The organism is Pseudescherichia vulneris NBRC 102420, assembly GCF_000759795.1.
GTDB lineage: Bacteria > Pseudomonadota > Gammaproteobacteria > Enterobacterales > Enterobacteriaceae > Pseudescherichia > Pseudescherichia vulneris.
Genome location: NZ_BBMZ01000002.1, coordinates 228,819 through 342,107, shown reverse-complemented (window position 1 = coordinate 342,107; position 113,289 = coordinate 228,819). Strand labels below are relative to the sequence as shown.

Annotated in this window: 110 protein-coding genes, 1 tRNA gene, 1 other RNA gene and 1 pseudogene (1 of these 113 cut by a window edge); 69 read left to right on the top strand and 44 right to left on the bottom strand. The window is 57.5% G+C overall.

Going from position 1 to position 113,289, the window contains the following annotated elements:
• The first annotated feature begins 5 nt into the window (after positions 1-5).
• Complete coding sequence (djlA, locus tag EV102420_RS01745; RefSeq protein WP_042388137.1) at positions 6-824, top strand: co-chaperone DjlA; 819 nt, start codon at positions 6-8, stop codon at positions 822-824.
• 49 nt (positions 825-873) lie between these two features.
• Here djlA and hemW read toward each other — a convergent pair whose 3' ends face one another.
• Genes hemW through EV102420_RS01725 form a run of 4 tightly spaced genes read right to left on the bottom strand, consistent with a single transcriptional unit; the run spans position 874 to position 3,925 of the window.
• Positions 874-2,010, bottom strand: a complete 1,137-nt coding sequence (gene hemW, locus EV102420_RS01740; protein ID WP_042388135.1) for a radical SAM family heme chaperone HemW — start codon at positions 2,008-2,010, stop codon at positions 874-876.
• Entirely contained in the window at positions 2,003-2,596 is a 594-nt protein-coding gene (locus EV102420_RS01735) for an XTP/dITP diphosphatase (RefSeq protein ID WP_042388133.1), read from the bottom strand. The genes hemW and EV102420_RS01735 overlap by 8 nt, the downstream gene beginning before the upstream one ends.
• A 39-nt stretch (positions 2,597-2,635) precedes the next feature.
• Positions 2,636-3,202 (bottom strand): YggT family protein, encoded by a 567-nt coding sequence (locus EV102420_RS01730; protein ID WP_042388131.1) that lies wholly within the window; start codon positions 3,200-3,202, stop codon positions 2,636-2,638.
• A gap of 18 nt (positions 3,203-3,220) precedes the next feature.
• Positions 3,221-3,925, bottom strand: a complete 705-nt coding sequence (locus EV102420_RS01725; RefSeq protein ID WP_042388605.1) for a YggS family pyridoxal phosphate-dependent enzyme — start codon at positions 3,923-3,925, stop codon at positions 3,221-3,223.
• A 19-nt stretch (positions 3,926-3,944) separates the two neighbouring features.
• On the opposite strand from EV102420_RS01725, the gene EV102420_RS01720 reads away from it, so the two are divergent.
• Positions 3,945-4,937, top strand: coding sequence for a type IV pilus twitching motility protein PilT (locus EV102420_RS01720; RefSeq protein ID WP_042388129.1), 993 nt, complete (start codon positions 3,945-3,947; stop codon positions 4,935-4,937).
• Between the two features lie 2 nt (positions 4,938-4,939).
• Here the strand turns inward: EV102420_RS01720 and ruvX are convergent, their stop codons facing one another.
• The 8 genes from ruvX to hprR all read right to left on the bottom strand — a co-directional run bounded on the left by ruvX (position 4,940) and on the right by hprR (position 11,210).
• Positions 4,940-5,356, bottom strand: a complete 417-nt coding sequence (gene ruvX / locus EV102420_RS01715; protein WP_042388127.1) for a Holliday junction resolvase RuvX — start codon at positions 5,354-5,356, stop codon at positions 4,940-4,942.
• Entirely contained in the window at positions 5,356-5,919 is a 564-nt protein-coding gene (locus EV102420_RS01710; protein WP_042388125.1) for a YqgE/AlgH family protein, read from the bottom strand. Before EV102420_RS01710 ends, ruvX begins: the two co-directional genes overlap by 1 nt.
• 131 nt (positions 5,920-6,050) lie before the next feature.
• The gene (gene gshB, locus EV102420_RS01705) at positions 6,051-6,998 is read right to left on the bottom strand and encodes a glutathione synthase (RefSeq protein ID WP_042388122.1); all 948 of its coding nucleotides are present in this window, start codon (positions 6,996-6,998) and stop codon (positions 6,051-6,053) included.
• A 31-nt stretch (positions 6,999-7,029) separates the two neighbouring features.
• Entirely contained in the window at positions 7,030-7,761 is a 732-nt protein-coding gene (gene rsmE, locus EV102420_RS01700) for a 16S rRNA (uracil(1498)-N(3))-methyltransferase (protein WP_042388120.1), read from the bottom strand.
• A 78-nt stretch (positions 7,762-7,839) separates the two neighbouring features.
• Entirely contained in the window at positions 7,840-8,538 is a 699-nt protein-coding gene (gene endA / locus EV102420_RS01695) for a deoxyribonuclease I (RefSeq protein WP_042388117.1), read from the bottom strand.
• 86 nt (positions 8,539-8,624) lie between these two features.
• On the bottom strand, positions 8,625-9,134 hold the full coding sequence (locus tag EV102420_RS01690) for a SprT family zinc-dependent metalloprotease (protein ID WP_042388115.1): 510 nt from the start codon (positions 9,132-9,134) through the stop codon (positions 8,625-8,627).
• Between the two features lie 50 nt (positions 9,135-9,184).
• Positions 9,185-10,522 (bottom strand): heavy metal sensor histidine kinase, encoded by a 1,338-nt coding sequence (locus tag EV102420_RS01685; RefSeq protein WP_042388112.1) that lies wholly within the window; start codon positions 10,520-10,522, stop codon positions 9,185-9,187.
• A 7-nt stretch (positions 10,523-10,529) separates the two neighbouring features.
• The gene (gene hprR, locus EV102420_RS01680; RefSeq protein ID WP_042388110.1) at positions 10,530-11,210 is read right to left on the bottom strand and encodes a response regulator transcription factor HprR; all 681 of its coding nucleotides are present in this window, start codon (positions 11,208-11,210) and stop codon (positions 10,530-10,532) included.
• A 133-nt stretch (positions 11,211-11,343) separates the two neighbouring features.
• Between hprR and hiuH the strand changes: the two genes are divergently transcribed.
• On the top strand, positions 11,344-11,754 hold the full coding sequence (hiuH, locus tag EV102420_RS01675; RefSeq protein ID WP_042388107.1) for a hydroxyisourate hydrolase: 411 nt from the start codon (positions 11,344-11,346) through the stop codon (positions 11,752-11,754).
• A 54-nt stretch (positions 11,755-11,808) separates the two neighbouring features.
• Here hiuH and galP read toward each other — a convergent pair whose 3' ends face one another.
• On the bottom strand, positions 11,809-13,203 hold the full coding sequence (galP, locus tag EV102420_RS01670) for a galactose/proton symporter (protein ID WP_042388105.1): 1,395 nt from the start codon (positions 13,201-13,203) through the stop codon (positions 11,809-11,811).
• A gap of 341 nt (positions 13,204-13,544) precedes the next feature.
• Positions 13,545-14,699: a methionine adenosyltransferase gene (gene metK, locus EV102420_RS01665; RefSeq protein WP_042388103.1), complete on the bottom strand. Its 1,155-nt coding sequence runs from the start codon at positions 14,697-14,699 to the stop codon at positions 13,545-13,547.
• A gap of 344 nt (positions 14,700-15,043) precedes the next feature.
• Between metK and yqgG the strand changes: the two genes are divergently transcribed.
• The 5 genes from yqgG (at position 15,044) to EV102420_RS01650 (ending at position 18,442) form a co-directional block, all read left to right on the top strand.
• Positions 15,044-15,187, top strand: coding sequence for a small protein YqgG (yqgG, locus tag EV102420_RS22955; protein WP_419721304.1), 144 nt, complete (start codon positions 15,044-15,046; stop codon positions 15,185-15,187).
• Between the two features lie 93 nt (positions 15,188-15,280).
• A complete protein-coding gene (yqgB, locus tag EV102420_RS21005; protein WP_131405990.1) occupies positions 15,281-15,412 on the top strand; it encodes an acid stress response protein YqgB in 132 nt (43 codons plus the stop codon).
• A gap of 8 nt (positions 15,413-15,420) precedes the next feature.
• Positions 15,421-17,397: a biosynthetic arginine decarboxylase gene (gene speA, locus EV102420_RS01660; RefSeq protein WP_072015168.1), complete on the top strand. Its 1,977-nt coding sequence runs from the start codon at positions 15,421-15,423 to the stop codon at positions 17,395-17,397.
• 218 nt (positions 17,398-17,615) lie between these two features.
• Complete coding sequence (locus EV102420_RS01655) at positions 17,616-17,960, top strand: type II toxin-antitoxin system PrlF family antitoxin (protein WP_042388100.1); 345 nt, start codon at positions 17,616-17,618, stop codon at positions 17,958-17,960.
• An 8-nt stretch (positions 17,961-17,968) separates the two neighbouring features.
• Complete coding sequence (locus tag EV102420_RS01650) at positions 17,969-18,442, top strand: type II toxin-antitoxin system YhaV family toxin (RefSeq protein WP_042388098.1); 474 nt, start codon at positions 17,969-17,971, stop codon at positions 18,440-18,442.
• Positions 18,443-18,672: 230 nt separating this feature from the next.
• On the opposite strand, the gene EV102420_RS01645 is transcribed toward EV102420_RS01650, so the two are convergent.
• Entirely contained in the window at positions 18,673-20,250 is a 1,578-nt protein-coding gene (locus tag EV102420_RS01645; RefSeq protein ID WP_131405986.1) for a hypothetical protein, read from the bottom strand.
• Between the two features lie 141 nt (positions 20,251-20,391).
• Between EV102420_RS01645 and EV102420_RS01640 the strand changes: the two genes are divergently transcribed.
• The 4 genes from EV102420_RS01640 (at position 20,392) to speB (ending at position 24,831) form a co-directional block, all read left to right on the top strand.
• A complete protein-coding gene (locus EV102420_RS01640) occupies positions 20,392-21,570 on the top strand; it encodes an oligogalacturonate lyase family protein (protein ID WP_042388094.1) in 1,179 nt (392 codons plus the stop codon).
• A 14-nt stretch (positions 21,571-21,584) separates the two neighbouring features.
• Positions 21,585-22,868: an ABC transporter substrate-binding protein gene (locus EV102420_RS01635; protein ID WP_042388092.1), complete on the top strand. Its 1,284-nt coding sequence runs from the start codon at positions 21,585-21,587 to the stop codon at positions 22,866-22,868.
• Positions 22,869-22,918: 50 nt separating this feature from the next.
• Positions 22,919-23,734, top strand: a complete 816-nt coding sequence (locus EV102420_RS01630) for a sugar phosphate isomerase/epimerase family protein (protein ID WP_042388090.1) — start codon at positions 22,919-22,921, stop codon at positions 23,732-23,734.
• Between the two features lie 176 nt (positions 23,735-23,910).
• Positions 23,911-24,831, top strand: a complete 921-nt coding sequence (gene speB / locus EV102420_RS01625) for an agmatinase (protein WP_042388088.1) — start codon at positions 23,911-23,913, stop codon at positions 24,829-24,831.
• A 47-nt stretch (positions 24,832-24,878) separates the two neighbouring features.
• Here the strand turns inward: speB and loiP are convergent, their stop codons facing one another.
• Complete coding sequence (gene loiP / locus EV102420_RS01620) at positions 24,879-25,637, bottom strand: metalloprotease LoiP (RefSeq protein ID WP_042388086.1); 759 nt, start codon at positions 25,635-25,637, stop codon at positions 24,879-24,881.
• Positions 25,638-25,916: 279 nt separating this feature from the next.
• On the opposite strand from loiP, the gene tkt reads away from it, so the two are divergent.
• Entirely contained in the window at positions 25,917-27,908 is a 1,992-nt protein-coding gene (gene tkt, locus EV102420_RS01615) for a transketolase (protein ID WP_042388084.1), read from the top strand.
• A gap of 45 nt (positions 27,909-27,953) precedes the next feature.
• Here the strand turns inward: tkt and EV102420_RS01610 are convergent, their stop codons facing one another.
• The 5 genes from EV102420_RS01610 to EV102420_RS01590 are packed head-to-tail and all read right to left on the bottom strand — an operon-like array spanning position 27,954 to position 31,011.
• Positions 27,954-28,619 carry an energy-coupling factor ABC transporter ATP-binding protein gene (locus EV102420_RS01610; protein WP_042388082.1) on the bottom strand — a complete coding sequence of 222 codons (666 nt, stop codon included), beginning with the start codon at positions 28,617-28,619 and terminating at the stop codon, positions 27,954-27,956.
• On the bottom strand, positions 28,613-29,290 hold the full coding sequence (locus EV102420_RS01605) for an ABC transporter ATP-binding protein (protein WP_042388080.1): 678 nt from the start codon (positions 29,288-29,290) through the stop codon (positions 28,613-28,615). The genes EV102420_RS01610 and EV102420_RS01605 overlap by 7 nt, the downstream gene beginning before the upstream one ends.
• Positions 29,278-29,985: an energy-coupling factor transporter transmembrane component T gene (locus EV102420_RS01600; protein ID WP_042388077.1), complete on the bottom strand. Its 708-nt coding sequence runs from the start codon at positions 29,983-29,985 to the stop codon at positions 29,278-29,280. Before EV102420_RS01600 ends, EV102420_RS01605 begins: the two co-directional genes overlap by 13 nt.
• Positions 29,986-30,564: an ECF transporter S component gene (locus EV102420_RS01595; RefSeq protein WP_042388076.1), complete on the bottom strand. Its 579-nt coding sequence runs from the start codon at positions 30,562-30,564 to the stop codon at positions 29,986-29,988.
• A gap of 24 nt (positions 30,565-30,588) precedes the next feature.
• Entirely contained in the window at positions 30,589-31,011 is a 423-nt protein-coding gene (locus tag EV102420_RS01590) for a PPC domain-containing DNA-binding protein (RefSeq protein ID WP_370678334.1), read from the bottom strand.
• 371 nt (positions 31,012-31,382) lie between these two features.
• Between EV102420_RS01590 and epd the strand changes: the two genes are divergently transcribed.
• The 6 genes from epd to EV102420_RS01560 all read left to right on the top strand — a co-directional run bounded on the left by epd (position 31,383) and on the right by EV102420_RS01560 (position 37,489).
• Complete coding sequence (gene epd / locus EV102420_RS01585) at positions 31,383-32,402, top strand: erythrose-4-phosphate dehydrogenase (RefSeq protein ID WP_042388073.1); 1,020 nt, start codon at positions 31,383-31,385, stop codon at positions 32,400-32,402.
• A 49-nt stretch (positions 32,403-32,451) separates the two neighbouring features.
• Complete coding sequence (gene pgk, locus EV102420_RS01580) at positions 32,452-33,615, top strand: phosphoglycerate kinase (protein WP_042388072.1); 1,164 nt, start codon at positions 32,452-32,454, stop codon at positions 33,613-33,615.
• A gap of 66 nt (positions 33,616-33,681) precedes the next feature.
• Positions 33,682-34,758 carry a class II fructose-bisphosphate aldolase gene (fbaA, locus tag EV102420_RS01575; RefSeq protein WP_042388071.1) on the top strand — a complete coding sequence of 359 codons (1,077 nt, stop codon included), beginning with the start codon at positions 33,682-33,684 and terminating at the stop codon, positions 34,756-34,758.
• Between the two features lie 217 nt (positions 34,759-34,975).
• A complete protein-coding gene (locus EV102420_RS01570) occupies positions 34,976-35,845 on the top strand; it encodes a small-conductance mechanosensitive channel MscS (protein ID WP_042388069.1) in 870 nt (289 codons plus the stop codon).
• A 132-nt stretch (positions 35,846-35,977) separates the two neighbouring features.
• Positions 35,978-36,607, top strand: a complete 630-nt coding sequence (gene argO, locus EV102420_RS01565; RefSeq protein WP_042388067.1) for an arginine exporter ArgO — start codon at positions 35,978-35,980, stop codon at positions 36,605-36,607.
• Positions 36,608-36,712: 105 nt separating this feature from the next.
• Entirely contained in the window at positions 36,713-37,489 is a 777-nt protein-coding gene (locus tag EV102420_RS01560) for an oxidative stress defense protein (RefSeq protein ID WP_042388066.1), read from the top strand.
• Positions 37,490-37,537: 48 nt separating this feature from the next.
• On the opposite strand, the gene argP is transcribed toward EV102420_RS01560, so the two are convergent.
• Positions 37,538-38,431 carry a DNA-binding transcriptional regulator ArgP gene (argP, locus tag EV102420_RS01555; RefSeq protein ID WP_042388065.1) on the bottom strand — a complete coding sequence of 298 codons (894 nt, stop codon included), beginning with the start codon at positions 38,429-38,431 and terminating at the stop codon, positions 37,538-37,540.
• A 175-nt stretch (positions 38,432-38,606) separates the two neighbouring features.
• Here argP and rpiA point away from each other — a divergent pair, with 175 nt between their 5' ends.
• Entirely contained in the window at positions 38,607-39,266 is a 660-nt protein-coding gene (gene rpiA, locus EV102420_RS01550; RefSeq protein WP_042388063.1) for a ribose-5-phosphate isomerase RpiA, read from the top strand.
• Positions 39,267-39,520: 254 nt separating this feature from the next.
• Positions 39,521-40,753 carry a phosphoglycerate dehydrogenase gene (serA, locus tag EV102420_RS01545; protein WP_042388061.1) on the top strand — a complete coding sequence of 411 codons (1,233 nt, stop codon included), beginning with the start codon at positions 39,521-39,523 and terminating at the stop codon, positions 40,751-40,753.
• Positions 40,754-40,781: 28 nt separating this feature from the next.
• Here serA and EV102420_RS01540 read toward each other — a convergent pair whose 3' ends face one another.
• The 3 genes from EV102420_RS01540 to zapA all read right to left on the bottom strand — a co-directional run bounded on the left by EV102420_RS01540 (position 40,782) and on the right by zapA (position 41,952).
• Positions 40,782-41,378 (bottom strand): 5-formyltetrahydrofolate cyclo-ligase, encoded by a 597-nt coding sequence (locus EV102420_RS01540; protein WP_042388059.1) that lies wholly within the window; start codon positions 41,376-41,378, stop codon positions 40,782-40,784.
• Positions 41,379-41,397: 19 nt separating this feature from the next.
• Positions 41,398-41,581, bottom strand: a non-coding RNA gene (ssrS, locus tag EV102420_RS20995) — 6S RNA.
• 41 nt (positions 41,582-41,622) lie between these two features.
• Positions 41,623-41,952, bottom strand: a complete 330-nt coding sequence (gene zapA / locus EV102420_RS01535; protein WP_042388057.1) for a cell division protein ZapA — start codon at positions 41,950-41,952, stop codon at positions 41,623-41,625.
• A 262-nt stretch (positions 41,953-42,214) separates the two neighbouring features.
• Between zapA and EV102420_RS01530 the strand changes: the two genes are divergently transcribed.
• The 8 genes from EV102420_RS01530 (at position 42,215) to EV102420_RS01495 (ending at position 52,252) form a co-directional block, all read left to right on the top strand.
• Complete coding sequence (locus tag EV102420_RS01530) at positions 42,215-42,793, top strand: YecA/YgfB family protein (protein WP_131405985.1); 579 nt, start codon at positions 42,215-42,217, stop codon at positions 42,791-42,793.
• Between the two features lie 31 nt (positions 42,794-42,824).
• Positions 42,825-44,141 (top strand): Xaa-Pro aminopeptidase, encoded by a 1,317-nt coding sequence (pepP, locus tag EV102420_RS01525; RefSeq protein WP_042388053.1) that lies wholly within the window; start codon positions 42,825-42,827, stop codon positions 44,139-44,141.
• Positions 44,138-45,316 carry a 2-octaprenyl-6-methoxyphenyl hydroxylase gene (ubiH, locus tag EV102420_RS01520; RefSeq protein ID WP_042388051.1) on the top strand — a complete coding sequence of 393 codons (1,179 nt, stop codon included), beginning with the start codon at positions 44,138-44,140 and terminating at the stop codon, positions 45,314-45,316. The genes pepP and ubiH overlap by 4 nt, the downstream gene beginning before the upstream one ends.
• 40 nt (positions 45,317-45,356) lie before the next feature.
• Positions 45,357-46,559: an FAD-dependent 2-octaprenylphenol hydroxylase gene (gene ubiI, locus EV102420_RS01515; protein ID WP_042388049.1), complete on the top strand. Its 1,203-nt coding sequence runs from the start codon at positions 45,357-45,359 to the stop codon at positions 46,557-46,559.
• 408 nt (positions 46,560-46,967) lie between these two features.
• Positions 46,968-48,062 (top strand): glycine cleavage system aminomethyltransferase GcvT, encoded by a 1,095-nt coding sequence (gcvT, locus tag EV102420_RS01510; protein ID WP_042388047.1) that lies wholly within the window; start codon positions 46,968-46,970, stop codon positions 48,060-48,062.
• 25 nt (positions 48,063-48,087) lie between these two features.
• Positions 48,088-48,477: a glycine cleavage system protein GcvH gene (gene gcvH / locus EV102420_RS01505; RefSeq protein ID WP_042388045.1), complete on the top strand. Its 390-nt coding sequence runs from the start codon at positions 48,088-48,090 to the stop codon at positions 48,475-48,477.
• Positions 48,478-48,564: 87 nt separating this feature from the next.
• A complete protein-coding gene (gene gcvP / locus EV102420_RS01500) occupies positions 48,565-51,438 on the top strand; it encodes an aminomethyl-transferring glycine dehydrogenase (RefSeq protein ID WP_042388043.1) in 2,874 nt (957 codons plus the stop codon).
• Positions 51,439-51,508: 70 nt separating this feature from the next.
• Positions 51,509-52,252, top strand: coding sequence for an SDR family oxidoreductase (locus EV102420_RS01495; protein WP_042388041.1), 744 nt, complete (start codon positions 51,509-51,511; stop codon positions 52,250-52,252).
• Positions 52,253-52,309: 57 nt separating this feature from the next.
• Here EV102420_RS01495 and EV102420_RS01490 read toward each other — a convergent pair whose 3' ends face one another.
• Both EV102420_RS01490 and EV102420_RS01485 read right to left on the bottom strand, forming a co-directional pair.
• Positions 52,310-53,743 (bottom strand): 6-phospho-beta-glucosidase, encoded by a 1,434-nt coding sequence (locus EV102420_RS01490; RefSeq protein ID WP_042388039.1) that lies wholly within the window; start codon positions 53,741-53,743, stop codon positions 52,310-52,312.
• A gap of 128 nt (positions 53,744-53,871) precedes the next feature.
• Positions 53,872-54,600: a MurR/RpiR family transcriptional regulator gene (locus EV102420_RS01485; RefSeq protein WP_042388603.1), complete on the bottom strand. Its 729-nt coding sequence runs from the start codon at positions 54,598-54,600 to the stop codon at positions 53,872-53,874.
• A gap of 289 nt (positions 54,601-54,889) precedes the next feature.
• Here EV102420_RS01485 and trhA point away from each other — a divergent pair, with 289 nt between their 5' ends.
• The gene (gene trhA / locus EV102420_RS01480; protein ID WP_042388037.1) at positions 54,890-55,543 is read left to right on the top strand and encodes a PAQR family membrane homeostasis protein TrhA; all 654 of its coding nucleotides are present in this window, start codon (positions 54,890-54,892) and stop codon (positions 55,541-55,543) included.
• An 87-nt stretch (positions 55,544-55,630) separates the two neighbouring features.
• Here the strand turns inward: trhA and ygfZ are convergent, their stop codons facing one another.
• Positions 55,631-56,611, bottom strand: coding sequence for a tRNA-modifying protein YgfZ (gene ygfZ / locus EV102420_RS01475; protein WP_042388035.1), 981 nt, complete (start codon positions 56,609-56,611; stop codon positions 55,631-55,633).
• A gap of 262 nt (positions 56,612-56,873) precedes the next feature.
• On the opposite strand from ygfZ, the gene sdhE reads away from it, so the two are divergent.
• Both sdhE and EV102420_RS01465 read left to right on the top strand, forming a co-directional pair.
• A complete protein-coding gene (sdhE, locus tag EV102420_RS01470) occupies positions 56,874-57,140 on the top strand; it encodes an FAD assembly factor SdhE (RefSeq protein WP_042388033.1) in 267 nt (88 codons plus the stop codon).
• Positions 57,121-57,537 carry a protein YgfX gene (locus EV102420_RS01465; RefSeq protein WP_042388031.1) on the top strand — a complete coding sequence of 139 codons (417 nt, stop codon included), beginning with the start codon at positions 57,121-57,123 and terminating at the stop codon, positions 57,535-57,537. The genes sdhE and EV102420_RS01465 overlap by 20 nt, the downstream gene beginning before the upstream one ends.
• A 6-nt stretch (positions 57,538-57,543) precedes the next feature.
• Here the strand turns inward: EV102420_RS01465 and fldB are convergent, their stop codons facing one another.
• Positions 57,544-58,065, bottom strand: coding sequence for a flavodoxin FldB (gene fldB / locus EV102420_RS01460; RefSeq protein ID WP_042388029.1), 522 nt, complete (start codon positions 58,063-58,065; stop codon positions 57,544-57,546).
• 100 nt (positions 58,066-58,165) lie between these two features.
• On the opposite strand from fldB, the gene xerD reads away from it, so the two are divergent.
• From xerD to EV102420_RS01415, 11 genes are all read left to right on the top strand, one after another.
• Positions 58,166-59,062, top strand: coding sequence for a site-specific tyrosine recombinase XerD (gene xerD / locus EV102420_RS01455; protein WP_042388027.1), 897 nt, complete (start codon positions 58,166-58,168; stop codon positions 59,060-59,062).
• A 22-nt stretch (positions 59,063-59,084) separates the two neighbouring features.
• Complete coding sequence (dsbC, locus tag EV102420_RS01450) at positions 59,085-59,795, top strand: bifunctional protein-disulfide isomerase/oxidoreductase DsbC (protein ID WP_042388024.1); 711 nt, start codon at positions 59,085-59,087, stop codon at positions 59,793-59,795.
• 5 nt (positions 59,796-59,800) lie between these two features.
• Positions 59,801-61,534 (top strand): single-stranded-DNA-specific exonuclease RecJ, encoded by a 1,734-nt coding sequence (recJ, locus tag EV102420_RS01445; protein ID WP_042388022.1) that lies wholly within the window; start codon positions 59,801-59,803, stop codon positions 61,532-61,534.
• An 88-nt stretch (positions 61,535-61,622) separates the two neighbouring features.
• Positions 61,623-62,721 (top strand): peptide chain release factor 2 gene (gene prfB / locus EV102420_RS01440; RefSeq protein ID WP_106403885.1). Its coding sequence is split into 2 segments (ribosomal slippage): positions 61,623-61,697 and positions 61,699-62,721, totalling 1,098 coding nucleotides; the frame shifts between segments, so codons are not numbered across the junction.
• Positions 62,722-62,730: 9 nt separating this feature from the next.
• Complete coding sequence (gene lysS / locus EV102420_RS01435) at positions 62,731-64,248, top strand: lysine--tRNA ligase (protein WP_042388019.1); 1,518 nt, start codon at positions 62,731-62,733, stop codon at positions 64,246-64,248.
• A 189-nt stretch (positions 64,249-64,437) separates the two neighbouring features.
• Positions 64,438-65,139: an amidase activator ActS gene (gene actS, locus EV102420_RS01430; RefSeq protein ID WP_042388017.1), complete on the top strand. Its 702-nt coding sequence runs from the start codon at positions 64,438-64,440 to the stop codon at positions 65,137-65,139.
• Between the two features lie 80 nt (positions 65,140-65,219).
• A tRNA-Gly gene (locus EV102420_RS01425) sits at positions 65,220-65,293 on the top strand.
• Positions 65,294-65,455: 162 nt separating this feature from the next.
• Positions 65,456-65,563, top strand: a complete 108-nt coding sequence (locus tag EV102420_RS23000) for an STM2901 family protein (RefSeq protein WP_502685194.1) — start codon at positions 65,456-65,458, stop codon at positions 65,561-65,563.
• On the top strand, positions 65,560-65,880 hold the full coding sequence (locus tag EV102420_RS20990) for a DUF1493 family protein (protein WP_077776476.1): 321 nt from the start codon (positions 65,560-65,562) through the stop codon (positions 65,878-65,880). Before EV102420_RS23000 ends, EV102420_RS20990 begins: the two co-directional genes overlap by 4 nt.
• Before the next feature lie 115 nt (positions 65,881-65,995).
• Entirely contained in the window at positions 65,996-66,433 is a 438-nt protein-coding gene (locus tag EV102420_RS01420; protein WP_042388016.1) for a hypothetical protein, read from the top strand.
• A 44-nt stretch (positions 66,434-66,477) separates the two neighbouring features.
• Positions 66,478-66,858: a putative T6SS immunity periplasmic lipoprotein gene (locus tag EV102420_RS01415; RefSeq protein WP_042388014.1), complete on the top strand. Its 381-nt coding sequence runs from the start codon at positions 66,478-66,480 to the stop codon at positions 66,856-66,858.
• A gap of 71 nt (positions 66,859-66,929) precedes the next feature.
• Here EV102420_RS01415 and EV102420_RS01410 read toward each other — a convergent pair whose 3' ends face one another.
• Together EV102420_RS01410 and EV102420_RS01405 are read right to left on the bottom strand one after the other, a co-directional pair.
• On the bottom strand, positions 66,930-68,966 hold the full coding sequence (locus tag EV102420_RS01410) for a glycoside hydrolase family 31 protein (RefSeq protein ID WP_042388011.1): 2,037 nt from the start codon (positions 68,964-68,966) through the stop codon (positions 66,930-66,932).
• Between the two features lie 7 nt (positions 68,967-68,973).
• Complete coding sequence (locus EV102420_RS01405) at positions 68,974-70,317, bottom strand: glycoside-pentoside-hexuronide (GPH):cation symporter (protein ID WP_042388009.1); 1,344 nt, start codon at positions 70,315-70,317, stop codon at positions 68,974-68,976.
• A gap of 320 nt (positions 70,318-70,637) precedes the next feature.
• On the opposite strand from EV102420_RS01405, the gene EV102420_RS01400 reads away from it, so the two are divergent.
• Positions 70,638-71,177: a hypothetical protein gene (locus EV102420_RS01400; protein ID WP_052512309.1), complete on the top strand. Its 540-nt coding sequence runs from the start codon at positions 70,638-70,640 to the stop codon at positions 71,175-71,177.
• Positions 71,178-71,192: 15 nt separating this feature from the next.
• Here the strand turns inward: EV102420_RS01400 and EV102420_RS01395 are convergent, their stop codons facing one another.
• Complete coding sequence (locus tag EV102420_RS01395; protein WP_042388007.1) at positions 71,193-72,548, bottom strand: aminotransferase-like domain-containing protein; 1,356 nt, start codon at positions 72,546-72,548, stop codon at positions 71,193-71,195.
• Between the two features lie 92 nt (positions 72,549-72,640).
• Here EV102420_RS01395 and EV102420_RS01390 point away from each other — a divergent pair, with 92 nt between their 5' ends.
• The 13 genes from EV102420_RS01390 (at position 72,641) to crtB (ending at position 87,971) form a co-directional block, all read left to right on the top strand.
• Positions 72,641-73,519: a DMT family transporter gene (locus tag EV102420_RS01390; RefSeq protein ID WP_042388005.1), complete on the top strand. Its 879-nt coding sequence runs from the start codon at positions 72,641-72,643 to the stop codon at positions 73,517-73,519.
• 29 nt (positions 73,520-73,548) lie between these two features.
• The gene (locus EV102420_RS01385) at positions 73,549-74,070 is read left to right on the top strand and encodes a GNAT family N-acetyltransferase (RefSeq protein ID WP_042388003.1); all 522 of its coding nucleotides are present in this window, start codon (positions 73,549-73,551) and stop codon (positions 74,068-74,070) included.
• A gap of 168 nt (positions 74,071-74,238) precedes the next feature.
• Positions 74,239-76,632: a membrane-bound PQQ-dependent dehydrogenase, glucose/quinate/shikimate family gene (locus EV102420_RS01380; RefSeq protein ID WP_042388001.1), complete on the top strand. Its 2,394-nt coding sequence runs from the start codon at positions 74,239-74,241 to the stop codon at positions 76,630-76,632.
• A gap of 680 nt (positions 76,633-77,312) precedes the next feature.
• A complete protein-coding gene (locus EV102420_RS01375) occupies positions 77,313-78,266 on the top strand; it encodes an aldo/keto reductase (protein ID WP_042388000.1) in 954 nt (317 codons plus the stop codon).
• A 156-nt stretch (positions 78,267-78,422) separates the two neighbouring features.
• Positions 78,423-79,397: a fatty acid desaturase gene (locus EV102420_RS01370; protein ID WP_042387997.1), complete on the top strand. Its 975-nt coding sequence runs from the start codon at positions 78,423-78,425 to the stop codon at positions 79,395-79,397.
• On the top strand, positions 79,387-80,157 hold the full coding sequence (locus EV102420_RS01365) for a phosphate/phosphite/phosphonate ABC transporter substrate-binding protein (RefSeq protein WP_042387995.1): 771 nt from the start codon (positions 79,387-79,389) through the stop codon (positions 80,155-80,157). The genes EV102420_RS01370 and EV102420_RS01365 overlap by 11 nt, the downstream gene beginning before the upstream one ends.
• A gap of 123 nt (positions 80,158-80,280) precedes the next feature.
• Positions 80,281-81,030, top strand: a complete 750-nt coding sequence (locus EV102420_RS01360; protein ID WP_042387992.1) for a glucose 1-dehydrogenase — start codon at positions 80,281-80,283, stop codon at positions 81,028-81,030.
• A gap of 166 nt (positions 81,031-81,196) precedes the next feature.
• On the top strand, positions 81,197-82,069 hold the full coding sequence (locus tag EV102420_RS01355) for a polyprenyl synthetase family protein (protein ID WP_303621027.1): 873 nt from the start codon (positions 81,197-81,199) through the stop codon (positions 82,067-82,069).
• A gap of 62 nt (positions 82,070-82,131) precedes the next feature.
• Positions 82,132-83,175 carry a type 2 isopentenyl-diphosphate Delta-isomerase gene (gene fni, locus EV102420_RS01350; protein ID WP_042387989.1) on the top strand — a complete coding sequence of 348 codons (1,044 nt, stop codon included), beginning with the start codon at positions 82,132-82,134 and terminating at the stop codon, positions 83,173-83,175.
• Complete coding sequence (locus EV102420_RS01345) at positions 83,172-84,413, top strand: glycosyltransferase (protein ID WP_042387987.1); 1,242 nt, start codon at positions 83,172-83,174, stop codon at positions 84,411-84,413. Before fni ends, EV102420_RS01345 begins: the two co-directional genes overlap by 4 nt.
• Positions 84,410-85,570: a lycopene beta-cyclase CrtY gene (gene crtY / locus EV102420_RS01340; RefSeq protein WP_042387986.1), complete on the top strand. Its 1,161-nt coding sequence runs from the start codon at positions 84,410-84,412 to the stop codon at positions 85,568-85,570. The genes EV102420_RS01345 and crtY overlap by 4 nt, the downstream gene beginning before the upstream one ends.
• Positions 85,567-87,045, top strand: coding sequence for a phytoene desaturase (locus EV102420_RS01335; RefSeq protein ID WP_042387984.1), 1,479 nt, complete (start codon positions 85,567-85,569; stop codon positions 87,043-87,045). Before crtY ends, EV102420_RS01335 begins: the two co-directional genes overlap by 4 nt.
• Positions 87,042-87,971 carry a 15-cis-phytoene synthase CrtB gene (crtB, locus tag EV102420_RS01330; protein ID WP_042387982.1) on the top strand — a complete coding sequence of 310 codons (930 nt, stop codon included), beginning with the start codon at positions 87,042-87,044 and terminating at the stop codon, positions 87,969-87,971. The genes EV102420_RS01335 and crtB overlap by 4 nt, the downstream gene beginning before the upstream one ends.
• Here the strand turns inward: crtB and EV102420_RS01325 are convergent.
• From EV102420_RS01325 to EV102420_RS20985, 3 genes and pseudogenes are all read right to left on the bottom strand, one after another.
• Positions 87,907-88,437, bottom strand: coding sequence for a sterol desaturase family protein (locus EV102420_RS01325; RefSeq protein ID WP_042387980.1), 531 nt, complete (start codon positions 88,435-88,437; stop codon positions 87,907-87,909). The two genes, crtB and EV102420_RS01325, sit on opposite strands and share 65 nt — an antisense overlap.
• A gap of 89 nt (positions 88,438-88,526) precedes the next feature.
• On the bottom strand, positions 88,527-89,660 hold the full coding sequence (locus EV102420_RS01320; RefSeq protein WP_042388598.1) for a trans-sulfuration enzyme family protein: 1,134 nt from the start codon (positions 89,658-89,660) through the stop codon (positions 88,527-88,529).
• Positions 89,649-90,665 (bottom strand): annotated as a pseudogene (locus EV102420_RS20985) (PLP-dependent cysteine synthase family protein); the annotation flags it as partial. The pseudogene EV102420_RS20985 and the gene EV102420_RS01320, both read right to left, overlap by 12 nt.
• Positions 90,666-91,075: 410 nt before the next feature.
• Here EV102420_RS20985 and EV102420_RS01315 point away from each other — a divergent pair.
• From EV102420_RS01315 to EV102420_RS01300, 4 genes are all read left to right on the top strand, one after another.
• Complete coding sequence (locus EV102420_RS01315) at positions 91,076-92,098, top strand: methionine ABC transporter ATP-binding protein (RefSeq protein ID WP_042387972.1); 1,023 nt, start codon at positions 91,076-91,078, stop codon at positions 92,096-92,098.
• Positions 92,091-92,759: a methionine ABC transporter permease gene (locus EV102420_RS01310; protein ID WP_042387970.1), complete on the top strand. Its 669-nt coding sequence runs from the start codon at positions 92,091-92,093 to the stop codon at positions 92,757-92,759. Before EV102420_RS01315 ends, EV102420_RS01310 begins: the two co-directional genes overlap by 8 nt.
• A gap of 28 nt (positions 92,760-92,787) precedes the next feature.
• Positions 92,788-93,600, top strand: coding sequence for a MetQ/NlpA family ABC transporter substrate-binding protein (locus EV102420_RS01305; protein WP_042387968.1), 813 nt, complete (start codon positions 92,788-92,790; stop codon positions 93,598-93,600).
• Positions 93,601-93,974: 374 nt separating this feature from the next.
• The gene (locus EV102420_RS01300; protein WP_042387967.1) at positions 93,975-94,655 is read left to right on the top strand and encodes an oligogalacturonate-specific porin KdgM family protein; all 681 of its coding nucleotides are present in this window, start codon (positions 93,975-93,977) and stop codon (positions 94,653-94,655) included.
• Between the two features lie 154 nt (positions 94,656-94,809).
• Here the strand turns inward: EV102420_RS01300 and EV102420_RS01295 are convergent, their stop codons facing one another.
• Positions 94,810-95,985 (bottom strand): oligogalacturonate lyase family protein, encoded by a 1,176-nt coding sequence (locus tag EV102420_RS01295; RefSeq protein WP_042387965.1) that lies wholly within the window; start codon positions 95,983-95,985, stop codon positions 94,810-94,812.
• A 491-nt stretch (positions 95,986-96,476) separates the two neighbouring features.
• Between EV102420_RS01295 and kduI the strand changes: the two genes are divergently transcribed.
• The 3 genes from kduI (at position 96,477) to araE (ending at position 99,897) form a co-directional block, all read left to right on the top strand.
• Entirely contained in the window at positions 96,477-97,313 is an 837-nt protein-coding gene (gene kduI, locus EV102420_RS01290) for a 5-dehydro-4-deoxy-D-glucuronate isomerase (protein ID WP_042387963.1), read from the top strand.
• A 61-nt stretch (positions 97,314-97,374) separates the two neighbouring features.
• Positions 97,375-98,136 (top strand): 2-dehydro-3-deoxy-D-gluconate 5-dehydrogenase KduD, encoded by a 762-nt coding sequence (kduD, locus tag EV102420_RS01285; RefSeq protein WP_042387961.1) that lies wholly within the window; start codon positions 97,375-97,377, stop codon positions 98,134-98,136.
• Between the two features lie 342 nt (positions 98,137-98,478).
• Entirely contained in the window at positions 98,479-99,897 is a 1,419-nt protein-coding gene (gene araE, locus EV102420_RS01280) for an arabinose-proton symporter AraE (protein ID WP_042387960.1), read from the top strand.
• A gap of 47 nt (positions 99,898-99,944) precedes the next feature.
• On the opposite strand, the gene EV102420_RS01275 is transcribed toward araE, so the two are convergent.
• The 5 genes from EV102420_RS01275 to EV102420_RS01255 form a co-directional block, all read right to left on the bottom strand.
• Positions 99,945-101,234, bottom strand: coding sequence for an ABC transporter substrate-binding protein (locus EV102420_RS01275; protein WP_042387959.1), 1,290 nt, complete (start codon positions 101,232-101,234; stop codon positions 99,945-99,947).
• 13 nt (positions 101,235-101,247) lie between these two features.
• Positions 101,248-102,375: an ABC transporter ATP-binding protein gene (locus EV102420_RS01270; RefSeq protein WP_042387958.1), complete on the bottom strand. Its 1,128-nt coding sequence runs from the start codon at positions 102,373-102,375 to the stop codon at positions 101,248-101,250.
• A 12-nt stretch (positions 102,376-102,387) separates the two neighbouring features.
• Positions 102,388-103,290 (bottom strand): carbohydrate ABC transporter permease, encoded by a 903-nt coding sequence (locus EV102420_RS01265; protein ID WP_042387957.1) that lies wholly within the window; start codon positions 103,288-103,290, stop codon positions 102,388-102,390.
• Complete coding sequence (locus tag EV102420_RS01260) at positions 103,283-104,173, bottom strand: carbohydrate ABC transporter permease (RefSeq protein WP_042387955.1); 891 nt, start codon at positions 104,171-104,173, stop codon at positions 103,283-103,285. The genes EV102420_RS01265 and EV102420_RS01260 overlap by 8 nt, the downstream gene beginning before the upstream one ends.
• A gap of 257 nt (positions 104,174-104,430) precedes the next feature.
• Complete coding sequence (locus EV102420_RS01255) at positions 104,431-104,757, bottom strand: cupin domain-containing protein (RefSeq protein WP_042387953.1); 327 nt, start codon at positions 104,755-104,757, stop codon at positions 104,431-104,433.
• 149 nt (positions 104,758-104,906) lie between these two features.
• Between EV102420_RS01255 and EV102420_RS01250 the strand changes: the two genes are divergently transcribed.
• Complete coding sequence (locus EV102420_RS01250; RefSeq protein ID WP_042387951.1) at positions 104,907-105,599, top strand: aspartate/glutamate racemase; 693 nt, start codon at positions 104,907-104,909, stop codon at positions 105,597-105,599.
• Here EV102420_RS01250 and EV102420_RS01245 read toward each other — a convergent pair.
• Positions 105,596-106,522: a LysR family transcriptional regulator gene (locus tag EV102420_RS01245; protein WP_042387949.1), complete on the bottom strand. Its 927-nt coding sequence runs from the start codon at positions 106,520-106,522 to the stop codon at positions 105,596-105,598. The two genes, EV102420_RS01250 and EV102420_RS01245, sit on opposite strands and share 4 nt — an antisense overlap.
• A gap of 113 nt (positions 106,523-106,635) precedes the next feature.
• Here EV102420_RS01245 and lysA point away from each other — a divergent pair, with 113 nt between their 5' ends.
• Positions 106,636-107,898 (top strand): diaminopimelate decarboxylase, encoded by a 1,263-nt coding sequence (gene lysA, locus EV102420_RS01240; protein ID WP_042387947.1) that lies wholly within the window; start codon positions 106,636-106,638, stop codon positions 107,896-107,898.
• A gap of 10 nt (positions 107,899-107,908) precedes the next feature.
• Complete coding sequence (locus EV102420_RS01235; protein WP_042388595.1) at positions 107,909-108,358, top strand: GNAT family N-acetyltransferase; 450 nt, start codon at positions 107,909-107,911, stop codon at positions 108,356-108,358.
• On the opposite strand, the gene galR is transcribed toward EV102420_RS01235, so the two are convergent.
• Entirely contained in the window at positions 108,355-109,362 is a 1,008-nt protein-coding gene (gene galR / locus EV102420_RS01230) for an HTH-type transcriptional regulator GalR (protein WP_042387945.1), read from the bottom strand. The genes EV102420_RS01235 and galR overlap by 4 nt on opposite strands.
• 418 nt (positions 109,363-109,780) lie before the next feature.
• Here galR and aas point away from each other — a divergent pair, with 418 nt between their 5' ends.
• Both aas and lplT read left to right on the top strand, forming a co-directional pair.
• The gene (aas, locus tag EV102420_RS01225) at positions 109,781-111,940 is read left to right on the top strand and encodes a bifunctional acyl-ACP--phospholipid O-acyltransferase/long-chain-fatty-acid--ACP ligase (RefSeq protein WP_042387943.1); all 2,160 of its coding nucleotides are present in this window, start codon (positions 109,781-109,783) and stop codon (positions 111,938-111,940) included.
• Positions 111,933-113,126: a lysophospholipid transporter LplT gene (gene lplT, locus EV102420_RS01220; protein WP_042387941.1), complete on the top strand. Its 1,194-nt coding sequence runs from the start codon at positions 111,933-111,935 to the stop codon at positions 113,124-113,126. Before aas ends, lplT begins: the two co-directional genes overlap by 8 nt.
• A gap of 125 nt (positions 113,127-113,251) precedes the next feature.
• Here the strand turns inward: lplT and EV102420_RS01215 are convergent, their stop codons facing one another.
• Positions 113,252-113,289, bottom strand: the 3' portion of a protein-coding gene (locus EV102420_RS01215) for an NADP(H)-dependent aldo-keto reductase (protein ID WP_042387939.1). The gene runs 1,003 nt beyond the window's last position; 38 of the gene's 1,041 nt are visible here — the last part of the coding sequence; its start codon lies off the right edge, out of view; its stop codon occupies positions 113,252-113,254.

The window sequence follows — 113,289 nt, the reverse complement described above, 5'->3', positions numbered from 1 at the left end:
AGTATATGCAGTATTGGGGAAAAGTGATTGGCGTCGCCATCGCATTAATGATGGGCGGCGGTTTCTGGGGCGTGGTCCTCGGCTTACTCATTGGGCACATGTTTGACAAGGCGCGCGGCCGCAAAATGGCGTTTTTTGCCAACCAGCGCGAGCGTCAGACGCTCTTTTTTGCCACCACCTTTGAGGTGATGGGGCATCTAACCAAATCCAAGGGGCGCGTTACCGAGGCGGATATTCAGGTGGCGAGCCTGTTTATGGACCGGCTCAACCTGCATGGCGATTCACGTGCGTTAGCCCAGCAGGCGTTTCGCGTCGGCAAAACCGATAACTATCCGCTGCGGGAAAAGATGCGTCAGTTCCGCAGCGTCTGTTTTGGCCGCTTCGATCTGATTAGGATGTTTCTGGAAATTCAGATCCAGGCGGCGTTTGCCGACGGTTCACTGCATCCGAACGAACGTACGGTGCTGTACGTCATTGCCGAGGAGCTGGGGATCTCCCGCGTCCAGTTCGACCAGTTCCTGCGCATGATGCAGGGTGGGGCGCAGTTTGGCGGCGGCTTTAACGGGCAGCAGCAGTCAAACGGCGGCTGGCAGCAGGCTCAACGCGGGCCGACCCTGGAGGATGCCTGCAACGTGCTGGGCGTGAAGCCCACCGATGACGCTACCACCATCAAGCGCGCCTACCGCAAGCTGATGAGCGAGCACCATCCGGATAAGCTGGTGGCAAAAGGGCTGCCGCCGGAGATGATGGAAATGGCGAAGCAGAAAGCGCAGGATATTCAAAAAGCGTACGAGCTGATTAAAGAGCAGAAGGGATTTAAGTAATCGGGCTCGCCGGTGAGCTCGTGCTGATGTCAGTACGAGCTCACACAGGCTATTCAGCGAGAAACAGCTCCAGCAGCGAGTTCAAAAACAGCTTGCCGTGCTCCGTTATCTGCCATGCCTCAGCGGACTCGGTGACATAGTTCAGCGCCAGGGCGCGCGCGATCTGCGGACGGATCGCCGACTCATCCAGCCCGGTGTAGCGGGTAAACTCCCCACGTGGCGCAGGCTCCAGCAGGCGAAAGCGGTTCATAAAGAACTCAAACGGCTTGTCGGCGGTGTCCACATCATGCTGCCGGTCGCGGTAGGTTCCCTGCATATAGCCCCGCGGATGGCGCGTTTTAGCGGTACGCAGAATGCGCCCATCCGCGAAGGTCACCTTGCCATGCGCGCCGCAGCCAATACCGAGATAGTCACCGAAGCGCCAGTAGTTCAGGTTATGCTGGCACTGGTAGCCCGGCTTCGCATAGGCCGAGGTCTCATACTGCTGATAGCCTGCCGCCGTCAGCAGCTGGTGCCCTTGCTCGAAGATCTCCCACAGCGAATCGTCATCCGGTAGCACCGGGGGACGTGAGCCGAACAGCGTGCCCGGCTCAATGGTCAGCTGATACCAGGAGAGATGCGGTGGGTTGAGCTCGATGGCCTGACGCAGATCGTCCAGCGCCTCTTCCAGCGTCTGATCCGGCAGGCCGTGCATCAGATCGAGGTTAAAACTGCGCAGCCCCAGACCCGTTGCCAGCCGGGCAGCGCGCTTCGCCTCCTCCGGACCGTGGATACGCCCCAACCGCGTCAGCTTGGCTTCGTTAAAGCTCTGCACGCCAATGGAGATACGGTTAACACCCGCCCGCTGGTAGTCGACAAAGCGGTCGGCCTCCACCGTGCCGGGGTTAGCTTCCATGGTGATTTCCGCGTCAGCGGCCAGATTAAGACGCGCCCGTACGCCGTCGAGCAGGGTCTGCATCGCCGGGCCTGAGAGCAGGCTCGGCGTTCCGCCGCCGATAAAGATCGTCTGCACCTCTCGCCCCTGTGCCCAGGGTGCATCAGCGTCGAGATCGCTCAGCAGATGCTGAACGTAGTCGTCATGGGGGACTTCGCCCTTTAGCGCGTGCGAGTTGAAGTCGCAGTAGGGACACTTCTGCACGCACCAGGGGATATGGATGTAAAGGCTCAGAGGTGGCAAATCAGCCATTACGCAGGGCTTCCAGTAACAGTTTCAGCGCCTGTCCCCGATGGGAGACGGCGCGTTTCTCGTCAGCGCTCAGTTCGGCAGCGGTTTTGCCTGCCTCCGGCACAACGAAGATAGGATCGTAGCCAAAACCGCCGTTGCCCGCAGGCGCACGGGCGATGGTACCCTGCCAGCTGCCGTGGCACACCAGCGGAGTTGGATCGTCAGCGTGGCGCATATAGACCAGCACGCAGTGGAACTGGGCCTGGCGCTCGCTGTCCGGCACGTCCTGCAGCTCCACCAGCAGCTTCTCCAGGTTCTGCTGGTCACTGGCGTCTGCCCCGGCAAAGCGTGCGGAGTAGATCCCCGGCGCGCCGCCGAGGGCGTCAACCGCCAGCCCGGAGTCGTCGGCAATCGCCGGCAGGCCGGTAACCTGCGCAGCGTGACGCGCTTTGATGATCGCGTTCTCGATAAAGGTCAGGCCGGTTTCATCGGCGGACTCCACGCCCAGCTCGGTTTGCGCCACCACGTCGAGACCAAAATCGTTAAGCAGCGAGGCCAGCTCGCGCACTTTACCGGCGTTGCCGGTGGCAAGAACAACTTTTTGCATAGTTAAATCCTGATTCATATAAACCGCGACCGATGGCGCTTACAGCGCCATCCACAGCCCCGGTAGCAGCATATTCCCCGTGCCCTGCAGCAGCTCGGCAATGCCCATATTGATTACATAGAGCAGCAGCACCAGGATCATCGGCGAGAAGTCGATCCCGCCCATCGACGGCAGCAGTCGGCGGATAGGGCGCAGCAGCGGCTCGGCGAGCTGCATCAGCACAAACTCAACTGGGCTGCGGCCCTGGCTGACCCAGCTCATGATGGCCATCAGCAGCAGCACCCAGAAGATCAGCTGGCCGATGGTCTTCAGCAGGATCAGCACGGCGGCAATCCAGATAATCGGCTGGAAGGTCACCACCATAAACAGCACGATAGCCTTAAGCACGCACAGCACAAAAGCCAGCAGCAACGAGGCGCTGTCGAGGGGGCCCATCGCCGGGATAATGCGGCGCAGCGGCCCCACCACCGGCTGGGTGATCTTCACGATAAACTGTGAGAACGGGTTATAAAAATCTACGCGGGCCCACTGCATCCAGACCCGTAACAGCAGCACCATCGTGTAAAGCTCAATTACCGTTGAGAGCAGGAAAGACAACGTCTTCATGGCGTTCCTCAGTTTTCCTTAATTTTTTGTATAGTCACGGGCACCAAATATGGCGGTGCCGATGCGTACCAGGGTGCTGCCCGCCGCGATGGCGGCTTCCATATCGTCGCTCATCCCCAGAGAGAGCGTATCTACCGTTGGGTAGCGCAATTTAAGCGCGTCAAATGCTACAGCCATTTGCTGTGCCACCGCAAACTGCCTTTCATAATTTGACACGGGAGCGGGGATCGCCATCAGCCCGCGCAGGCAGACGCCAGGCAGCTCGGCAACCTGATCGGCGAGGGCATCCAGCTCGGCAAGAGGAATGCCGGACTTACTCTCCTCATCGCTAATATTGATTTGAATCAGGATGTTAAGCGGAGGCATGCCCGCTGGACGCTGGTCGCTCAGACGGCTGGCGATGCGCAGGCGATCGACGGTATGACACCAGTCAAAATGCTCTGCCACCAGGCGGCTTTTGTTGGACTGCAAGGGGCCAATAAAGTGCCATTGCAGCCCGGTGACGCCCTGCTCCTGGAAGTGGCGAATTTTATCCACCCCCTCCTGAACATAGTTTTCGCCAAAAGCGCGCTGTCCGGCGTCGATAGCCTCTGCGACGGCGCTCGCAGGTTTGGTTTTGCTGACTGCAAGCAGAGCAACATCTTCTGAAGCACGGCCGCAGCGCAGCGCAGCGGCTGAGATTTTGTCCCGGACCTGTGCCAGGTTATGCGCGATATCGTTCATCTTTTCCGGAGGCTTAATCATGGATATGGAAGACATAGTGGCCCTTAGTGTAAAGCATAACGTTTCGGATCTACACCTGTGCAGCGCCTGGCCGCCGCGCTGGCGCAGGCAGGGTAAGCTTGAAGACGCTCCGTTTCCGCCGCCGGATATCGAGGCGATCCTCCGCGACACGCTGACGGACGAGCAGCAGGGAGAGTGGTGGGCCAACCGGCAGGTAGACTTTGCCCTTGCGCTGGCGAGCCAGCAGCGGCTGCGGGCCAGCGCCTTTATGCACCATCACGGTATCTCGCTGGCGCTGCGCCTGCTGCCCGCTACGTGCCCAAAGCTCTACGCCCTGGATACGCCGCCTGCGCTGGAGCAGATCCTGGCCTGCGACAGCGGGCTGGTGCTGGTCACCGGCGCAACCGGCAGCGGTAAATCCACGACCCTTGCGGCAATGGTCGACTATCTCAACCACCGCCTGGCAGGGCACATTCTCACCCTGGAGGATCCGGTGGAGTTTGTTCATCAGGGCGCACAGTGCCTGATCGAGCAGCGGGAGATAGGCCAGCACTGCCCGTCGTTTGCCGACGGCCTGCGCGCCGCGCTGCGAGAGGATCCGGACGTCATTTTAATCGGCGAGCTGCGGGACAGTGAGACCATTCGTCTGGCGCTCACCGCCGCCGAGACCGGGCATCTGGTGCTGGCCACGCTGCACACCCGGGGGGCGGCGCAGGCGGTAGAGCGGCTAATCGATACCTTTCCGGCCGAGGAGAAAGTCTGGGTGCGCAGCCAGCTGGCGGGCAGCCTGCAGGCGGTGCTGGCACAAACGCTGGAAGCCGATAAGCAGGGCGGACGCGTGGCGCTGTTTGAACTACTGGTGAATACCCCGGCGGTGGCGAACCTGATCCGCGAGGGCAAAACCCACCAGCTTCCCGGCCTGATGCAGACCGGGCAGCATGCGGGGATGCAGACCTTCAGCCAGAGCCGTCAGCAGCGGGTCGCCGCCGGGCGGCTGGCAGAGAAGGGTTAAGATCAGACGTGCTGTTCGAAATAGCTTTCGAGAATGATCACCGCCGAGGCGGAGTCAACGCTGCCCTTGTTCAGCGCCCGGTAGCCGCCGTGGGCGAAGAGTCCTGAGCGCGCCTCAACGGTGCTCAGGCGCTCGTCGTGCAGGGCAACGCGGACCCCGAAGCGGCCGTGGATCTTATTGGCAAAGTTGCGCGCCCGGGCGGTCAGCAGCTGTTCGCTGCCGTCCATGTTTAGCGGCAGACCGACCACCACCTCATCCGGCTGCCACTCTTTAAGCAGACGCTCAATCAGGTTCCAGTCCGGGGTGCCGTTTTGCGCTTTCAGCGCCGTCAGCGGACGGGCGGTGCCGGTGATACGCTGGCCAATCGCCACGCCGATGCTTTTGGTGCCGAAATCAAAGGCTAACAGAGTGCCGCTCATCAGGCGTGTCCCGCCACACCGGGCATGGTGGAGATATCAATGCCGATCAGCTTTGCCGCATCGCGCCAGCGGTCGGCGATAGGCGTTTTGAACAAGATATTCTGGTCTGCCGGGGCGGTGAGCCAGGCGTTGTCGAGGATCTCCTGCTCAAGCTGGCCTTTTTCCCACGAGGCGTAGCCGAGAGCCACCAGCACATCGGCAGGCTGCTCGTCAGTGCCGAGCGTCTCCAGCACGTCCCGGGAGGTGGTGATCACCGTGTTATCCGAGATGCGAATGCTTGAGGAGAATTTTGCTGGCGGCGTATGCAGGATAAAGCCGCGATCTTCTGCCAGCGGGCCGCCAAGCAGTACCGGCTTATCCAGACGGATCGCCGGATTACGCCCTTCGGGCTTGATCTTGAGCTTGTCCAGTACCCCTTCGACCTTCAGGTTCTCCAGCGGCTTATTGATGATGATCCCCATCGCGCCATCTTCGTTATATTCGCAGATATAGACCACGGCACGGCGGAAGAAAGGATCCTGGAGAGCAGGCATGGCAATCAAAAAGTGATGCTGTAAATTCATTGTCAGGGTTCTGTTCCTGGTCAAAAAGCGACAAGTACCCAGTATGCGGTGAAAGCACCCGCTTTGCTATCCCTGCGGATCGCAAATCCGGGTCCTTCACCTGCAAACAGGCCGTTACGGGCGTGCTGAATTTAGTTGCCGAGACGCTTTTCAATCGCGTCCATCAGCATACCGGTAATGGAGACCGGGAACTCCGCTTCGATTTCACGAATGCAGGTCGGGCTGGTGACGTTAATCTCCGTCAGGCGATCGCCGATGATATCCAGACCCACAAAGATCAGCCCTTTGGCTTTCAGGGTAGGCGCGACGCGGCGGGCGATATCCCAGTCGCTGTCACTGAGCGGACGCGGTTCACCACGACCCCCTGCGGCCAGGTTGCCACGGGTTTCGCCGCCCTGCGGAATACGCGCCAGGCAGTAGGGAACGGGTTCGCCATCGACAACCAGCACGCGCTTGTCGCCGTCTTTGATCGCCGGCAGATAGTTCTGCGCCATGCAGTAACGGGTGCCGTGCTCGGTCAGCGTTTCCGTAATCACCCCGAGGTTTGGATCGCCCTCTTTCACGCGGAAGATCGACGCGCCGCCCATGCCGTCCAGCGGTTTCAGGATGATGTCGCTGTGCTTCTGCCAGAATGCCTTAAGCTGCGCTTTGTTGCGGGTCACCAGCGTTTCCGGGGTCAGCTCCGGGAACCAGGCGGTGAACAGCTTCTCGTTGCAGTCGCGCAGGCTCTGCGGCTTGTTGACGATCAGCGTGCCTTTCTCTTCCGCGCGCTCCAGAATATAGGTGGCGTAGACGAATTCGGTATCAAACGGCGGATCCTTACGCATCAGCACGACGTCAAGATCGGCCAGCTCGATATCCTGCTCGCCGTTGAACGTATACCACTGGTCATAGTTCTGCTCGACGCTCAGGGTACGCGTGCGGGCACGGGCCTGGCCGTTGATCAGATAGAGATCCGCCATCTCCATATAGTGCAGCTCATAGCCACGACGCTGGGCTTCCAGCAGCATGGCAAAGCTGGAGTCTTTTTTGATGTTAATGCTTGCGATGGGATCCATCACAATGCCGAGCTTAATCATTCGCTTTCTCCGTTTAAACCTGTAGCCAGTCTTACCCCAAATCACCGAAACGCACCTGGAGTGCGGTAATGGCGGTGAGCGCGGTGGTTTCAGTGCGCAAAACGCGTGGTCCTAACAGGATATCAGTAAACTGATAGTCTGCGGTCATGGCGATCTCGTTCGCCGTCAGGCCGCCTTCCGGGCCAATCAGCAGCCGCACGCGCTCAACCGGGAGCGGCAGCGTATTGATGCTGGCGCTGGCGCGCGGATGCAGGTTCAGCTTCAGCCCCTCATCAGGCTCGGCGCACCAGGCCTCCAGATCCATGGCCGGACGTATCTCCGGGATCCGGTTGCGGCCACACTGCTCGCAGGCAGCAATCGCAATTTTCTGCCACTGCTGGATCTTCTTATTCAGGCGTTCAGGATCCAGTTTAACCCCGCAGCGCTCAGAAAAAAGTGGCGTAATGAGGCTTACGCCCAGTTCGATCGATTTCTGGATGGTGAATTCCATCTTTTCGCCCCGGGACATCACCTGGCCAAGATGAATATGCAGCGGCGACTCCCGATCGTCGATTTCACCGGCGATCAGGTTCACCACCACGCTTTTCTTATCGGCACGCACGATCTCAGCCTCAAAAAGCTGGTTGCTGCCGTCGAAGAGCTGCAGGGGTTGGCCTGTGCCCATGCGCAGCACGCGACCGACGTGGTTGGCCGCATCGTCGCTTAGCGCAACCTGCTGGCCAACGGTGAGGAGTTCAGGGTGATAAATGCGGGGTTTACGCATGAAAACATCGTCCGGGATAGAGCGTGCGGCAAGGCTGCCGCACGGTTAACAAGATGGCGCTAGTGTAGGTTAGCTCTTTCACTCCTGACAAGCGCGCTGCACGTAGGGATTGGGGTTGCCTTGAACCTTATTGATACGCCTGTCGCGCTCGCACTCCCAGGGCGTGACGGGATAGATCTTGTTCCAGGCCTCAAACAGCTGCGTTTGCTGGCGGGAGAGCGACAGCGAATAGCGATCGCGCATATAGAAGTAGATGCGGGCGATGGCCCCGCGGGCACGGGCAGGTGGCTCGGCCAGCTTCTCTTTGAAGTCGACCTTCATGTCACACTGGCCGTACTGACCCTCGCCGCCGTTCCACTGGCTGTACATAAAGTTGCCGCGATCGCCGTTGACCTCGCCGACGGCGGGCTGCAGGTTGTGCATGTCGCTCTCCATCTGGCGATAGACCGGATCCTTCGCACAGTTTTTACGTCCGCCGTCCTGCCAGCACTGGCGCTGGTGGCCGAACTGCCAGGCGGGCACAACGTGCTCCCACTCGATACGGCTGGCGCGGTTGGCATTTTTACGCACCTTATAGCCGCAGGAGGCGAGATCGACGACGCCTTTCTTGCCCTGCCAGATAATGGTGCAGCCGCAGTAGAAATCCCCCGGCGCGTCGGCGTTGATCTTTACGCCTGCCGCCTTGGCCTGGGCGAAACTGTGAATACCCTCGGCCAGCGCAGAATGGGAGAGGCTCGCGGCCAATAGGGTAAGGGTAAGAAGGTAGGGGCGGGACATGACAAACTCCATTGCATAAGATCGTCGCACCCTAGCGAATGCGGTTCTCAGATGCAATCAGTCAGTTCAAAAAAGCGTTTGCTTGTTCAGGCCGATGCCGGTTCGGCAACCAGCGGCTCGCCGCAGTGGACGCAGCGGTAGACCGCTTCGCCGCGCAGGATGCGGTTATGGCGGCGCACGGTCAGCTGATGCTGCTGGCAGGCGCAGCGGTAGGGCCACGTGTTCTGCCGTACCGAAGCCAGCTCAAACTGGTGGGTGCGGCGGGCAGGGACGCCGAGCACGCTCTCCATCATCCACTTCCACTCTTTGCCGTGCGGCGCAACGCGGCCAAAATGCTTCCACACCAGCAGGTGCGCCAGCTCGTGCGGGACAACTTCGTCAATAAACGCCTGCTGGTTCTCCAGCAGCAGCACCGGATTCAAACGGATCTCATAGCTGGCCAGCCAGGCCGTACCCGCCGCCGCGCCGCGCTGCTGATAGACCAGCGTGGGTTCCGGATAGTGACGTTCAAGGTGGCGGTTGGCCTGGGCAAGCTTGTCCCGCAGGCTGCGCATAACGGCCTGCTGGAGGGCGATGGGGATACGGGGTGTTTTCATAACGCCAGAGAATAATCGCTAAAAAAAGCGGCTGCAACAGAACCCGTTGCTCAGGCAGGAAAACGCAGGGAGAAGATATGCTCCCCCTCGGCAAAGCGGTACTCTGCCGAGCCTCCGTGCAATTCCATAATCGCTTTCACCATGGATAACCCCAACCCATAGCCGGAGGAGTGGCGGGCATTATCGCCTCGCCAGAAACGGTTAAATAGCTTGTCCGGCGCATCCAGTTCGGGGCCGGGGTTAATCACTTCAACAACTGTTTCACTTTCTCTTGCCCACGTATTTATGCGGATCGCCGCATTTTCCGGCGAATAGCGCACCGCATTGCTGAGCAGATTTAACAGTACTCGCTGGAGCAGTATCCGATCGGCCTGAAGCGTGCCCTCGCATGCGGTGACGAAGGTGATATTTTTTTCGTCGGCCTCATACTCCAGGAAATCGATAAGATTACCTATCGCCTCAGCAGAAGAAACAGGCTCTTTTTTAAGCAGAATATTATTATGCTCGGCGCGGGCGAGGAAAAGAATATTTTCAGTTAAGCGGGAAAGCCCCTCAAGCTCTTCAATATTATTCGCCAGCGCCTGCTGATATTCATCAATGGTGCGCTCTTTATTGAGCACCACCTGGTTATGGCCAAGCAGAATATTGACCGGCGTACGTAATTCATGGGCCAGATCGTCAGCAAACTGATTAAGCCGGGTAAAATCGTTATCCAGTTTCTGACGCATAATATTCAACGCGCTACCCAAGGGCTTCAGTTCAATAGGCAGGGTCTTTTCATCCAGAGGCTGGCTAAGACCGCGACTGTCTATATTCGCCGTCAACCGGCTCAGAGCATGAATAGCTTTCAGGCCGTTTCTGATCAAAAGCGGGCTTAGCGCAGAGCAGAGCAGAATAGCGATAATGCAAATCATGATGCTGTTATCGCGATACTGTTCAAGCATATATTGTCGCTCTGACGCCAGCCTGGCGACGGTAATAGTCACAGGCTGGTCATAGCTGAGCGCGGCGATCCGCACCGCTGAAAGCTGTGTGCCTGCGATATCGCGTTTGGCGATCGTCTCTAAATCAGGCTTTTTCAGCGATGGCAGGGCATCCAGCAGGGAGGGATCCACGCCCGTATGATTGACGGAAATATTCCGCGCGTCGGGGGAGTGGATGAGCAGAATATCCTGACGGGTATCCATCATCCGGTTAAAATAGAGCGGAAGATTTTCTGCTTTGGCACCATCAAGTAACAGCTGCCTGATCTGCTCAGCGCGGTTAATCAGGGTGATATCATCCCGCCACGTTAATTCGTGGCTTAGCGCCCGGTATAACGTCCAGCTTACGCCGGTGCAGGCCAACGCCATCACCAGCACAAAGGATAGCGTCAGGCGTAACGTCATTGATAACTCAGGTTTCACTGTCTTCATCTGCCCCGAATCTGTAACCCATGCCTCTGACGGTGCCGATCAATTTAGTCGTAAAAGGATCGTCAACTTTTGCCCGCAGGCGGCGAATGGCAACATCAACCGTGTTGGTTTCACTGTCAAAATTAATTCCCCATACCTCGCTGGCAATCACCGCGCGGGGAATAATTTCGCCGACCCTGGAAACCAGCAGCCACAGCAGGAGAAACTCCTTGCGGGTTAGCACAATTGTTTTCCCATCACGGGAGACGCTTTGCTTAACGGAGTCCATCTCCAGCCCGTGAGATTTCAAATGCGTATGGGCAACGGGATTATTTCGCAGCTGGGTGCGTACCCTGGCTAATAGCTCAGCAAAGGAGAAGGGTTTAACCAGATAATCATTGGCCCCCAACTCCAGCCCTTTGACTCTGTCCTCGACCGCATCCCGCGCGGTAAGGCAAATAACCGGTGTTTGATGCGCCGTTCTTATTGCCTTCAGAACCTGCCAGCCATCCAGTCCCGGCAGCATAATATCTAAAATAATCAGCGAATAGGGCTCATGCAGCGCGAGGCGTAGTCCGTCTCTGCCGTCGCTTACCGTATCCACGACATAGCCCGCCTCGGTCAATCCCTGACTGACCCAGTCGCTGGTTTTTTGATTATCTTCAATCAGTAGAATCTTCATGGATTCACTATGTCATAAGCAGCAGGCGAGGGGTAAAAATATCATCAAAGATGACGAAATTGTAATCCTCCTGTCAGGTTAACAGCGCGCGGGTCATATACATTTCAGGTACCAACTTGAACTGGAGCAACACATGAAAAAGTACATCCTGAGCGCAGCGATGCTCGCTGTTATTTCCGCATCTCCTCTTGCGATGGCGGCGGCCAACAATATTCTGAGCGTGCATATTCTCGATCAGCAAAGCGGTAAACCTGCCTCCAACGTTGAGGTGGTGCTGGAGCAGAAAAACAACGATGGATGGCAAAAACTGAATAGCGGCTATACCGACAAAGATGGTCGAATTAAAGCGCTATGGCCGGAGCAGGAAGCGAAACCGGGTGATTACCGCGTGACGTTTAAAACCAAGCCCTGGTTTGACAGCAAAAAGCAGGAGAGTTTTTTCCCGGAGATCCCGGTTGAATTCCACATCAGCAAAACAGATGAGCACTATCACGTTCCGTTGCTGTTAAGCCCGTATGGCTACTCAACGTATCGGGGAAGTTAATCTCGGCGGGTGAGGTAAAAAAGCTTCCTCTCAGGCGAGAGGAAGCTCATTAGGTTAGTTGCTTGCGCCAATCTCGCGCAGCTTACGTCCTTTCATCAAGTTACGCTCGATGTGTTCCAGCGAGACATGCTTGGTTTCCGGTACCAGCCACAGGGTCAGGACAATGAACAGCACGTTCAGTCCACCGTATACCCAGAAGGTGTTGGCGTTGCCCAGCGAGTTGAGCATGGTCAGGAAGGTCGCGCCGACAATCATATTGGCGATCCAGTTGGTCGCGGTAGAGCAGGTGATACCGAAATCACGCCCTTTCAGCGGCTGGATCTCAGAGCACAGTACCCAGATCAGCGGACCGGCGCTCATAGCGAAACCAATGATAAACATCAGCAGCATCGCGACAGCAAAGTACTGCGCCGTTGGCGAGTGAATACCGATGTGCATCATGGTACCCAGAATACCCATACCGGCAGCCATCACCAGGAAGCCCAGCACCAGCGTTGGCTTACGGCCCCAGCGATCCACCAGTCCGATAGCGATAAAGGTCGCCAGCACGTTGGTCAGGCCAACAATAACCGTACCCCACATCTGCTCAGTGGTATTAGTGTAACCCGCCAGCTCAAAGATTTTCGGCGCGTAGTACATGATGACGTTCATCCCGGTGAACTGCTGCATCACCTGCAACAGCACGCCAAGGAATACCGCGCGGCGGAAGTTGCTGTTCTCTTTAAACAGCGCCCAGCCACTCTGTTTTACCTTTAAGCTTTCACGGATCTCATCCAGCTCGTGCTTGGCTTCGGCGCTGGTATCACGCAGGCGCAGCAGCACGCGCTCGGCATCGTGGAAGCGGCGTTTGGCGGCAAACCAGCGCGGGCTATCCGGCAGGAAGAAGACGCCAATCAGCAGCAGGATGGCCGGAATGATGATCACGCCAAGCATCCAGCGCCATGCGCCGCTGTAGCTAAAGGCGGTATCGGAGAGGTAGGCACCCAGAATACCGATGGTGATCATCAGCTGGTACATCGAAATCATACTGCCGCGGATCTTCTCCGGGGCGATCTCAGAGAGGTAGAGCGGAGCAGTGTAAGAGGCCACGCCGACCGCCAGCCCCAGCAGCACGCGGGAGAGGATCAGCACTTCAACGTTGGGCGCAGCCGCGGAGAAGAGCGAGCCGAGCACAAACAGGATCGCGCCAATCATCAGGCTCTTTTTACGGCCCAGCTTGAAGGAGAGCCAGCCGCTGCCGACGGCACCGACAGCGGCACCAAACATCATGGAGCTCACTACCCACTCTTGCATATGTGAACTAATCTGGAACTCGTCAGCGATAAAGGGCAGCGCGCCCGCAATAACGCCGATATCAAGGCCGAAAAGCAGTCCGGCCAGCGCGGCGAGAAAACAGACAAAGAACGTCATTGCCTTGTTCGAGCGCCCCGATTTTTTATTGTCAGGCATTCTGCCCTCCAGTTGGGTTATCAATTTTAACGGTATAAAGGTTAGGTTAGAGCTGCGTAAAAAGATGTGAACCTAATCACACCAGTGTAATCGGTTACACTAGGCTCAAAGATTGTCACTAGAAAGTAACAAGACAAATCATAGAGTTAATGAATAGTAGCGTAATCTTGTGTAAAGGGAGTCAGACTATACCGAAATATTATGTAACAAACCCGCCTCGAACAGCATTTTGCCTAATTTGGCCAAATGGGCCCGCGATGAGTGCGTGTAATCGTTATCAATAGAGCGGTATAAAAAAGGCCAGCACGAGGCTGGCCTGGGGGAGAGGAGGGACGTCTGGTTTATTTCAGGCCAGCGGCGTCACGCAGTACGGCAGCTTTGTCGGTTTTTTCCCACGGGAAGTGTTCGCGACCAAAGTGACCGTAAGCGGCAGTCTCTTTGTAGATCGGGTGCAGCAGATCCAGCATCTGGATCAGACCATACGGACGCAGGTCGAAGAACTCGCGCACCAGCAGAGTCAGCTGCTCAGAGGCGATCTTCTCGGTGCCGAAGGTTTCCACCATGATAGAGGTCGGCTCGGCCACGCCGATGGCGTAGGAGACCTGAATTTCACAGCGGTCCGCCAGGCCAGCAGCAACGATATTTTTCGCTACGTAGCGCGCCGCGTAGGCCGCAGAGCGGTCAACCTTGGAAGGATCTTTACCGGAGAACGCGCCGCCGCCGTGACGGGCCATGCCGCCGTAGGTATCCACGATGATTTTACGGCCGGTCAGGCCGCAGTCGCCCATCGGGCCACCGATAACAAAGCGGCCGGTCGGGTTGATAAAGAATTTGGTAGAGGTGTTCAGCCACTCTGCCGGCAGAATAGGCTTGATGATCTCTTCCATCACGCCTTCCTGCAGCGATTTCTGGTCGATATCTTCTGCATGCTGGGTAGAGAGCACTACCGCGTCGATGCCGACAATTTTGCCGTCATCGTACTGGAAGGTCACCTGGCTCTTTGCATCCGGGCGCAGCCACGGCAGAGTACCGTTTTTACGCACTTCAGCCTGACGCTGCACCAGACGGTGGGCGTAGGTGATCGGCGCTGGCATCAGCACGTCGGTTTCGTTAGTGGCATAGCCAAACATCAGGCCCTGGTCGCCTGCACCCTGCTCCAGCGGATCGGCACGGTCAACGCCCTGGTTGATATCCGGAGACTGCTTACCGATAGCGCTCAGTACCGCACAGGAGTTCGCGTCAAAGCCCATATCCGAATGGACATAGCCAATTTCACGCACGGTGTTACGGGTAATCTCTTCGATATCAACCCATGCGCTGGTGGTGATCTCACCGCCGACTAAAACCATGCCGGTTTTAACGTAGGTTTCACACGCCACGCGTGCTTTCGGATCCTGCTCAAGAATTGCATCCAGAACCGCGTCGGAAATCTGGTCAGCGATTTTGTCAGGATGCCCTTCGGAAACTGACTCGGACGTAAAAAGGTGTTTTGCCATGTTCTCTTCACCCTGGGGGAAATTTTGTTAGCTCAAACGCTATGCCTGTATGGGCCTTTATGAGGCGTGCAGGTTAGTGGCACAGGAAGTCTGAGAGTTAATCAGTATGGATGGATTAACATCTGGACGGCTATTTTAGGTTACTTCTTGACCCTGTTTCCAGCATTTTTTGATATTCATCGCACTATGGGTGAAATTGATGCTGTCACTTTCTCTACGCGCACGGCAAAACGGGCTTTTTTATTTTGCATTTTCACCCGGTTATCGGTATAAAACGCCGCACGCGGCTTGTATGCCTTGACCAGCCGCTAACCAGCTGGTTGGCGTGGAGGTGATACCCAATAATGAACCGTTGTTTACTGCTAAATCTGCCGCGCCGTTCTGGCCTGCACGCATTTCCCGCTACCCGCAAATCTACTCTGCAAACCTGCCGATGTTATACCCATTTCGGCGCTTCTCAGGACTCCAGGGCCGGTTACGCCTGGTGACACCGAACAAGGGCGCTCTTGTTAATTCAGGAGTTTTCTCGTGGTTTCGCCGAACCTTGTCATACAGAGTTCGGATACGTGTTTTACAATGATATGAACCAGAAACCGGTCGCACGGCCCACGCTTCAGCATAATACGCTGGATAACCGGGCTGTTTATGGGTTGTTATCGCCGTTCCTAATCGCGATAGTAGTCAACTGTTTTACACTTACTAATACAATTTGAGGTTCGCTATGTCTGACGACATTTCTTCGGTTTCGCCTTCGTCAGCGGGCGAACAGGGTGTACTACGTTCCATGCAGGAGGTAGCGATGAGCTCCCAGGAAGCCAGTAAAATGCTGCGCACATACAATATTGCCTGGTGGGGCAATAACTACTACGACGTCAACGAACTGGGCCACATCACCGTCTGCCCCGATCCTGACGTACCGGATGCGCGCGTTGACCTCGCTCAGCTGGTAAAAGCCCGTGAGGCCCAAGGGCAACGCCTGCCTGCGCTGTTCTGCTTTCCGCAGATCCTACAGCACCGTCTGCGCTCAATTAACGCCGCGTTCAAGCGTGCCCGTGAGTCCTACGGCTATAAGGGCGACTACTTTCTGGTCTACCCGATCAAGGTTAACCAGCACCGCCGCGTTATTGAATCCCTGATCCACTCCGGCGAGCCGCTGGGCCTTGAGGCCGGTTCGAAAGCGGAGCTGATGGCGGTTCTGGCGCACGCGGGCATGACCCGCAGCGTTATCGTCTGTAACGGCTATAAAGACCGGGAATACATTCGCCTGGCGCTGATCGGCGAGAAGATGGGCCATAAGGTCTATCTGGTCATCGAGAAGATGTCTGAAGTCGCCATCGTGCTGGAAGAGGCTGAGCGCCTGAACGTGGTGCCGCGCCTCGGCGTGCGTGCGCGTCTGGCATCGCAGGGCTCCGGCAAGTGGCAATCCTCCGGCGGCGAAAAATCCAAGTTCGGCCTCGCGGCTACGCAGGTGCTGCAGCTGGTAGAGATCCTTCGTGAGCGCGGACGCCTCGACAGCATCCAGCTTCTGCACTTCCACCTCGGTTCGCAGATGGCGAACATTCGCGATATCGCCACCGGCGTGCGTGAATCGGCCCGTTTCTACGTTGAGCTGCACAAGCTGGGCGTGAATATCGAATGCTTTGACGTGGGCGGCGGCCTGGGTGTGGACTATGAGGGCACCCGCTCCCAGTCTGACTGCTCGGTCAACTACGGCCTGAACGAGTATGCGAATAACATCATCTGGGCCATTGGCGACGCCTGTGAAGAGAACGGCCTGCCGCACCCGACGGTGATCACCGAGTCGGGCCGCGCCGTGACCGCGCACCATACCGTGCTGGTGTCGAACATCATCGGCGTGGAGCGCAACGAATATACCGAAGCGACGCCGCCTGCTGAGAATGCGCCACGCGCTCTGCAAAGCATGTGGGAGACCTGGCAGGAGATGCACGAGCCCGGTACCCGTCGCTCGCTGCGCGAGTGGCTGCACGACAGCCAGATGGATCTGCACGATATTCATATCGGCTACTCCTCCGGCGCATTCAGCCTGCAGGAGCGCGCCTGGGCAGAGCAGCTCTACCTGAACATGTGCCACGAGGTACAGAAGCAGCTGGATCCGAGCAACCGCGCGCACCGTCCGATTATCGATGAGTTACAGGAGCGGATGGCGGACAAAATGTACGTCAACTTCTCGCTGTTCCAGTCGATGCCGGATGCATGGGGTATCGATCAGCTCTTCCCGGTGATGCCGCTGGAAGGACTGGATAAGATCCCGGAACGTCGCGCGGTGCTGCTGGACATCACCTGCGACTCCGACGGCGCGATCGATCACTACGTGGACGGTGACGGGATCGCCACCACCATGCCGATGCCGGAGTACGATGCTGACAACCCGCCGCTGCTGGGCTTCTTTATGGTGGGCGCGTACCAGGAGATCCTCGGCAACATGCATAACCTGTTTGGCGATACCGAAGCGGTTGACGTATTTGTCTTCCCGGACGGCAGCGTCGAGGTGGAGCTCTCCGATGAAGGGGATACGGTGGCGGATATGCTGGAGTACGTGCAGCTCGATCCGAACACGCTGCTGACCCATTTCCGCGACCAGGTGAAGCAGACCGGGCTGGACGATGCGCTGCAACAGCAGTTCCTCGAAGAGTTCGAAGCTGGCCTTTACGGCTACACCTATCTCGAAGACGAGTAATCTCGTTTGCCCGGCGGCCAATGCGCTGCCGGGCATCTCCTGCCTGTTTTTCACTCCTGGTTAGCTTTCATCTTTGGTAATGCATATGCATTGCAATGCACTTGCATTGCTTTTGCCGGTGAGCTACTCTTTGCAACACGGGAAACCGTCAATGCTCGCTATCTTTTATTGTTGTAGTAGCTATGTAAACTTGACTCGTTAGAGCGGAGCAAACCCAAATGAACCTTTTAACTCAAGCCGGAGTGTCTCTGCGTGCGTCTTCAAAACTCACCACTCGCAGCCAGACGACTATCCCTGCTTCAGTTAGAGACGCGATGAAGTTAAAACCTGGGGAGGAGATAGAATATGCTGTGCTTCCCGATGGTCAGGTGCTTATGTGTCGCAAAAATTCTGCGGAAAATGAAGATCCAGTAATAGGCTCTTTCCTGCAATTTCTTGAGAACGATATGCAAGAAAATCCAGGCCGCATTAAACCGTTACGCGCTTCACTTCTGGCGCGCGCGGAGTCTTTAACTGCTGATATGGATATCGACCTCGACGCTCCGCTTACTGATGAAGAGTAAGTGGACAAATGAACGGAAAGACGACCGAAATTAATGGTTGGAAGTTGTATACCCACCCCTGCTTTGATTCACAACTTGAAGCGCTGGTGGCGCAGGTAGAAGAGCTTAAGCAAAAGAACCCAGATAACTATCAAAAGAAAGCCGCCACGAAATTGCTCGCCGCGATTTTGAAGGTTATCAACATGGAAATCTGCGGCAACCCAATGGACGCCAGGTTCAGGCAAGGAGATACGCTGGGGGAAGAGAATAAACACTGGTTTCGTGCCAAGTTCCTTGGCCAGTACCGGTTGTTTTTTCGATTCAGTGAGCAGCATAGAACCATTATTCTGGCGTGGGTAAACGATGAATCCACCAGGCGCGCCTACGATCACAAACGTGATGCATACAAGGTATTCAGCGCAATGTTATCCAGCGGCCACCCACCGAGCGACTGGGATCGGCTGTTAGCAGAGAGCAGCACCGAAAAGCGCGTCATAGAGTGAATATTGCGTACCTAAACTAAAGCCCGGCACTGCTGGGCTTTTTTGTTGAGTGGCAAAAATCTTTTCCCCGATCACAAAACCCTACAGCCAGAGTGTGAGCAGCATCACCTGAAATCTTCCCGGGTCGTGATGGCCTTCGCTTTTTCTCCCGTTATCCAGCTTCCGTGCGTTTTTCTACTCGCTCCGGCAATTTACTTCCCGCTGTGGTACCGCCATGCTTACACCATCGCTTAATCGTGTTGCAGGCTGGTAATCAGGGTAGCGATGCGCTGCGGATTGAGCAGCGTTTCGAAAGCAAGCGGATGCTGTGCGCCGTGCTGCTCAAACCACGCCGTAAGCTCCCGGTTGTGACGACTGAATTCGTGCAGGGCGGCACTGAGCTGGGAGCGGATCTCCGCCTGCTCACCATATTTACGCAGCCAGAGCTTGAGCGTGAGCGCCTGAGTAAACGCGCTGTAGAGGTGAGTGTACTTCAGCGCCCGGGCAACGCTGCCGCTGATGGCCTGCCGGGTTTCATCCGCCAGCGGGCAGTCGGGCAGAAGCTTAAGCGAGCGGCTGTACATGTAGTCGGCAAGAAAGCGACTGCGCTGGATCTCCAGCTCGATCAGCTGGCGCTGCTGATACCCCAGGTCAGGATCGTCGCTGGGCATCAGAGGTTGAAAGGACTGCGTCCAGTTGGCGCTGCGGGTATCGAGGTGAAGCAGATGCAGGGCATGGGCAAAATCCGTTGGAAGGCGGCTATGGCTCTGCAAGACGCGACCCAGCAGAGTCGGGGTCTTACAGCTCCACTCGTGGCTGGCAACGATAATATCGCCGATCGCGCTGAGATCGTGGGAAGAGACAGACGACGCAGCACGCTGCTGCAGCCAGTGGTTCACAATCTGGCGGGGAGGCACGTCCGGCTCATTAACCAGGCGGGACAGGCCGGACAGATTAAGCTCATTGAGCGAATCGGATAGCGCCAGATCGGGCAGCCACTCCCAGTCGACGCGTACGGTAATGGCCTCGGGCGCGCTGTCGGCGTGCTGGCCAAGCCAGGCGAGCCGCTGCTGGATCTCCTCCAGCAAATAGCAGGGCAGCAGGGTCCAGCCATACTCCAGGCCCCAGAGATCCAGCTCCAGCCATTTTCGGTTGTCGAGGATATTAAGCAGGTTAGGGTTATTGGCAAAGCCCGGGCGGTAATCAAGCTCGGTAGCCTTAACCGAGGCGCGGACATCATCAGGAAGCGCCTCCAGGGCGACGCGCAGCATTTGCCGGGGCCAGCTTTTGTCCTGGTAATCACGCAGGATCAGCTGACGTCCCAGCTGGCGGATGCCCTGGTACAAGGTTTTTAATGACGTTTTCCAGCGCTCACTGCTGACGTCAGGAGTCGATAGCGAGAGGCGCAGACCGCGTACGGCAGGCAGCGCGGCCAGGATCTGCGGAATGCTGTGCTGAAAGAAATAGTCAATAAACTCGCTCGCGCTATTTTCAGAGAGAAAGAACTCCGGGAACTTTGCCTTTAATTCATGGCTATCGGGCGTCGCTTCGCCCTGTAACCAAAACTGTAAGCCGCGGCGCTGCAAATATTCTCCGGCCCGTTGCAGATAAATAAGCGCATTTTCCTGAGCCAGTTTCAGGTTAATTAACTCGGTGCTATTACAGCGCGGTGACGGCGCGGCCAGGCGGGCTAATAACGACTGCTGATGAATAATGAGACCCTGAAAGCCGTAACGTAGCGCCATCTCTACGGTTTTTTCTAAACAGGACCAGCGCCATATTTCAGGGGAGTTAATTTCCATTAACAGATAAGGCTTCGTGGTTGTCATTACGCCCATCCCGCTAGCAACGTTGAGCGGGAATGCTAGAGGCGGCGCGGTGAAAGGTCAAACATCGCTGCGTGGGTAGACCAGAAAGTGTGAGCCTGCTCGAAGGCGGCCAGGCTGATTGGGTATCAATGAGAGGAAGGTATGGCTAAAGGTACAACGCTGCAACTGAACTATGAGCGCTATATTGATGAAGACACCGGTGCAAAGGTTACCCGTTTTACGCCAACGGATGTTATTTGCCACCGCAACTACTTTTATCAGAAGTGCTTTATTGACGGTGGAAAGAAACTTATTTTTGCCGGCGAGTTTGATACCCATCGTAATTATTATCTACTCGACCTGGCTACCGGCATTGCCACGCAAATAACCGAAGGGGCAGGGGATAATACCTTTGGCGGCTTTTTATCTCCCGATGAAAACTATCTCTATTACGTTAAAGGCGAGCGCAATCTAATGCGCGTCACCCTGGAGACGCTCCAGGAAGAAGCGGTATACCGCGTTCCCGATGAGTGGGTAGGGTACGGTACCTGGGTGGCGAACTCCGCTTGCGACAAGCTGGTTGGAGTAGAGATCCATCGCGACAGCTGGCGGCCCATCAGCGACTGGACTGTCTTTCAGGAGTTCTATGCTGAAGAGCCGCGCTGCCGGGTGATCCGCATCGATCTGCGCACCGGGGAGCGGGAGACGTTGCTGGAGGAGAACCAGTGGCTGGGGCACCCCATCTACCGGCCGTTCGATGATAACACCGTGGCCTTCTGCCACGAGGGGCCACTCGATCGCGTCGACGCCCGTATGTGGCTGATGAATGAAGATGGCAGCAACATCCGCAAGGCCCGGGAGCCCGCGCCGGGGGAGAGCTACACCCATGAGTTCTGGGTGCCGGATGGTTCGGCCCTGATGTATGTCACCTATGTCAAAAACAGCCCCGTACGCTATCTCTGCCGCATTGACGGTGAGACCGGTGAAGATGAGCGCCTGATGGCCATGCCGCCCTGCTCGCACGTCATGAGCAACGACAACGGTTCGCTGGCGGTAGGGGACGGTTCTGGCGTGCCCATTGATATCGCTGATAACGCGGGCTACGGCGATACCAGCGACCCCTGGCTTTGGCTGTTTGATTTAAAGAACAAGCAGGCCCACAAAATTGCCCGCCACGGCTCGTCATGGCAGGTGTTGGACGGCGATCGGCAGGTGACCCACCCGCATCCGTCGTTTACTCCCGATGAGAAAGCGGTTTTGTTCAGTACCGATAAAGACGGCAAGCCAGCGCTCTACCTGGCCGAAATCCCAGAAGACGTCTTACGCCAGATCCACGGTTAAACAAGGAGCCTCCCATGCATAAGCTTATCGCCCCCGTTGCCGCATCGTTTTTGCTGGCGTGCTCCTGTCTTACGGCTGCCCAGGCCGCGGAGATCCGTATCTCATGGTGGGGCGGTAACAGCCGCCACCAGGCCACGCTGGAGGCCATCAAACTGTTTGAAGAGAAGTATCCGGATATCAAGGTGAAGGCGGAATATGCGGGGTGGGAAGGCTACCTGTCGCGCCTGACGGTGCAGATAGCCGGAGGAAACGAGCCGGATGTGATCCAGACCAACTGGAACTGGCTACCGCTCTTCTCAAAGGACGGCAACGGTTTCTACGATCTCTATAGCCAAAAGGCGGTGATCGATCTCCAACAGTACGATCCGCAGTCGTTAAGCAGCACCACGGTCAACGGCAAGCTGAACGGTCTGCCGGTGGCGGTCACCGCCCGCAGCTTCTACTACAACAAAAAGCTGTGGGAAGAGATGGGCGTTAGCTATCCGCAGAGCTGGACGGAGCTGATGGCGGCCGGAAAAGCGTTCGCGGCAAAAGATAAAGAGAAATACCCGCTGGTTCTCGACTACATGGAGTCGCTGACGCTGGTGCAGTCCTGGATGGTGCAGAAGTACAACATCCCGGCCATCGACGAGAGCACGGGTAAATTCACCTACACCCCGCAGCAGTGGGAGGCTTTTTTCCAGATCTATAAGGATCTGGTGGATAGCCACGTTTTCCCCTCCATGCGGGTGCTGACCTCGTACGGCAAAACCAACACCTGGGAAATGAGGCCCTGGATCCAGGGCAAGTGGGGCGGTGTCTATATGTGGAACACCAACGCCGTGATGTATGAGAACAACCTGACCGCGCCTTACGACAAGCTGGAGCTGGGGCCCTTCTTTATGCTGCCGGGAGCCAAAGATGCCGGGCTGTTCTTTAAACCAACGATGATGTTCAGCATCGGCAAATCGACCAAGTATCCGGCGGAGGCCGCGAAGCTGATCGACTTCCTGATGAACGATCCGCAGGGCGTCAAGGCCATGGGGCTGGAGCGCGGCACGCCGCTGAGTAAAAAGGCCTACCAGCAGCTGAGCGAGGAGGGTGTTATTCAGGAGGACAATATCACCGTGGCCGGGATTAAATCCTCGCTGGCGCTGCCCCATGCCATTCCCACCTCGCCCTATTTTGATAACCCAAAATTCGTTGAGCTGTGGCGCAACACCATCGAGAACATCGATCATGGCAAGCTGACGGTGAAAGAGGCGGCGGAGCAGTTCCCGCGCAATGCCGGACGTATCTTAAGTAAAGCCGCTAAGTAATATGCCGGGCCGGAACCCCCACGTTCCGGTCACGCTATCGGGGTGGATAAATGATTAAATTTAGCGCGACGCTAACGTGCCGGTACGACACGCTCTTTTCGCCTTTTACCGCGAATGAGCTGGAGCAGGGCCTGGCATGGCTGGCGCAGAGCGGTTTCGACGCCGCCGAACTCTGTATTAATGATTACGAAGGGATGAACATCCCCAGGCTGAAACAGCGGCTGGATCATTACGGGCTGGGCTGTACCACCATCGCGACCGGTCAGGCCCGCAAGCGTGACGGTTTGTCGCTGCTCGCCAGCGGTAGGGCGATTATCGAGCGCACCCGGCAGCGCCTCTCTGAGCATATTGATGTCGCCGCCCAGCTGGGGAGCCATGTTACGATTGGCTCGCTGCGGGCAACGGACCGCACCTTGAGCAAAACGCAGTATATGCATGAGCTGGCCGAGGCGATGCAGCCCTGCGTTGAGCAGGCCAGGCGGTGTGGGGTGACGCTGATCGTTGAAGCGCTTAACCGGTACGAAATGGCGCACCTGCACAGCGCAGAGGAGATGATGACGTTTTTAACTCTGAGCGATGCGCCAGAAAACGTCGGCGTGCTGTGGGATATTTTCCACGCCAACATTGAGGATCGCGACTTTACGGAGGCGATTGCTACCCTGGGATCGCGTCTCAAACACGTCCACTTTGCCGACTCCAACCGCGCGTTTCCAGGGTATGGCCATCTCCCGGTGGACGATATCTACCGGGCGTTAAAACGCGCTGGCTATGACCACGCCGTCTCGCTGGAGTGCCTCTGCGTCCCATCGACGCAAACGTTGATTGAGGAGGCCGGGCCGCTCATTGCCCGTCTGCGTGAACTATAATCGTCGATAGAGACGTAAATGCAGGGGGCGTGGGCAGATTATTTTGGACTTACTTGAACCGGTACAGATTAACGGCGATAATCCGCCCCAGACAAGCAGTCCCCCCATTCAAACCCTTCCTCGTCGGGCTAACGACGCGGAGGGGTTTTTTTATCGACGAAAAAGAGGTCATAGCCATGAGCACCTTAGGTCATCAATACGATAACTCTCTGGTATCTAACGCATTTGGTTTTTTACGCCTGCCGCTGAATTTCCAGCCGTACGACAGCGATGCTGACTGGGTTATTACCGGTGTGCCGTTTGATATGGCGACGTCCGGACGCTCCGGTAGCCGTCAGGGCCCGGGCGCTATCCGTCAGATTTCTACCAACCTGGCGTGGGAGCACTGCCGCTTCCCGTGGGACTTCGATATGCGCGAGCGCCTGAACGTGGTTGACTGCGGTGACCTGGTCTACGCCTTTGGCGATGCCCGTGAGATGAGCGAGAAGTTGCAGGCTCACGCCGAGCGTCTGCTGGCGGCTGGCAAGCGTATGCTCTCTTTTGGCGGCGACCACTTTGTCACGCTGCCGCTGCTGCGCGCGCACGCCAAACACTTCGGCAAGATGGCGCTGGTGCACTTTGATGCGCACACCGACACCTACTCCAACGGCTGCGAGTTCGATCACGGCACTATGTTCTATACCGCGCCGAAAGAAGGCCTGATCGATCCGAACCACTCGGTGCAGATCGGGATCCGTACCGAGTTTGATAAGGACAACGGTTTTACCGTGCTCGACGCCTGCCAGGTCAACGATCGTTCCGTTGACGACATCATCGCTCAGGTGAAGCAGATCGTCGGCGACATGCCGGTCTATCTGACGTTTGATATCGACTGTCTGGATCCGGCCTTTGCGCCGGGTACCGGTACGCCGGTGATTGGTGGCTTGACCTCCGATCGCGCAATTAAGCTGGTACGCGGCCTGAAAGATCTGAATATCGTAGGGATGGATCTGGTGGAAGTCGCCCCGGCGTACGACCAGTCGGACATTACTGCCCTGGCCGCAGCGACCCTGGCATTAGAGATGCTCTACATCCAGGCTGCTAAGAAAGAAGCGTAAGTGATTCAGGCCGGGTAAGGCGAAGCTACTACCCGGCCTGCTGAGATTTACTTAATTCCGTCTGCTTCCATACGTTCGCGAATGTGCTGTGCACGGGCTTCGGAAGCCGGGTGATCGTCAAACATTGTGCTTTGACGGCCCGCTTCCTGCTGGGCCAGCTTCTCGAAGCTGGTGGCTAAGCCTGACGGATTGATGCCGCGTTTGCGCAGCAGATCGTAGGAGTAGTCATCCGCTTCTGCCTCCTGGCGCTGGGAGAACTGTGCGTTCACCAGCTTCTCGCCAAGATCGCCGAGCTGCGACTGGGAGAGGCTACCCACTACGCCACCCGCCGAGGCGGCGGCAACGCGTACGGCGTTGGTGCCCAAGGCAACCTGCATACCGCGCTTCACGTGGCCGAGCGCAACGTGGCCCATTTCGTGGCCGATCACCGCTTCGACCTCGTTGTCATTCATCATATCCATCAGTCCGCTGTAGACGCGGATACAACCGTTGGCCATCGCAAAGGCGTTAACGTCTTTGGTGATATAGACGTTGTAATTTACCGCCTGGCCGTTGATGTTGTCGCCCAGCGCAGAGGCGATCTTATCCAGTCGCTGGCGATAGGGACTGTTAGCAGGCGCAAGCGTTGCTTTGCTGTCCAGCTCTTTACAGGATTCGTCGCTCAACGCTTTTACCTGTGCATCCGAAAGTGAGTAGGCCTGGAATGCCTCAGCGCCCGAGCTTAATAAACCGTTTGAATCCATGTTCTGACAGCCGGTTAATGCCGCTGCCACACCCAGAGCGAGCAATGCTTGCCGAATTTTCATTGGTTATCTTCCGCATCAATATATTGATAATTTTAATGGTCTTCCCGACGCAGGGAGGCGGGAACCTTCCCTGAGTATAAAGAAAATCGCAAGCCGTGGGCGAGTGTTTGCGCAACCTGCGAGCGGCTTCCAGAGATTTCTGAAATGGCAAAAGGATGGTCCATGTACATGGCTAGCCGCTTGGGTTACATTGTTGACACTTTTTTCCGGCGTAGCCCATATTGCGCTGTAGTCAAGTCGCTACGGGCATGGCCTTTAACAGTCCGATCTGGAGTCAAAATGTCCTCACGTAAAGAGCTTGCCAATGCTATTCGTGCGCTGAGCATGGACGCAGTACAGAAAGCCAAATCCGGTCACCCGGGTGCCCCGATGGGTATGGCAGACATCGCCGAAGTCCTGTGGCGTGATTTCCTGAACCACAACCCGGCTAACCCAGCCTGGGCCAACCGCGACCGTTTTGTGCTGTCCAACGGCCACGGCTCCATGCTGATTTACAGCCTGCTGCACCTCTCCGGCTATGACCTGCCGATTGAGGAGCTGAAGAACTTCCGTCAGCTGCACTCAAAAACCCCGGGCCACCCGGAAGTGGGCTACACCGCTGGCGTTGAAACCACCACCGGCCCGCTGGGCCAGGGCATTGCCAACGCCGTAGGCATGGCGATTGCCGAGAAAACCCTGGCGGCACAGTTCAACCGTCCTGGCCACGACATCGTTGACCACTTCACCTACGCGTTCATGGGCGACGGCTGCATGATGGAAGGCATTTCTCACGAAGTGTGCTCCCTGGCCGGTACCCTCAAGCTCGGCAAGCTGGTGGCGTTCTATGACGACAACGGCATCTCTATCGACGGCCACGTTGAAGGCTGGTTCACCGACGATACCGCAGCACGCTTTGAGGCTTACGGCTGGCACGTCGTACGTGGCGTAGATGGCCACGATGCCGACGCGATCAAACGCGCCGTTGAAGAAGCCCAGTCCGTTACCGACAAGCCGTCCTTGCTGATGTGTAAAACCGTGATCGGCTTCGGCTCCCCGAACAAGGCGGGTACCCACGACTCCCACGGCGCACCGCTGGGCGACGCGGAAATCGTTCTGACCCGCGAGCAGCTGGGCTGGAAACACGCGCCGTTCGAAATTCCGTCTGACATCTACGCCCAGTGGGATGCGAAAGAAGTTGGCACGGCGAAAGAGAACGCGTGGAACGAGAAGTTCGCTGCCTATGCCAACGCCTTCCCGCAGGAAGCCGCCGAGTTTACTCGCCGCATGAAAGGCGACATGCCAGCTGACTTTAGCGCGAAAGCGAATGAGTTCATCGCTAAGCTGCAGGCTGACCCGTCCAAAATTGCCAGCCGTAAAGCGTCTCAGAACGCCATCGAAGCCTTTGGCCCGCTGCTGCCAGAATTCCTCGGCGGCTCCGCTGACCTGGCACCGTCTAACCTGACCATCTGGTCTGGCTCTAAAGCCATCAACGAAGATGCAGCAGGAAACTACATTCACTACGGCGTGCGCGAGTTCGGCATGACCGCCATTGCCAACGGTATCGCCCTGCACGGTGGTTTCGTGCCATACACCTCTACCTTCCTGATGTTTGTGGAGTATGCCCGTAACGCAGTGCGTATGGCTGCGCTGATGAAGCAGCGTCAGGTGCTGGTCTATACCCATGACTCCATCGGTCTGGGTGAAGACGGCCCGACTCACCAGCCGGTAGAGCAGGTGGCTTCCCTGCGCCTGACGCCGAACATGAGCACATGGCGTCCGTGTGACCAGGTTGAATCTGCGGTGGCGTGGAAGTATGGCGTAGAGCGTCACGACGGCCCGACCGCACTGATCCTCTCCCGTCAGAACCTGGCTCAGCAGGAGCGTACCGAGCAGCAGCTGGCCGACATCGCCCGCGGCGGCTACGTGCTGAAGGACAGCGACGGTCAGCCGCAGCTGATTTTCATCGCCACCGGTTCTGAAGTTGAGCTGGCTGTTGCCGCATGGGAGCAGCTGACTGCCGAAGGCGTGAAGGCGCGCGTGGTCTCCATGCCGTCTACCGACGCGTTCGACAAGCAGGATGCGGCGTACCGCGAGTCCGTGCTGCCGAAAGCAGTTACGGCGCGCGTGGCCATCGAAGCGGGTATCGCCGACTTCTGGTTCAAGTATACCGGCCTGAACGGCGCTATCGTCGGGATGACCACCTTCGGTGAGTCTGCTCCGGCAGAGCAGCTGTTCGAAGAGTTCGGCTTCACCGTGGAAAACGTGGTGGCGAAGGCAAAAGAGCTGCTGTAATCCGTTAACGCCCGGCGGCGCTGTGCTGGCCGGGCCTACGAGCGGTTACAGACTGCAATTGTCTTCGGCAATGCCGCCGTCAGCCAGGCGCACGATCCGCGGGAAGTTGCGGCGGATAAAATCGTAATCATGGCTGATGGCGAGCACCGTGGTGCCACGCTGGCGGCAAAGTGCCAGCCAGTTTTCGAATATACCCAGCCAGCGATCGTCAAAATCGCGGCTGGGTTCATCAAGCAGCAGCATCGGCGGCGACAGCGCCTCCAGGCTTGCCACGGCGACCATTCGGCGCTGGGCAACGTGGAGATCGAGCGGATGCGCCTCGGCTACCTCCTCAAGCTGGCACAGCGTTAGCGCCTCTTCGACTCTTCGTTGGATCTCATCCTGGGGCAGCTTCTGCAACCGCAGGCCATACGCCACCTCGGCAAAAACTTCGCTCTGCACGATCTGATTTTCCGCCTCCTGAAACAGCACGCCGGTAAGCCTTGCCCGCTCCTGTGCCTTAAGGCGCGATAGCGCATGGCTTTGGATTGAAACGCTTCCCGCATCAGGGGCAAGCAGCCCGGCCATAATACGCAGCAGCGTGGATTTACCCGCGCCGTTATCGCCAATCAGGGCCACGAACTCGCCTGGCGCCAGGTGGAGCGACACGCCGCGCAGACAGCGCTGCTCCGCCTTTGGCCAGCGAAAATCGACGTTTTCTACTTTCAGCATAGCGGCGTTAATCCCTCGGTTGTGAGCTGCCAGGCCTGCTGGCAGAGAGGACGCATCGGCTCAAGCCTGCGCTCGAACAGCACGATCAGCGCCTGCTGTGCCGTAGCCCAGGCGGCGAGGCGTTCGAGCATCTGCTGCGTGGCCTGGGGCGTCAGGCGGCTGAAGGCCTCATCCAGCAGCAGGATTTTGGGCTGCATTGCCAGCGCGCAGGCAATCACCACGCGTTGCGTCTCCCCGCCGGAGAGCGTCGCCGGGTGACGGTGGCGCAGCGGTTGGCAGTCGGTCAGGGTCAGCGCCGCGTCAATGCGGGCAAAGATCGCCTCCTCGCTCAGGCAGAGGTTCTCCGGCCCAAAGGCAATCTCCTCCTCCACGCTGAAGGTGCAGCCCGAGAGCTGAAGATAGGGCGACTGCTGCACCAGCTGAATGGTCTGCGCCTGCGCGGCAAGTGAAAGCGTGCCGATCGGCTGTCCAAGCAGGCTACCCGCGCCGTTAACGGTGCCGGGAAGAAAGTCCGGATACCAGCCCGCCATCAGCTGCGCCAGAGTGCTTTTTCCGCTGCCGTTGTCGCCGATAATCGCCACCATGCCGGGCCGCGCATAATGAAAATCGTACGTTCGCGGCGCGGCGCTGGCGTGCAACGGCTGATAGCAAAATCCCTCTAACGTAACCATAGCCATACGCCAGCCTCCGCGACGATCAGCGCCACCATGCCGTAGCGCACGGCACGTTGAAGGACGCTGTCCTTCGGTGCCCACAGCGTGGTGCGGGTACGATGCAGGCGAAAGGCCCGCATATCCAACGCCGCGCCGCGCACGGCGAGATCGTTAAGCGTGCCCTGGGTCAGAGGCAGTACCAGGGCCGGGATCGCCCGCAGACGTTGATACCAGCGCCCATCCAGCGGCACGCCCCGGGCACGCTGGGCTTCATGAATACTGGCTAGCCGATGCTTAAGCTGCTCGACGATCAGCAGAGGGCCTGAAAGCAGGTAGGCGAGACCCGGCGGCAGGCGGCTGGCAAACAGCGCGCGAATAAACTGCCGGACCGGCACACAGTGCATCCAGAGCTGGGCGGTCGAGACGATCGCCAGAATACGCAGCCAGAGCGTAACGGCCTGCGCCCAGCGCCGAGGATCGCGTGGCTGCCCGCTAAGCCATTCGGTCAGCCAGCCGCCGTGCACCAGCCAGAGCCCTGCGCCCAGAGAAAACATCAGCCAGACGACGTAGCGCGCCCGCCTGCGGGTAGCGCGAAAAAGCAGCAGGCTGGCAAAGGCGGCTGCACTCCAGGCGGTGAGCGCCACGCCTGCGGGCATCAGCAGCGTAGAGAATGCGGCGAGCCCCCACAGCGTGAGCGACGTAAAGGGGTGCATTTAACGCACGGCGGCCATGGTGGGGAAGTGACGGGTGGTGCGCAGGGGCAGCTGGCGCAGCAGGATCCAAACCACGATCGCCGTGAGGATCTTATCCACCAGGTTAGCTCCAAGCACGGTGATCGCCACGGACTCAAGCAGATCCTGGCCCATGGAGTGCATCCAGGCGACAAAGAGATCGGCTCCGCTGCCGGTCACCCCGCCAAACAGGGCGGTACGCAGCGGTACGGCCACCACCGTGACCGCGAGCGTAATAACGATGCCGCTGACGATCACCTTCGGCAGGGTGCGGAACCAGCCCAGTCGGGCCAGCCAACCGGCTACCAGCCCAATCACCATCGCCACCGGGGCAAAGGCGGCGGCGATGGGATCGGTGAGCAGCCCCCAGAGCAGATTGGTCAGCAGGCCGGTGAGCATGCCGATAAACGGCCCCAGCAGCACGGCGCTCATCAGCGTGCCGATAGAGTCGAGAAAGATCGGCAGCTTCAGCAGGCTAATCAGCTGGCCGCCGATCATATTGATGGCGATGGAGATAACGATCAGTGCCAGCGTCTGGCTGGCGAGTTGGCGACGTGCCATAGTGACCTCGTAGAGTTAGGAAGATTAGCGCGCGTTGATAACCAGCTCGTCATAGCCCGAAGCAGCACAGGGCTGGCGGCTGAAAGCGAGCGTGGCCAGCTCGCCGATCACCAGTTCAAGCGTGGTGCGAACCGTACAGCCAGGCATGACGTGCCCGCCGGTCATCACGCCATTCTCATCGGCCACGCTGAGGTGCAGATGCTCACCGGCCAGCTCCAGCGTGCCGCCAAGGGAGATCGCTTCGAAGGTGCCATGGAGATAAGTGGTCTCGTCACGGGCGGCGAAGCGCAGCGCCACGTCCGTCAGGCTGCCGGTGCAGCCAGCAATCCATGCCGCCTGGATTGCGTGACGCTGGGTAAATGCACGCAGGGCAGTGAGCAGCTCATCGCCGGGAAGCAGCCGTAGGGCATAGAAACGCGCGCTGGATGGAGAGGTGCCGGGGGTCATGGTCATAGGCCTCGTAAACGCCAAAGTGGCAGCGATCATAAGAGCGACAGCAATTCGTTTTAATGATGTATATCAGGAAAAGACCGCGACCGATGGCAGTTTTCCGTATAAAGGAATACGGATCCCGGCAATGGAATAATTCTGCCGTAGGTTGGCGGTAAAGTGTGACGCAGATCAGATAACTAGCTTAACCCCGCGGCGACAGATTCCCTTTATTCCGCGTTTCGCTTACCCTAGCTGAAGCGTTTCAGTCGAAATTCCGTTCGACATTTAACCACTTAGTCACAGTTTGTGACAGGCGAGGTTTCCCTGACTATGCCGCTGCATTACTCTGTCAGCCATCGACTCAGGGATAGCTTTGCAGGAGACTTATGACCCTACGCATCGCGATAAATGGCTTTGGTCGCATCGGGCGTAACGTGGTTCGTGCTTTGTATGAATCCGGACGCCGGGCGGAGATCGCCGTAGTGGCCATTAACGAGCTGGCGGATGACGCAGGCATTGCGCATCTGTTGAAGTATGACACCAGCCACGGCCGCTTTAGCCAGCGTGTTCATCACGAGGGCGGACAGCTATTTGTCGGCCATGACGCGATCCGTCTCCTACACGAGCCAACCCTTGATGCGCTACCCTGGCGCGAGCTTGAGGTCGATGTCGTGCTGGACTGCACCGGCGTCTACGGCAACCGTCAGCACGGCGAGGCGCACCTGGCCGCCGGGGCAAAGAAGGTGCTCTTTTCCCATCCGGGCAGCAGCGATCTCGACGCCACCGTGGTCTTCGGCGTCAATCAGGACGATCTGCGTGCGGACGATTGCATCGTCTCTAACGCCTCCTGCACCACCAACTGCATTATTCCCATTATCAAGTTGCTTGATGATGCCTTTGGCATTGAGTCCGGGACGGTCACCACCATCCACTCGGCGATGCACGATCAGCAGGTCATTGACGCTTACCATCCGGATCTGCGGCGTACGCGAGCTGCCAGCCAGTCGATCATTCCGGTTGATACCAAGCTTGCGGCAGGCATTACGCGCTTCTTTCCAAAATTTAACGATAAATTTGAAGCGATTGCCGTACGCGTACCGACAATCAATGTCACCGCAATCGACCTCAGCGTAACGGTAAACAGTCCGGTAAATGCCTACGAAGTCAACCACTTGCTGCAAAAGGCGTCACGGGAAGCATTTCATGGTATAGTTGACTATACGGAATTACCGTTGGTCTCAACTGATTTTAACCACGATCCGCACAGTGCCATTGTCGATGGCACACAGACGCGGGTCAGCGGTGCACATCTGATCAAAACGCTGGTCTGGTGTGATAATGAATGGGGTTTCGCTAACCGAATGCTCGACACGACGTTAGCGATGGCCGCGAAAGGTTTTAGGTAGGACGCGTCTTGCGTCTGCAAAACTTTAAGAATCAACGAGAGGATTCACCATGTCTGTAATTAAGATGACCGATCTGGATCTAGCTGGTAAACGCGTTTTTATCCGTGCGGATCTGAACGTACCGGTTAAAGATGGTAAAGTAACCAGCGATGCGCGTATCCGTGCCTCCCTGCCGACTATCGAACTGGCCCTGAAACAGGGTGCAAAAGTGATGGTCACCTCTCACCTGGGTCGTCCGACCGAAGGCGAGTACAACGAAGAATTCTCTCTGCTGCCGGTTGTTAACTACCTGAAAGACAAACTCTCTAGCCCGGTACGTCTGGTGAAAGACTACCTGGACGGCGTGGAAGTGGCTGACGGTGAGCTGGTCGTTCTGGAAAACGTTCGCTTCAACAAAGGCGAAAAGAAAGACGACGAAACCCTGGCGAAAAAATATGCTGCCCTGTGCGACATCTTCGTAATGGATGCATTTGGTACTGCACACCGTGCACAGGCCTCTACCCACGGCGTCGGCAAATTTGCTGACGTGGCGTGCGCAGGCCCGCTGCTGGCAGAAGAGCTGGACGCGCTGGGTAAAGCGCTGAAAGAGCCGGCTCGCCCGATGGTGGCTATCGTTGGCGGCTCTAAAGTCTCCACCAAGCTGACCGTGCTCGACTCCCTGTCTAAAATCGCTGACCAGCTGATCGTCGGTGGCGGTATCGCCAACACCTTCGTCGCCGCTCAGGGCCACAACGTGGGCAAATCCCTGTACGAAGCTGACCTGGTCGACGAAGCGAAACGTCTGCTGCAGACCTGCGACATTCCGGTCCCGACTGACGTACGCGTTGCTACCGAGTTCTCCGAAACCGCGACCGCGACCCTGAAATCTGTTAACGACATCAAAGATGAAGAGCAGATTCTGGATCTGGGCGATGTGTCCGCTGAGAAACTGGCTGAAATCCTGAAAAACGCCAAAACTATTCTGTGGAACGGCCCGGTTGGCGTTTTTGAGTTCCCGAACTTCCGTAAAGGGACTGAGATCGTAGCCAACGCCATCGCTGACAGCGACGCGTTCTCTATCGCAGGTGGCGGTGATACCCTGGCAGCGATCGACCTGTTCGGCATCGCTGACAAAATCTCCTACATCTCCACCGGTGGCGGCGCGTTCCTTGAATTCGTGGAAGGCAAAGTGCTGCCAGCCGTAGCGATGCTCGAAGAGCGCGCTAAGAAGTAATGCCTGAGCAGGCGGATCGCTCCGCCTGATTTCAGACCCGTTTTCTGTAAATACAGGATTTACAACATGTCTAAAATTTTTGATTTCGTAAAACCAGGCGTGATCACCGGTGATGACGTTCAGAAAGTATTCCAGGTAGCTAAAGAGAACAACTTTGCTCTGCCAGCCGTTAACTGCGTGGGTACCGACTCCATCAACGCCGTTCTGGAAACTGCTGCGAAGGTAAAAGCGCCGGTTATCGTTCAGTTCTCCAACGGTGGTGCTGCGTTTATCGCCGGTAAAGGCTTTAAAGGCGAAGGCCAGCAGGCGGCTATTCTGGGTGCTATCTCTGGTGCGCACCACGTTCACCAGATGGCTGAGCACTACGGCGTGCCGGTGATCCTGCACACTGACCACTGCGCGAAGAAACTGCTGCCGTGGATCGACGGTCTGCTGGACGCTGGTGAAAAACACTTTGCCGCTACCGGTAAACCGCTGTTCTCTTCCCACATGATCGACCTCTCTGAAGAGTCCCTGGAAGAGAACATCGAGATCTGCTCTAAATACCTGGAGCGCATGTCCAAAATGGGCATGACCCTGGAGATCGAACTGGGCTGCACCGGCGGTGAAGAAGATGGCGTGGACAACAGCCATATGGACGCCTCTGCCCTGTACACCCAGCCAGAAGACGTTGACTACGCGTACACCAAGCTGAACGCGATCAGCCCGCGTTTCACCATTGCGGCGTCCTTCGGTAACGTGCACGGCGTGTACAAGCCGGGCAACGTTAAGCTGACCCCGACCATCCTGCGCGACTCTCAGGAGTATGTTTCTAAGAAACATAACCTGCCGCACAACAGCCTGAACTTCGTGTTCCACGGCGGTTCCGGCTCTTCCGCTCAGGAGATCAAAGATTCCGTAAGCTACGGCGTGATCAAAATGAACATCGATACCGATACTCAGTGGGCGAACTGGGAAGGTATCCTGAAGTACTACAAAGAGAACGAAGCTTACCTGCAGTCTCAGCTGGGCAACCCGAAAGGCGAAGACCAGCCGAACAAGAAATACTACGATCCGCGCGTATGGCTGCGTGCCGCACAGGCCAGCATGGTGACGCGTCTGGAGCAGGCATTTAAAGAGCTGAACGCGATCGACGTTCTGTAATTTAAAGCGTGTAAAAGTGAGTGGCTCCCTACGGGGGGCCATTTTTTTTGCCTGTATAGGGTGAACACAGTCTGAAAAGTTAACCTTATTGCGGGCGTTTTGTGCGACCGGTGCGTTTAGGATTTGGCATAGGTGTCGTTTTTTGTTTACGCTTTGCAAACCTGCTTCACGTTTTACGTGATTTTTAACCCATTTAGGTAAGCATAAGGAACAGTGAATGGACGATCTTAATGTGCTGGGTAGCATAAATAACGCCGGCGGCTGGCTGGTGCGCAACCAGGCGCTGCTGCTGAGCTATGCCGTCAACATCGTTGCTGCGATTGTCATCCTCACTATCGGGATGGTGGTGGCCAAGGCCATTTCTAAGACTCTCAATCGGGTGATGGTAGCCCGGCATATCGATCCAACGGTAGCTGACTTTCTCTCTGCGCTGGTGCGCTACGGCATTATTGCCTTTACCCTGATCGCCGCGCTGGGACGGATAGGGGTGCAGACCGCATCGGTGATTGCCGTGCTGGGCGCCGCGGGTCTGGCCATTGGCCTTGCGCTTCAGGGCTCGCTGTCTAACCTCGCCGCAGGCGTACTGCTGGTGACCTTCCGTCCTTTCCGCGCCGGTGAGTATGTGGATTTAGGCGGCGTGGCGGGCACCGTTCTGCATGTGCAGATCTTCTCTACCACCATGCGCTCCGCAGATGGTCGCTACATTGTGATCCCCAACGGCAAGATCATTGCCGGAAACATCATTAACTTCTCCCGCGAGCCGGTTCGCCGTAACGAGTTCATTATCGGTGTTGATTACGATGCGGATATCGATCTGGTGAAACAGCTGCTCACCGAGATTATCGAGTCTGACGATCGTATTCTGAAAGATCGCGAAAGAACCGTGCGCATGAACGAACTGGGCGCATCCTCAGTTAACTTTGTGATCCGCACCTGGAGCAACAGCGGCGATCTGCAAAACGTCTACTGGGATGTGCTGGAGCGCATCAAGAAGACGTTCGATGCCCACGGCATTGGTTTCCCATATCCGCAGATGGACGTGCACTTCAAGCGTGAGAAAGCCGCTGAGCCTGCCGAGCAGCAATAACCTCTTCAGGGCCAGCATAGCTGGCCCTGCTTCTTATTAGCACTACTGATTACTGATTAGAATTTTAAATTTCCGCTTATAATAAGGGCGCGGTATAGTCTCCGCCATGAAGATTAGGTAGAGGCTATAACGGTGTTAAGTTATTATTTTCAAGGGCTTGCATTAGGTGCGGCGATGATCCTGCCGCTGGGCCCGCAAAATGCGTTTGTGATGAATCAGGGGATCCGCCGTCAGTATCCATTGATGGTGGCTGGGCTGTGCGCCCTTAGCGATCTGGTTCTGATCTGCGCCGGGATCTTCGGCGGCAGCGCGGTGCTGATGCAGTCGCCGTGGCTCATGGCGCTGGTCACCTGGGGCGGCGTTGCGTTCCTGCTCTGGTATGGCTTTGGCGCGCTAAAAACGGCCTTTAGCCAACAGCTTGAGCTGGCTAATGCAGAAGTGTTAAAACAGGGGCGCTGGCGGATAATCGCCACGATGCTGGCAGTGACCTGGCTCAACCCTCACGTCTATCTCGACACCTTTGTGGTGCTCGGCAGTTTAGGTGGGCAGCTGGCGGCAGAGCCGAAGCGGTGGTTTGCGCTCGGGACGATTAGCGCCTCGTTTATCTGGTTTTTCGGCCTGGCGCTGCTGGCAGCCTGGCTTGCGCCTCGCCTACGCACCGCCAGGGCGCAGCGTATTATCAACGTCGTCGTTGGCGTGATCATGTGGTTTATCGCGTTTCAGCTGGCGAAGGAAGGTATTCATCATTTGCAGGTGCTGTAGCTCAGCGTTACCAGGCTAAGTCCGATGGACAACCGCGCCGAAAACGTTAAGCTTGCAGCCAAACGTCCGCGTCCGCGGCGAATATTCAGACAAGGAGAAGCTACGGTGAAGTTCAAAGTGATGGCCCTTGCGGCATTAGTTGGATTAGGTGCGCTGTCGGTTCAGGCAAATGAGCTGCCAAACGGCCCGCATATTGTGACCTCGGGTACGGCGAGCGTTGATGCCGTGCCGGATATCGCCACTCTGGCGATTGAAGTTAACGTTGCAGCAAAAGATGCCGCCTCGGCGAAGAAGCAGGCCGACGATCGCGTTGCGCAATACCTGAGCTTCCTTGAGCAGAACGGCGTGGCGAAGAAAGATATCAACTCCGCTAACCTGCGTACCCAGCCGGACTATGACTATCAGAATGGCAAAAGCATTTTGAAAGGCTACCGGGCGGTGCGTACGGTAGAGGTGACGCTGCGCGAGCTGGATAAGCTTAACTCGCTGCTGGACGGCGCGCTGAAAGCCGGACTGAACGAGATCCGTGCGGTTACCTTGGGCGTTGCGCAACCGGAAGCCTATAAAGACAAGGCGCGTAAAGCGGCGATCGATGACGCCGTGCGTCAGGCCGGACAGCTGGCGGCGGGCTTTAAGTCCACCCTGGGGCCGGTGTACAGCGTGCGCTACCACGTCTCTAACTATCAGCCTACCCCGATGGTACGCATGATGAAGGCAGACGCGGCAACGGCGTCGGCTCAGGAGACCTACGAGCAGCCAACGATCCAGTTCGACGATCAGGTTGACGTGGTGTTTGAACTGCAACCGCAGGCGGGTCAGACTTCTCAGTCTACGCCAGCGCAGTCGACACCCGCTCAGTCAACGCAGCCAGCCCAGCAGTAACCTTCTCTTATCCGGCCGGGATCAAACCTGGCCGGATACCTTCCCGATTTAATCCTGACGCAGCACGCGGCGACCGTGGGCCAGCAGCGCTTCGGTAACGTTGCGCATCATGCGGCTCTCCGGCGCGAAACGGTGCCAGAAGAGCATCCGCCGCTGGAACAGGCCCGGCGTCAGATCGATCAGCTCGCCGCTGTCCAGTTCGCGTTCAATTTGCAGGTGCGGGATCATGCAGCAGGTCGTTCCCTGGCGCGCCAACTGTACAAAGGCTTCGGACGAGTTAACGATGTGGCACGGTACGCTGCCCGGCGGCAGGTCGAAATTCTGCTGCAAAAAGGCCTGGTGCATGTCGTCGAGATGGTCAAATGCTACCGCCGGGGCCTTCAGCAGCGCCGAGCGGGTAACGCCGTTGGGGAAGTAGCGTTCGGCAAACGCTTTCGAACCGACAAACAGATAGTCGAGTGCGCCGAGCCGATCCACGAGGCAGCTCGGCAGGGCCTGGGACTGGATACTGACCGCGCCGACCACTTCACCCCGACGCAGACGCTCCTGGGTACGGGTCTCATCTTCCACCTGGAGATTAAGGCGGATTGGTGAGTCAACCAATACCGGCGCCAGGGCAGGTAACAGCCAGGTCGCCAGGCTGTCGGCGTTGACCGCCAGCGAGAGCAGCAGCGGCGTGGAGCCGGTCTGCTCATCCCCCAGCCACTCCTCTTCTAACAGCTCAACCTGACGCAGCAGCGCCAGCAGCTTTTGACCCTGTTCGGTAGGACGCGGCGGCACGGTACGAACCAGCAGCGGCTGACCGAACATATTTTCCAGCTGTTTAATACGTTGTGAGACGGCGGACTGGGTAATACACAGCTTTTGCGCGGCGCGCTCAAACCCGCGTTCACGAATGACCGCATCAAGCGCCTGTAATGTTCTGTAGTCCGGACGTTTCATTGCTAAGAGGTGCTCCAAAGTGTGATTAACAGCACTATGACATAAATTTTGGTTCGATACAGACGAAATGCGCGCCTGCATTTTTCACTAGGAGTTGTGACATTGATCACAGGGACATTTTAACGATCGATGCCTTATAATGCGCGCTCAGTCTCCACACCACAGGCAAACGATCATGACGCAGGATGAACTCAAAAAAGCAGTAGGCTGGGCGGCGCTAAAGTACGTTGAGGCAGGCACCATTGTTGGGGTTGGCACCGGTTCAACGGCTGCACACTTTATCGATGCGCTGGGCACAATGAAGGGGCAGATTGAAGGGGCCGTTTCCAGCTCTGACGCCTCCACCGACAAGCTCAAATCCCTTGGCATCACCGTGTTCGATCTCAACGAGGTCGATCGTCTGGGCGTCTACGTTGACGGTGCTGACGAGATCAACGGCCAGATGCAGATGATCAAAGGCGGCGGCGCGGCGCTGACTCGCGAAAAGATCATCGCCTCCGTGGCGGATAAGTTTATCTGTATTGCCGATGCGTCAAAAGAGGTCGCCATTCTGGGGAGCTTCCCGCTGCCGGTAGAGGTGATCCCCATGGCCCGCAGCGCCGTTGCCCGTCAGCTGGTGAAGCTGGGCGGCCGTCCTGAATACCGTCAGGGCGTGCTGACCGACAACGGTAACGTCATTCTCGACGTGCACGGTCTGGAGATTATCGATCCTGTGGCACTGGAAAATGCGATTAATGGCATTCCAGGGGTGGTTACCGTGGGTCTGTTCGCCAACCGTGGTGCGGATGTGGCGCTGATCGGTACCGCCGACGGCGTGAAAACCATCGTAAAATGATCTGACGGCGAGACGCGCTCGCCTTAGAAAAAATTTCCCCTGGCTGAATTTGGTGACTTGTGTCACGTTTTCAGCCAGCGGCTGCTGATCCTGCCGCGGTTTCGCCGCTTTGCTAGCATTTTCCTCTGTCAAACTTCGCTGCGTGACTTTTCTTCATACCGCCGACGCAAACGTTCATATTGCCGCAATAGTTTTTTTTGATATGTTGGCTAAAGCGAACACACACTGATTTAGAAAATAACAGGGTCGGGGAAATGGCAAAAGTATCACTGGAAAAAGACAAAATTAAGTTTTTGCTGGTTGAAGGCGTTCATCAGAAAGCAATAGATAGCCTTCGTGCAGCGGGTTACACCAACATTGAGTACCACAAAGGCGCGCTGGACAGCGCCCAGCTGAAAGAGTCGATCCGTGATGCCCATTTCATCGGCCTGCGCTCCCGTACCCATCTGACAGAAGAGATTTTCGCTGCCGCAGAGAAGCTGGTTGCCGTAGGCTGCTTCTGCATCGGTACCAACCAGGTTGACCTTAACGCGGCGGCTAAGCGCGGCGTGCCGGTATTCAACGCGCCGTTTTCCAATACCCGCTCGGTAGCGGAGCTGGTGATCGGCGAGCTGCTGCTGCTAATGCGTGGCATTCCGGAAGCCAACGCCAAGGCGCACCGTGGCGTGTGGAACAAGCTTGCCGCCGGCTCCTATGAAGCACGTGGCAAGAAGCTCGGTATTATCGGCTACGGCCACATCGGTACCCAGCTGGGCATTCTGGCGGAGTCGTTGGGGATGAACGTCTTCTTCTACGATATCGAAAACAAGCTGCCGCTGGGCAACGCTACCCAGGTTCAGCACCTCTCTGACCTGCTGAATATGAGCGACGTGGTGAGCCTGCACGTGCCGGAAAATGCCTCGACCAAGAACATGATTGGCGTTGAAGAGCTGGCCCTGATGAAGCCTGGCTCGCTGCTGATCAACGCCGCACGCGGTACGGTTGTCGATATTCCGGCCCTGTGCGACGCGCTGCGTAACAAGCACCTGGCGGGGGCGGCCATCGACGTCTTCCCGACCGAGCCAGCGACCAACAGCGATCCGTTTGAGTCCCCGCTGTGTGAGTTCGACAACGTCATTCTGACCCCGCACATCGGCGGCTCTACACAGGAAGCGCAGGAGAACATCGGTCTTGAAGTGGCAGGCAAGCTGGCGAAATATTCAGACAACGGCTCGACGCTCTCTGCCGTGAACTTCCCGGAAGTCTCGCTGCCGCTGCACGGCGGTCGTCGCCTGCTGCATATCCATGAGAACCGCCCTGGCGTGCTGACCGCCATCAACCAGATCTTTGCCGAGCAGGGAGTGAACATTGCCGCCCAGTATCTGCAAACAACGCCGCAGATGGGCTACGTGGTGATCGATATCGAAGCGGAAGAAGAGGTGGCGCAGAAGGCGCTGCAGAGCATGAAAGGCATTGCCGGAACCATCCGCGCGCGCCTGCTCTACTAATCGGTGTTGCCCGGCGCGCCTGCCGGGCCTACCACTGCCATGTCTGCGTTGGCGTCACCACCGCAGGCAAGGGAATATCCCACTCTTCTACCGGCAGGGCATCGACCTGCTGGCAGTCATGGGCATAGCCTACCGGCGTAAAGCCGTGCTGCTGCCACTTCTGTAGCGTGCGATCGTAAAAGCCGCCGCCCATCCCCAGCCGTTGTCCCTGGTTGTCAAAAGCCACCAGCGGCGTGATCAACACGTCCAGCGTGTCGAGTGGCGTGACGTCGCGCAGATCGAGCCTGGGCTCATAAATTTTCAGATGATTTACCACCAGTTCGCTCTCGGGATGGTAGTGCAGAAACAGCAGATTACCGGGGCTGAAGGGGTGCAAAACCGGCAGGCAGACGCGTTTGCCGCTGCGCCAGAGCTGCTCGATCAGCGGACGGGTATCAAGCTCACCGTCAAACGAGAGAAACAGCGCCACGGTGTGGGCCAATACCATCGGCGGAAACGCCATCATGCGGTTAGCGGCCTGTTGGGCGTAGCGACGCTGCTCGTCGTGGCTTAGCGCACGGCGACGCTGGCGGATTTGCTGGCGAATGAGCTGTCGGGGTGAAGCGGGTAGCGCGAGTGATGTCATGGTATCAGGTAGAGGAAGGGGAATCTCCGAGATGCCGCCGCAGGCTGTAACCCTTGAACCCTTGGTTCAAGGTGAATATGTCGTCATAGTTTTAAGGCTTCTCGGACGAACCGAGCATGCTCACCAACCATGGAGCGCCACATTCTTGTGGTATGAAATATCGGCTCAGGGGACTGGCCCGCTTGCGAACATCTCAGAGAAATTTTTTCTTCACTGTCACTCTACCATAGTCGACATTGAAGTGTTATTCAAACTTAGGCCCCGGTCTTTCGTTTGTGCGACCCTGATCAAGCAATGCCTGTTCGATGGTCTGCTGTAACAGTCGAATACGCTGCTCCATGCTGGATGCGTAGTCGCGGGTTTTCGCCTTTTCCTGAGCCAGTTCGTAGCTAATGTTCAACGCGGCGATGAAAACTAGCTGCTCAGTATTTGTGACTCTAGTGCGTACTTTCAGATCTTGCAACCGCTGATTCAGATCATCTGCAGCCTGATTGAGAGCGTCCCGCTGTTCAGGCGGACAGTTCACGCGCAGTGAACGGCCAAAAATTTGGATATCGACGGGTTGTGCAGACATGACACCTTCCTGCTGTTTGACTGCGCTCTACCTTGGCAACCGAGTCCTGGCTGCGAAGGGGCGACACTATAGCTACCCCGGTTAGAGGATTCAAGCAGATTCTCATAACCTGAACTCTTAGCCTATTCTCTTAACATAGCCGTAAAAAGAAACCTATACGTAAAGGTCGCAAACGCATGTTTGGCGAAAGCTGACGGCTATATCACCAGGGTCCAAAGTGGTAGCATACCATGAATCTTTCTCCCAACGACGACGAATGCGCATGTCAATACAGAACGAAATGCCTGGTTACAATGAATTGAACCAGTTACTCACCCAACAGGGTGTTGGCTTAACGCCAGCCGAGATGCACGGTCTGATCGGCGGGATGCTTTGCGGCGGTAATAACGATAGCTCGTGGCAGCCGCTGTTACACGATCTCACCAACGAAGGTCTGGCGTTTGGTCATGAACTGGCCGAGGCGCTGCGTAAGATGCACGCCGCCACCAGCGACGCGCTGGAAGACGATGGCTTCCAGTTCCAGCTCTTTCTGCCGGACGGCGACGAGGTCAGCGTGTTTGACCGGGCCGACGCCATGGCGGGCTGGGTGAACCACTTCCTGCTGGGGCTGGGCGTCACGCAGCCGAAGCTCGATAAAATCACCGGCGATACCGGCGAGGCTATCGACGATCTGCGCAACATCGCGCAGCTCGGCTACGAGGAGGACGAAGACCAGGAAGAGCTGGAGATGTCGCTCGAAGAGATCGTGGAGTATGTTCGCGTGGCGGCGCTGCTCTGCCATGATACGTTTACTCGTCCACAGCCGACCGCACCGGAAGTGCGTAAGCCAACGCTACATTAAGCGTCGTACTGAATGCTAAAAAGGAGGTGTCATGACCCAGTCTGAGTTTCTTCGCCGCCGCCAGGCGCTGCTTGCGCAGATGGCCCCGGCCAGCGCGGCGCTGATCTTCTCCGCGCCGGAGGCGACCCGCAGCGCCGACAGTGAATATCCCTACCGTCAAAACAGCGACTTCTGGTACTTCACCGGCTTTAACGAGCCCGAGGCGGTGCTGGTGCTGATCAAGAGCGATGACACCCACAATCACAGCGTCCTGTTTAACCGCCTGCGGGATAAAACCGCAGAGATCTGGTTTGGCCGTCGGCTGGGCCAGGAGGCCGCGCCAGAGAAGCTGGGCGTGGATCGGGCGCTGGCATTCAGTGAAATCGACGAGCAGCTCTACCAGCTGCTTAACGGCCTTGACGTGGTCTACCACGCCCAGGGCGAATATCCCTATGCGGATACGATCCTCTTCACCGCGCTGGATAAGCTGCGTAAAGGATCCCGGCAGAATCTCACCGCGCCGGCTTCCATTACCGACTGGCGTCCCATCGTCCATGAGATGCGCCTGTTTAAATCCCCGGAAGAGATTGACGTCCTGCGCCGCGCAGGTGAGATCAGCGCTCTGGCCCACACGCGGGCGATGCAGGCCTGCCGTCCGGGCATGTTCGAATACCAGCTCGAAGGCGAGATCCTGCACGAGTTCAACCGTCACGGGGCGCGCTTTGCGTCTTACAACACCATCGTCGGCGGCGGGGAAAACGGCTGCATCCTGCACTACACCGAGAACGAAAGCGAGCTGCGCGACGGTGATCTGGTGCTGATTGATGCCGGGTGCGAGTATCGTGGCTACGCGGGGGATATTACCCGTACCTTCCCGATTAACGGCAAGTTTACCCCGGCCCAGCGCGAGATCTATGACATCGTGCTGGCCTCGCTCGACGCTGCCCTGACCCTGTTCCGTCCGGGCACCTCCATTCAGGACGTTACCAGCGACGTTGTGCGGATCATGATCACCGGGCTGGTGAAGCTCGGTATCCTGAAGGGGGACGTTGAGCAACTAATGGCTGACAACGCCCACCGCGCCTTCTTCATGCACGGCCTGAGCCACTGGCTGGGGCTGGACGTCCATGACGTCGGCGTCTACGGGCCTGACCGTTCACGCACGCTTGAGCCGGGTATGGTGCTGACCGTCGAACCGGGTCTCTATATCGCCCCGGATGCCGACGTGCCGCCACAGTACCGTGGCATTGGTATCCGCATCGAAGATGACATTCTTATCACCGAAAACGGCAACGAGAACCTGACCGCCAGCGTAGTCAAGAAGGCCGATGAGATCGAGGCGCTGATGGCGGCGGCGAAACATTCATGAGCGTAATTATCGTCGGCGGCGGGATGACCGGCGCCACGCTTGCGCTGGCCATTTCGCGCCTGACGCACGGCACGCTGCCGGTGCACCTTATCGAAGCGACTGCCCCGGAAGCGCAGGCGCATCCTGGCTTTGATGCGCGAGCCATTGCGCTGGCCGAGGGCACCTGCCAGCATCTGGCGCGGATCGGCATCTGGCAGCATATTGCCCAGTGCGCCACGCCCATCACCACTGTTCACGTGAGCGATCGCGGTCATGCGGGCTTCGTGACGCTGGAGGCGCAGGACTACCGTGTCGACGCGCTCGGGCACGTCGTGGAGTTGCACGAGGTGGGGCAGCGGCTGTTTTCGCTGCTACGCCGCGCGCCCGGCGTCACGCTGCACTGCCCCGATCGGGTCAGCGACTTTACCCGCAGCGAGGAGGGCGTCAGCGTGACCCTGGAGAGCGGCAAAACGCTGCAAGGAAATTTACTGGTGGCGGCGGATGGCTCGCGCTCGGCGCTGGCAGCGCAGTGCGGTATCGGCTGGCAGCAGACGCCGTATCATCAGGCGGCAGTGATCGCCAACGTCACAACGTCGGTTGCTGGTCAGGGGAGAGCCTTCGAGCGCTTCACCGAGCACGGCCCACTGGCGCTGCTGCCTATGTCGCAGGGGCGCTACTCGCTGGTCTGGTGTCATCCACTGGAGAAGCGCGATGAAGTGATGGCTTGGTCCGATGAACGCTTCTGCCACGAGCTGCAAAGCGCGTTCGGCTGGCGGCTTGGGCGCATTGTCCACACGGGCACCCGCAACGCCTATCCGCTGGCGTTAACCACCGCCTCATCGCCGGTATCGCACCGCGTGGCGCTGGTGGGCAACGCTGCCCAGACGCTGCACCCCATCGCCGGGCAGGGGTTCAACCTCGGCATGCGTGATGTGATGAGCCTGGCCGAGACGCTGGCTGATGCGCGGGCAGAGAATACCGACATCGGATCATGGTCTGTGCTGCACGGCTATCAGCAGCGCCGCCAGAGTGACAAAGAGGCAACAATCGGCGTCACGGACGGGCTGGTGCAGCTGTTTGCTAACCGCTGGTCGCCGCTGGTTGCGGGTCGCAACGCCGGTCTGATGGCAATGGAACTTTTTACTCCAGCACGCGACGTGCTGGCGCAACGGACGCTAGGCTGGGTCGCCCGATAGGCCGGCCTGCTTTACCAGGCAGTAGTTTTGGGAGTGAATTTTGCAGAATGTAGATGTAGCAATTGTTGGCGGCGGTATGGTTGGTCTGGCGGTAGCCTGCGGATTGCAGGGGAGCGGCCTGCGCGTAGCGGTGCTGGAGCAAAACCCGCCTCAGCCGCTGCCGGAGAGTGCGCCGCCTGCGCTCCGCGTCTCGGCCATCAACGCCGCCAGTGAAAAGCTGCTAACGCGTCTTGGCGTCTGGTCATCCATCGTAGCGAACCGCGCCAGCTGCTATCACGGCATGGAAGTGTGGGACAAAGACAGCTTTGGACGCATCGCCTTTGACGACCGCAGCATGGGCTACAGCCACCTTGGGCACATTATTGAAAACGATGTGATCCATCAGGCCCTGTGGCAGAAAGCGCAGCAGTGTCAGGACGTCACGCTCATGGCACCCGCTGGCGTACAGCAGGTCGCCTGGGGCGAAAACGAAGCCTTTTTAACCCTGAAGGATGGCGGCATGCTGACGGCACGGCTGGTGATCGGCGCGGATGGGGCTAACTCCTGGCTGCGCGAAAAAGCCGATATTGCGCTCACCTCATGGGACTACCGTCATCATGCGCTGGTCGCCACTATCCGCACCGATGAGCCTCACGAGGCGGTGGCGCGTCAGGTCTTCCACGGCGACGGCATCCTGGCCTTCCTGCCGCTGAGCGATCCGCATCTCTGCTCCATTGTCTGGTCGCTGCCGCCGCTCGAAGCAGCAAGGATGCAGGAGGCGACGGAAGAGACCTTCAACCAGGCGCTGGACATGGCGTTCGATAACCGCCTCGGTCTCTGCCACGTTGAGAGCGAGCGGCTGGTGTTTCCGCTGACGGGGCGCTATGCACGCCAGTTTGCCGCACATCGGCTGGCGCTGGTGGGTGATGCAGCGCATACCATCCATCCGCTGGCGGGGCAGGGCGTAAACCTTGGCTTTATGGATGCCGCCGAGCTGGTCAACGAACTGAAACGCCTGCACGGCGCGGGCAAAGATATCGGCCAGCACCTCTACCTGCGTCGCTATGAACGTAGCCGTAAACACAGCGCCGGAGTGATGCTGGCGAGTATGCAGGGCTTCCGTGAGCTGTTTGCCGGTACGCATCCGGCGAAAAAGTTGCTGCGCGATCTCGGCCTGAAGCTCGCCGACACGCTGCCGGGGGTTAAGCCGCAGCTTATTCGCCAGGCGATGGGCCTGAACGATCTGCCAGAGTGGTTACGTTAACTCGATCACACTTTCCCTCTCCGACCCTGGAGAGGGACGTGCTCGCTCATTTGAAATATTCTAATTTCACCCCTGTTTTCGGATTACTTTTTCTCATCCACCGAATTTTCCCCCTCTTGAAATCTGCGCGCTTTGCCGCGTAATGCGCTGGCTTATCGGGTATCCATCGTCTGTTTTATGATGTTTATCGCAAACTAATAGGCCTGTGCCAGTGTAATATCCTGCCGCCCGCTTCAGGCTTTTAGGTCATAAGCTAATGTGATGGAACATTTTTGCTTATGGTTATGCCCGCTGTTCGATGATAAGTTCAGGCGAAAGGTAACGTTTGCGTCGCCGTCTGGAACCGAGGCTTACGTGCTTACGACTTCGCCTTATTTATCCTGGCCCCGCTTATTCAATGAGGAAAAGATGGCTCAGCAAACCCCTTTATACGAACAACACACGCTGTGCGGTGCCCGCATGGTGGATTTCCACGGCTGGATGATGCCCCTGCACTACGGCTCACAGATCGATGAGCACCACGCGGTGCGTACCGATGCCGGTATGTTTGATGTTTCGCATATGACCATCGTCGATCTGCGCGGCGGCAGCTGCCGGGCGTTTCTTCGCCATCTGCTGGCCAACGACGTGGCTAAACTGACCCAGCCGGGCAAGGCTCTCTACAGCGGTATGCTTAACGCCTCCGGTGGCGTCATCGATGACCTGATCGTCTACTTCTTTACCGAAGATCACTTCCGCCTCGTGGTGAACTCTGCCACCCGCGAAAAAGATCTCGCCTGGATCACCCAGCACGCGGCGCCCTTTGATATCGACATTACCGTGCGTGACGATCTGGCGCTGATCGCCGTTCAGGGGCCGAATGCCCAGGCGAAAGCGGCGGGTCTGTTTACCGATGCCCAGCGTCAGGCCGTGGCAGGCATGAAGCCCTTCTTTGGCGTGGAGTCGGACGGCTGGTTTATTGCCACCACCGGCTACACCGGCGAGGCAGGCTATGAGATTGCGCTGCCGAGTGAGCAGGCGGCGGATTTCTGGCAGGCGTTGGTTGGCGCAGGCGTGAAACCCTGCGGCCTCGGCGCGCGCGACACGCTGCGTCTGGAAGCGGGTATGAACCTCTATGGCCAGGAGATGGACGAAGGCGTTTCGCCGCTGGCGGCAAACATGGGCTGGACCATCGCCTGGGAGCCTGCCGATCGCGATTTTATTGGCCGCGAAGCGCTGGAAGTCCAGCGTGAAAGAGGCACCGAACAGCTGGTTGGCCTGATCATGACCGAAAAAGGCGTCCTGCGTAACGAACTGCCGGTGCGTTTCACCGACGCCAGCGGCAACTCGCAGGAAGGCATTATCACCAGCGGCACTTTCTCGCCGACGCTGGGCTACAGCATCGCGCTGGCCCGCGTACCGGCTGGGATTGGCGACACGGCTATCGTGCAGATCCGCAACCGTGAAATGCCGGTGAAGGTAACGAAACCTGTTTTTGTACGCGCTGGCAAAGCCGTCGCGTAACCTAATCTATCGTGGAGAAATGTTAATGAGCAATGTACCTGGCGACCTGAAATACAGTAAAGAACACGAATGGCTGCGCAAAGAAGCAGACGGCTCCTACACCGTTGGCATCACCGAACATGCGCAAGAGCTGCTGGGCGATATGGTGTTCGTTGACCTGCCGGACGTGGGCGCAACCGTCAGCGCGGGCGATGACTGTGCTGTTGCAGAGTCCGTTAAGGCGGCCTCTGACATCTATGCACCGGTGAGCGGCGAGATCGTGGCAGTCAACGATGCCCTCAGCGACAACCCAGAGCTGGTCAACAGCGAGCCGTACGCTGGCGGCTGGATCTTTAAAATCAAGGCCAGCGACGAAGCAGAGGTTGAAGCGTTATTAGACGCAACTGCCTATGAATCTCTGTTAGAAGACGAGTAAAGCCTCCAGGCCCGGTAAGCGTCAGCGCCACCGGGCAATTAAGCACGAACAACCACGATTCACCGCACGTTTCAGGAACCATCGCTCATGACCCAGACTTTAAGCCAGCTTGAACACCGCGACGCTTTTATCGATCGCCACATCGGGCCGGACGCTGCTCAGCAGCAAGAGATGCTGAAAACCGTTGGCGCAGATTCACTTAACGCCCTGATTGGCCAGATTGTCCCGCAGGACATTCAGCTGGCAACGCCGCCGCAGATTGGCGAAGCGACCACGGAGTTTGCCGCGCTGGCCGAGCTGAAAGCCATCGCCGCGCGCAACAAGCGCTTTAAGTCTTACATCGGCATGGGCTATACCGCCGTGCAGCTGCCGCCGGTGATCCTGCGCAATATGCTGGAAAACCCAGGCTGGTACACCGCCTATACCCCCTATCAGCCGGAAGTTTCTCAGGGCCGCCTTGAGGCACTGCTCAACTTCCAGCAGGTCACGCTGGATCTGACCGGTCTCGATATCGCCTCCGCGTCGCTGCTTGATGAAGCGACCGCAGGGGCCGAAGCGATGGCGATGGCCAAACGCGTGAGCAAGCTGAAAGGGGCGAACCGCTTCTTTGTTGCCGCCGACGTGCATCCGCAGACCCTGGACGTGGTGCGCACCCGCGCGGAAACCTTTGGCTTTGAAATCGTGGTCGACGACGCCGACAAAGCGCTGGATCATCAGGATCTCTTCGGCGTGCTGCTTCAGCAGGTAGGCACCACTGGCGAAGTGCATGACTACAGCGCGCTGATTAGCGAGCTGAAAGCGCGTAAGGTTGTGGTAAGCGTCGCGGCCGACTTTATGGCGCTGGTGCTGCTCAGCGCGCCGGGCAAGCAGGGGGCGGATATCGTCTTCGGCTCGGCACAACGCTTCGGCGTGCCGATGGGCTACGGCGGTCCGCATGCGGCCTTCTTTGCCGCCAAAGATGAATTCAAACGCTCCATGCCTGGCCGTATTATCGGCGTATCGAAAGATGCTGCCGGTAACACCGCGCTGCGCATGGCGATGCAGACTCGCGAGCAGCATATCCGCCGCGAGAAGGCGAACTCCAACATCTGTACCTCGCAGGTGCTGCTGGCGAATATCGCCAGCCTCTACGCTGTTTATCACGGCCCGGTTGGGCTGAAACGCATTGCGGGCCGTATCCACCGCCTGGCCGACATTCTGGCCACCGGCCTACAGCAGAAAGGGTTGAAGCTGCGCCATGCGCACTTCTTTGACACCCTCTGCGTGGAGGTTGCCGATAAAGCAGCCGTGCTGGCGCGTGCCGAAGCGGCAGAGATCAACCTGCGCAGCGACATCCATAACGCCGTGGGCATCACCCTCGACGAAACCACTACCCGGGAAGACGTGGCGACGCTGTTTGACGCGATCGTCGGCGACGGCCATGGCTTAAATATCGATGCGCTGGATAAAGAGGTGGCTCACGATAGCCGCTCAATTCAGCCGAGTATGCTGCGTGATGACGCTATCCTGAGCCATCCGGTATTCAACCGCTACCACAGCGAAACCGAGATGATGCGTTACATGCACTCGCTGGAGCGTAAGGATCTGGCCCTGAACCAGGCGATGATCCCGCTTGGCTCCTGCACCATGAAGCTGAACGCCGCCGCAGAGATGATCCCTATCACCTGGCCGGAATTCGCCGAGCTGCACCCGTTCTGCCCGGCAGATCAGGCGGAAGGGTATCATCAGATGATCAACCAGCTCTCTGAGTGGCTGGTGAAGCTGACGGGCTACGACGCCCTCTGCATGCAGCCGAACTCCGGCGCGCAGGGGGAGTACGCAGGCCTGCTGGCAATCCGCCACTACCATGAGAGCCGCAACGACGGCCACCGCGATATCTGCCTGATCCCCAGTTCCGCCCACGGCACCAACCCGGCGTCGGCGCAGATGGCCGGTATGCAGGTGGTTGTGGTCGCCTGCGATAAAAACGGCAACATCGATCTGGCCGATCTGCGTGTCAAAGCCGAGCAGGCGGGGGATAATCTCTCCTGCATCATGGTGACCTACCCGTCGACTCATGGAGTTTATGAGGAGACGATCCGCGAGGTGTGTGAAATCGTCCATCAGTACGGCGGTCAGGTCTATCTCGACGGCGCGAACATGAACGCCCAGGTGGGGATCACCTCCCCTGGCTTTATTGGCGCGGACGTGTCGCACCTCAACCTGCATAAAACCTTCTGTATCCCGCACGGCGGCGGCGGTCCAGGCATGGGGCCTATCGGCGTTAAAGCGCACCTGGCACCGTTCGTACCGGGCCACAGCGTGGTACAGATTGAAGGGATGCTGACCCGTCAGGGCGCGGTCTCTGCTGCTCCGTTCGGCAGCGCCTCTATTCTGCCAATCAGCTGGATGTATATCCGCATGATGGGCGCGGAAGGGCTGAAGAAAGCCAGCCAGGTAGCGATCCTCAATGCTAACTATATTGCTACCCGCCTGCAGTCCGCCTTCCCGGTGCTCTATACCGGCCGCGATGGCCGCGTGGCGCACGAGTGCATTCTGGATATTCGTCCGCTGAAAGAGCAGACCGGTATTAGCGAGCTGGATATTGCCAAGCGTCTAATTGACTACGGCTTCCACGCGCCAACCATGTCCTTCCCGGTTGCGGGTACGCTGATGGTGGAGCCAACGGAGTCCGAGAGCAAAGCCGAGCTGGACCGCTTTATTGATGCAATGCTGGCTATCCGCATGGAGATCGATCGCGTGCAGGACGGTGAGTGGACGCTGGAGGATAACCCGCTGGTTAACGCCCCGCATACCCAGCACGAGCTGGTGGCGGAGTGGAGCCACGACTACAGCCGCGAGCTGGCAGTCTTCCCGGCGGGGTCTGCGAACAAGTACTGGCCGACCGTGAAGCGTCTTGATGACGTCTACGGCGACCGCAACCTGTTCTGCTCCTGCGTGCCGATGAGCGAATATCAGTAATAGTGTTGGCGTGATAACGTAGGCCGGGTGAGGCGAAGCCTCCACCCGGCTTTTTTATTGGGAGAACAGAATGGGTATTGCACTGGTAACCGGCGCAAGCCGGGGGATTGGCAGGGCCACGGCGCTGGAGCTGGCCCGTGAAGGCTACGGCGTGGCGGTTAACTATCATCACAACGTGGATGCGGCAACCGAGGTGGTGAACACAATTATCGCTGCGGGCGGCAGAGCGTTTGTGGTACAGGCAGACATCAGCGATGAAGCGCAGGTGCTGGCGATGTTTGCCCGTATCGACGAGAAGAACGAACCGCTGACCGCGCTGGTCAATAACGCGGGCATTCTGTTTACGCAGAGTACGCTGGAAAACCTCACCGCCGAGCGTATTAACCGCGTGCTGGCGACCAACGTAACGGGCTACTTTCTTTGTTGTCGCGAGGCGGTAAAGCGAATGTCGCACCGACACGGCGGCAAGGGTGGGGCCATCGTCAACGTCTCCTCAGCGGCGGCGCGGCTGGGCGCGCCCGGCGAGTATGTGGACTATGCCGCCTCGAAAGGTGCGGTCGATACGCTGACTACCGGGCTGTCGCTAGAGGTTGCGGCGCAGGGCATTCGCGTTAACGGCGTACGGCCAGGGTTTATCTATACCGAAATGCATGCCGATGGCGGTGAGCCAGGACGGGTCGATAGGGTTAAATCAGTGCTGCCGATGCAGCGTGGCGGTCAGCCGGAAGAGGTGGCGCAGGCAATAGTCTGGCTGCTGAGCGAGAAGGCGTCGTACGTGACAGGCAGTTTTATTGAGATGGCGGGCGGCAAGTAGCCGCCGACCACGTCAGGTAGGCCGGGTAAGGCGGAGCCGCCACCCGGCATCTAACAATTACAGATTCTCACCGTTGCTGGCGATCACCTCTTTGTACCAGTTAAAGCTCTTCTTACGGGAGCGGGACATGTCGCCGGTGCCGTCATCGTGCTTGTTCACATAGATAAAGCCATAGCGTTTGCTGTACTGGCCGGTAGTGAACGATACGCAGTCGATGCAGCCCCACGGGGTGTAGCCCATCAGATCGACGCCGTCGTAGGTCACGGCTTTGATCATCTCTTCCACGTGGGCGCGCAGGTAATCAATGCGGTAGTCGTCATTGATGCTGCCATCCTCTTCCACTTTATCGTACGCGCCGAAGCCGTTCTCCACGATAAACAGCGGCTTCTGGTAGCGCTCGTACAGCTCACACAGGGCATAGCGCAGGCCGACCGGGTCGATCTGCCAGCCCCAGTCAGAGGCTTTAACGTGCGGGTTCGGCACGCTGCCTTCGAAGCCAGAGATTGCGTCACCGCTGCCGCCTTCCGCTTTCACCGCGTTGGTCATGTAGTAGCTGAAGCCGAGGTAGGCGCAGGTACCTTCGCGCAGGATCTGCTCGTCATTGGCTTCCATTTTGATATCAAAGCCGCGACGTTCCCACTCGTTCAGAACGTAGGAAGGGTAGTAGCCGCGCAGCTGCACGTCGGTAAAGACCCAGCGCTCGCGCATTGACTCTTGCGCATACATTACGTCTTCCGGCTTACAGGAGAACGGATAGAGCGGCACCATGGCCAGCATGCAGCCAACCTGCATCTCTGGATTGATCTCCCGTGCGGCCTTCACCGCCAGCGCGCTGGCAACGAACTGGTGGTGCAGCACCTGGTACATGGTCTCTTCCGGATTTTCATGCTCTGTATAGACCACGCCGGAGCAGCAGTAGCCAAACAGCGGCGCACGCCAGTTACGCTGGTTGTTGATCTCGTTGAAGGTCATCCAGTATTTGACCTTGCTCTTATAGCGCTCGAACACCACTTCGGCGAAGCGCACAAAGAAGTCCACCACTTTACGGTTGGTCCAGCCGCCGTAGGCCTGCACCAGATGCAGGGGCATCTCAAAGTGGGAGAGGGTGATCACTGGCTCGATGTTATATTTCAGCAGCTCATCGAACATATCGTCATAGAACTTCAGACCCTCTTCGTTCGGCGTCTGCTCGTCGCCGTTCGGGAAGATACGGGTCCAGGCGATAGAGGTACGGAAACACTTAAAGCCCATCTCAGCAAACAGCTTGATGTCTTCTTTGTAGTGGCTGTAGAACTCAACGGCTTCGTGGTTCGGATAGTATTTGCCGGGCACAACTTCCTGGGTGATCTCACGCGGTACGCCGTGCGCGCCGCCGGTCAGCACGTCGCAGATACTCGGGCCTTTGCCGCCTTTGTTCCAGCCGCCTTCAACCTGATGCGCAGCAACCGCGCCGCCCCATAAAAAGTCTTTTGGTAAGGTGATCTTTTTCATGCTTATTTATCCCGCTGTAACCGACAGAAAATAGGTTTACGCCGAGTCTAGCAAAGCCCAATCGAAAGTCACGATATAACAGTTTGCCGCTTCGGTAATATGTTACAGAGAAAAAACAGCCTGTTTTTTTAGGCTAATTTTTTCGCCAGCTTACGGCCCAGGGTTTCAAGAATATAGATCACGGGAATTTGGGTAGTCAGATCGTAGCCCCCTGAAATGCGCGTCTGGGGAATATGCCAGGAGAGATTAAAATCTGCCAGCTTAGCCAGCGCCGAGTGCTCGTGGCTGGTAATCGACATCACCTTGCAGTGATGCAGGCTGAACTGGCTGGCGAAGCGCAGGATCTCCTCTGTCTCGCCGGAGACGGAGAGGACAATTGCCAGCGCGTTTTTTGCCATATCGTTGGTGACGGGAAAATAGGGATCGTCAACGTGGTTGCTAAATTTACCCACGTTGGAAAAGAAGCGTGCGCCATATTTTGCCAGCGAGCCGGAGGTGCCGACGCCGACAAATATAATACGTTCGGAAGCTAAAATAATATCAGTAGCCTGATCTAACAGACGATCGAATTCATCGTTATTAACGCTTTTAAAAAAGCTAATAATTTCGCTGGCACCAAAATTAGCGGGCTGCGGTTCGCTTTGAGCTAAATATAATTTAAAGCGCACGCGAAACTCAGAGTAGCCTTCGCACTCCAGCTTGCGGCAGAAGCGGAGCACGGTAGTGGTAGAGACGCCTGCGGCATCGGCCAGCTCACGAATGGTCATGTACATCACCTTATCGCGATTTTTAATGACCACGTTGTAGACCATCATCTCAAGGTTGTTGAGGCTGGCAACAGCGGAGTGGTTAAACAGGGTCACGAGGCTTCCTTTTTCAGACGGTTATCTGCACGGTGCGGCACCTCTCTATGCTGCCACATTTTGCCCAAAACGGGAAACGGCGGCGCGGCGGGTTGCTACCAAAAAGGAGAAACATCTGTAGGCCGAACGAAGCGTGAATTAGCTACACTTCTGAACGGGATTATTTATTTTAGCTAACAGGTGTGCACTGGAATCATTCTCAGTTACTCTAGGGTGGTTATCATTCAGACAGCTATCGGCTACTGAATGACCCGGCGCAAGCCTCTGTTTTCTGGAGTAAGCTATGGTTGATAAACCATTAAAAAAACAGGGATATTCACTGGCTGAGGAGATAGCCAACAGCATTAGTCACGGTATTGGACTGATATTCGGTGTGGTGGGACTGGTGCTCCTACTGATGCAGGCCATGGATAATCATGCCAGCCCACTGGCCATTACCAGCTACAGCCTTTACGGCGGCAGTATGATCCTGCTGTTTCTGGCCTCAACGCTCTATCACGCTATTCCCCATCCGCGCGCAAAGCCGTGGCTGAAGAAATTCGACCACTGTGCTATCTATCTGCTGATAGCCGGTACCTATACGCCTTTTTTACTGGTAGGGCTGGATTCGCCGCTGGCACGCGGCCTGATGATTGTCATCTGGAGCCTGGCGCTGCTCGGGATCCTGTTCAAACTGACCATTGCCCACCGTTTTAAGGTGCTCTCGCTGGTGACCTACCTGGCGATGGGCTGGCTGTCGCTGGTGGTCATCTATGAACTGGCCGTTAGGCTCTCTATGGGCGGGCTCATATTGCTGGCCGCGGGGGGCATCGTCTACTCGCTGGGGGTGATCTTCTACGTGTGCAGGCGCATTCCCTACAACCACGCGATCTGGCACGGCTTTGTGCTGGGCGGCAGCCTGTGCCACTTCCTCGCCATCTACTTCTACGTAGGATAAACACGAGTATTTGCCCGGCGGCGCAAGCTTGCCGGGCCTACAAAACCGTAGGCCGGGTAAGGCGAAGCCGCCACCCGGCGTAACGACTCACTCTTCTAACGAGTAGGGCAGCGGCTCGATGCTGAGCGTATTGGCATCGTCGCGCACGCGGAAGACGCTGTCCGGCTCCATATCGTTGTTCATCACTGCCTGTACCAGCAGGCGGCCATCATCAAGCTGTACCGCAGCCAGGATAGTCCCGGTGCGCCGCCAGTTTTCACCCATCTTCAGCTCAAGATCTTCTCCCGCCTCCGGCAGGCGGCTCGCTTTGCCCGCCAGATACCACAGGGCACGCTTGTTAGCACCGCGGAACTTCGCCCGGGCGACCATCTCCTGGCCGGTATAGCACCCTTTCTTAAAGCTAATGCCACCGAGCGCCTGCAGGTTAGTTGCCTGAGGGATGAACTGGGCGCTGTTAGCGGCGTCGATCACCGGTAGGCCGGCTTCAATGTTCAGCGCCAGCCACTGCTGGCTGTTGTTCAGCTGCGCTTCGCCGCGTAGCTTCTCGCTAATCAGCTCTGCCGTGGCCACGTCGGTGACCAGCAGGAAACGCTCTGCCGGGTGCGCGAACCACAGAATAGAGGTTGCCCCCTCCTGTACGACCTGCTTTTCAGCGTTGGGCAGGGTGGTAAATACGTTCGCCAGCGCGGCGCGGGCCTGAAAACCGGCCACGCCCAGCAGCACGTGCTCGTCATCCGGCGCGATAGTGACCTTAGAGAAGACCGCGTATTTTTTTAACTCGGTCAGCTGAGCATCACGAATGCTGCGGCGCTCAATCAAGGCAAAGCCGCCGTCGCGGCGAAACAGCCGCAGGTTGCTCCACATTTTGCCTTTGGCATCGCAGTGCGCTGCCAGCAGATGCTGGTGCTCGGTCAGGGCGGCAACGTCAGCGGTGACCTGGCCCTGCAGATACTTTTCGCTATCTGCGCCGGTCAGGGTTGCCAGCGCCCAATCGTCGAGCGTCATAAGCGTCAGCGGCAGACGCGCAGAGGCGGAAGGCTGGCGCGGAGGAAAAGGAGTAAAGGCCATAATAGTGTCCTGGTTTGCTTAACGCTGTTAGATGCTTAATGGTAAAAGAGCCGCCGACCAATGCAAGCGGTAAAAGCATACGATTTGTGCTCACTTCACCAGGATGCGTAGCGCTACGCAATAAAATGCAAAACGTACGTCCGGGATGTTTTATGTTGGAAGCACCCTTCCTAATTATCAACTTTCCAGTAAGGGATGAACAAAAAACACGATACACTGTCTGCACTATCGATACTTCTATATCGTAATGCAGGGAGAAGACATGGACATAAATAATAAAGCCCGCATCCATTGGGCCTGCCGCCGGGGAATGCGCGAGCTGGATATCTCCATCATGCCTTTTTTTGAACACGAGTACGATACGCTGAGCGATGACGACAAACGGCTCTTCGTTCGCCTGCTGGAAAGTGACGATCCGGATCTGTTTAACTGGTTAATGAATCACGGTGAACCTGCCGACACGGAGTTGCAGAGAATGGTGCAGTTAATTCAGACACGGAATCGGGAACGTGGTCCTGTGGCAATCTGATCTACGCGTCTCGTGGCGCGCTCAGTGGCTCTCTCTTCTGCTTCACGGCCTGGTGGCGGCATTAATCCTGCTGGCTCCCTGGCCGCTGCGCTATACGCCGCTGTGGCTTATGCTGCTGTCGCTGGTGGTGTTTGACTGCGTACGCAGCCAGCGGCGCATCAACGCCTGCCATGGTGAAATCAAGCTGCTGATGGATTCCCGGCTGCGCTGGCAGGGCATGGAGTGGGATATTCTCGGCACGCCCTGGATGCTAACCAGCGGCATGATGCTGCGCCTGCGTAAAAAGCAGGGCGGACGCGTGCATCACCTGTGGTTGGCGTCGGACAGTATGGACGAACGCGAGTGGCGAGACCTGCGCCGGATGCTGCTCCAGCAGCCAGCGACAGGGGAGCACTGACAAAAATCAGGCGAACTGCTCCGCCATTTCGCTGAGGATCTGTTCGCACCAGCTCTGGATGCGCTCTTCGCTCTGATCGTACTGGTTGGTTTCATCCAGCGCCAGGCCAACGAAGAGCTGACCATCGGCAATCACCGGCTTAGGGCTGGTAAACTCATAGCCCTCTGTCGGCCAGTAGCCAACAAAGGTCACGGCTTTGGCGGCCAGCTTATCGTGCAGCATGCCGAGCGCATCAAGGAACCACTCGCCGTAGCCGAGCTGATCGCCCATGCCGTACAGCGCAATGATTTTACCGTCGAGGTTGAGGCCGTCGAGCTGGTCCCAAACGGCCTCCCAGTCCTCCTGAAGCTCGCCAAAATCCCAGGTGGGAATGCCGAGGATCAGGACATCGTACTGCTCCATTAAGGAGACAGCGTCGTCTTTCAGGTTATGCAGCGTAACCAGTTCCGGGCCGATAACGTCGCGGATTTTCTCCGCCGCCATTTCGGTGTAGCAGGTACTGGAACCATAGAAAAGACCAATGTTCATAGCGTAAACGTCTCAATTCCTGATGGGGCTTTGCGCACAGTGTACCAGAATCGGTGAGCAATCAGGCATAATGGAGAGCCGCAGACCCCAAGAGGCTCAAATGGATCAGGATCTCGCACGCATAGAACAGTTTCTTGATGCGCTCTGGCTGGAGCGTAATCTGGCGGAGAATACGCTAAGCGCCTACCGCCGCGATCTCAGCATGGTGGCGGAGTGGCTGCACCATCGCGGCCTGTCGTTACAGAGCGCGCAAAGCGACGACCTGCAGGCGCTGCTGGCGGAGCGCATTGAAGGCGGATATAAAGCCACCAGCTCTGCGCGCCTGCTGAGCGCCATACGGCGTCTCTTTCAGCATCTGTACCGGGAGAAGCTGCGCCCGGACGATCCCAGCGCGCTGCTGGCGTCGCCTAAGCTGCCGCAGCGGCTGCCAAAAGATCTCAGCGAGGCCCAAGTTGAACGCCTGCTGCAGGCTCCGCTGGTGGATCAGCCGCTGGAGCTGCGCGATAAGGCCATGCTGGAAGTGCTCTATGCCACCGGCCTACGCGTCTCGGAGCTGGTGGGGCTGACCATGAGCGATATCAGCCTGCGCCAGGGCGTCGTGCGGGTTATCGGTAAAGGTAACAAAGAGCGTCTGGTGCCGCTGGGGGAAGAGGCGGTCTACTGGCTGGAGAACTATCTTGAGCATGGGCGGCCATGGTTGCTGAACGGCACCTCAATCGATACGCTCTTCCCTAGCCAGCGCGCCCAGCAGATGACCCGGCAGACCTTTTGGCACCGGATTAAGCACTATGCTCTGCTGGCAGGCATCGACAGTGAAAAGCTTTCGCCGCACGTATTGCGCCACGCGTTTGCCACGCATCTGTTAAACCACGGCGCTGACCTGCGCGTGGTGCAGATGCTGCTTGGACACAGCGATCTCTCTACGACCCAGATCTACACCCATGTGGCCACAGAGCGCTTGCGACAACTTCATCAACAGCATCACCCCCGGGCATGATGCTGAACAGTTAAGGACGGTTATGAAAAAGAGTTTAATGATGTTTACCCTGCTGGCGGCAACGCTCTCCGGGATGGCCCACGCTGATGACGCGGCAATCAAACAGTCGCTGGCGAAGCTGGGCGTACAGAGCACCGAAATCCAGCCCGCGCCGGTGAGCGGCATGAAAACCGTTATGACCAACAGCGGCGTGCTGTACGTCACCGACGACGGTAAGCATATTATCCAGGGGCCGATGTATGACGTCAGCGGTGCGCAGCCGGTTAACGTCACTAACCAGATGCTGATGACCCATCTCAACGCGCTGGAAAAAGAGATGATTGTCTACAAGGCCGCACAGGAGAAACACGTCATTACCGTGTTTACCGATATCACCTGCGGCTACTGCCATAAGCTGCATGAAGAGATGGCAGACTACAACGCGCTGGGCATCACCGTGCGCTACCTGGCCTTCCCGCGTCAGGGTATCCAGAGCGATGCGGCAAAAGATATGAAGTCGGTTTGGTGCGCGAAAGATCGTAATAAAGCCTTCGACAACGCGATGAACGGCAAAGGCGTACAGCCAGCCAGCTGCGATATCGACATTGCTAACCACTATGCGCTGGGCGTGCAGTTCGGCGTCAGCGGCACCCCGGCTATTGTTCTGAGCAACGGCTACGTTGTGCCGGGCTACCAGGGTCCGCAGGAGCTGAAGGCGTTCCTCGACCAGCAGAAATCTATGAGCGGTAAATAATTTTCGTGAAACATCAGAGACAACTTCGCCGCCGAACGGTGGATGAGGCGGCGGATCTCCCAGCGAACCTGCCCCCGCTGCTGCGGCGCTTATATGCCAGCCGCGGCGTAAGTTCAGCCGGGGAGCTGGAGCGCAGCGTCAGAGGGATGCTCCCATGGCAGCAGCTCAGCGGCATCGATAAAGCCGTGGCGCTGCTCTATCGCGCCCTGCAAGAGGAGCTGCGCATTGTCGTCGTCGGCGATTTTGACGCCGACGGTGCCACCAGCACCGCCCTTAGCGTGTTGGCCCTGCGTGCGCTGGGCTGCGGGAACGTCACCTGCCTGGTGCCGAACCGTTTTGACGACGGCTACGGGCTAAGCCCGGAGGTGGTCGATCAGGCACATGCCCGCGGTGCGCAGATGATCCTGACCGTGGATAACGGTATCTCCTCCCATGCCGGCGTCGATCGCGCCCATGAGCTGGGGATCCCGGTGCTGGTGACCGATCACCACCTGCCAGGCGAGACGCTGCCGGACGCCGAGGCGATTGTTAACCCGAACCTGCGCGACTGCACCTTCCCGTCGAAGTCGCTGGCAGGGGTAGGGGTCGCGTTCTACTTGATGTTGGCCCTGCGCGCCCATCTGCGCGACCAGGGCTGGTTTGCCGCACGTGGCCTGGCCGAGCCTAACCTGGCGGAGCTGCTGGACCTCGTTGCCCTTGGCACGGTGGCCGACGTGGTGCCGCTGGATGCCAACAACCGTATTTTGACCTGGCAGGGGCTGAGCCGCATTCGTGCGGGCAAGTGCCGTCCGGGCATTAAAGCGCTGCTGGAGATCGCCAACCGCGATGCACAGAAGCTGGCGGCCAGCGATCTCGGCTTTGCCCTCGGTCCCCGGCTTAACGCCGCAGGACGGCTCGACGATATGTCGGTAGGCGTGGCGCTGCTGCTCTGCGACAACGTCGGTGAAGCTCGGGTGTTAGCCAGCGAGCTGGATGCGCTCAACCAGACGCGTAAAGAGATTGAGCAGGGGATGCAGGCCGAGGCGCTGGCGCTATGCGAGAAGCTGGAGCGCAGCAGCGAGACGCTGCCCGGTGGGCTGGCGATGTATCATCCTGAATGGCACCAGGGCGTAGTGGGTATTCTCGCCTCGCGCATTAAAGAGCGTTTCCACCGCCCGGTCATAGCCTTTGCTCCGGCGGGGGACGGCCTGCTGAAAGGCTCCGGCCGTTCGATTCAGGGCCTGCATATGCGTGACGCCCTTGAGCGTCTCGACACGCTCTATCCGGGCATGATGCTGAAGTTCGGCGGTCACGCCATGGCGGCGGGGCTGTCGCTGGAGGCATCGCGCTTTGAGGAGTTCCAGCAGCGCTTTGGCGATCTGGTCACCGAGTGGCTGGATCCTGCCCTGTTACAGGGTGAGGTGGTCTCAGACGGCCCGCTTTCCCCTGCTGAAATGACGCTGGAGGTCGCAGAGATGCTACGCGACGCCGGGCCGTGGGGACAGATGTTCCCGGAGCCGCTGTTCGATGGGCGTTTTCGCCTGTTGCAGCAGCGTATCGTCGGCGAGCGCCACCTGAAGGTTATGGTTGAGCCGGTCGGTGGCGGCCCGCTGCTGGACGGCATCGCCTTTAACGTTGATACCACTATCTGGCCGGACAACGGCGTGCGTGAAGTGAGCCTTGCCTATAAACTTGATGTGAACGAGTTTCGAGGTAATCGCAGCGTGCAGCTGATCATCGACGATATCTGGCCGATTTAGCATCACTTTCACTGTAAAAAAGGGCGCGAATCCGCTAAGATCCCGCCCTTATAACCGCATTTTGACAAGCGCAGAAAAGAATACAGCCATGTTTGAAATCAATCCTGTAAAAAACCGCATTCAGGACCTCACAGAGCGCTCAGACGTTCTTAGGGGGTATCTTTGACTATGATGCCAAGAAAGAGCGTCTTGAAGAAGTAAACGCCGAGCTGGAACAGCCGGACGTCTGGAACGAACCTGAACGCGCGCAGGCGCTGGGTAAAGAGCGCTCCTCGCTGGAAGCCATCGTCGACACGCTGGATCAGATGCGCCAGGGCCTGGAAGATGTCTCTGGCCTGCTGGAGCTGGCCGTGGAAGCCGACGACGAAGAGACCTTTAACGAGGCCGTTGCCGAGCTTGACGTGCTGGAAGAGAAACTGGCGCAGCTTGAGTTCCGCCGCATGTTCTCCGGTGAATATGACAGCGCCGACTGCTACCTGGATATCCAGGCTGGCTCCGGCGGGACGGAAGCGCAGGACTGGGCCAGCATGCTGACACGTATGTATCTGCGCTGGGCCGAAGCGCGCGGCTTCAAAACCGAGATTATCGAAGAGTCCGAAGGTGAAGTTGCTGGCCTGAAATCGGTGACCATTAAAATCATCGGCGATTACGCCTACGGCTGGCTGCGTACCGAAACCGGCGTGCATCGCCTGGTGCGTAAGAGCCCGTTCGACTCCGGCGGCCGTCGTCACACCTCCTTTAGTTCGGCGTTTGTCTATCCGGAAGTGGAAGACGATATCGATATCGAAATCAACCCGGCGGATCTGCGTATCGACGTCTACCGTGCCTCCGGCGCGGGCGGTCAGCACGTTAACCGTACGGAATCGGCGGTGCGTATTACCCACATTCCGACCAACACCGTGACTCAGTGCCAGAACGACCGCTCCCAGCATAAGAACAAAGACCAGGCCATGAAGCAGATGAAAGCGAAGCTTTATGAGCTGGAGATGCAGAAGAAAAATGCTGAGAAGCAGGCGATGGAAGATAACAAATCCGATATCGGCTGGGGCAGCCAGATCCGTTCTTACGTACTGGACGACTCCCGTATCAAAGATCTGCGCACCGGGGTTGAAACCCGCAATACGCAGGCGGTGCTGGACGGCAGTCTTGACCAGTTTATTGAAGCAAGTTTGAAAGCAGGGCTATGAGGAACCAACATGTCTGAACAACAAGCACAGGGCGCTGACGCGGCGGTCGATCTTAATAACGAATTAAAAACCCGCCGTGAGAAGCTGGCGCAGCTGCGTGAGCAGGGCGTTGCGTTTCCGAACGACTTCCGTCGTGACAGCACCTCCGATGCGCTGCACGCCGAGTTTGATGCAAAAGAGAACGAAGAGCTGGAAGCGCTGAACGTCGAAGTGAGCGTGGCCGGGCGTATGATGACCCGCCGTATCATGGGCAAGGCATCCTTCATCACCCTGCAGGACGTCGGTGGCCGCATTCAGCTCTACGTCTCCCGTGACGATCTGCCGGAAGGTATCTACAACGAGCAGTTCAAGAAGTGGGACCTGGGCGATATCCTCGGCGCGAAAGGTAAGCTCTTCAAGACCAAGACCGGCGAGCTCTCCATTCACTGCACCGAGCTGCGCCTGCTGACCAAAGCCCTGCGCCCGCTGCCGGACAAGTTCCACGGCCTGCAGGATCAGGAAGCGCGCTACCGTCAGCGCTACCTGGATCTCATCTCCAACGATGAGTCCCGCAAGACCTTTAAGATCCGCTCCCAGATCATGGCCGGTATCCGCCAGTTCATGGTTAACCGCGACTTTATGGAAGTGGAAACCCCGATGATGCAGGTGATCCCGGGCGGTGCCTCCGCGCGTCCGTTTATCACTCATCATAACGCGCTGGATCTGGACATGTACCTGCGTATCGCGCCGGAACTGTACCTGAAGCGCCTGGTGGTCGGTGGTTTTGATCGCGTGTTCGAGATCAACCGTAACTTCCGTAACGAAGGCATCTCCGTTCGTCATAATCCTGAGTTCACCATGATGGAACTCTACATGGCGTACGCGGACTATAAAGATCTGATCGAGCTGACCGAGTCTCTGTTCCGCACCCTGGCGCAGGACATTCTGGGCACCACCGAGGTGCCTTACGGTGAGGAGACCTTCGACTTCGGCAAGCCGTTCGAGAAGCTGACCATGCGCGAGGCGATCAAGAAGTACCGTCCGGAAACCAACATGGCGGATCTGGATAACTTCGACGCGGCGAAAGCCATCGCTGAAAGTCTTGGCCTCAAGGTTGAGAAGAGCTGGGGTCTGGGTCGTATCGTGACCGAGATCTTCGAAGAGACCGCTGAAGCGCACCTGATCCAGCCGACCTTCATCACCGAGTACCCGGCAGAAGTGTCTCCGCTGGCGCGTCGTAATGATGAAAACCCGGAGATCACCGACCGCTTTGAGTTCTTTATCGGTGGACGTGAGATCGGCAACGGCTTCAGCGAGCTGAACGACGCGGAAGACCAGGCCCAGCGTTTCCAGGACCAGGTTGACGCGAAAGCCGCCGGTGACGACGAAGCGATGTTCTTCGACGAGGACTACGTGACCGCGCTGGAGCACGGCCTGCCGCCGACCGCAGGCCTGGGCATTGGTATCGACCGTATGGTGATGCTGTTCACCAACAGCCACACCATCCGCGACGTGATCCTCTTCCCGGCGATGCGTCCGGTTAAGTAAGACGTAACGCGTTAATAAGGCCCCGACGGTAATGAACTGCGGGGCTTTTTTTATGGCGTAGCGCCACCGGGCATCCATTCCCCTGAAATGTAAATCACCGTGAAGACATTTAGCCTCCGGCGGATGGCTGCTATCATAAACAACCCCATAACAATTACCTGAGGATCCGTTTTGAGCGCAGGACGCCCGATGAGAAAACCGTTTCGCCTTATTATCTGTCTGATGCTGGGCATGCTGCTGGCTGCCTGTTCATCAAACAAGCTGTCGGATGAAGATGTTTACGTCGTTAAACGTGGCGATACGCTGTCGCGTATTTCACGCCTGACCGGCACCAGCGTCAGGGATCTGGCGCGCCTTAACGGTATCTCTCCGCCCTATACCATCGAGATCGGCCAGCGTCTGCGGACTAACGGTTCCGGCAAAAAGGCCTCCGGTAAGAGCAGCGGTGGTTCCTCCTCACGCGTCGTCACCGTGCCGCCAGCCTCCTGGCCACCGGTAGGGCAGCGCTGCTGGCGCTGGCCGACAAGCGGCACCGTGGTGCTGCCGTACTCCTCCGCCGATGGCGGTAACAAGGGTATCGACATTGCCGGTTCGCGCGGGCAGGCGATCTATGCCGCCGGGTCAGGGAAGGTGGTCTACGTAGGTAACCAGCTGCGCGGCTACGGCAACCTCATTATGATCAAGCACAGTGAGGACTACATCACCGCCTATGCTCATAACGATACGCTGCTGGTGAATAATGGTCAGAGCGTAAAAATAGGGCAGAAGATTGCCACGATGGGCAGCTCTGATACCGACTCGGTGAAGCTGCACTTCCAGCTGCGTTACCGCGCCACCGCCATCGACCCGATCCGTTACCTGCCGCCGCAGGGCACCCCGCCGAAGTGCTAACTGATTAATTAACCATCGGTTAGCGTGTTTCTGCCTTGCCAGACGGTGCGTAAGGTTTATAATGCCTTACGCACCTCAAAGCGGGCGTAGTTCAATGGTAGAACGAGAGCTTCCCAAGCTCTATACGAGGGTTCGATTCCCTTCGCCCGCTCCAAAACACTTCTTAAAGTTCAATAAATTACTGAATCCTAAGGGACATGGCTTAAAGCCTCCTTGCAGAGTTACTTACTGTAACCCACTGTGTAACCAATCATTTTCGCTCAGAAGGTTGAAAATTTTCTGGGTAAATAATCTGGGAACCTTTGTTGGCCGGACAGTGCCCGTTCTCGGATGGGTTATTTTGGCGGTTGATGTTTCGATGATTGGCTATCACACCGTAAATCGATTCAATACTATTGTGCGCCCGGAGGATAAAATCTGGTGAGCAATTCAAAAAGCGATGATCAATACAGGGCTTTCATTCTGGATAATCTGCCAAGGGTTACAACTTTTTTCAAAACCGTTGATATTTCAGATGATGAGGCTCTTCAGGAAACGTTTGAGCGAGAAGATATCTCAGATTTAATAGACGCACTGTCAACGAAATTGAGTGTAAATTGTGATAGCTTTCATATGGATAATCATTTTCCATGGAAGCCAAAAACTTTTTTTACAAAAAAAAATAATAATGCTGGTAAAGTGCCATTGACCTTGAGAATGTTTATTGATTCGGCAAAAGCAGGACGATGGCTTTACAGTTAAAGTGCGGGCCACCATGCCTTGGTGGCCCCAGAAGGGCACGACAAGACTTCGCCTGACGATTACATACCTTTCTGATAACTTTACTTACAGTATGGGATTGAGCCAAGGATAGATTATGCTCGCAAGCTCGGTTACTAAAAAGCTGCACGGTATGCTGACCGTGGTGTTGTTACTGCTCGTAGGCGGTTACGCGGCCTATTACTATGTTTTTAAATCCCCACCTCACGATACCTTTGTGAGTAAACAAAAGCTGTCGGACAGCGTCTGGTTATACGTCACGAAATACGATGAGGGAAACGCAACTGTTTCAAATATTTATCGTTTTTACCTCGATAAAGACCTGGGAAACGGCGACGTAACCAATGCTTTGAAGGAGCGAGCGCCTTTTCTTGAAACGAATACTGATGCAGTGACAGCGACTGCCTACGGAAACACGGTAAATGTGAAAATGACCGGCAAGATCTATAACTTCACTAACTCAGATCTCTTTTACGAAAATGATGTAGCAGTGATGCCTGTTATTAACCTAACCGCTAATGGCGTAAGAGACTAACACTCGAGATTTTATGGGATGAAAGCTCAGACAAAGGAGTGTCAATGTACAAAAATTATTCAGTTATAGTCGTGGCCTTTTTACTTTCAGGCTGCCCAGGGCCTGGCGATAGAATTCCGCCTAAAGAGCCCGCTAATGTAACATTAAAAGATAACCAGATTTGTATTACTGCACCTGTCTATGCTGGGGAGTTCGTTTCTTCAGTCCAGTTCTCTGACGGAGAAAACAATAATCTTCTCAAGACATTAGAACATGACCCTGTGTATATCACTAACGGACAGTGTCTGCCAACATTTGGTTATGACTTCCAAAAGGGCCATACATATACCGTGTTTTATACAATTGAAAAAAACGCTACTGATAGCGGGCGTTACCTCTCCGCGGTTTTTTCTACAAAAAATGGTCTTCAGCAGATGAACCCATAAGCTGGCTCCACAGGCAAATCATTATCGAAATACCGGCATGCCACGAGGGCATAACCGGCTCATTTAGGGATTTACTTTACCAGGAGCGAAATCAGCGGGCTGCCTTCCCGAATAAAGAGCGGGATCGTTTCCAGTTCAGCAGGAACTGAAATACGCTGCCCGCCCTGATAGCACTCTCCCTGTAAATTGATCCACTGGTGGTCGCCCGGTAGCCAAACATCGCGCTGACGTTGACCGGCGTGCATAACCGGAGCGACCAGTAGATCACGGCCAAACAGATATTGATCTTCCACCTGCCAGCTTTGCGCCTCGTCGGGATAGTGCCAGAAGAGCGGACGCATGAGCGGATCGCCGTGGTGATGCGCATTGGCGTAAAGTTCATCAATATAGGGGCGTAGCGCTTCGCGGACGCCCAGCCAGCGCTGCATGATGGCGAAGTTTTCCTCACCGTAGCTCCACAGCTCGTTGGGCGAACCGCTATCGCATTGCGGAATACCGTGGCGATAGCTTTCCGGCGGCTGGATCCGCGGCTCGCGATAGCCGTGCATACGCAGGACCGGACAGAACACCGCCCACTGGAACCAGCGGATCAGCAGCTCGTGAAAGGCGGGATCGTGGATGTTGCCGCCCTGGAAACCGCCGATATCGGTGGTCCACCATGGAATGCCCGCCAGGCCCATGTTAAGCCCGGCAGCCAGCTGATTGCGGAACGAATGGAAAGAGGAGTGAACGTCCCCGGACCACGCGAGTACGCCGTAGCGTTGGCTGCCTGCCCAGCTACAGCGCACCAGGTTGACGATCTCCTTTTCGCCCTCTGCGCGCAGGCCATCGTAGAAACCCTGAGCAAAATCGCGCGGATAGCGGTTGCCCACTTCCAGTACCGGTCCAGCATGGTAGCGATAGTTATCGAAGTCATAGGCACGGTACTCCGGCTCGGCTTCATCCAGCCAGAACAGCTTGATCCCGTAGTCAAAATAGTTTTTCTTCACCGTATCCCAGACAAACTGCCGCGCCTGCGGGTGGGTAGCGTCAAAGAAGGTCGTGTTGCCCATAAAATCGAGGTTGATCTGCACGCCGCGATCGCTGGTCACCAGCCAGCCTTTGGCTTTCATCTGCGGAAATAGCGGGCTACGCGCTTCCACGGTCGGCCAGACCGAAACCATTAGCCTGATGCCCATTGATTCCAGCTCTTCTACCATCGCCCGCGGATCCGGCCAGTCGGTAGGATCGAAACACCAGGTTCCCTGATTCGGCCAGTGGAAGAAATCGATAACCATCACTGACAGCGGCAGGTTGCGTCGGTGATATTCGCGAGCGACGTCCAACACCTCCTGCTGGGTGCGGTAGCGCAATTTACACTGCCACAGACCGCTGATAAATTCCGGCGCGGCGGGCGGCGTACCGGTGGCTTTAGCATACTGGCGGGTCATCTCCATCACGGTATCACCAGCGGTTATCCAATAGTCCATCTCCTGGGTGACGCGGGCGGTCCATTGGCTGTGGTTTTTCGCAAAGCTAGCCTCGCCAATGGCCGGATTATTCCACAGCAGGCCATAGCCGAGGCTGGATTGGACAAACGGTACGCTGGCCTGCGAGTTACGCTGCGCCAGCTCCAGAGAGCAGCCTTTCAGATCCAGCCAGGGCTGCTGATACTGCCCCATGCCATACAACCGTTCTCCATTGCGGGCTTCAAAACGTACTGTCAGCTGATATTTACCGCCGGGCAGCGGTTTAAATTCTCGTCCATCCAGCTTCAGGGCGCTGACGTATTTGTCCTGGCTTTTTTCACTGGCACCGATGCCAACCGTAGAACGCTGTCGCCACATCTCCTCCAGCAGTAGATCGCCGTGCTGATTGTAAAATGCCAGCTGGCCCTTAAGGTTCAATACCGCGCTGATGTTGCCGTTGCGCAGAGTCAGGGTTTCAGCATCTCGCAAAATGTCGGCCTGGCATGATTCTGGCGTCAGCAGAGCGTGAGGCTCGGAAGTAAACGCCGGCGCGCAGGTGGCGCGTACCCGCAGACTATTCTTGCCCCAGGGCTCCAGACGTAAAATCTGTCGTTCGAAGCGCCATTCGATGGCGTTAGCGTGCTCAATTAATTCGCTCATGGAGAGGTCATCCTTTCACAAAAGATTGCATTTTAGCCAAATTGATTTCCTGCATGGTCTGGTCATCAAGCTTGTACCAGCGCAGCGTGGCGAAAGCCGCCAGAGAGAGCAGTCCGGGAACGATGGTGAAGAGGGCGACGATACTGTGCATGGCCAGCGACGTCTGTTCCGGCGCGTTGGCGACGTAGCCGCTGAAGGCCAGGGTCCAGCCGACGATGGCACCGCTGAGCGCCATTCCCAGTTTGAGGACGGCGAGGAAGGTGGAGAAAATGATGCCATCCATACGTTTGCCCTGACGCCATTCGCCGTAGTCGGCAACGTCGGCCATCATTACCCACATCAGCGTGGTGGTCGCCTGATAGAGCGTCGAGACGATAAACGTTAGCGGAACCAGGACGAAAACGGATTTCGGTGCAAAGAACAGGGCGATGCTGAGCACACCGGCCAGTACCGCACAGTAGCCGAACATCTGAACTTTATTGAAATTGCGGGTCAGACGCTTGGCCAGCAGGCTACCGGCGGCTTTACCAAGGATGTGCGCAGCGAGCATCCACATGAAATAGCTGGCGCTGCCGAGGTAATAGGTGACGAAGTACATCATCGCCCCGAGGCGGATGACGCCAAAGCCAATGTTGGTTATCACGAGCACTGCGACGACCCGCCATTGATCGTTACGCAGCAGATCCCGTAGTTCGGCAAGGTAGTTGTTGTGAGTGGCGGGCGCTTTAATACGTTCGCGGGTATTGGCAAAGCAGATCCAGAACATAACTACCGCCGCACTGGCCATAATCGCCATTGCCCAGCGATAGCCTGCCAGCTTATCCGCTCCGCCCAGGTACTCCGCCAGCGGCATCATGAAGAATGTCGACATGGCGCCGCCAAGCGTAGCAAGGAAGAAGCGCCAGGACTGTAGGGAGATGCGCTCGTCGTTATCAGGGGTAATCACCGCGCCCATCGAGCAGTAGGGGATATTGATGGCGGTATACATCAGCATCATAAAGGTGTAGCTAACGCTGGCGAAAATCATTTTACCTGTCATATCCAGCGATTGCGGTACGGCATAGGTCAGGAGGCAGCTCAGGCCAAAAGGTAGGGCCAGCCACAGCATCCATGGGCGAAATTTTCCCCAGCGGGAACGGGTACGGTCGGCCATATAGCCCATCGCAGGGTCGATAATGGCATCGGCGGTGCGGGCAAACAGAAACATGGTTCCGACGAATGCGGCCGGTAGACCCACTACATCGGTATAGTAAAACGTGAGAAAGATAATCACGTTATCCAAACCAACATGGCTAGCCATATCCCCAAGGCCATAACTGATCTTTTCTTTACGGGTAACTTTAGTTGTCATTGATGTCACCAGGTGTCGTTAAGGTACGGGTTCTGTAATCAGGAACAATAGTGTGGTTGAAGCGGGAAGGTTAACAATTGCGGGATTTAACATCTGGGTTACGTAAAGTGCTTTCCGTGATACCGGTAACAAGATTGCTGGCATCGAATGCAACGCTATCTGGACAGGTTCAGCAGCATTACAGTAGGTCAAGATCGGCCTGGAGGTACTTGATAAGTTGAAGGTAGGGTTCATTCAGGAGAGAATGTCACAACGTTTAAAAAGTTTCTCTTATCTTAGCGAAGGGAGATATCGATCCGGCGCTATTGAGGCAATTGCTAGTGGCAGTAAAAGATAAATTTAACCCGATTATAAAAATTGCATTATTCATTTTAATTATGTTTCTTGTGGCTAAATGGGTGCCCTACGATGGGGTAGTGAGTGCTATTACGGAACGGTTTGATTTTGAAGGCGCACAGCGATTTACCGCTGCTATCGAGGGGGAGCCAAATCCCGAGGCATGGGAGGCGGTGTCCGATTACTTCAGCCTTTTAATTAATACGCTAATTAGCATCCCGTTACTGAGTGCACTAATAACGGCATACCATATTGCCGTTAAACGCAGCACGGTTGGTCATCATGCGAAAAAGTGGATGACGTCTACAGTCCGGCGATTTCTGAAGGTATTCTTGTATACCTGGCTGTTCTGGATCGTTTTTCGGGTTATGCCTTATGAGTCGTTGGTTAACGGTTTGCAAAGCACGGCCGTTTACATCGCAATCTTTATTATCAACATCGCTATTACTACTGCTGCGTATGTCTTGATTGTGAGGCTCATTAAAAAAGAGAAGTTAAATTACGCTAACCTCACGTATAAATGACCTAAGGTAAGACAGTCAAACACCATCGCTTCCCCGCAACCCATACTGTTCAAACTCAATGACTTCCCGTACCTTTACCAGCGCGCTGCGCAGGTTATCCATAGACACCGAGCCTAGTGCAATGCGAATGGCCTGCGGCACGCTTGCTGAAACCGAGAATGGCTCGGCGGTGGATACCGAAATATTATTATCCATTAACGCTTTTACCACCCGGTCGGCTCTGGCCTCTTCCGCCAGCGGCAGCCAAATAAAATAGGAATCGGGATGCGTAATACAGGGGAGATGACCCAGACACTCTCTTGCTACGGACTGGCGCAGCCTGGCATCGCGGCGCTTAAGCGTCTCAAACCGCGAAACGGTACCGTCCTCAATCCAGTTGCAAACCAGCGTTGTCATCAGCGAAGGCGTATTCCACGCCGTGGCCCTTATTGCCCGCTCAAGCGCAGGTCGATAGTGAGCAGGGCAGATGGCAACGCCTACGCGCAGCCCGGTGGCAACGTTTTTGGAAAAGCCGGTGATATAGACCGTTCTTTCTGGAGCAAAGACAGCAAGGGGCGGAGGTGGGTGTCGGATCAAATACGCGTAGGCAGCATCTTCAATAATAAGCAGATCATGCTGCCGGGCAATGTCGGCAATCGCTTTTCGTTGCTGGCGATCCAGTACCCAGCCAAGAGGATTATGCAGCGTCGGCATGGCGTAAATAGCCCGCACCTGCCGCCGGGTACAGAGCTGGCGCAGCGCCTGCAGATCCGGTCCCTCGGCAGTGCAGGGAATGGCAACCAGTTCAAGATGACAGAGTGCCGCTAAGGCTTTAAAACCGGAATAGGTTAGCGCATCTACGGCGACGACATCACCGGGTTTGAGCAGGGCCATCGCGGTGATGGTCAGCCCGTGCTGGGCACCGTTAACGATAAGCACATTCTCTGCGTCAGGGCGAAAACCGCGTTGGGTCAGGTGACGGGCGATAATTTCTCGCTCCGCCAGCCGTCCCGCATGGGGTTGATAGCGAAGGTGGGATTCGATATCCCCGCCCGCCGCCATCTGTCTGAGCGCGTCGCGCAGTCGCTCCCCTTGACCCGGCAGGGAGGGATAGTTGAAGTTCAGATCCAGCACGTTTGTGGCAACGGCGAGTTGATCCACGCCGTGTCCGGGCGGCAGAGAGATATCCCTGACAAAGGTGCCTCGTCCGGTTTCACCGCTGACCAGCCCCATTGCTTCCAGCTCGCGATATACCCGGGTCGCCGTCACCAGCGAGATATGCTCGGTTAACGCAAGCTGTCGGTGCGTGGGTAATTGGCTACCTGCTGTAATTTTGCCGGAGCGTATAGCCTCAGCAAAATTATCTACGATCGATTTATAGCGCGCCTTCATGACATGTATCTATGACAATTTTTTGATTGTACTGGATTAAGCAAACTACCATCCCGCTATTCATGACTCAAGCTGATAGAGAGTGGTAAAAAATGGTTAATGCAGTTGCGCATAAAGCGGGATCGGGCTGGCTCAGCGGTTTGCTTGGGGTGATTATCTTCAGCGGCTCGTTGCCCGCTACCCGCGTTGCCGTACTTGATATGGATCCCTTTTTTCTGACGTTCCTGCGCGCGTCGATTGCCGGTATTCTGGCAACCGCGCTGATCGTTACCTTTCGTGAAAAGCGTCCGCTTCGGTCGCAGCTTATGCCGTTGGTTATCGTTGCGCTGGGCGTGGTGGTTGGCTTTCCGCTGCTGACGGCGCTGGCATTGCAGCACGTTACCTCCGCGCACTCCATTGTCTTTCTGGGCCTGCTGCCGCTGACTACGGCGATTTTTGGCGTGCTGCGCGGCGGCGAGCGTCCACGGCCTGCTTTTTGGATCTTCTCCGTGCTGGGCAGCCTGCTGGTGATCGGCTTTGCCCTGTCGCAACATGCCTCTGCGTCGTTGACGGGAGATCTCCTGATGTTCGCGGCCATTATTGTCTGCGGACTGGGCTATGCCGAAGGGGCAAAGCTGACGCGGGAGCTGGGGGGCTGGCAGGTCATTAGCTGGGCGCTGATCGTTGCGCTGCCCTTCATGCTGATCGCCTCGTTTACCACGCGGCCAGAATCGTTTAGCGCCGTCTCTACGCCAACCTGGGTTGCGCTAGGCTACGTATCGCTGTTTAGCATGCTTATTGGGTTTATCTTCTGGTACAAAGGATTGGCAATGGGCGGCATCGCCACTGTAGGACAGCTACAACTGCTGCAGCCGTTCTTTGGGCTTGGCTTATCCGCCGTGCTGCTGCACGAAACTGTCGATCCGCCGATGCTCGCCAGCACGCTGGGTGTTATTCTGTGCGTGGCCGGATCGCGAAAGTTTTCCGGGTAATCAGGGTGTTAACGTATTGGAGTTTCTCAATGATAACGATAAATAGCGCCAGACTTACCTGCACGCAGATTACAGAGCGCGACTGGGACTTTTTCCACGCGCTACAGACAGATCCGCAGGTAATGTATTACGTGGCGGATATGCCGTCAGACGAAGAGATCCGTGCCGCTTTTGCGTCACGGTTGCCGCTCTGGTCACCCCAAAGCCCGCACTGGCTGTGCCTCGTGGTTTCTGACAAAGCCAGCGGAAAAAAGCTGGGCGTGACGGGCTATATCCATCGCGATAGCGACTGCGCCGAAGTCGGTTTTTTATTTGCGCCCGATGCCCAGGGGCAAGGCTACGGAACAGAATCTCTGCAAGCCGTCTGCGATTACGCCTTCCGCGAGGGCGGAATCAACCGTCTTATTGCCACCGTGACCGCAGGCAATCTCGCTTCCCGCAGCCTGCTGGAAAAGGTGGGCTTCACCCTGGAGAAGGAGCTGCACGAAAGCTACCGGCTACGGGAGCAACTGCATAATGACTGGCTGTTTGGGCTGACGCGTAACGCCTGAGGGGGCCGCGCCTCCCGCCTTTTACCCTTGCTCCAACCCTTTCCCCGCACAAAACGACAAATTTGCAACGACGCTAACTCTATATTTTTTTTGTGATCGTTGTAACATTGTTTCGAAATTGTTGTAAAACACCGTTTCAATTGTACATTTGTCTATGTCAGGGGAATCATGCTTAACAAAATAACAAGTATTGTCATCGCGCTCATTGGGCTCGCGATGCTCTATATGGGGGCGAAGCTGCTGCTGGTCGGTGGCTCGCCATTCTACGCGGTGATGGCCGTGGGGCTCATTGCCACCGCCGTGACGCTCTACCTGAACAAACGCATTGCGCTTAGCCTCTACGCGGTGCTGATGTGGATTGTTCTGGCCTGGATCATCTACGAGGTCGGCTTCGATAAGTGGCAGTGGATCCCGCGCGGCGATCTGATTGGCGTCATCGGCCTCTGGCTGGCGATGCCGTGGGTGGTTCGTCCGCTATTCCGTGCCAATGGCGAAGGGGAGCGTCGCTTCCATCCTTTCCTCGGCGGTACCGTAGCGGTGATGATCGCCCTGGTGATCGGCCTCTGCTTCTACGATCCGTATCCGCAAGAAGGCACTATTACTACTGCACGTAATGCCTCCAGCGCTGACGTCGCGGAAAACAACTGGACCGCCTACGGTGGCACTACCAACGGCCTGCGCTTCTCTAAGCTCAACCAGATCAATAAAGATAACGCCAGCGATCTGGAAGTAGCCTGGACCTACCACACCGGCGACCTGCGCGATAGCAAAGACGCGACGGAATACACCTTCGAGGCGACGCCGCTGAAGGTTAACAATGCGCTCTACTTCTGTACGCCGCACAATGAAGTTCACGCTCTCGATCCGCAGACCGGGGCGCTTAAGTGGAAATACGTTCCTGAGAAGGATCGCTCCTACCTCCAGCAGCACCAGACCTGCCGTGGCGTAAGCTACTACGACGGCAGCGCAGCCGCGCAGAACAGCAGCGCAGCCCAGCCGGCAGCGACGAACGCTGCACCGGCAGCCTGTACTCGCCGCATCTTCAACGCCACTACCGATGCAAAACTGATCGCACTGGATGCCGATACCGGTAAACCGTGCGCCGATTTTGGTACTAACGGCATTGTCGATCTGCATGACAACATGGGCACCGTTCGTCCGCACGCGCTGATGCAAACCGCTGCTCCGCTGGTCGCCGGTAAGCTGGTGATCCTCGGCGGCTCCGTGATGGATAACGGCTATAACAGCGGTAACCCGTCTGGCGTGATCCGTGCCTTTGACGCCGAAACCGGTCGTCTGGTCTGGAACTTCGATCCGGCAAATCCTGAGAATACCCAGCCGATTGCCGCCGGGCAGACCTTCCCGCAGGATACTCCTGTGGCCTGGGCTACCCTTAGCGCCGACCTGAAAAACGGCTTGGTCTACGTGCCGTTTGGCAACGCCTCGCCGGATGAAGTCGGTACCCAGCGCGATCCGCAGAGCAACACCGAGAAATTCCGCGACACGCTGGTGGCGCTGGATCTCAATACCGGTGCGTTCAAGTGGCGTTTCCAGTCCTCGAAGCATGACCTGTGGGACCGCGATAACCCGTCCCAGCCGTCGCTGCTGGATATCGACTACCAGGGCAAAAAGCAGCCTGTCGTTATTCTGCCGACCAAAACCGGCAACCTGTTTGTGCTTAACCGTCTGACCGGGGAGCCTGTCTACCCGATCAACCAGCAGAAAGTATCGACCGAAGGCGGCATCACCGGGGAGAACTTCTCGCCGACCCAGCCGGTCTCCGCGCTGAACTTTATTCCCGATCCGCTGAGCGAAAAAGCGATGTGGGGGATCACGCCGTTCGATCAGATGGCCTGCCGTATCGATTTCAAATCGCTGCGCTACGACGGTAACCCGTGGACACCGGCCACCGAAGGCGGCTCCATTGTCTTCCCGGGTAACATCGGCGTGTTTAACTGGGGGTCGGTGGCTATCGATCCGGAGCGTCAGATCCTGATCGCTTCGCCAGTGCGTCTGGCCTATAAATACAACCTGATCAAACGTACCCCACAGACAGAAGAAGAGCGTCTGTTTACCAAGGAGAACTCGCCGTACTGGAACGAGAACTTCCAGGGGACTTACGCGATCCACATTCAGCAGCTCTCTTCCGATCTGGGCATTCCGTGTATTGCTCCACCGTGGGGCCGCATGGTGGGTGTCGATCTGACCACCGGTAAAACGGAGTGGATGCGTCGAGTAGGGACGACCAAAAACCTCAACACCACCTTCCTGCCAGGGCGTTTCCCAATCGGCTTCCCGATGGGGATGGTCGCTCACGGCGGTCCGCTGGTGACGGCGGGTGACGTGGTGTTCCACGGCGCAACGGCGGATAACTTCTTCCGCGCCTACGACATCAACACCGGTAAGCTGCTGTGGCAGACCGAGCTGCCAGCAGGCGGTCAGGCGACTCCGGCGACCTACCTGGGTAGTGATAACAAGCAGTACGTAGTTATTGCCGCAGGCGGTCACGGCTCGCTGGGCACCAAAGGCGGCGACGCTGTGGTGGCCTACCGTCTGAAGTAATCTTTACCCTCTCTGCTACGGGTCAGCTGACCCGTAGCATTTTATATGCATTCATGGATCCCTGTGCCGGGAATCAAACTTAAAACTCTATTACATAAAGCCTGATTTTTTGTTTGAAAGATAATTCCTTACCTTTCCTTGGGTAATCAGCGCATGTTAGCAGGCTATATTATTTGATATGGCTTATTAGTATGCGTGATTAGCTATAAGCTATATTTCCTTATTAACCGCTTTAAAACATAGAATGTAATAACCATGATAAGCGTAAAGCTCCAGCGGCCAATTAGGAAACCATAAGTATAGCTATCTACGGGCGTATCAAAAGCTAACGAAAGCATCAACATAATATTCAAGGCTGCTGATAACACTCCAAGTAGCGCTGACAGAGTTATACCTGACCATAGTAAAAAAACTATTGCTTTCTTCATTATTTGGATACGTCTTTATCTGAACAAGGTGACAAAGATACCTTAAGCTTTTCTCACCTATAAGTAAAACAAACCATTGTTGCTTAGTGAAATTAATTTATAAGTTAAGTATATCTAACAAATATAGAGCCTCATTTTCACTTTTAATGCGGTTTTGCCTGATTCTGATAATCATACGCAAAAGATTGCTTATGCCTCGCCGTGTTTTGTCTACGATTGCCTATACCGTAACTCAAAAAAGGGGTATTGCGCATGGCTTTACGTTCATTAGGCACGACGGGATTACACATTCCACCGCTGGTTTTTGGCGGTAACGTCTTTGGCTGGACCGTTGATGAGAAGCAGAGCTTCACTCTGCTGGATGCGCTGCTGGAGCGCGGCCTGACCGCTATCGACACCGCTGACGTCTACTCTGCCTGGGCACCGGGTAACAAAGGTGGCGAATCCGAAACGATCCTTGGCAAGTGGTTCGCTGCCCACCCTGGCGCACGGGAAAAGATCACCCTGTTTACCAAAGTGGGATCCGACCTTGGCGAGCCGGGGAAAAAAGGGCTCTCTGCCCGCTGGATCGAGCAGGCGGTTGATGACTCCCTGAAGCGCCTGCAAACGGACTATATCGATCTCTACTTTTCCCACTGGCCAGACGACAGCACGCCGTATGAGGAGACCCTCGGCGCCTATGAGAAGCTGCTGAAGGCGGGCAAGATCCGCGCGGTTGGTGCATCCAACCTCAATGCATCGCAGCTAGAGGCCTCACTTAAGGCAGCCGATGCCAATGGCCTGCCGCGCTATCAGGTGCTACAGCCGGAGTATAATCTCTACGATCGCGACGGCTTTGAAGGCGAATTGCAGGAGCTGGTGGTGCGGGAGAATATCGGCGTGGTGACCTACTTCAGCCTGGCCTCCGGCTTCCTCTCCGGGAAGTATCGCAGCGAGAAGGATCTGGGCCAAAGCCAGCGCGGCGAGGGCGTTGGTAAATACCTTAACCCGCGTGGCTACGCCATTCTGGAGGGGCTGGACAGCGTTGCAGAGAAGCACAACGTCAAGCCTGCCCAGGTGGCGCTTGCCTGGCTGATTAGCCGCCCCGGCGTAACCGCGCCTATCGCCAGCGCGACCAAAATTGAGCACATCGACGGCTTTGTTGAGGCCATCAATCTTCAACTCACGCCGGACGATATTCTCGCCCTGGATAACGCTGGCGCATAACGCGTTCTCTCTGCCCGGTGTTTATCACCGGGCGCTCTATCTGCGGTGGATATTGCCGCGCCGCGCAAAAGCTAAGCCATTTAAATTCTTTGTCATTACCGCTGTTTTCTCACATCGTTTGCGCTATCTGACGAGCAAGCTGAGTAGAGGAAAACGATGGCGAAAAGCACCGCTGGCTGGCTGCACGAGCAGCAGCGCGACTGGGTTCGACAGCGCGCCCGCTCTTGGCTGTGGCGCAGCGAGCTGCCGACCTGGATGTTGATCGTCGCGATCTACGGCGGCTGGTTTGCGACGCTGGCGTTCTGGCAAACGCTGGGGCTGCTGCCCGCCACGCTGCTGCTGATCTGGTTCACCACCTGGTACATGTCGCTCCAGCATGAGCTGATCCACGGCCACCCCACGCGCTATCCACGGGTGAACCAACTGCTGGGGCTAATGCCGCTGGCGATCTGGTATCCGTATGGCCTCTATCGCGATGCGCACCTGGCGCACCACCGTACCCATCTGCTCACCCAGCCGGAGGACGATCCCGAGTCCTACTACATTCCCGAGTGGCGCTGGCGGCGCTATGCGCCCTGGCAGCGCAAGCTGATTGCGCTGCGCAACACCTTCCCCGGCCGCCTGCTGCTGGCCCCGGCGCTGGATATCATCCAGCTGGTGGGCGGGATGCTGACCTCATTTCGCCAGCTGGATCGTCGGGCGATGGCGATGTGGATCGTGCACGGTATCCTGCTGGCGGTAACCTTTGCCTGGCTGGTGCACTGCGAATTCTCGATCCTCTACTTCGTACTGGCGGTCAGCTATCCGGCGCTGGCGCTGACGAAGGTGCGATCTTTTCTGGAGCATCGGGCGGATAACGATCTGCTGGCGCGCTCGGTGATCAACGAGGCGTCGCTGCCGTGGCGGGTGCTGTTCCTGAATCTGAACTACCATTCTGTGCATCACGATCTGCCGGGCGTGCCCTGGTACGGACTTCGCAACGTTTATCTGCGCGATCGGGCAAGCTATCAGCAGCGCAACGGCGGCTTTCTGGTGCGCGGCTACGGCGAGTGGCTGCGGCACTTTTTATGCCGCTCGGTGAACGTCAATGTTCACCCCGGCTTTAGCAAGGCGAACGGTAATGAGCAATAAGATTGCGTTTCCAATGTATGACCTGCACCGCCCGGATAGCGAGGCGCTGATCCAGGCTGTGCAGGATCTGCTGGCGGCAAGGGGTGTTGCCGTCACACCGGTCTGGCCGCAGGAGGATCTGCTGAGCCACTGGCAGGATGACGAGCTGCTGCTCAGCCAGGCGTGTGGCTATCCGCTGGTCACGCAGCTAAAGGAGGTGCAGACGGTGGGCTGCTTTCACTACTCTGCTCCGGGCTGCGAAGGCATCCGCTACCGCAGCCTGCTGGTGGTGCGCCAGCGTGACAGACATAAAACGCTGGCGGATTTTCGCGGCAGCCGTGCGGTCTGCAATGCACCTGACTCCCAGTCGGGCTACAACGTGTTTATGCAGATGGCTGCCCCGCTGGCGCAGCAGGGGATCTTCTTTAATGAGGTTATCTTCAGCGGCAGCCACCGCCAGTCGCTGGTTGAGATCGGCGAGGGCAGAGCGGATATTGCGGCCATCGACTGTGTGACCTTTGCTCTGCTCCAGCGCCATGCGCCACAGTTAATCTCTAACCTTGCCGTTATGGGGGCAAGCCGCGCCGCGCCGGGGCTGCCGTTGATTACCGCCAAAAACACGCCACCGTCACGCATTGCGCTGCTGCGCGATGCGCTGCGCCAGCTGGTGAGCGATCCGGCGTATCGCACCCTGTGTACAGCGCTGTTGATCAGCGGCTTTAGCGAGGTTTCACGCCAGGATTACGCGTCCCTCCTCACTGGCGATTATCCACAGCCGTAAATAGTCCTTTCTATTTTCCACTATTTTTCACCAATCCAATGCGCAGTAGAGTTCATCCATGCCCTGACGATGCGGTGACGGGCAATCCCGATACTCACTATTAAACAGGTAAGGAACAAGAAGATGAACAAACAACTCGACGGTAAAATTGCACTGGTCACCGGCGGTACAAGCGGCATTGGTCTGGCAACTGCGCAGGTGCTGGCGGCTCAGGGTGCACAGGTCTTTATTACCGGGCGTCGTCAGGCCGAGCTGGACGCGGCGGTAGATGCCATCGGCGCGGCGGCAACCGGCATTCGTGCCGATGCCTCTAAGCTGACGGAGCTGGACGCGGTCTATGCCCAGATTGCGAAACAGGCCGGGCGGCTGGACATTCTGTTTGCCAACGCCGGGGGCGGTGACATGCAGCCGCTGGGTGCCATCAGCGAAGAGCATTTTGACCGTATCTTTGGCACCAACGTGCGCGGCGTGGTGTTCACGGTGCAGAAGGCGCTGCCGCTGCTGGTGGATGGCGCATCGGTGATTTTAACCGGATCGACCACCTCCGTTAAGGGCACCGCCAGCTTCAGCGTCTACAGCGCCAGCAAGGCCGCCGTACGCAACTTTGCCCGCTCGTGGGCGCTGGATCTGAAAGATCGCGGCATTCGCGTCAACGTGGTCAGCCCCGGCCCGGTTCGTACCCCTGGCCTCGGTGAGCTGGTGCCGGATGAGCATCGTCAGGGACTGTTTGACGCCCTCGCTGCCCAGGTGCCGTTAGGCCGCCTCGGTGAGCCGGAGGAGATTGGGAAAGTAGTCGCATTTCTTGGCTCTGACGCGGCCAGCTTTATCAACGGCGCAGAGCTGTTCGTGGATGGCGGTATGGCGCAGATCTAAAGGCACAGCGTCTCATGCGTCGATCAATGTAAAACTACTTCAGAACCTGGCGAGAGCTATCCGCGCGGTCTACGGTTAACTGATACTAAAAGACAATATAGCGGGTAACCTTGCAATGGTGAGTGGCAGTAAAGCGGGCACTTCGCCTCATCGCGAAATTGAAGTAATGAGACAATCCATTGACGATCACCTGGCTGGCCTGTTACCTGAAACTGACAGCCAGGATATTGTCAGCCTTGCGATGCGTGAAGGCGTCATGGCACCGGGCAAACGGATCCGTCCGCTGCTGATGCTGCTGGCCGCCCGTGACCTCCGCTACCAGGGCAGTATGCCCACGCTGCTCGATCTCGCCTGTGCCGTTGAACTCACCCATACCGCGTCGCTGATGCTCGACGATATGCCCTGCATGGATAACGCCGAGCAACGCCGTGGTCAGCCCACGACCCACAAAAAATTTGGTGAGAGCGTGGCGATCCTTGCCTCCGTTGGGCTGCTCTCTAAAGCCTTTGGCCTGATCGCCGCCACCGGCGATCTGCCGGGGGAGAGGCGTGCTCAGGCGGTCAACGAGCTCTCTACCGCCGTGGGCGTGCAGGGCCTGGTGCTGGGACAGTTTCGCGATCTCAACGACGCCGCCCTCGACCGTACCCCTGACGCTATCCTCAGCACCAACCACCTCAAGACCGGCATTCTGTTCAGCGCGATGCTGCAGATCGTTGCCATTGCTTCCGCCTCGTCGTCGAGCACGCGAGAGACCCTGCACGCCTTCGCTCTCGACTTCGGCCAGGCGTTTCAGCTGCTGGACGATCTGCGTGACGATCATCCGGAAACCGGTAAAGATCGCAACAAGGACGCGGGAAAATCGACGCTGGTCAACCGGCTGGGTGCAGATGCAGCCCGGCAAAAGCTGCGCGAGCATATTGATTCCGCCGACAAACACCTCACTTTTGCCTGTCCGCAGGGCGGCGCCATCCGACAGTTTATGCATCTGTGGTTTGGTCATCACCTTGCCGACTGGTCACCGGTGATGAAAATCGCCTGATACTGCCCTTCCGGGTTCAAGCCGTACATAACGATGGAACCACATTACAGGAGTAGTGATGAATGAAGGACGAGCGCCTTGTTCAGCGTAAAAACGATCATCTGGATATCGTTCTCGACCCCCGTCGCGCCGTAACCCAGGCCAGCGCTGGCTTTGAGCGCTGGCGCTTTACCCACTGCGCCCTGCCGGAGCTGAATTTTAGCGACATCACGCTGGAAACCACCTTCCTTAATCGGCAGCTACAGGCTCCGCTGCTGATCAGCTCCATGACCGGCGGCGTTGAGCGCTCGCGCCATATCAACCGCCACCTCGCCGAGGCGGCGCAGGTGCTAAAAATTGCGATGGGGGTGGGCTCCCAGCGCGTCGCCATTGAGAGCGACGCGGGCTTAGGGCTGGATAAAACCCTGCGGCAGCTGGCCCCTGACGTACCGCTGCTGGCGAACCTCGGCGCGGCGCAGCTGAGCGGCAGGAAAGGTATCGACTACGCCCGACGGGCCGTGGAGATGATCGAGGCGGATGCCCTGATTGTGCACCTCAACCCGCTGCAGGAGGCGCTACAGCCCGGCGGCGATCGCGACTGGCGCGGACGGTTGGCGGCCATCGAAACCCTGGTCCGCGAGCTGCCCGTTCCGCTGGTGGTGAAAGAGGTGGGAGCAGGGATCTCCCGTGCCGTAGCCGGACAGCTGATCGACGCTGGCGTTACCGTGATTGACGTCGCGGGTGCGGGCGGTACCAGCTGGGCCGCCGTTGAAGGCGAGCGGGCGGCCACCGAGCAGCAGCGCAGCGTAGCCAACGTCTTTGCCGACTGGGGGATCCCCACCGCTGAGGCACTGGTTGAGATCGCCGAGGCCTGGCCGCAGATGCCCCTCATTGCCTCGGGCGGTATTAAGAACGGCGTCGACGCAGCGAAAGCGCTGCGGCTCGGCGCGTGCATGGTAGGGCAGGCCGCCGCCGTGCTCGGCAGCGCAGGCGTCTCCACGGAGAAGGTGATCGATCACTTCAACGTGATTATTGAGCAGATGCGGGTTGCCTGCTTCTGCACCGGCAGCCGCAGCCTGAGCGAGCTACGGCAGGCGGATATCCGCTATCTGCGGAATACGCCATGAGCCATTTTGCTATCGTGGCACCGCCGCTCTACAGCCACGCGGTGGCGCTGCATGCCCTGGCGCTAGAGCTAGCCCAACGCGGCCATCGGGTGACCTTTCTCACCGGCAACGTCGCCTCGCTGGCCGAGCAGGAAACGGAGCGGGTGGCGTTCTATCCGCTTCCCGCTAGCGTGCAACAGGCCCAGCGCAACGTCCAGCAGCAAAGCAATGGCAACCTGCTGCGGCTGATTGCGGCCATGTCATCCCTGACCGATGCGCTCTGCCAGCAGCTGCCCGCTATTTTGCAGCGGCTGGCGGTGGACGCGCTGATCGTTGATGAGATGGAGCCCGCCGGGAGCCTGGTCGCCGAGGCGCTGGGACTGCCGTTTATCTCAATTGCCTGCGCGCTGCCGGTCAACCGCGAGCCCGGTCTGCCGCTGCCGGTGATGCCGTTTCACTACGCCGAGGATAAGAGAGCCCTGCGGCGTTTTCAGGTCAGCGAACGCATCTACGATGCGCTGATGTACCCGCACGGGCAGACGATCCTGCGCCACGCCCAGCGCTTTGGTTTGCCGGAGCGCAGGCGTCTCGACGAGTGTCTCTCGCCGCTGGCGCAGATTAGCCAGTCCGTTCCGGCCCTCGACTTCCCACGCCGGGAGCTGCCGGACTGTTTTCACTACGTTGGGGCGCTGCGCTACCAGCCGCCACCGCAGGTAGAACGCTCGCCGCGCAGCACGCCGCGGATCTTTGCCTCGCTGGGTACCCTCCAGGGCCACCGTCTACGCCTGTTTCAGAAGATCGCCCGAGCCTCTGCCAGCGTGGGGGCGGAGGTGACCATTGCCCACTGCGATGGCCTGACCCAGGCTCAGGCCGACTCGCTCTATGCCTGCGGTGCGACGGAGGTGACCAGCTTTGTCGACCAGCCGCGCTACGTTGCTGAGGCGAATCTGGTGATCACCCACGGCGGTCTCAATACCGTGCTGGATGCGCTGGCGGCCGCCACGCCGGTGCTGGCGGTGCCGCTCTCTTTTGACCAGCCCGCCGTGGCTGCCCGGCTGGTCTATAACGGGCTGGGCCGCCGGGTATCGCGCTTTGCCAGACAGCAGACCCTGGCGGATGAGATTGCCCAACTGCTGGGGGATGAGACGCTGCATCAGCGTCTGGCGACGGCCCGCCAGCAGCTTAACGACGCTGGGGGCACGCCCCGCGCGGCGACCCTGATTGAACAGGCCATAGCAGGGAGTGAAAGCGTATCGTGAGGGATCTGATTTTAGTCGGCGGTGGCCTGGCCAACGGGCTGATCGCCTGGCGACTGCGTCAACGCTACCCGCAGCTTAACGTGCTGCTGATTGAGGCCGGGGAGCAGATTGGCGGGAACCATACCTGGTCATTCCATGAAGACGATCTTACCCCCGAGCAGCACGCCTGGCTGGCCCCGCTGGTGGCCCACGCCTGGCCGGGCTATGAGGTGCAGTTTCCCGATCTTCATCGTCGGCTTGCGCGCGGCTACTACTCCATTACGTCAGAGCGTTTTGTCGAGGCGCTGCATCAGGCGCTGGGGGAGAACATCTGGCTAAACTGTCCGGTGAGCGAGGTGTTACCCAATAGCGTGCGGCTGGCTAACGGCGAGGCGCTGCTGGCCGGAGCGGTGATTGACGGACGCGGCGTGACCGCCAGTTCGGCGATGCAGACCGGCTATCAGCTCTTTCTTGGTCAGCAGTGGCGGCTGAGCCAGCCCCACGGTCTGACCGTGCCGATCCTGATGGACGCCACGGTGGCGCAGCAGCAGGGTTATCGCTTTGTCTACACGCTGCCGCTCTCCGCCGACACGCTGCTGATCGAGGATACGCGCTACGCCAACACCCCGCAGCTTGATGATAACGCTCTGCGTCAAACCATTACCGACTATGCTCACAGCAAAGGGTGGCAGCTGGCCCAGCTTGAACGCGAGGAGTCCGGCTGTCTGCCGATTACCCTGGCGGGCGACATCCATGCTCTGTGGGCCGATGCGCCAGGCGTGCCGCGCGCGGGGATGAGGGCGGGGCTGTTTCACCCCACCACCGGATACTCACTGCCGCTGGCGGTGGCTCTCGCCGACGCGATTGCAGATAGCCCGCGGCTGAGCAGCGTTCCGCTCTATCAGCTCACCCGGCAGTTTGCCGAACGCCACTGGCGCAGGCAGGGATTTTTCCGCCTGCTGAACCGGATGCTCTTCCTGGCGGGACGCGAGGAGAACCGCTGGCGGGTGATGCAGCGCTTCTATGGGCTGCCGGAGCCCACCGTAGAGCGCTTTTACGCCGGTCGGCTCTCTCTCTTCGATAAGGCCCGCATTTTGACGGGCAAGCCGCCGGTTCCGCTGGGCGAAGCCTGGCGCGCGGCGCTGAACCATTTTCCTGACAGACGAGATAAAGGATGAAAAAAACCGTTGTGATTGGCGCAGGCTTTGGTGGCCTGGCGCTGGCGATTCGCCTGCAGGCGGCAGGGATCCCAACCGTACTGCTGGAGCAGCGGGACAAGCCCGGCGGTCGCGCCTACGTCTGGCATGACCAGGGCTTTACCTTTGACGCCGGGCCGACGGTGATCACCGATCCCACCGCGCTTGAGGCTCTGTTTACCCTGGCCGGCAGGCGCATGGAGGATTACGTCAGGCTGCTGCCGGTAAAACCCTTCTACCGGCTCTGCTGGGAGTCCGGGAAGACCCTGGACTATGCCAACGACACCGCCGAGCTTGAGGCGCAGATTACCCAGTTTAATCCCCGTGACGTCGAGGGCTACCGGCGCTTCCTGGCTTACTCCCAGGCGGTATTTCAGGAGGGCTATCTGCGCCTCGGCAGCGTGCCGTTTCTCTCTTTTCGCGACATGCTGCGCGCCGGGCCGCAGCTGCTTAAGCTTCAAGCGTGGCAGAGCGTGTACCAGTCGGTTTCGCGCTTTATCGAGGATGAGCACTTGCGTCAGGCCTTCTCCTTCCACTCTCTGCTGGTGGGCGGTAACCCTTTCACCACCTCGTCCATCTACACCCTGATCCACGCCCTTGAGCGGGAGTGGGGGGTCTGGTTCCCCGAGGGCGGCACCGGGGCGCTGGTGAACGGCATGGTGAAGCTGTTTACCGATCTGGGCGGGGAGATGGTGCTCAACGCCCGGGTCGAAGAGCTGGTGGTAACCGATAACCGCGTAAACCAGGTCCGGCTGGCGGACGGTCGTACCTTTGACGCCGACGCCGTGGCCTCGAACGCTGACGTGGTGAACACCTATAAAAAGCTGCTTGGCCACCATCCGGTAGGGCAGAAGCGGGCGGCGACGCTAGAGCGCAAGAGCATGAGCAACTCGCTGTTTGTGCTCTACTTCGGCCTGAACCAGTCCCATCCGCAGCTGGCGCACCACACCATCTGCTTTGGTCCTCGCTACCGGGAGCTGATCGACGATATCTTTACCGGCAGCGCACTGGCGGATGACTTCTCACTCTACCTGCACTCGCCCTGCGTGACCGATCCCTCGCTCGCCTCTCCCGGCAGCGCCAGCTTCTACGTGCTGGCTCCGGTGCCGCATCTTGGCAACGCGCCGTTGGACTGGGCGCAGGAGGGGCCGAAGCTGCGCGACCGCATCTTTGACTACCTGGAAGAGCGCTATATGCCCGGTCTGCGTAGCCAGCTGGTGACCCAGCGGATCTTTACCCCGGCAGACTTCCACGACACGCTGGATGCGCACTTGGGTTCAGCCTTCTCCATCGAGCCGCTGCTGACCCAGAGCGCCTGGTTCCGCCCGCATAACCGCGACAGCGACATTGCCAACCTCTACCTGGTGGGCGCAGGCACTCACCCAGGGGCAGGCATTCCTGGCGTGGTGGCCTCGGCGAAAGCCACCGCCAGCCTGATGATTGAGGATCTGCAATGAGCCAACCGCTGCTGCTTGACCACGCCACGCAGACCATGGCCAACGGCTCGAAGAGTTTTGCCACCGCCGCGAAGCTGTTCGACCCGGCCACCCGCCGCAGCGTGCTGATGCTCTACACCTGGTGCCGCCACTGCGATGACGTCATTGATGACCAGACCCACGGCTTCGCCAGCGAGGCCGCGGAAGAGGAGGAGGCAAACCAGCGCCTGGCCCGGCTGCGCACGCTGACCCTGGCGGCGTTTGAGGGGGCGGAGATGCAGGATCCGGCCTTCGCCGCCTTTCAGGAGGTGGCGCTGACCCACGGCATTACGCCCCGCATGGCGCTCGATCACCTCGACGGCTTTGCGATGGACGTGGCCCAGACCCGCTATGTCACCTTTGAGGATACGCTGCGCTACTGCTATCACGTGGCAGGCGTGGTGGGTCTGATGATGGCCAGGGTCATGGGCGTGCGGGATGAGCGAGTGCTGGATCGCGCCTGCGATCTGGGGCTGGCCTTTCAGCTGACGAATATTGCACGGGATATTATTGACGATGCGGCTATTGACCGCTGCTATCTGCCCGCCGAGTGGCTGCACGATGCCGGGCTGACCCCGGAGAACTATGCCGCGCGGGAGAATCGCGCCGCGCTGGCGCGGGTGGCGGAGCGGCTTATTGATGCCGCCGAGCCGTACTACATCTCCTCACAGGCCGGGCTGCACGACCTGCCGCCGCGCTGCGCCTGGGCGATCGCCACCGCCCGCAGCGTCTACCGGGAGATCGGTATTAAGGTAAAAGCGGCGGGAGGCAGCGCCTGGGATCGTCGGCAGCACACCAGCAAAGGTGAAAAGATTGCCATGCTGATGGCGGCTCCGGGGCAGGTTATTCGGGCGAAGACGACGAGGGTGACGCCGCGTCCGGCCGGTCTTTGGCAGCGTCCCGTTTAGGCGGGCGGCCATGGCGTTCGCGCAGGATCGCCTGTAGGTCGGCAGGCTTGCGGGCATAGATAAAGCCGAAGGAGACGCAGCCCTCCCGGCCACGCACCGCATGGTGCAGGCGGTGGGCGACGTAGAGCCGCTTCAGGTAGCCCCGGCGCGGGATCCAGTGAAAGGGCCAGCGCTGGTGCACCAGACCGTCGTGCACCAGGAAGTAGAGCAGGCCGTAGACCGTCATGCCGCAGCCAATCCACTGCAGGGGCCAGACGCCCGCCGTGCCCACGGCAATCAGCGCGATAGCCACCCCGGCAAACACCACCGCAAAGAGATCGTTCAGCTCAAACACGCCCTTGCGCGGGGTGTGGTGTGACTCATGCCAGCGCCATCCCCAGCCGTGCATAATGTAGCGGTGGGTGAATGCGGCGATGCCCTCCATCGCAATAACGCTCAAGATGACGATCAGACTATTTACTAGCATAGCGGTGCGCGCTCCTGCGACTGAGACTGGCTTAAGCAAAACCCTTAGCCTCTAAGCATAGTCGCAATCGCCGGGCGCGCGCGCCGGTATCAGGCCAAAGCCTGCTGCAGATCCGCCAGCAGATCCTGCTCATCTTCAATGCCCACCGACAGGCGGATCAGCTGCGGCGTAATGCCGTTCGCCAGGCGCTGCGCCAGCGGGATCGAGGCGTGGGTCATGCTGAACGGCTGGCTCACCAGGCTCTCAACGCCGCCCAGGCTCTCGGCGAGGGTAAACAGCTTCAGTTTGCTAATCACCTCGGGCGCACGCTGGTCGTCACCTTTGATCACAATAGAGATCATGCCCCCCGGCTGAGCCATCTGCTGGCGCGCGAGGGCATACTGCGGATGGGACGTCAGCCACGGGAACCACACTTTCTCCACCTGCGGCTGCTGCTCAAGCCAGCGGGCCAGCGTCAGGGCGTTGCTGCTGTGGCGCTCGATGCGCAGGGCGAGGGTGCGGATCCCGCGCAGGGTCAGGAAGCTGCTGAACGGATCGAGCACGCCACCTACCGCGTTTTGCAGGTAGCCCAGCTTCTCCGCCAGCTCAGGGCGATCGCCCACCACTGCCAGCCCGGCCACCACGTCGGAGTGGCCGTTGAGGTATTTGGTGGCGGAGTGCACCACGATATCAAAGCCCAGCGTCACCGGGCGGTGGATCAGCGGCGAGGCGAAGGTGTTATCCGCCACGCTAATGACGTTGTGACGGCGGGCGATCCCGGCGATAGCCGCCAGGTCCGCCAGCTTTAGCAGAGGGTTAGTGGGCGTCTCCACCCAGATCATCCGCGTATCCGGACGGATGGCGGCCTCCAGCCCGACAAGATCGTCCGGCTTCACCCAGCTCACCTGTAGCCCGGTGCTGCGGCGGCGCACGTTTTCAATCAGTCGATAGGTGCCGCCGTAGACGTCGTCGATGGCGACGATATGGCTATCTTTATCCAGCAGCTCCAGCACGGTAGAGATCGCCGCCAGACCTGAGGCGAAGGCGTAGCCACGCGTGCCGCCCTCCAGCTCGGCGATGGCGCTCTCCAGGGCATGGCGCGTCGGGTTGCCGCTGCGGGAGTATTCATAGCCGGTATGCTGGCCCGGTGCCGGTTGGGCAAAGGTGGAGGTGGCATAGATAGGCGGCATTACCGCCCCGTGCTGGTCGTTAAAGGCGCCGCTGTGCACGCTGAGGGTCGCCAGGGCGTTACCAGGCGCAGCGGGCGTGGGCTGGTCATCATCCAGCAAGCCCTGCTGTTGCAGCCACTCGTCGTTAAACATGCGGGAGAGGTATTTGTTGCCGCTGTCGCAGGCGAAGGTCACGACCCGCTTCGGCGTCGTCTGGGCCTGGCAGTAGCGCAGGGCAGCGGTCAGCAGCGTGCCGGTGGAGGAGCCAGCCAGCACCCCCTCGCGCTGTAGCAGCTGACGGGCGGTGGCGAAGGCTTCCGCATCCGTGACCCGGTACGCCTGGCGGACGTTCTCCAGATGGGCGAGAGGAGGAATAAAGTCTTCGCCGATCCCCTCGACCCGCCAGGAGCCCGCTTCGCCGTGCTCTCCGGTCTCAACCTGATCCGCCAGAATCGAGCCGACGGGATCGGCGAGCACAAACTCGGTGTGCGGTGAGTGTGTGGCAAACCATGCCTGAAGGCCACCTAACGTGCCGCCGGAGCCCACGCCCACGACGACGGCATCAATCCTGCCTGCCAGCTGGTCGAACAATTCCGGGGCGGTACCTGTGGCGTGCGCCAGCGGGTTAGCCGGGTTGGAGAACTGATCGATATAGTAAGCACCCGGCGTCTCCTCCGCGAGGCGGCGGGCGTAGTCCTGATAGTACTCCGGGTGTCCCTTCGTCACGTCGGAGCGGGTAATAAGCACCTGAACGCCGAGTGCGCGCAGATGGTAGATCTTCTCCTGGCTCATCTTGTCCGGCACCACCAGCACCAGCTTATAACCCTTCTGAGCGGCAATCAGCGCCAGCCCCAGACCGGTGTTGCCTGCGGTGGCCTCAATAATGGTCCCGCCGGGCGCGAGCAGGCCCTGGCGCTCGGCCTCGTTAATCATCGACAGCGCGACCCGATCCTTGATTGAGCCGCCGGGGTTCTGGTTCTCCAGCTTGAGAAAAAGCTCGCACGAGCCGGTATCCAGTTTGTGTAGCTGCAAAATCGGCGTCTGACCAATAAGGTCGGTAATGGAGTGGTATACGGACATGTTGTGTCACCTGTTATGAGATGCGATAGCAGGAGGATAGGGCGGCGAAAAACAGGTTTTAAAGAATGATTCTCTGCTAAATAGAACGAAATGGCATATCTGTGCTATTTAGCCGTCAGGATGGAAAGCCATCTGGATGTAACGCCGAATGGCGCTACGCTTATCCGTTTTGTAAAACAATGGGTTAGCCTTTACCTTTGCTACCGCAGATAGACAAGCAGTGCTAATCTTATGCGCTTTTTCGCTAACGGTTGCTGAATTAATCCTATAGACGGCAGGTCACGGTATACGCCGTATAGATCTGTGCGTTATATCTTATGCATTCTTTGTTATTTCAAAGATAATAACGCCTGTTTATCATCATTCAGACATCCATACTGCTAAACCGCCATAACGGATACACCAACGAAATGATCGTCCTGAGGAATATCTCTAAGATTTTTGACCACGGAAAGGTACCTATTACCGCCGTGGATAATGTGAACTTGACGGTTGAGCAGGGGCAAATTTACGGCATCATCGGCTACAGCGGCGCGGGGAAAAGCACCCTGATCCGCCTGCTCAATGGCCTGGAGAAGCCCACTGAGGGTAGCGTGACCATCAACGGTCAGGATATCTCCGCGGCACGCGGTGAGAGCCTGCGCCAGGCACGGCTGAAGATCAGCATGGTCTTCCAGCACTTTAACCTGCTCTGGTCGCGCACGGTAAATGAAAACATCGCCTTCTCGATGCAGATCGCGGGCGTGCCGAAAGCAAAAATCACCGCCCGGGTGGCGGAGCTGGTTGAGCTGGTAGGACTGACCGGGCGTGAACACGCCTATCCGTCCCAGCTGAGCGGCGGGCAGAAGCAGCGCGTCGGCATTGCCCGTGCGCTGGCGAACAGTCCGGACGTGCTGCTGTGCGACGAAGCGACCTCGGCGCTCGACCCGCAGACTACCGATCAGATCCTCGATCTGCTGCTGGATATCAACCGCCGCTTCAAGCTGACCATCGTGCTGATCACCCATGAGATGCACGTGGTGCGCAAGATTTGCGACCGCGTAGCGGTCATGGAGAACGGCAGAGTGGTGGAGGAGGGCGACGTGCTGGATGTCTTTACCCGTCCGCAGCAGCCGATCACCCGCCAGTTTGTACGCCAGGTGAGCCAGTACGCGGAAGAGGAAGCGTTTAACCCGGAGCTGGCCCACGATCTGGCTGGCAGCGTCATCAAGCTGACCTTTACCGGTCACAGCACGCACAAGCCGATTGTGGGTGAGCTGACCCTGCGCTACGGCCTGCCGTTCAATATCCTGCACGGTAAAATGACCCAGACGGCGCACGGCGTCTTTGGACAACTATGGGTGCACGTAGTGGCAACCCAGGAACAACTAGGCAATATCCTCGCAGATCTGCAGAAAAGCGATATTGACGGCGAGGTGATCAAACATGGTTGAGAATTTATTCCCGCATCTGCGTCTGGACCAGCTCTGGTCCGCCACGCAAGAAACCCTCTACATGACGGCGCTCTCTGGCGTCGCGACCTTTGTGCTGGGGATCCTGCTCGGGCTGGCGCTGTTTTTAACCGCCAGGGGCGGGCTGTTCCAGAACAAGCCGCTCTACAGCGTGATCTCCATCGTGGTGAACGTCTTCCGTTCGATTCCGTTCATCATTCTGATCGTGCTGCTGATCCCCTTCACTAAAACGATTGTCGGCACCATTCTGGGGGCCAACGCGGCGCTGCCGGCGCTGATTGTTGGTGCCGCGCCGTTCTATGCCCGTCTGGTAGAGATTGCGCTGCGTGAAGTGGATAAAGGCGTCATTGAAGCCACGCGCTCTATGGGGGCGCGCCTCAGTACGCTCGTGTTTCGGGTGCTGTTGCCTGAATCGTCGCCTGCGCTGGTGTCAGGCATCACCGTGACTCTGATCGCGCTGGTGAGCTACAGCGCCATGGCCGGGGTGATCGGCGCGGGCGGTTTAGGAAATCTTGCTTATCTGGAAGGATTCCAGCGTAACCACAACGACGTCACGCTGGTGGCGACGGTGACCATTTTGATCATCGTCTTCATCATCCAGTTCTGCGGCGACGTGATTACCTCTCTGTTAGATAAACGCTAAACACAACAACAAATTGGGAACCAACATCATGAAAAAGAGACTGACACTGATTGCCGCAGCAACCCTTAGCGCCCTGAGCTTCGCCTCCTGGGCTGATACCCTGACCGTGGGCGCATCTAACGTGCCGCACGCAGAGATCCTTGAGCAGGCTAAACCTATCCTTGCCAAACAGGGTATCGACCTTGAGATCAAACCGTTCCAGGACTACATCCTGCCGAACACCGCTCTGGCCAGCCGCGACATCGACGCCAACTACTTCCAGCACATCCCGTACCTGAACAGCGTGCTGAAAGATCACGAAGGCGACAAAACCTATGACTTCGTCAGCGCCGGTGCGATCCACATCGAGCCGATCGGTATCTACTCGAAAAAATACAAGTCGCTGAAGGATCTGCCGCAGGGTGGCAAGGTCATCATGCGTGATGCCGTTGCGGAAGAGGGCCGTATTCTCTCTATCTTCGAGAAAGAGGGCGTGATCAAGCTGAAGCCGGGCGTGAATAAAGTCAATGCGCGCATCAGCGACATCGTGGAGAACCCGAAGAAGCTGGAGTTCCTGCCGAACGTAGAAGGCTCTCTGCTGCCGCAGATGTATAACAACGACGAAGGCGATGCGGTGGTGATCAACGCCAACTACGCCATCGACGCCGGTCTGGATCCGGTCAAAGATCCTATTGCGGTAGAGAGCGGCGAGAACAACCCGTACGCTAACATCATCACCGTACACCGTGGCGACGAGAAGAAGAAAGACGTCGTCGCACTGGTGAACGTGCTGCACTCGAAAGAGATCCAGGACTGGATCCGTACCAAGTACAAAGGCGCGGTGATCCCAGTTAACAACTGAGTTTGATGCGTTAGAAAAGCCCGCTAAACAGCGGGCTTTTTTTGCGCCTAAATAGATGATTAAGAAAAGTATTATACGACTTTAATAAAGTCACATATGTGACTATTTGTTACCTAATTTAATAACTCACTGATAAATATATGATTTAAGTTATTATAAGATATTTGTAATTATTTCGTTAATATCCGCCTGCTGTGATCTGCGTCGTTATTTATAGCCAAAAAACCCTCGCTTTGTTGATATTCATCACGTCTTGATTTGCCTAATTTTTTGAAACAGACAATTACGATCTCGATCACTAAAATAAAGTTGTTTAAAAAATAAAATGCAATTCCATAAAAACGGAACATCATTTTAATTTTTTGAGGGTGGCTATGTTTAAAAATACTCTGATCCTTGCGTCTCTCATCGGTGCCTCTTTTGCTGCGCAGGCTGTGACTGTCGATCTGCGTCACGAATATATTGATAATGAAACTAACGCCGACCGCGTATCGGTTTCCCACCGCTTTGATAATGGCCTGGGTTTTGGCGTTGAAGCAAAATGGAAATCGGGCGGCGATGATGCCGATAAGCCATTAACCGAACTGGTTGGCAACGGTCATGAAGAATCCATAAACTGGCGCTGGAAAGCGACAGATAACATTGCCCTTACCCCGGGCTTTAATATCGAAAGTAAAGACACCTTCTCAATCTATAAACCTTATCTGCATGCGCAGTACAGCTTTGATAACGGCGTCTATATCGCCGGTCGCTACCGCTATGAGTACACCCGCAACCCGGACTCAAATGTGGTTGATAACAAAGTAAATAAATTTGATGCATGGGTAGGCTGGGCAATGGGCGACTGGCGTCCCGAGCTGAACTACGTCTACGCGAAAAGCTCCGAAGACGTTATTCGTGAAAATAACAAAACCTATTCTAACGAATATAACGCCAAGCTGGCCTATAAATGGGATAAAAACTGGGCCCCTTATGCGGAAGTGGGTAACGTCGGCGTGCGAAATACCGACGAACGCCAAACGCGTTTCCGTGTCGGCGTAGCATATACCTTCTAACAGAACCCTCATGAGAAGACCCCGGAGCAGTTGGCCGGGGTTTTTTCGTTATATTAAGATTAGCAAAAGAAAATAGATTTTTGAGAAGAGATAGCTCAGATAAAAAAAGGCCCTCCATACGGAGGGCAAGGCCAGTTACTAAACACACACTCAATTATGCTTGAAGCCATTCACGCTGTTCGGGAAGCCGGGCAATATAGAGCGCAGGCTTGCCGTCTTTGTCAGAGCTAAACAGAACCGCGCTGTCGTCCGGCGTAAATGACGGATGCGGATGGGTCACCTGACGGCTATTTGCCACCGTGGCCCAGGAGGTATCGTGACGCGCCGCGCGGAAGTAGCGCTTCTCCGCCACGTCGAACACGTAGATATAGGGATCGTTATCGATGCTGTAGCCATCGGCATCGTTGACGTCCACCGGCGAGCCTGAGCCGTCACCCACCAGCAGCGTGCCGTCAAAGTTGCTCATCAGATGCGAGCAGGCCGGCATCGCCATGATCGCTTCGTTAACCCCGGTGTTCGGATCAAAACGATAAACGGTGCGGCCCTGCTGCCCCTTCAGGTAGGAGACGTAGACCAGCGCCGAGCCGTTCGGTACCCAGAACTCATGGGTGCAACTTTCGCCTTCAGCATGGGTCTTCACTTTACGGATGTTGCTGCCGTCCTCGTTTACCAGCCACATGCGGGCATCCACCAGGTCGTGCGGGCCTTCGTGGCAGAAGGCGACGGTGTTGTCGTCAAACGGACGGTAGATAGGGTGGCCCAGCCAAAGCTTCTCTTCATGAATGGTAGCGCTTTCGCCGGTCTGTAAATCGACGCGCAGCAGGCGGCAGCGAGGCCCTTTCAGGAAAAAGTCATGGAAAATTTTCCAGTCGTTGAGCGGCGTCCAGTCGCTTTTGGCAATTTCGATGCCGACCAGCTTGGTGCAGTCGCTGTTCGCCACCCAGGTGCCGTAGCCAACCCACTCATCCGGTACGCGATACACTTCCCGCTCGGCCAGGGTTTCCAGATTCACTTCCCGCAGGGTGCGGTCATTTTTAACGTAGTAAAGAGCGCTATCATCCGGCGACAGGAAGCCGCCAAAGGTATTATCGCCCGCGCCCTCGGTCAGCTGTACCGCTTCGGCCTTGGCAATGTTCAGCAGATAGTAGTTCCAGTGACCATCGAATTCGCCTGCGAAGAGCAGGTGGCTGCCATCATTAAAAAAGCATTTCTGATAGAAGTAATTACGATGACAGGTGACTTCGGGAGGGGTCAAGCGGATCACTTCCGCACCCGTGTCGGGATCGCGGCTGACTGCATAGTTGAGCTTAACCCGCATACCTTTCGCCATACTTATCTCCTTGTTAAGGGGGTCTGTCACGATGTATCGGCCAGCGTAATGACCCAAATGGATTATGAGTTTAAAAACTAGGTGTTAAATTATCAAAACATCGTTTCAATATGTGTGATTGGTCACGCACTTTATAAGAAAAAAGTCGCGCGAATATTGCGTTTAGGTATGAGGAAAACGGACGTCTTTGTTTTATGACGAGAAAAATCAACGAGATAGCCAAAATTCAAAGATTTTATAAGTTATTGTTAAATAATGCTTTTTACTTGGTGTCGCCGGATGGGATTTGCCTGCATGTCGACGTCAACCCCTAACAATCGTGATCCTAATTGCAATTTTCAAATGAAATCGCAGAAAAAATGAAACAATGTTTTATTTGCAATTGAAAACACGTTTTAGCCGGGATAATATGGCCGCCATACTACAAAACGGAACAGCGTTTCGTTGCGCCGTTATGTGACGTTTGGTCAAAAACGATTTTGGAGGTAAATGTGGAAGTCAGACAAAGCATCCACAGCGCGCATGCTAAGACGCTGGACACTCAGGGGCTGCGCGACGAGTTCTTAGTTGAGCAGGTATTCGAGGCCGACGCTTACACCATGGTGTACAGCCATATCGACCGCATTATCGTTGGCGGCATTATGCCGGTGGCAAAAACCGTCGCCGTCGGCGGCGAAGTGGGCAAGCAGCTGGGCGTCAGCTACTTCCTTGAGCGCCGCGAGCTGGGCACCATCAACATCGGCGGGCCGGGCACCATCACCGTTGACGGCCAGTGCTACGAAATCGGCCATCGCGATGCGCTGTACGTGGGTAAAGGGGCCAAAGAGGTGGTGTTTGCCAGCGTCGATCCGGCAAAACCGGCTAAGTTCTACTACAACTCCGCTCCGGCGCACACCGCCTATCCGACCAAAAAAGTGACCCCGGCAGACGTTGCCCCGGTGACCCTTGGCGATCCGCTCACCAGCAACCGCCGCACCATCAACAAATACTTCGTGCCGGACGTGCTGGAGACCTGCCAGCTGAGCATGGGCCTGACCGAGCTGGAGCCAGGCAACCTGTGGAACACCATGCCGTGCCATACCCATGAGCGCCGGATGGAAGTCTACTTCTACTTCAATATGGATGAGGACGCCTGCGTGTTCCATATGATGGGCCAGCCGCAGGAGACGCGCCACATCATCATGCACAACGAACAGGCGGTGATCTCACCGAGCTGGTCTATTCACTCTGGCGTGGGTACTCGGGCTTACACCTTCATCTGGGGGATGGTAGGCGAGAACCAGGTCTTTGATGATATGGACCACGTTGCCGTTAAGGATCTGCGCTAAGTCGCGGAGAGCAAAGCAAACCATGCCTGGCGAACAGGCGCAGATAGATTAAGGAACCACTATGATTCTGAATGCATTTTCTCTTGAAGGTAAAGTTGCGGTTGTCTCTGGCTGTGATACCGGCCTGGGCCAGGGTATGGCGCTGGGTCTGGCAGAAGCGGGCTGTGACATCGTCGGGATTAACATCGTTGAGCCGACCGAGACCATCGAGCGCGTTACCGCCCTGGGTCGCCGCTTCCTGAGCCTGACCGCTGACCTGCGTCAGATCGACGGCATCCCTGCGCTGCTGGAGCGCGCGGTGAGCGAGTTCGGCCATATCGACGTGCTGGTGAACAACGCAGGTCTGATCCGTCGTGAAGACGCGATCAACTTCAGCGAAAAAGACTGGGACGACGTGATGGATCTGAACATCAAGAGCGTGTTCTTTATGTCCCAGGCGGCGGCGAAGCACTTTATCGCCCAGGGCAACGGCGGCAAAATCATCAACATCGCCTCGATGCTCTCCTTCCAGGGTGGCATCCGCGTACCGTCCTACACCGCCTCTAAAAGCGGCGTGATGGGCATCACCCGTCTGATGGCGAACGAGTGGGCGAAGCACAACATCAACGTCAACGCTATCGCTCCGGGCTACATGGCGACCAACAACACCCAGCAGCTGCGTGCCGACGAGCAGCGCAGCGCTGAGATCCTCGACCGCATCCCGGCGGGCCGCTGGGGTCTGCCAAGCGATCTGATGGGGCCGGTGGTGTTCCTGGCCTCCAGCGCCTCTGACTACATCAACGGCTACACCGTGGCGGTAGACGGCGGCTGGCTGGCGCGTTAATCCAGCGTAATTACATGTCGGGTGGCGCTGCGCTTACCCGACCTACAAGATCCTGCCACGCGGCAGGATTTTTTATCTCTTGAAATCAGATAAATCCATATTCCCTGTCGAGAAATATCCATATCAAAATGCCAAATAAAGGCGCTTCTCTGCTTATTTATTAACTAAAACATCATATTAAAATAATTTGATAATATTAAATGTGGTTATGAAAGTGGAATATCCATCACATAAACCATATGCATAGCAATATTATCCATATCTATGACTGTTAACCCCTGACACCTTTCGCCGTCCCTCTCTTACTTTCAATAGACGATTTACTACTTCAGGCACCAAAAGATGAGTTCATTGAGTCATAACGCACCGTCATTGCCGCGCGCGTTGCAGGATACGCGGCGCATGAATCTTTTTGTCTCTATCTCCGCCGCCGTGGCCGGTCTGCTGTTTGGTCTGGATATTGGCGTGATCGCCGGGGCGCTCCCCTTTATTACCGACCACTTTACGTTGACCAGCCGCCAGCAGGAGTGGGTGGTGAGCAGCATGATGCTGGGGGCGGCCATCGGGGCGCTATTTAACGGCTGGCTTTCGTTTCGCCTGGGGCGTAAATACAGCCTGATGGCGGGAGCCATTCTTTTTGTTGTGGGATCCCTCGGGTCGGCTTTCGCTATCAACGTCGAGGTACTGATCTTCTCAAGGGTGATCCTTGGCGTCGCGGTGGGCATCGCCTCCTATACCGCGCCGCTCTATCTCTCCGAGATGGCGAGCGAGAACGTGCGCGGCAAGATGATCAGCATGTACCAGCTGATGGTCACCCTGGGGATTGTGATGGCCTTTCTCTCCGACACGGCGCTGAGCTACTCCGGTAACTGGCGCGCCATGCTGGGCGTGCTGGCTCTGCCAGCGCTGGTGCTGATCGTGCTGGTGATCTTCCTGCCGAATAGCCCGCGCTGGCTGGCGGAGAAGGGGCGGCATATTGAGGCGGAGGAGGTGCTGCGCATGCTGCGCGATACCTCCGAGAAGGCGCGCGAGGAGCTGAATGAGATCCGTGAAAGCCTGAAGCACAAGCAGGGCGGGTGGGGGCTGTTCAAAGCCAACCGCAACGTGCGCCGGGCAGTGTTTCTCGGCATGCTGTTGCAGGCGATGCAGCAGTTTACCGGGATGAACATCATTATGTACTACGCCCCGCGCATCTTTAAGATGGCCGGGTTTACCACTACCGAACAGCAGATGATCGCCACTCTGGTGGTCGGCCTGACCTTTATGTTCGCTACCTTTATCGCCATCTTTATGGTCGACAAAGCCGGACGTAAGCCCGCGCTGAAGATCGGTTTTAGCGTCATGGCCTTTGGCACGCTGGTGCTGGGCTACTGTCTGATGCAGTTCGATAACGGCACCGCCTCCAGCGGCCTCTCCTGGCTCTCTGTGGGCATGACCATGATCTGTATCGCCGGATACGCCATGAGCGCCGCACCGGTAGTGTGGATCCTCTGCTCGGAGATCCAGCCCCTGAAGTGCCGCGACTTCGGTATTACCTGCTCGACCACCACCAACTGGGTGTCGAACATGATCATCGGCGCAACCTTCCTGACGCTGCTTGATGCTATCGGTGCGGCGGGAACCTTCTGGCTCTATACCGCGCTGAATATCGTGTTTGTCGGTATTACGTTCTGGCTGATCCCGGAGACGAAAAACGTCACCCTGGAGCACATTGAACGCAGGCTGATGGCGGGAGAAAAATTAAGGAATATCGGGGTATAAACCGTAGGCCGGGCAAGCGCTCGCGCCGCCCGGCATAGCTGTGAGACCTAGCGCATTGCGCGTTTCAGGATACGCTCGGCCTGGCGTTGGAAGTCAGCCGCAGTCTCTTCCACGGTTTTCTGACCGTAGTCGATATACTGCAGGGAGGTCCCAAACTGGGCCACTACCTGCGGATCGTCAAAGTAAGGCGATACCGTCAGCTTGGCAGGCAGGGACTGCGCCAGACGCAGGCCCGCAACCGACGGATCGTCCTCTTTGATGGTGCCGTTAGCGGTCAGGGTCTCTACCGCCGCCTTGCTCAGCGGTACGCCACGCTCAAGGCCCAGCGTCTCCGCGCCCTCTTTACTGTTCAGCAGGAAGTTAATCAGCTGCGCCGCCTCTTTCGGATGCTTGGTCGATTTACCAATCGACAGCATCTGGGCCGGTTTAAAGAATAGACCCGCGTCGGTGGCGCCCGGCAGCATCGGGTAGCTGCCCAGCGCCAGCTTCGCCGGTGGCTTCAGGTTGTCAGAGTATTTGGTGATGGTGGAGTTCCACATGTAGGTGCCGCCCCATTCACCCTCGATCCACGGCTTCATCTCATACATGTTGCTCTTACCAAACGACGCATAGTATTTGGTATCCGGCATCACGTGGTTGTCGACCAGATCCTTATAGGTCTGGAAAAACTCCACCCACTGCTCTTTGCTGTAGGCGAATTTTTTGGTCTTCTCGTCCACCGCTGGAATGTTGTACTTCTGGATCATGTAGGAGTTCAGCAGCGCCAGGGTGTCCTGATGCTCCAGCACCACCGGGTAGTACTGCTTGCCCAGCTTGCTCTCAAAGGTTTTGCCCGCCGCTTTCAGCTCGTCCCAGGTTTTTGGGTATTCAACGCCCGCTTTTTTCCAGGTCTCATCGTTGAAGTAGAAGACGCGCGCGGTCACGGAGATCGGGATCCCGTTCAGCTTGCCGTTGACGGTGGTCGACTTCAGCTCTTTTGGATCGAACTGGCTCAGATCGATCACGTCCTTCAGCTGGTTGAGATCGTAGAAGCCGTCGCCGTTTTTAGAGAAGATCGGCAGCCAGTTCCAGTTGGTCTGCATCACGTCAGGCTCGGTGCCGCCAGCGATCTGCGTGGTCAGGCGGGAGAGGTGGCCATCCCAGCCGGTGTATTCTGATTTGACGTTAATGTCCGGATGCTGCTTGTGGAACTCCTCGATCGCCTTCAGCGTCACCTGGTGACGGCCGTTGCCGCCCCACCAGGACATACGCAGGTCGACGCTATCGGCCGCCTGTGAAGGAAGGGCGCTCAGGCCTAATGTGGCGGAGATTGCTGCGCTTAAAAGCACTTTTTTCATTTTTATACTCCAGTTAGAGAGAGATGTTCTGTTCAGTTTTCGCGTCAAAGATATGACACTTATCCATGTCAAACTTAAAATAGACCTTACGGTTAAGGCCCTTTTCAATCATCGGTTTAGCTTCGTCGGACGGGATACGGGCGGTCAGCTCATAGTCGGCAACCTTGAGATAGACGAAGAACTCATGGCCCATGTTCTCGGTGCGCACCATCTCACCGCTGCAGCAGCCTTCGGCGAACGGTTCATCGGAGAGGGAAACGAACTCTGGACGCACGCCGAAAAACACCGACTGGTTCTGATACGCGGCAACTTTCTCCTGCTGGCGCGCGTTCAGCGGCAGGCTCTCATCGCCGATGGTGATATGCAGGCGGCCCGCTTTATCGATCAGCTTGCCGGGCTTGATGTTCATCTCCGGCGCGCCGATAAAGCCCGCCACGAACATATTCTTCGGGTGGTGATAGAGATTGTCAGGGGTATCAACCTGCATGATATGCCCCAGCTTCATCACGCAGATGCGATCGCCCATGGTCATGGCTTCGGTCTGGTCATGGGTCACGTAGACGGTGGTGGCCGGTTTCCCGGACTTCTTCAGCTCCTTATGCAGATCCGAAATACGGATGCGCATGGAGGCACGCAGCTTGGCGTCAAGGTTAGAGAGCGGTTCGTCAAACAGGAACACGTCCGGCTTCTTCACAATCGCCCGGCCTACCGCCACACGCTGAGCCTGGCCGCCGGAGAGCTGGCGCGGCAGGCGCTCCAGCAGCTCTTCCAGCTCAAGGATCTTCGCCGCTTCATCGACATATTTATCGATCTGCGCCTTCGGCATCTTGCTCAGCTTGAGGCCGAAGGCGAGGTTTTCCCGCACCGTCATGTGCGGATAAAGCGCATAGTTCTGGAACACCATCGCAATGCCGCGCTCTTTCGGCGCAAGGTTGTTGACGATCTTCTCCCCGATACGCACTTCGCCGCCGCTGATGGTCTCCAGCCCGGCCAGCATGCGCAGGGTCGTGGACTTGGCGCAGCCGGACGGCCCGACAATCACCATAAACTCCCCGTCAGCGATCTTCAGGTCGATACCATGTACCGCTTTAAAGCCGTTGGAGTACACTTTTTCCAGCTTGTTGAAAATAACTTCAGCCATGATATTTCCCTCTTAACCTTTAATTCCGCTGCTGGTCACGCCCTGTACGAAGTAGCGTTGAGCCAGGAAGAAGACAATGATGGACGGCAGAATGGAGATACTCGCCATTGCCAGAATTTCGTTCCACGGCGCGCCTTCGGTCACGTCGATGGACATTTTCAGCGCCAGGGCAATCGGGTACTTATCCACGCTGTAGACGTAGATCAGCGGGCCGATAAAGTCGTTCATCGACCACATGAACTGGAACAGCGCCACCGAGATAATCGCCGGTTTCAGGATCGGCACCACCACATACCACAGCACCTGAGCAGAGTTACAGCCGTCAATCTGCGCCGCCTCCTCCATGTCACGCGGCACGCCGCGCAGGAACTGGATCAGCATGAAGACGAAGAAGCCCTGAGTCGCAAAGGCCAGCGGCAGATAGAGCGGCATATAGCTGTTGAGCATGCCCATCTCACGGAACATCAGGTACTGCGGGATCAGCAGCACGGTGCTTGGCAGCAGCATGGTGGTGATCAGCGTGGCGAACCAAAACTTCTTCCACGGGATCTCGAAGCGGGCAAAGCCGTAGGCCACGATGGTGGAGGAGATAATGGTCAGGATCACTTTCGGGATCACATACTTGAAGGTATTCAGCATGTAATGGCCGAAGTTATACTCGGTACCGGTTTTCCAGCCGTTGATGAAGCCATCCCAGGTGGCGTTGGCTGGCCACAGGCTCAGGGTGGTGAAGATCTCGTGGTTCGGCTTGAACGCCGCCGAGAACATCCACACCAGCGGGTAGAGCATCAGCAGGCCAACGAACAGCAGGATCACGTAGCGGATGCTGGCGTTGATCTTCTCTTTACGCAAGGTACGCGCGACTTCCTGGTCAGCGATGCTTCTTGCCGTAGAAATTTGTTGGACGTCAGCCATTTTTGCCTCCCTTATCGGCGGAGTAGAAGACCCAGTATTTTGATGACTTAAAGGCAATGGAGGCGAAGACGGCCACCACCAGGAACAGTACCCACGCCAGCGCCGCGCCGTAGCCCATATCGAAATACTTAAAGGCGGTGTCGTAGATGTAGAGCGAGAAGAGATAGGTGTAGTAGGTCGGGCCGCCGCCGGTAATGACGTACGGGCCGGTAAACTCCTGGAACGCCTGAGTGGTCTGCATAATGAAGTTGAAGAAGATCACCGGCGTAATCAGCGGCACGGTCACCTTCATAAACATCTGCCACTTCGACGCGCCATCGATCATCGCCGCCTCATACTGCGACTGGGGTACGTTTTGCAGCGCGGCGAGGAAGATCACCATGGCAGAACCGAACTGCCAGACGCGCAGCAGGGTCACGGACATCAGCGCCAGCGACGGCTCACCCAGCCAGTTCACCGGATCGAGGCCGAAGACGCCGATAAAGCTGTTCAGCAGGCCGTCGATGGCAAACAGGGCGCGCCACAGCACGGCGATGGCAACGGAGCTGCCCAGGATGGATGGAATGTAGTAGGCGGTACGGAAGAAGCCGATGCCGCGTAATTTAAAGTTAAGAACAAAAGCAATCCCCAGCGCGAAGGCGAGCTTCAGCGGGATAGTTAAAAAGACGTAGGCAAAGGTGACCCCCATCGATTTCCAGAACAGGGAGTCTTCGGTCAGCATGTAACGGTAGTTTTCAATCCCGTTAAATACCGGCGGACTCATTAAGTCATACTCAGTAAAACTGAGGAAAAACGAGGAAACGAAGGGAAAGGCCGTAAAGACGATCAACCCGATGATATAGGGCGATATCCAGGCCAATCCCAGCAGTCTGTTTTCATTCATATATACCTGCCTGGGTGTATGATTGCTTTTTAAAACGGTGTTTTAATTTATCTTATTGCGATTTATTTCTGCGTCATTCGATTAATTATGGAAATGTGATCAAAGTCGAAACGACGTTTCAATAAGGTGAGCCAGGTGACATTTCCAGTGCACGCGCCGGGTAAGTGCCTGGATAAATGAATGATTAACGCGCTAATGATTTGATATAAATAAAAACGCCCTCGCGGCGGAGGGCTTTTTAATGGGATGGGTAACGGTTACGCTTTGAGGAAATCCTCACGCACCGGCGTAAAGGTATCGAGCAGGGTACCTGCTTTTAAGCAGACGCAGCCGTGCACGATGTTTGGCTCTTTATAGAGAGTATCCCCGGCGCGAACGATATGTTTCTCATCGCCGATGGTAAATTCAAACTCGCCGGATAAAACATAGGTAAGCTGTTCATGAGGGTGGTTATGCAGTGGGCCAACCGCGCCTTCGCTAAAATTCACCTCTACCGCCATCATTTTGCCCGAATGGGCCAGAATGCGCCGGGTAACGCCATTGCCCAGATCGTCGAGCTGGGTCTGCTGGTGGAAAGTAAACATGAGAGCGTCCTGTAGTAAAATGGTTTAAGAGTAAAACAATGTTTCATTAAATTTATATCAGCCAGCGTTAAAAAGAAACGCGACGCCTAATAAGTGGAAAGCCGATCACAAGTTTGCTTTCACGGGCGGATAACAGGGGGAGAGAAACGATGAAAACGATAGGGCTGCTGGGCGGCATGAGCTGGGAATCGACTATTCCCTACTACCGTCTGATTAATGAAGGGATTAAGGCCCGGCTGGGTGGCCTGCACTCTGCCAGCCTGCTGCTGCACAGCGTCGATTTTCATGATATTGAGGCCTGCCAGTCGAGCGGCGACTGGGACAAGGCCGGAGAGATACTTGCCAGCGCCGCCGCAGGGCTTGAGCGCGCCGGGGCCGAGGGGATCGTGCTCTGTACCAACACCATGCATAAGGTCGCCAGTCAGATCGAGGATCATTGCAGCGTGCCGTTTTTGCACATCGCCGACGCCACTGCCCGGGCGATCCAGAAAGCCAACCTGCAACAGGTGGCGCTGCTAGGTACCCGTTACACCATGGAGCAGGATTTCTACCGCGGGCGAATGCGTGACGCCTACGGTATTGAGACCCCTGTCCCGGACGGAGAGGATCGCAGTAAGGTTAACCAGATCATCTTTGACGAGCTATGCCTGGGCACCTTTAGCGCGCCGTCGCGGGCCTACTTTATCGATCTGATTGCGCGGATGGCGAATCAGGGGGCGCAGGGGGTGATCTTCGGCTGCACAGAAATTGGCCTGCTGGTTTCTCAGGATCAAAGCCCGATCCCGGTGTTTGATACAGCCGCGCTGCACGCCGCCGACGTCGTCGACTTTATGCTGGACTAACGCTCAGCCAGCACCGCTTCTAACGGCGCGATAATGTGCGACACGGTCTGCTGCAAATGGGTGGAGAAGGCATCCACCAGCGCGGAGGCGGGGCGGTGTAGGGGGCGGATCAGGCTGACGGTAAAGGGTACGTCGATGCTGAAGGGCCTGACCACTACGCCGCTGCTGGCATAGTCGAGGGCGGTGAGCGGGTTGACCACCGACACCCCGACGCCAGCGCGGACCATTGCGCAGACGCTGGCGGCGCTGTGGGTCTCTACTACCATGCGGCGTTTCACCTGGTGCTCGCTGAACAGGGCATCCAGCAGCTGGCGATAGCTGTCCGAGCGCGACAGGCTAATGTAGTTTTCGCCCTGAAAATCCTGGGGGGTAAGCACCTTGTGCCGCGCCAGTGGGTGTCCGGCGGGCAGGACGCATACCTCGTTGAGAGTTAGCAGCGGCGTGCGTTCGGTCCCGGCGGGGGTGCTCAGGGTTTCGGTCAAGCCGAGGTCATGACGCTGGGCAGAGAGCCACTCCTCCAGCAACGGCGACTCCTGCGGCACCACGTTGAGGCTTACCTCCGGGTAGCGGGCCAGAAAGGGTTGCAGCAGCAGGGGAAGAAACGACTGAGAGAAGACCGGCAGGCAGACGATAGACAGCTCCCCCTGACGGAACTCCCGCAGGCTCTCGGCAGCGCTGACGATGCGATCCAGGCCGTACCATGAGCGTTGCACCTCCTCAAACAGGCGCAGACCCTGCACCGTGGGGTGCAGTCGTCCCCGCGAACGTTCAAACAGCGTCAGGCCAATCACCTTTTCAAAGCGCGCCAGCTCCCGGCTCACGGTGGGCTGCGAGGTGTGCAGCAAACGGGCGGCCTCGGTCAGATTCCCGGCGGTCATCACGGCGTGGAAAATTTCGATATGGCGAAGGTTAACGGCGGGCATAGGCTTTCCTGCGGCGCAAGGTATATCAGATATGAATAGAATCGTAACATAACGATATTTTTTATTCTCTTTGCCCTGTGGCGTAATAGTGAAAAATGATGATGGAGTTCGCCATGCCACGCCCGTTAAATAACACCGACACCGCGCTCACTGCCGCCAACCTGCACAGCCTGGTAGCTGAATTTGGCTGTCCGGTCTGGGCCTACGACGCCGAAATTATCCGCCGCCGTATTGCCCAGCTGGCCCAGTTTGACGTGGTGCGTTTCGCCCAGAAGGCGTGCTCCAATATTCATATTCTGCGTCTAATGCGCGAGCAGGGCGTCAAGGTGGATTCGGTATCGCTGGGTGAGATCGAGCGCGCGCTGGCGGCAGGCTATCAGCCGCAGAACGGTGCGGATGAGATCGTCTTTACCGCCGATGTGATCGATCCGCCGACGATGGCCCGCGTGCATGAGCTACAGATCCCGGTTAACGCCGGATCGGTGGATATGCTGGCCCAGCTGGGCGAGGTCTCTCCGGGTCACCGCGTCTGGCTGCGGGTTAATCCGGGCTTCGGCCATGGTCACAGCCAGAAAACCAATACCGGCGGCGAGAACAGCAAGCACGGGATCTGGTACAGCGATCTGCCCGCCGCGCTGGAGGTCATGCAGCGCTACCAGCTTAAGCTGGTGGGAATTCATATGCATATCGGCTCGGGCGTGGACTATGGCCACCTTGAGCAGGTCTGCGGCGCGATGGTGAGCCAGGTTATTGAGTTCGGTCAGGATCTGGAGGCGATCTCCGCCGGTGGCGGGCTGTCGATCCCCTATCGTGAAGGGGAAGAGGCGATCGACACCGATCACTACTTTGGCCTGTGGAACAGCGCCCGGGAAAAAATTGCCGCCCACCTGGGGCATCCGGTGAAGCTGGAGATCGAGCCGGGACGTTTTCTGGTCGCCGAATCCGGCGTGCTGGTCGCCCAGGTGCGCAGCGTCAAAGCGATGGGCAGCCGTCACTTTGTGCTGATCGACGCGGGCTTTAACGATCTGATGCGCCCGGCGATGTACGGCAGCTATCACCACATCAGCGCTCTGGCGGCAGACGGTCGCGATCTGACGGCTGAGCCGCTCATCGATACCGTGGTGGCCGGTCCGCTGTGTGAATCTGGAGATGTCTTTACCCAGCAGGCAGGAGGGGAAGTTGAAACTCGCGCTCTGCCTGCGGTGGTGCCGGGAGATTACCTGGTGCTGCATGATACCGGGGCCTATGGCGCATCGATGTCATCCAACTACAACAGCCGCCCGCTGCTGCCGGAGGTGCTGTTTGACCACGGCGCGGCGCGGCTGATCCGCCGTCGGCAGACCATCGACGAGCTGCTGGCGCTGGAGCTGCTGTAAGACGATGAGCCTGAAGATCCTGCCTCTGTACGACGCGCCGCACTTTGCGGACCAGGTAACCGACTGGTTATGGCAGGCCTTTGGCGACACGCTGTCACGGGATTTTTTTGCCAGCGTGGTTGCCCACAGTCAGCAGCCTGAGGCGTTGCCTGTGACGTTCATTGCCACTGAAGGCGAGAGGCTGTTAGGCACGGTGGGGCTCTGGCGCTGCGATCTCATCAGCCGCCAGGATCTCTGGCCCTGGCTGGCAGCGCTGTATGTTGATGAGGTCGCGCGCGGGCAGGGGCTAGCGGGCAGGCTTCAGCAGCACGTGAAGGATTACGCCCGCGAACGGGGCTTTACCCAGCTGCATCTCTACTCCGCCTGCCGCGATTTTTACGAGCGTTTTGGCTGGCACTATATTGGTGACGGCCTGGACTACCCGGCCACCACGGTGCACCTCTACCGCTGCGCGCTTTAGCTCTCCTGCGGTGTGCCCACCGAGTGACGGCGCACCAGCGTCGGGCTAAAGAGGTGGGTGATCTCTGGCAGAGGCTGCTCTTTCGCCAGCGCCAGCGCCAGCTCTGCGGCCTGGGTTGCCATCGTGATGATCGGGTAGCGCACGGTGGTCAGGCGCGGACGGACGTAGCGGGAGATCAGCACGTCATCAAAGCCAATCAGCGAAATCTCGCCCGGCACCTCAATGCCGTTATCGTTTAATACGCCCATCGCCCCGGCGGCCATCGAGTCGTTATAGCAGGCAACGGCGGTAAAGTGCCTGCCACGCCCGAGCAGCTCGGTCATCGCCTGCTCGCCGCCGCTCTCATCCGGCTCGCCCCATGTCACCAGCCTGTCGTTACAGGGCAGGCCGTTCTCCCGCAGCGCATCGTAATAGCCCTGAAGGCGATCTTCCGCATCGGAGATGGCGTGGTTAGAGCAGAGATAGCCAATTTTGGTATGTCCCTGCTGGATAAGATGTCGGGTCGCCAGCCATGCGCCATAGCGATCGTCCAGCGCCACGCAGCGCTGCTCATAGCCAGGCAGAATACGGTTGATCAGCACCATGCCGGGCATCTGATCCATCAGCGCGGCTAACTCTTCATTGGGAATGCTTTTGGCGTGCACCACCAGCGCCGCGCAGCGGTGGCGCATCAGCTGCTCAATGGCGCGCCGCTCTTTCTGTTCATTATGGTAGCCGTTACCGATCAGTAAAAAGTTACCGGTATGGTAGGCCACCTGCTCTACGGCTTTGACCATGGCACCAAAAAAGGGATCGGAGACGTCGCCGACCACCAGTCCGAGGGTCTCCGTCGACTGCTGGGCCAGCGCACGGGCGTTGGCGTTGGGATGGTAGTTGAGTGACGCCATGGCGCTCTGCACCGCCTGCCGGGAGGCGTCGCTGGCTTTGGGGGAACTGTTAATAACGCGCGACACCGTGGCGACAGAGACACCTGCGAGCTTTGCAACATCCTTTATAGTCGCCATTCTGAACCTTCTTTGATGGGTAAGCGTTTACACCCGGTTAAGTGTTGCGGAAAAGTGCGGCAGGTTCAAGGCTCTTGCTTTTCTGAAGTGCGCAAACGTGAGCCAAAGCGCATGTGCAGTGTGAAACTGTTACACCGTTTTACCGGGCAAATAAAACAGAAAAAGGGTAATTCAAACCTTTAGTTACACTTTGCGATGAGCTGTTGCGATTGTTCCCTGGCATCCGCTGGGGGGAGGGGCCACAATCAAGATCCCAGAGGTATTGATTGGTGAGATTTCAGTACGTATAGAGTACTCACTTTTTGCACCAACCTGCGCGGATGCGCAGGTTTTTTTTCGCCCCGATTTTGCCGCCCGCTACACTTCTCGTGTAATCTGCCACAATCTGCCATACCCAAACGACTGACACAGGAAGTTAATGATGCTGGGATTTTTCCGTACCCTCTTCCGTCTGCTTTATCGCGTAGAGCTCACGGGCAATACGCAGGCGCTGAGCGGCGAGCGCGTCCTTATTACCCCAAACCACGTCTCCTTTATTGACGGTATTCTACTGGCGCTGTTCTTACCGGGGCGTCCGGTGTTCGCGGTCTATACCTCAATTAGCCAGAGCTGGTACATGCGCGCCCTGTCGGGCATGATCGACTCTGTTCCGCTCGATCCCACCAAGCCAATGTCGATCAAACAGCTGGTGCGGCTGATCGAAAGCGGGCGACCGGTGGTGATCTTCCCCGAGGGGCGTATCTCCGTCTCCGGCTCGTTGATGAAAATTTATGACGGGGCGGCCTTTGTGGCTGCTAAATCGCGAGCGACAGTGATCCCGGTGCGCATTGAAGGCGCAGAGCTGACCTTCTTTAGCCGCCTGAAGGGGCTGGTGAAGCAGCGCCTCTTCCCGCGTATTAGGCTGCATATCCTGCCGCCGACGCAGCTGCCAATGCCCGATGCCCCGCGCGCCCGCGATCGCCGCAGGCTGGCGGGTGAGATGCTGCATCAGATCATGATGGAAGCGCGCATGGCCGTGCGCCCGCGGGAAACGCTGTTCGAAGCTCTGCTGGCGGCGCAGTACCGCTACGGCGCGGGCAAGAACTGCGTCGAGGATATCAATTTCAAGCCCGATACCTACCGCAAGCTGCTGACCAAAACGCTGTTTGTGGCGCGCATCCTGGATAAGTACAGCGCCCAGGGCGAAAAAATTGGCCTGATGCTGCCCAACGCGGGCATCGCGGCGGCGGTGATATTCGGAGCCATCGCCCGAGGACGCATCCCGGCCATGATGAACTACACGGCAGGGGTGAAGGGGCTGGGCAGCGCCATTACCGCCGCGCAGATCAAAACCATCTTTACCTCCCGCCAGTTTATGGAGAAGGGCAAGCTCTGGCATCTCCCGGAGCAGTTGACCCAAGTGCGCTGGATCTATCTGGAAGATCTGAAGGGCGAAGTGACTACCGCCGATAAGCTGTGGATCTTCGGCCATCTGCTGATGCCGCATCTCGCCCAGGTGCCGCAGCAGCCGGAAGATGATGCGCTGGTGCTCTTTACCTCCGGTTCCGAGGGCAATCCGAAAGGGGTGGTGCACAGTCATAAAAGCATTCTCGCCAACGTGGAGCAGATCCGCACCATCGCGGACTTTACCGCCCGGGATCGCTTTATGTCGGCCCTGCCGCTGTTCCACTCCTTTGGCCTGACCGTGGGGCTCTTTACCCCGCTGCTGACCGGGGCAGAGGTCTTTCTCTATCCCAGCCCGCTGCACTACCGTATCGTGCCGGAGTTGGTTTATGACCGTAATTGCACCGTGCTGTTTGGCACCTCGACCTTCCTTGGGCACTATGCCCGCTTTGCCAACCCTTACGACTTCTACCGCCTACGCTATGTGGTAGCAGGGGCGGAAAAACTACAGGAGAGCACTCGCCAGCTCTGGCAGGATAAGTTCGGCCTGCGGGTGCTGGAGGGCTACGGCGTCACCGAGTGTGCGCCGGTGGTCTCCATCAACGTGCCGATGGCGGCGAAGCCGGGTACGGTGGGGCGTATTCTGCCAGGTATGGACGCACGTCTGATGGCGGTGCCGGGCATTGAAGAGGGCGGCAGGCTGCAGCTGAAGGGGCCGAACATCATGACCGGCTACCTGCGCGTTGAGAATCCTGGCGTGCTTGAACGCCCGGCGGCGGAGAACGCCGAGGGTGTGAGCGAACCCGGCTGGTATGACACCGGGGATATCGTGCGCTTCGATGAGCAGGGCTTTGTGCAGATCCAGGGCCGGGCCAAGCGCTTCGCCAAAATCGCCGGGGAGATGATCTCGCTGGAGATGGTAGAGCAGCTGGCTCTCATGGCCTCGCCGGACAAAATGCACGCTACGGTTGTGAAGAGCGACGCCAGCAAAGGCGAGGCGCTGGTGATGTTTACCACCGACAGCGAGCTGACCCGTGAGACGTTGCTTAAGCAGGCGCGTGCGCAGGGCGTGCCGGAGCTGGCCGTGCCGCGTGATATCCGTTTCCTGAAACAGCTGCCGGTATTGGGCAGCGGCAAACCGGATTTTGTTACCCTGAAGAGCAAACTCGACGAGGCGGAAGCGGAACATGCATGAGCCAGTAAGCACGAACAACTCTCTCCTGTCGAAGGGGATGCTGGCGGTCACCGCCGCCCAGTTCCTCTCGGCGTTTGGTGACAACGCCCTGCTGTTTGCCACCCTGGCGCTGCTTAAGGCGGAGTTTTATCCCGACTGGAGCCAGCCAATCCTGCAGATGGTGTTTGTAGGTGCTTACATACTCTTCGCCCCCTTTGTCGGTCAGGTGGCGGACAGCTTTGCCAAGGGGCGGGTGATGATGTTCGCTAACGGGCTAAAGCTGCTCGGCGCGCTGAGTATCTGCGTGGGCGTTAACCCGTTTGTTGGTTATACGCTGGTGGGCATTGGCGCGGCGGCCTACTCCCCGGCCAAATACGGCATCCTCGGCGAGCTGACCACCGGTGATAAGCTGGTGAAGGCCAACGGCCTAATGGAATCTTCGACTATCGCCGCCATCCTGCTTGGCTCGGTGGCTGGGGGCGTGCTGGCGGACTGGCATGTGCTGGCAGCGCTCGGCGTCTGCGCTCTGGTCTACGCCGGGGCGGTGGTGGCGAACCTGCTGATCCCCAAACTGCCTGCGGCCCGGCCTGGTCAGAGCTGGCGTTTTGCCCCAATGACCCAGAGCTTCTTTCACGCCTGTAAAACGCTGTGGCTGAATGGCGAAACGCGCTTCTCGCTGGTGGGCACCAGCCTGTTCTGGGGCGCGGGGGTGACGCTGCGCTTCCTGCTGGTGCTGTGGGTGCCGGTGGCGCTCGGCATCACCGATAACGCGACGCCAACCTACCTTAATGCCATGGTGGCGGTGGGTATCGTTGTTGGCGCGGGCGTGGCGGCGAAGCTGGTGACGCTGGAGAAGGTGGCTCGCTGCATGCCTGCCGGGATCCTCATTGGCGTGGTGGTGACACTCTTTTCGTTACAACATGCATTGCTGCCTGCCTACGGTCTGCTGGTGCTCATCGGCATCCTGGGTGGGTTTTTCGTCGTGCCGCTCAATGCGCTTTTGCAGGAGCGCGGGAAACGTTCCGTTGGAGCGGGCAACGCCATCGCGGTGCAGAACCTGGGCGAGAACGCGGCGATGCTGCTGATGCTGGGGCTGTATTCGCTGGCGGTGAAGGCGGGTGCGCCGGTGGTCGGCGTCGGGGTCGGCTTTGGCGTGCTGTTTGCGCTGGCGATTGCTGGCCTGTGGCTGTGGCAGCGCCGTCGCTAACCACTCTATGCCACTGTAGCCACTGTAGGCCGGGCAAACGCAGTGCCGCCCGGCGTTATCGCATCGGCATAGTTATGCCCGGTGGCGCTACGCTTACCGGGCCTACAGTCGACACGGTATCCGTACTACGGTGCTGGGTAGGTATAAACCTTATGCACCGCTT

What these genes read in the sequence shown, in the direction of transcription:
- ygfZ (WP_042388035.1), bottom strand. Translation starts at nt 56,611, where the DNA reads ATGGCCTTTACTCCTTTTCCTCCGCGCCAGCCTTCCGCCTCTGCGCGT.
- EV102420_RS01495 (WP_042388041.1), top strand. Translation starts at nt 51,509, where the DNA reads ATGGGTATTGCACTGGTAACCGGCGCAAGCCGGGGGATTGGCAGGGCC.
- galR (WP_042387945.1), bottom strand. Translation starts at nt 109,362, where the DNA reads ATGGCGACTATAAAGGATGTTGCAAAGCTCGCAGGTGTCTCTGTCGCC.
- EV102420_RS01275 (WP_042387959.1), bottom strand. Translation starts at nt 101,234, where the DNA reads ATGAAAAAAGTGCTTTTAAGCGCAGCAATCTCCGCCACATTAGGCCTG.
- EV102420_RS01635 (WP_042388092.1), top strand. Translation starts at nt 21,585, where the DNA reads ATGCATAAGCTTATCGCCCCCGTTGCCGCATCGTTTTTGCTGGCGTGC.
- EV102420_RS01405 (WP_042388009.1), bottom strand. Translation starts at nt 70,317, where the DNA reads ATGACAACTAAAGTTACCCGTAAAGAAAAGATCAGTTATGGCCTTGGG.
- EV102420_RS01370 (WP_042387997.1), top strand. Translation starts at nt 78,423, where the DNA reads ATGGCGAAAAGCACCGCTGGCTGGCTGCACGAGCAGCAGCGCGACTGG.
- ruvX (WP_042388127.1), bottom strand. Translation starts at nt 5,356, where the DNA reads ATGAGCGGCACTCTGTTAGCCTTTGATTTCGGCACCAAAAGCATCGGC.
- EV102420_RS01590 (WP_370678334.1), bottom strand. Translation starts at nt 31,011, where the DNA reads ATGACCCCCGGCACCTCTCCATCCAGCGCGCGTTTCTATGCCCTACGG.
- EV102420_RS01325 (WP_042387980.1), bottom strand. Translation starts at nt 88,437, where the DNA reads ATGCTAGTAAATAGTCTGATCGTCATCTTGAGCGTTATTGCGATGGAG.
- dsbC (WP_042388024.1), top strand. Translation starts at nt 59,085, where the DNA reads ATGAAAAAGAGTTTAATGATGTTTACCCTGCTGGCGGCAACGCTCTCC.
- fbaA (WP_042388071.1), top strand. Translation starts at nt 33,682, where the DNA reads ATGTCTAAAATTTTTGATTTCGTAAAACCAGGCGTGATCACCGGTGAT.
- serA (WP_042388061.1), top strand. Translation starts at nt 39,521, where the DNA reads ATGGCAAAAGTATCACTGGAAAAAGACAAAATTAAGTTTTTGCTGGTT.
- EV102420_RS01295 (WP_042387965.1), bottom strand. Translation starts at nt 95,985, where the DNA reads ATGGCGAAAGGTATGCGGGTTAAGCTCAACTATGCAGTCAGCCGCGAT.
- djlA (WP_042388137.1), top strand. Translation starts at nt 6, where the DNA reads ATGCAGTATTGGGGAAAAGTGATTGGCGTCGCCATCGCATTAATGATG.
- endA (WP_042388117.1), bottom strand. Translation starts at nt 8,538, where the DNA reads ATGTCCCGCCCCTACCTTCTTACCCTTACCCTATTGGCCGCGAGCCTC.
- EV102420_RS01390 (WP_042388005.1), top strand. Translation starts at nt 72,641, where the DNA reads ATGGTTAATGCAGTTGCGCATAAAGCGGGATCGGGCTGGCTCAGCGGT.
- EV102420_RS01420 (WP_042388016.1), top strand. Translation starts at nt 65,996, where the DNA reads ATGCTCGCAAGCTCGGTTACTAAAAAGCTGCACGGTATGCTGACCGTG.
- speB (WP_042388088.1), top strand. Translation starts at nt 23,911, where the DNA reads ATGAGCACCTTAGGTCATCAATACGATAACTCTCTGGTATCTAACGCA.
- yqgB (WP_131405990.1), top strand. Translation starts at nt 15,281, where the DNA reads ATGAACCAGAAACCGGTCGCACGGCCCACGCTTCAGCATAATACGCTG.
- loiP (WP_042388086.1), bottom strand. Translation starts at nt 25,637, where the DNA reads ATGAAAATTCGGCAAGCATTGCTCGCTCTGGGTGTGGCAGCGGCATTA.
- araE (WP_042387960.1), top strand. Translation starts at nt 98,479, where the DNA reads ATGAGTTCATTGAGTCATAACGCACCGTCATTGCCGCGCGCGTTGCAG.
- yqgG (WP_419721304.1), top strand. Translation starts at nt 15,044, where the DNA reads ATGAACCGTTGTTTACTGCTAAATCTGCCGCGCCGTTCTGGCCTGCAC.
- galP (WP_042388105.1), bottom strand. Translation starts at nt 13,203, where the DNA reads ATGCCTGACAATAAAAAATCGGGGCGCTCGAACAAGGCAATGACGTTC.
- EV102420_RS01640 (WP_042388094.1), top strand. Translation starts at nt 20,392, where the DNA reads ATGGCTAAAGGTACAACGCTGCAACTGAACTATGAGCGCTATATTGAT.
- EV102420_RS01345 (WP_042387987.1), top strand. Translation starts at nt 83,172, where the DNA reads ATGAGCCATTTTGCTATCGTGGCACCGCCGCTCTACAGCCACGCGGTG.
- argP (WP_042388065.1), bottom strand. Translation starts at nt 38,431, where the DNA reads ATGAAACGTCCGGACTACAGAACATTACAGGCGCTTGATGCGGTCATT.
- EV102420_RS01315 (WP_042387972.1), top strand. Translation starts at nt 91,076, where the DNA reads ATGATCGTCCTGAGGAATATCTCTAAGATTTTTGACCACGGAAAGGTA.
- EV102420_RS01245 (WP_042387949.1), bottom strand. Translation starts at nt 106,522, where the DNA reads ATGCCCGCCGTTAACCTTCGCCATATCGAAATTTTCCACGCCGTGATG.
- zapA (WP_042388057.1), bottom strand. Translation starts at nt 41,952, where the DNA reads ATGTCTGCACAACCCGTCGATATCCAAATTTTTGGCCGTTCACTGCGC.
- kduD (WP_042387961.1), top strand. Translation starts at nt 97,375, where the DNA reads ATGATTCTGAATGCATTTTCTCTTGAAGGTAAAGTTGCGGTTGTCTCT.
- EV102420_RS01335 (WP_042387984.1), top strand. Translation starts at nt 85,567, where the DNA reads ATGAAAAAAACCGTTGTGATTGGCGCAGGCTTTGGTGGCCTGGCGCTG.
- EV102420_RS01410 (WP_042388011.1), bottom strand. Translation starts at nt 68,966, where the DNA reads ATGAGCGAATTAATTGAGCACGCTAACGCCATCGAATGGCGCTTCGAA.
- EV102420_RS01270 (WP_042387958.1), bottom strand. Translation starts at nt 102,375, where the DNA reads ATGGCTGAAGTTATTTTCAACAAGCTGGAAAAAGTGTACTCCAACGGC.
- pgk (WP_042388072.1), top strand. Translation starts at nt 32,452, where the DNA reads ATGTCTGTAATTAAGATGACCGATCTGGATCTAGCTGGTAAACGCGTT.
- EV102420_RS01355 (WP_303621027.1), top strand. Translation starts at nt 81,197, where the DNA reads ATGAGACAATCCATTGACGATCACCTGGCTGGCCTGTTACCTGAAACT.
- gcvT (WP_042388047.1), top strand. Translation starts at nt 46,968, where the DNA reads ATGGCTCAGCAAACCCCTTTATACGAACAACACACGCTGTGCGGTGCC.
- EV102420_RS01645 (WP_131405986.1), bottom strand. Translation starts at nt 20,250, where the DNA reads ATGACAACCACGAAGCCTTATCTGTTAATGGAAATTAACTCCCCTGAA.
- EV102420_RS01685 (WP_042388112.1), bottom strand. Translation starts at nt 10,522, where the DNA reads ATGACGTTACGCCTGACGCTATCCTTTGTGCTGGTGATGGCGTTGGCC.
- hiuH (WP_042388107.1), top strand. Translation starts at nt 11,344, where the DNA reads ATGAAAAAGTACATCCTGAGCGCAGCGATGCTCGCTGTTATTTCCGCA.
- EV102420_RS01305 (WP_042387968.1), top strand. Translation starts at nt 92,788, where the DNA reads ATGAAAAAGAGACTGACACTGATTGCCGCAGCAACCCTTAGCGCCCTG.
- EV102420_RS01255 (WP_042387953.1), bottom strand. Translation starts at nt 104,757, where the DNA reads ATGTTTACTTTCCACCAGCAGACCCAGCTCGACGATCTGGGCAATGGC.
- metK (WP_042388103.1), bottom strand. Translation starts at nt 14,699, where the DNA reads ATGGCAAAACACCTTTTTACGTCCGAGTCAGTTTCCGAAGGGCATCCT.
- EV102420_RS01260 (WP_042387955.1), bottom strand. Translation starts at nt 104,173, where the DNA reads ATGAATGAAAACAGACTGCTGGGATTGGCCTGGATATCGCCCTATATC.
- epd (WP_042388073.1), top strand. Translation starts at nt 31,383, where the DNA reads ATGACCCTACGCATCGCGATAAATGGCTTTGGTCGCATCGGGCGTAAC.
- EV102420_RS01300 (WP_042387967.1), top strand. Translation starts at nt 93,975, where the DNA reads ATGTTTAAAAATACTCTGATCCTTGCGTCTCTCATCGGTGCCTCTTTT.
- rpiA (WP_042388063.1), top strand. Translation starts at nt 38,607, where the DNA reads ATGACGCAGGATGAACTCAAAAAAGCAGTAGGCTGGGCGGCGCTAAAG.
- EV102420_RS01720 (WP_042388129.1), top strand. Translation starts at nt 3,945, where the DNA reads ATGGATATGGAAGACATAGTGGCCCTTAGTGTAAAGCATAACGTTTCG.
- trhA (WP_042388037.1), top strand. Translation starts at nt 54,890, where the DNA reads ATGGTTGATAAACCATTAAAAAAACAGGGATATTCACTGGCTGAGGAG.
- sdhE (WP_042388033.1), top strand. Translation starts at nt 56,874, where the DNA reads ATGGACATAAATAATAAAGCCCGCATCCATTGGGCCTGCCGCCGGGGA.
- crtB (WP_042387982.1), top strand. Translation starts at nt 87,042, where the DNA reads ATGAGCCAACCGCTGCTGCTTGACCACGCCACGCAGACCATGGCCAAC.
- EV102420_RS01265 (WP_042387957.1), bottom strand. Translation starts at nt 103,290, where the DNA reads ATGGCTGACGTCCAACAAATTTCTACGGCAAGAAGCATCGCTGACCAG.
- hemW (WP_042388135.1), bottom strand. Translation starts at nt 2,010, where the DNA reads ATGGCTGATTTGCCACCTCTGAGCCTTTACATCCATATCCCCTGGTGC.
- hprR (WP_042388110.1), bottom strand. Translation starts at nt 11,210, where the DNA reads ATGAAGATTCTACTGATTGAAGATAATCAAAAAACCAGCGACTGGGTC.
- lysA (WP_042387947.1), top strand. Translation starts at nt 106,636, where the DNA reads ATGCCACGCCCGTTAAATAACACCGACACCGCGCTCACTGCCGCCAAC.
- EV102420_RS01735 (WP_042388133.1), bottom strand. Translation starts at nt 2,596, where the DNA reads ATGCAAAAAGTTGTTCTTGCCACCGGCAACGCCGGTAAAGTGCGCGAG.
- EV102420_RS01630 (WP_042388090.1), top strand. Translation starts at nt 22,919, where the DNA reads ATGATTAAATTTAGCGCGACGCTAACGTGCCGGTACGACACGCTCTTT.
- EV102420_RS01540 (WP_042388059.1), bottom strand. Translation starts at nt 41,378, where the DNA reads ATGACATCACTCGCGCTACCCGCTTCACCCCGACAGCTCATTCGCCAG.
- lplT (WP_042387941.1), top strand. Translation starts at nt 111,933, where the DNA reads ATGCATGAGCCAGTAAGCACGAACAACTCTCTCCTGTCGAAGGGGATG.
- gcvP (WP_042388043.1), top strand. Translation starts at nt 48,565, where the DNA reads ATGACCCAGACTTTAAGCCAGCTTGAACACCGCGACGCTTTTATCGAT.
- EV102420_RS01375 (WP_042388000.1), top strand. Translation starts at nt 77,313, where the DNA reads ATGGCTTTACGTTCATTAGGCACGACGGGATTACACATTCCACCGCTG.
- EV102420_RS01725 (WP_042388605.1), bottom strand. Translation starts at nt 3,925, where the DNA reads ATGAACGATATCGCGCATAACCTGGCACAGGTCCGGGACAAAATCTCA.
- EV102420_RS01360 (WP_042387992.1), top strand. Translation starts at nt 80,281, where the DNA reads ATGAACAAACAACTCGACGGTAAAATTGCACTGGTCACCGGCGGTACA.
- lysS (WP_042388019.1), top strand. Translation starts at nt 62,731, where the DNA reads ATGTCTGAACAACAAGCACAGGGCGCTGACGCGGCGGTCGATCTTAAT.
- EV102420_RS01710 (WP_042388125.1), bottom strand. Translation starts at nt 5,919, where the DNA reads ATGAATTTACAGCATCACTTTTTGATTGCCATGCCTGCTCTCCAGGAT.
- aas (WP_042387943.1), top strand. Translation starts at nt 109,781, where the DNA reads ATGATGCTGGGATTTTTCCGTACCCTCTTCCGTCTGCTTTATCGCGTA.
- gcvH (WP_042388045.1), top strand. Translation starts at nt 48,088, where the DNA reads ATGAGCAATGTACCTGGCGACCTGAAATACAGTAAAGAACACGAATGG.
- EV102420_RS01415 (WP_042388014.1), top strand. Translation starts at nt 66,478, where the DNA reads ATGTACAAAAATTATTCAGTTATAGTCGTGGCCTTTTTACTTTCAGGC.
- rsmE (WP_042388120.1), bottom strand. Translation starts at nt 7,761, where the DNA reads ATGCGTAAACCCCGCATTTATCACCCTGAACTCCTCACCGTTGGCCAG.
- EV102420_RS01610 (WP_042388082.1), bottom strand. Translation starts at nt 28,619, where the DNA reads ATGCTGAAAGTAGAAAACGTCGATTTTCGCTGGCCAAAGGCGGAGCAG.
- EV102420_RS01650 (WP_042388098.1), top strand. Translation starts at nt 17,969, where the DNA reads ATGAACGGAAAGACGACCGAAATTAATGGTTGGAAGTTGTATACCCAC.
- EV102420_RS01605 (WP_042388080.1), bottom strand. Translation starts at nt 29,290, where the DNA reads ATGGTTACGTTAGAGGGATTTTGCTATCAGCCGTTGCACGCCAGCGCC.
- EV102420_RS01395 (WP_042388007.1), bottom strand. Translation starts at nt 72,548, where the DNA reads ATGAAGGCGCGCTATAAATCGATCGTAGATAATTTTGCTGAGGCTATA.
- gshB (WP_042388122.1), bottom strand. Translation starts at nt 6,998, where the DNA reads ATGATTAAGCTCGGCATTGTGATGGATCCCATCGCAAGCATTAACATC.
- EV102420_RS01310 (WP_042387970.1), top strand. Translation starts at nt 92,091, where the DNA reads ATGGTTGAGAATTTATTCCCGCATCTGCGTCTGGACCAGCTCTGGTCC.
- EV102420_RS01595 (WP_042388076.1), bottom strand. Translation starts at nt 30,564, where the DNA reads ATGGCACGTCGCCAACTCGCCAGCCAGACGCTGGCACTGATCGTTATC.
- fldB (WP_042388029.1), bottom strand. Translation starts at nt 58,065, where the DNA reads ATGAACATTGGTCTTTTCTATGGTTCCAGTACCTGCTACACCGAAATG.
- speA (WP_072015168.1), top strand. Translation starts at nt 15,421, where the DNA reads ATGTCTGACGACATTTCTTCGGTTTCGCCTTCGTCAGCGGGCGAACAG.
- xerD (WP_042388027.1), top strand. Translation starts at nt 58,166, where the DNA reads ATGGATCAGGATCTCGCACGCATAGAACAGTTTCTTGATGCGCTCTGG.
- fni (WP_042387989.1), top strand. Translation starts at nt 82,132, where the DNA reads ATGAAGGACGAGCGCCTTGTTCAGCGTAAAAACGATCATCTGGATATC.
- EV102420_RS01690 (WP_042388115.1), bottom strand. Translation starts at nt 9,134, where the DNA reads ATGAAAACACCCCGTATCCCCATCGCCCTCCAGCAGGCCGTTATGCGC.
- EV102420_RS01250 (WP_042387951.1), top strand. Translation starts at nt 104,907, where the DNA reads ATGAAAACGATAGGGCTGCTGGGCGGCATGAGCTGGGAATCGACTATT.
- pepP (WP_042388053.1), top strand. Translation starts at nt 42,825, where the DNA reads ATGACCCAGTCTGAGTTTCTTCGCCGCCGCCAGGCGCTGCTTGCGCAG.
- EV102420_RS01385 (WP_042388003.1), top strand. Translation starts at nt 73,549, where the DNA reads ATGATAACGATAAATAGCGCCAGACTTACCTGCACGCAGATTACAGAG.
- EV102420_RS01600 (WP_042388077.1), bottom strand. Translation starts at nt 29,985, where the DNA reads ATGCACCCCTTTACGTCGCTCACGCTGTGGGGGCTCGCCGCATTCTCT.
- EV102420_RS01380 (WP_042388001.1), top strand. Translation starts at nt 74,239, where the DNA reads ATGCTTAACAAAATAACAAGTATTGTCATCGCGCTCATTGGGCTCGCG.
- actS (WP_042388017.1), top strand. Translation starts at nt 64,438, where the DNA reads ATGAGAAAACCGTTTCGCCTTATTATCTGTCTGATGCTGGGCATGCTG.
- ubiH (WP_042388051.1), top strand. Translation starts at nt 44,138, where the DNA reads ATGAGCGTAATTATCGTCGGCGGCGGGATGACCGGCGCCACGCTTGCG.
- EV102420_RS01365 (WP_042387995.1), top strand. Translation starts at nt 79,387, where the DNA reads ATGAGCAATAAGATTGCGTTTCCAATGTATGACCTGCACCGCCCGGAT.
- EV102420_RS01655 (WP_042388100.1), top strand. Translation starts at nt 17,616, where the DNA reads ATGAACCTTTTAACTCAAGCCGGAGTGTCTCTGCGTGCGTCTTCAAAA.
- EV102420_RS01490 (WP_042388039.1), bottom strand. Translation starts at nt 53,743, where the DNA reads ATGAAAAAGATCACCTTACCAAAAGACTTTTTATGGGGCGGCGCGGTT.
- EV102420_RS01570 (WP_042388069.1), top strand. Translation starts at nt 34,976, where the DNA reads ATGGACGATCTTAATGTGCTGGGTAGCATAAATAACGCCGGCGGCTGG.
- EV102420_RS01530 (WP_131405985.1), top strand. Translation starts at nt 42,215, where the DNA reads ATGTCAATACAGAACGAAATGCCTGGTTACAATGAATTGAACCAGTTA.
- EV102420_RS01730 (WP_042388131.1), bottom strand. Translation starts at nt 3,202, where the DNA reads ATGAAGACGTTGTCTTTCCTGCTCTCAACGGTAATTGAGCTTTACACG.
- tkt (WP_042388084.1), top strand. Translation starts at nt 25,917, where the DNA reads ATGTCCTCACGTAAAGAGCTTGCCAATGCTATTCGTGCGCTGAGCATG.